Source organism: Microlunatus sagamiharensis (genome assembly GCF_900105785.1).
GTDB classification, from domain to species: domain Bacteria; phylum Actinomycetota; class Actinomycetes; order Propionibacteriales; family Propionibacteriaceae; genus Microlunatus; species Microlunatus sagamiharensis.
Genome location: NZ_LT629799.1, coordinates 2237364 through 2349517 on the forward strand (window position 1 = coordinate 2237364; position 112154 = coordinate 2349517).

General features: G+C 74.0%; 112 protein-coding genes, 1 tRNA gene, 1 pseudogene and 3 riboswitches (2 of these 117 cut by a window edge). Of the genes and pseudogenes, 43 read left to right on the plus strand and 71 right to left on the minus strand.

The window, feature by feature from the left end:
• The 5 genes from BLU42_RS10110 to BLU42_RS10130 all read right to left on the minus strand — a co-directional run.
• A protein-coding gene (locus BLU42_RS10110) for an aldo/keto reductase (RefSeq protein WP_091074321.1) crosses the window boundary here: on the minus strand, positions 1-805 show its 5' portion. It extends 242 nt beyond the left edge of the window; the window shows 805 of its 1047 coding nt (coding positions 1-805); it begins with the start codon at positions 803-805; the stop codon falls past the left edge of the window.
• Between the two features lie 264 nt (positions 806-1069).
• A complete protein-coding gene (locus BLU42_RS10115; RefSeq protein ID WP_157719925.1) occupies positions 1070-2575 on the minus strand; it encodes an endonuclease/exonuclease/phosphatase family protein in 1506 nt (501 codons plus the stop codon).
• A 228-nt stretch (positions 2576-2803) separates the two neighbouring features.
• Complete coding sequence (locus BLU42_RS10120; RefSeq protein WP_091074323.1) at positions 2804-3817, minus strand: Gfo/Idh/MocA family protein; 1014 nt, start codon at positions 3815-3817, stop codon at positions 2804-2806.
• Positions 3818-3968: 151 nt separating this feature from the next.
• Complete coding sequence (locus BLU42_RS10125; protein WP_172825781.1) at positions 3969-6230, minus strand: ATP-binding cassette domain-containing protein; 2262 nt, start codon at positions 6228-6230, stop codon at positions 3969-3971.
• Positions 6214-6846 carry an ECF transporter S component gene (locus BLU42_RS10130; protein ID WP_091074325.1) on the minus strand — a complete coding sequence of 211 codons (633 nt, stop codon included), beginning with the start codon at positions 6844-6846 and terminating at the stop codon, positions 6214-6216. The genes BLU42_RS10125 and BLU42_RS10130 overlap by 17 nt, the downstream gene beginning before the upstream one ends.
• Before the next feature lie 44 nt (positions 6847-6890).
• Positions 6891-6997, minus strand: a riboswitch (TPP riboswitch).
• 165 nt (positions 6998-7162) lie between these two features.
• Between BLU42_RS10130 and BLU42_RS10135 the strand changes: the two genes are divergently transcribed.
• The 5 genes from BLU42_RS10135 to BLU42_RS10150 all read left to right on the plus strand — a co-directional run bounded on the left by BLU42_RS10135 (position 7163) and on the right by BLU42_RS10150 (position 10823).
• Complete coding sequence (locus tag BLU42_RS10135; protein ID WP_197680399.1) at positions 7163-7525, plus strand: tautomerase family protein; 363 nt, start codon at positions 7163-7165, stop codon at positions 7523-7525.
• Positions 7526-7540: 15 nt separating this feature from the next.
• Positions 7541-7849 (plus strand): hypothetical protein, encoded by a 309-nt coding sequence (locus tag BLU42_RS21405; RefSeq protein WP_231918083.1) that lies wholly within the window; start codon positions 7541-7543, stop codon positions 7847-7849.
• Positions 7804-8409: a TolB family protein gene (locus BLU42_RS10140; RefSeq protein WP_231918084.1), complete on the plus strand. Its 606-nt coding sequence runs from the start codon at positions 7804-7806 to the stop codon at positions 8407-8409. Before BLU42_RS21405 ends, BLU42_RS10140 begins: the two co-directional genes overlap by 46 nt.
• Positions 8410-8550: 141 nt before the next feature.
• A complete protein-coding gene (locus BLU42_RS10145; protein ID WP_091074326.1) occupies positions 8551-9855 on the plus strand; it encodes a multidrug effflux MFS transporter in 1305 nt (434 codons plus the stop codon).
• A gap of 35 nt (positions 9856-9890) precedes the next feature.
• The gene (locus BLU42_RS10150) at positions 9891-10823 is read left to right on the plus strand and encodes a 2-hydroxyacid dehydrogenase (protein ID WP_231918085.1); all 933 of its coding nucleotides are present in this window, start codon (positions 9891-9893) and stop codon (positions 10821-10823) included.
• 27 nt (positions 10824-10850) lie between these two features.
• Here the strand turns inward: BLU42_RS10150 and BLU42_RS10155 are convergent, their stop codons facing one another.
• Positions 10851-11498 (minus strand): BLUF domain-containing protein, encoded by a 648-nt coding sequence (locus BLU42_RS10155; RefSeq protein WP_091074327.1) that lies wholly within the window; start codon positions 11496-11498, stop codon positions 10851-10853.
• A 146-nt stretch (positions 11499-11644) separates the two neighbouring features.
• Here BLU42_RS10155 and BLU42_RS10160 point away from each other — a divergent pair, with 146 nt between their 5' ends.
• Both BLU42_RS10160 and BLU42_RS10165 read left to right on the plus strand, forming a co-directional pair.
• The gene (locus BLU42_RS10160; RefSeq protein ID WP_091074328.1) at positions 11645-12679 is read left to right on the plus strand and encodes a zinc-dependent alcohol dehydrogenase family protein; all 1035 of its coding nucleotides are present in this window, start codon (positions 11645-11647) and stop codon (positions 12677-12679) included.
• On the plus strand, positions 12676-13449 hold the full coding sequence (locus BLU42_RS10165; protein ID WP_091074329.1) for an SDR family oxidoreductase: 774 nt from the start codon (positions 12676-12678) through the stop codon (positions 13447-13449). Before BLU42_RS10160 ends, BLU42_RS10165 begins: the two co-directional genes overlap by 4 nt.
• A gap of 210 nt (positions 13450-13659) precedes the next feature.
• On the opposite strand, the gene BLU42_RS10170 is transcribed toward BLU42_RS10165, so the two are convergent.
• A complete protein-coding gene (locus BLU42_RS10170; protein WP_091074330.1) occupies positions 13660-14196 on the minus strand; it encodes an NUDIX domain-containing protein in 537 nt (178 codons plus the stop codon).
• Positions 14197-14334: 138 nt separating this feature from the next.
• Here BLU42_RS10170 and BLU42_RS10175 point away from each other — a divergent pair, with 138 nt between their 5' ends.
• The 3 genes from BLU42_RS10175 (at position 14335) to BLU42_RS10185 (ending at position 16827) form a co-directional block, all read left to right on the plus strand.
• The gene (locus tag BLU42_RS10175; protein WP_091074331.1) at positions 14335-14988 is read left to right on the plus strand and encodes a transaldolase family protein; all 654 of its coding nucleotides are present in this window, start codon (positions 14335-14337) and stop codon (positions 14986-14988) included.
• A complete protein-coding gene (locus tag BLU42_RS10180) occupies positions 14985-15935 on the plus strand; it encodes a carbohydrate kinase family protein (protein ID WP_091074332.1) in 951 nt (316 codons plus the stop codon). The genes BLU42_RS10175 and BLU42_RS10180 overlap by 4 nt, the downstream gene beginning before the upstream one ends.
• A gap of 163 nt (positions 15936-16098) precedes the next feature.
• On the plus strand, positions 16099-16827 hold the full coding sequence (locus tag BLU42_RS10185) for an SDR family oxidoreductase (protein WP_091074333.1): 729 nt from the start codon (positions 16099-16101) through the stop codon (positions 16825-16827).
• 27 nt (positions 16828-16854) lie between these two features.
• Here the strand turns inward: BLU42_RS10185 and ygiD are convergent, their stop codons facing one another.
• Genes ygiD through larE form a run of 4 tightly spaced genes read right to left on the minus strand, consistent with a single transcriptional unit; the run spans position 16855 to position 20727 of the window.
• Positions 16855-17730: a 4,5-DOPA-extradiol-dioxygenase gene (gene ygiD / locus BLU42_RS10190; protein WP_231918086.1), complete on the minus strand. Its 876-nt coding sequence runs from the start codon at positions 17728-17730 to the stop codon at positions 16855-16857.
• Complete coding sequence (gene larC / locus BLU42_RS10195) at positions 17727-19046, minus strand: nickel pincer cofactor biosynthesis protein LarC (RefSeq protein WP_091074334.1); 1320 nt, start codon at positions 19044-19046, stop codon at positions 17727-17729. Before larC ends, ygiD begins: the two co-directional genes overlap by 4 nt.
• Complete coding sequence (gene larB, locus BLU42_RS10200) at positions 19043-19753, minus strand: nickel pincer cofactor biosynthesis protein LarB (protein ID WP_091074335.1); 711 nt, start codon at positions 19751-19753, stop codon at positions 19043-19045. Before larB ends, larC begins: the two co-directional genes overlap by 4 nt.
• Complete coding sequence (gene larE / locus BLU42_RS10205; protein ID WP_231918087.1) at positions 19750-20727, minus strand: ATP-dependent sacrificial sulfur transferase LarE; 978 nt, start codon at positions 20725-20727, stop codon at positions 19750-19752. The genes larB and larE overlap by 4 nt, the downstream gene beginning before the upstream one ends.
• 95 nt (positions 20728-20822) lie before the next feature.
• Between larE and BLU42_RS10210 the strand changes: the two genes are divergently transcribed.
• Positions 20823-21482, plus strand: a complete 660-nt coding sequence (locus BLU42_RS10210) for a trimeric intracellular cation channel family protein (RefSeq protein WP_231918088.1) — start codon at positions 20823-20825, stop codon at positions 21480-21482.
• A 21-nt stretch (positions 21483-21503) separates the two neighbouring features.
• Here BLU42_RS10210 and BLU42_RS10215 read toward each other — a convergent pair whose 3' ends face one another.
• Together BLU42_RS10215 and BLU42_RS10220 are read right to left on the minus strand one after the other, a co-directional pair.
• A complete protein-coding gene (locus tag BLU42_RS10215; protein ID WP_197680400.1) occupies positions 21504-22880 on the minus strand; it encodes a mannitol dehydrogenase family protein in 1377 nt (458 codons plus the stop codon).
• A complete protein-coding gene (locus tag BLU42_RS10220; RefSeq protein WP_091074336.1) occupies positions 22877-23341 on the minus strand; it encodes a MarR family winged helix-turn-helix transcriptional regulator in 465 nt (154 codons plus the stop codon). The genes BLU42_RS10215 and BLU42_RS10220 overlap by 4 nt, the downstream gene beginning before the upstream one ends.
• Positions 23342-23402: 61 nt before the next feature.
• Between BLU42_RS10220 and BLU42_RS10225 the strand changes: the two genes are divergently transcribed.
• A complete protein-coding gene (locus tag BLU42_RS10225; protein WP_091074337.1) occupies positions 23403-24221 on the plus strand; it encodes an NAD-dependent epimerase/dehydratase family protein in 819 nt (272 codons plus the stop codon).
• On the opposite strand, the gene BLU42_RS10230 is transcribed toward BLU42_RS10225, so the two are convergent.
• Together BLU42_RS10230 and BLU42_RS10235 are read right to left on the minus strand one after the other, a co-directional pair.
• Positions 24218-25063, minus strand: coding sequence for a GNAT family N-acetyltransferase (locus tag BLU42_RS10230; protein WP_091080123.1), 846 nt, complete (start codon positions 25061-25063; stop codon positions 24218-24220). The two genes, BLU42_RS10225 and BLU42_RS10230, sit on opposite strands and share 4 nt — an antisense overlap.
• Positions 25064-25106: 43 nt before the next feature.
• A complete protein-coding gene (locus BLU42_RS10235; protein WP_091074338.1) occupies positions 25107-26138 on the minus strand; it encodes a zinc-dependent alcohol dehydrogenase family protein in 1032 nt (343 codons plus the stop codon).
• A gap of 181 nt (positions 26139-26319) precedes the next feature.
• Here BLU42_RS10235 and BLU42_RS10240 point away from each other — a divergent pair, with 181 nt between their 5' ends.
• Entirely contained in the window at positions 26320-27351 is a 1032-nt protein-coding gene (locus BLU42_RS10240; RefSeq protein WP_091074339.1) for a LacI family DNA-binding transcriptional regulator, read from the plus strand.
• A gap of 6 nt (positions 27352-27357) precedes the next feature.
• Here the strand turns inward: BLU42_RS10240 and BLU42_RS10245 are convergent, their stop codons facing one another.
• The gene (locus BLU42_RS10245) at positions 27358-27759 is read right to left on the minus strand and encodes a hypothetical protein (protein ID WP_091074340.1); all 402 of its coding nucleotides are present in this window, start codon (positions 27757-27759) and stop codon (positions 27358-27360) included.
• Between the two features lie 170 nt (positions 27760-27929).
• Here BLU42_RS10245 and BLU42_RS10250 point away from each other — a divergent pair, with 170 nt between their 5' ends.
• From BLU42_RS10250 to BLU42_RS10265, 4 genes are all read left to right on the plus strand, one after another.
• A complete protein-coding gene (locus BLU42_RS10250; protein ID WP_231918089.1) occupies positions 27930-28556 on the plus strand; it encodes an MBL fold metallo-hydrolase in 627 nt (208 codons plus the stop codon).
• 75 nt (positions 28557-28631) lie between these two features.
• Positions 28632-29057 (plus strand): DUF6584 family protein, encoded by a 426-nt coding sequence (locus BLU42_RS10255; RefSeq protein ID WP_091074342.1) that lies wholly within the window; start codon positions 28632-28634, stop codon positions 29055-29057.
• 28 nt (positions 29058-29085) lie between these two features.
• Positions 29086-29349: a hypothetical protein gene (locus tag BLU42_RS10260; protein WP_091074343.1), complete on the plus strand. Its 264-nt coding sequence runs from the start codon at positions 29086-29088 to the stop codon at positions 29347-29349.
• Between the two features lie 115 nt (positions 29350-29464).
• Positions 29465-29806 (plus strand): hypothetical protein, encoded by a 342-nt coding sequence (locus BLU42_RS10265; protein WP_091074344.1) that lies wholly within the window; start codon positions 29465-29467, stop codon positions 29804-29806.
• A 33-nt stretch (positions 29807-29839) separates the two neighbouring features.
• On the opposite strand, the gene BLU42_RS10270 is transcribed toward BLU42_RS10265, so the two are convergent.
• Positions 29840-30994 carry an ROK family transcriptional regulator gene (locus BLU42_RS10270; protein WP_091074345.1) on the minus strand — a complete coding sequence of 385 codons (1155 nt, stop codon included), beginning with the start codon at positions 30992-30994 and terminating at the stop codon, positions 29840-29842.
• Positions 30995-31143: 149 nt separating this feature from the next.
• Here BLU42_RS10270 and BLU42_RS10275 point away from each other — a divergent pair, with 149 nt between their 5' ends.
• Positions 31144-32454: a DUF1479 domain-containing protein gene (locus tag BLU42_RS10275; protein WP_091074346.1), complete on the plus strand. Its 1311-nt coding sequence runs from the start codon at positions 31144-31146 to the stop codon at positions 32452-32454.
• 56 nt (positions 32455-32510) lie between these two features.
• Here the strand turns inward: BLU42_RS10275 and BLU42_RS10280 are convergent, their stop codons facing one another.
• The 12 genes from BLU42_RS10280 to BLU42_RS10330 form a co-directional block, all read right to left on the minus strand.
• Positions 32511-33422: an NmrA family NAD(P)-binding protein gene (locus tag BLU42_RS10280; protein ID WP_091074347.1), complete on the minus strand. Its 912-nt coding sequence runs from the start codon at positions 33420-33422 to the stop codon at positions 32511-32513.
• A gap of 269 nt (positions 33423-33691) precedes the next feature.
• Complete coding sequence (locus BLU42_RS10285) at positions 33692-34264, minus strand: flavin reductase family protein (protein ID WP_091074348.1); 573 nt, start codon at positions 34262-34264, stop codon at positions 33692-33694.
• Positions 34261-34824, minus strand: a complete 564-nt coding sequence (locus BLU42_RS10290) for an NADPH-dependent FMN reductase (protein ID WP_231918090.1) — start codon at positions 34822-34824, stop codon at positions 34261-34263. Before BLU42_RS10290 ends, BLU42_RS10285 begins: the two co-directional genes overlap by 4 nt.
• Positions 34821-36215, minus strand: coding sequence for an NtaA/DmoA family FMN-dependent monooxygenase (locus tag BLU42_RS10295; RefSeq protein WP_091074349.1), 1395 nt, complete (start codon positions 36213-36215; stop codon positions 34821-34823). The genes BLU42_RS10290 and BLU42_RS10295 overlap by 4 nt, the downstream gene beginning before the upstream one ends.
• The gene (locus BLU42_RS10300; RefSeq protein ID WP_091074350.1) at positions 36215-37417 is read right to left on the minus strand and encodes an LLM class flavin-dependent oxidoreductase; all 1203 of its coding nucleotides are present in this window, start codon (positions 37415-37417) and stop codon (positions 36215-36217) included. Before BLU42_RS10300 ends, BLU42_RS10295 begins: the two co-directional genes overlap by 1 nt.
• Positions 37414-37935 (minus strand): glutathione S-transferase C-terminal domain-containing protein, encoded by a 522-nt coding sequence (locus BLU42_RS21085; RefSeq protein WP_197680401.1) that lies wholly within the window; start codon positions 37933-37935, stop codon positions 37414-37416. Before BLU42_RS21085 ends, BLU42_RS10300 begins: the two co-directional genes overlap by 4 nt.
• 14 nt (positions 37936-37949) lie before the next feature.
• Positions 37950-38375: a glutathione S-transferase family protein gene (locus BLU42_RS21090; RefSeq protein WP_197680402.1), complete on the minus strand. Its 426-nt coding sequence runs from the start codon at positions 38373-38375 to the stop codon at positions 37950-37952.
• Entirely contained in the window at positions 38372-39799 is a 1428-nt protein-coding gene (locus BLU42_RS10310; protein WP_091074351.1) for an aminotransferase class V-fold PLP-dependent enzyme, read from the minus strand. Before BLU42_RS10310 ends, BLU42_RS21090 begins: the two co-directional genes overlap by 4 nt.
• 37 nt (positions 39800-39836) lie before the next feature.
• A riboswitch (SAM riboswitch) is annotated at positions 39837-39951 on the minus strand.
• Positions 39952-40190: 239 nt separating this feature from the next.
• A complete protein-coding gene (locus BLU42_RS10315) occupies positions 40191-42182 on the minus strand; it encodes an FAD/NAD(P)-binding protein (RefSeq protein ID WP_091074352.1) in 1992 nt (663 codons plus the stop codon).
• A gap of 291 nt (positions 42183-42473) precedes the next feature.
• Entirely contained in the window at positions 42474-43484 is a 1011-nt protein-coding gene (locus tag BLU42_RS10320) for an ABC transporter substrate-binding protein (protein WP_091074353.1), read from the minus strand.
• 62 nt (positions 43485-43546) lie between these two features.
• The gene (locus BLU42_RS10325; RefSeq protein ID WP_091074354.1) at positions 43547-44356 is read right to left on the minus strand and encodes an amino acid ABC transporter ATP-binding protein; all 810 of its coding nucleotides are present in this window, start codon (positions 44354-44356) and stop codon (positions 43547-43549) included.
• A complete protein-coding gene (locus BLU42_RS10330) occupies positions 44353-45357 on the minus strand; it encodes an amino acid ABC transporter permease (protein WP_091074355.1) in 1005 nt (334 codons plus the stop codon). Before BLU42_RS10330 ends, BLU42_RS10325 begins: the two co-directional genes overlap by 4 nt.
• A 302-nt stretch (positions 45358-45659) precedes the next feature.
• Positions 45660-45770: riboswitch (SAM riboswitch) on the minus strand.
• A 100-nt stretch (positions 45771-45870) separates the two neighbouring features.
• Here BLU42_RS10330 and BLU42_RS10335 point away from each other — a divergent pair.
• On the plus strand, positions 45871-46599 hold the full coding sequence (locus BLU42_RS10335) for a GNAT family N-acetyltransferase (RefSeq protein WP_091074356.1): 729 nt from the start codon (positions 45871-45873) through the stop codon (positions 46597-46599).
• Positions 46600-46614: 15 nt separating this feature from the next.
• Here the strand turns inward: BLU42_RS10335 and BLU42_RS10340 are convergent, their stop codons facing one another.
• The 5 genes from BLU42_RS10340 to BLU42_RS10355 are packed head-to-tail and all read right to left on the minus strand — an operon-like array spanning position 46615 to position 49501.
• Entirely contained in the window at positions 46615-47541 is a 927-nt protein-coding gene (locus BLU42_RS10340; protein WP_091074357.1) for a cation diffusion facilitator family transporter, read from the minus strand.
• The gene (locus tag BLU42_RS10345; protein ID WP_091074358.1) at positions 47541-47912 is read right to left on the minus strand and encodes an ArsR/SmtB family transcription factor; all 372 of its coding nucleotides are present in this window, start codon (positions 47910-47912) and stop codon (positions 47541-47543) included. Before BLU42_RS10345 ends, BLU42_RS10340 begins: the two co-directional genes overlap by 1 nt.
• A gap of 37 nt (positions 47913-47949) precedes the next feature.
• The gene (locus BLU42_RS10350; protein ID WP_091074359.1) at positions 47950-48597 is read right to left on the minus strand and encodes a TMEM175 family protein; all 648 of its coding nucleotides are present in this window, start codon (positions 48595-48597) and stop codon (positions 47950-47952) included.
• Entirely contained in the window at positions 48594-48746 is a 153-nt protein-coding gene (locus BLU42_RS20600; protein ID WP_157719927.1) for a hypothetical protein, read from the minus strand. Before BLU42_RS20600 ends, BLU42_RS10350 begins: the two co-directional genes overlap by 4 nt.
• A complete protein-coding gene (locus tag BLU42_RS10355) occupies positions 48743-49501 on the minus strand; it encodes an SDR family NAD(P)-dependent oxidoreductase (RefSeq protein ID WP_091074360.1) in 759 nt (252 codons plus the stop codon). The genes BLU42_RS20600 and BLU42_RS10355 overlap by 4 nt, the downstream gene beginning before the upstream one ends.
• A gap of 55 nt (positions 49502-49556) precedes the next feature.
• Here BLU42_RS10355 and BLU42_RS10360 point away from each other — a divergent pair, with 55 nt between their 5' ends.
• On the plus strand, positions 49557-50447 hold the full coding sequence (locus BLU42_RS10360; protein WP_091074361.1) for an SDR family oxidoreductase: 891 nt from the start codon (positions 49557-49559) through the stop codon (positions 50445-50447).
• A 25-nt stretch (positions 50448-50472) separates the two neighbouring features.
• Here the strand turns inward: BLU42_RS10360 and BLU42_RS10365 are convergent, their stop codons facing one another.
• Positions 50473-50889, minus strand: coding sequence for a PPOX class F420-dependent oxidoreductase (locus BLU42_RS10365; protein WP_091074362.1), 417 nt, complete (start codon positions 50887-50889; stop codon positions 50473-50475).
• Positions 50890-50907: 18 nt separating this feature from the next.
• Positions 50908-51156: a hypothetical protein gene (locus BLU42_RS10370; RefSeq protein ID WP_091074363.1), complete on the minus strand. Its 249-nt coding sequence runs from the start codon at positions 51154-51156 to the stop codon at positions 50908-50910.
• A 122-nt stretch (positions 51157-51278) separates the two neighbouring features.
• Here BLU42_RS10370 and BLU42_RS10375 point away from each other — a divergent pair, with 122 nt between their 5' ends.
• Entirely contained in the window at positions 51279-51494 is a 216-nt protein-coding gene (locus BLU42_RS10375; RefSeq protein ID WP_197680403.1) for a hypothetical protein, read from the plus strand.
• A 30-nt stretch (positions 51495-51524) separates the two neighbouring features.
• Here BLU42_RS10375 and otsB read toward each other — a convergent pair whose 3' ends face one another.
• Positions 51525-52361, minus strand: a complete 837-nt coding sequence (gene otsB, locus BLU42_RS10380) for a trehalose-phosphatase (protein ID WP_091074364.1) — start codon at positions 52359-52361, stop codon at positions 51525-51527.
• A 126-nt stretch (positions 52362-52487) separates the two neighbouring features.
• Between otsB and BLU42_RS10385 the strand changes: the two genes are divergently transcribed.
• Positions 52488-53996 (plus strand): alpha,alpha-trehalose-phosphate synthase (UDP-forming), encoded by a 1509-nt coding sequence (locus tag BLU42_RS10385; RefSeq protein WP_091074365.1) that lies wholly within the window; start codon positions 52488-52490, stop codon positions 53994-53996.
• Between the two features lie 51 nt (positions 53997-54047).
• Here BLU42_RS10385 and BLU42_RS21410 read toward each other — a convergent pair whose 3' ends face one another.
• The 3 genes from BLU42_RS21410 to BLU42_RS10400 all read right to left on the minus strand — a co-directional run bounded on the left by BLU42_RS21410 (position 54048) and on the right by BLU42_RS10400 (position 55827).
• Entirely contained in the window at positions 54048-54239 is a 192-nt protein-coding gene (locus BLU42_RS21410; RefSeq protein WP_231918091.1) for a tyrosine-protein phosphatase, read from the minus strand.
• Between the two features lie 885 nt (positions 54240-55124).
• Positions 55125-55200, minus strand: a tRNA-Asn gene (locus BLU42_RS10395).
• A gap of 15 nt (positions 55201-55215) precedes the next feature.
• Positions 55216-55827: a hypothetical protein gene (locus BLU42_RS10400; RefSeq protein WP_091074366.1), complete on the minus strand. Its 612-nt coding sequence runs from the start codon at positions 55825-55827 to the stop codon at positions 55216-55218.
• 250 nt (positions 55828-56077) lie between these two features.
• Here BLU42_RS10400 and BLU42_RS21095 point away from each other — a divergent pair, with 250 nt between their 5' ends.
• Positions 56078-56878 (plus strand): LuxR C-terminal-related transcriptional regulator, encoded by an 801-nt coding sequence (locus BLU42_RS21095; RefSeq protein WP_197680404.1) that lies wholly within the window; start codon positions 56078-56080, stop codon positions 56876-56878.
• Positions 56879-56913: 35 nt separating this feature from the next.
• On the opposite strand, the gene BLU42_RS10410 is transcribed toward BLU42_RS21095, so the two are convergent.
• Positions 56914-57786 (minus strand): sigma-70 family RNA polymerase sigma factor, encoded by an 873-nt coding sequence (locus BLU42_RS10410; protein ID WP_157719929.1) that lies wholly within the window; start codon positions 57784-57786, stop codon positions 56914-56916.
• A gap of 126 nt (positions 57787-57912) precedes the next feature.
• Entirely contained in the window at positions 57913-59841 is a 1929-nt protein-coding gene (gene dnaG, locus BLU42_RS10415) for a DNA primase (protein WP_091074369.1), read from the minus strand.
• A gap of 79 nt (positions 59842-59920) precedes the next feature.
• On the opposite strand from dnaG, the gene BLU42_RS10420 reads away from it, so the two are divergent.
• Complete coding sequence (locus tag BLU42_RS10420; protein ID WP_091074370.1) at positions 59921-60652, plus strand: B3/B4 domain-containing protein; 732 nt, start codon at positions 59921-59923, stop codon at positions 60650-60652.
• 109 nt (positions 60653-60761) lie between these two features.
• Here the strand turns inward: BLU42_RS10420 and BLU42_RS10425 are convergent, their stop codons facing one another.
• The 8 genes from BLU42_RS10425 to BLU42_RS10460 form a co-directional block, all read right to left on the minus strand.
• Entirely contained in the window at positions 60762-61415 is a 654-nt protein-coding gene (locus BLU42_RS10425) for a hypothetical protein (RefSeq protein WP_197680405.1), read from the minus strand.
• A 25-nt stretch (positions 61416-61440) separates the two neighbouring features.
• Positions 61441-62040 (minus strand): dihydrofolate reductase family protein, encoded by a 600-nt coding sequence (locus BLU42_RS10430; protein WP_197680795.1) that lies wholly within the window; start codon positions 62038-62040, stop codon positions 61441-61443.
• Positions 62041-62077: 37 nt separating this feature from the next.
• Entirely contained in the window at positions 62078-62989 is a 912-nt protein-coding gene (locus tag BLU42_RS10435) for a hypothetical protein (RefSeq protein WP_091074371.1), read from the minus strand.
• Entirely contained in the window at positions 62986-63483 is a 498-nt protein-coding gene (locus BLU42_RS10440) for a hypothetical protein (protein WP_091074372.1), read from the minus strand. Before BLU42_RS10440 ends, BLU42_RS10435 begins: the two co-directional genes overlap by 4 nt.
• 46 nt (positions 63484-63529) lie before the next feature.
• Positions 63530-64396 carry an aldo/keto reductase gene (locus BLU42_RS10445; RefSeq protein WP_091074373.1) on the minus strand — a complete coding sequence of 289 codons (867 nt, stop codon included), beginning with the start codon at positions 64394-64396 and terminating at the stop codon, positions 63530-63532.
• Positions 64397-64486: 90 nt separating this feature from the next.
• On the minus strand, positions 64487-65560 hold the full coding sequence (locus BLU42_RS10450; RefSeq protein WP_091080135.1) for an HD domain-containing protein: 1074 nt from the start codon (positions 65558-65560) through the stop codon (positions 64487-64489).
• Between the two features lie 46 nt (positions 65561-65606).
• Positions 65607-66803 carry a tRNA dihydrouridine synthase DusB gene (gene dusB, locus BLU42_RS10455; RefSeq protein ID WP_091074374.1) on the minus strand — a complete coding sequence of 399 codons (1197 nt, stop codon included), beginning with the start codon at positions 66801-66803 and terminating at the stop codon, positions 65607-65609.
• The gene (locus BLU42_RS10460; protein ID WP_331715228.1) at positions 66803-68191 is read right to left on the minus strand and encodes a glycine--tRNA ligase; all 1389 of its coding nucleotides are present in this window, start codon (positions 68189-68191) and stop codon (positions 66803-66805) included. The genes dusB and BLU42_RS10460 overlap by 1 nt, the downstream gene beginning before the upstream one ends.
• A gap of 169 nt (positions 68192-68360) precedes the next feature.
• On the opposite strand from BLU42_RS10460, the gene BLU42_RS10465 reads away from it, so the two are divergent.
• Entirely contained in the window at positions 68361-69242 is an 882-nt protein-coding gene (locus BLU42_RS10465; RefSeq protein ID WP_091074376.1) for a polysaccharide deacetylase family protein, read from the plus strand.
• A 10-nt stretch (positions 69243-69252) separates the two neighbouring features.
• Here BLU42_RS10465 and BLU42_RS10470 read toward each other — a convergent pair whose 3' ends face one another.
• Positions 69253-69573: an antibiotic biosynthesis monooxygenase family protein gene (locus tag BLU42_RS10470; RefSeq protein ID WP_091074377.1), complete on the minus strand. Its 321-nt coding sequence runs from the start codon at positions 69571-69573 to the stop codon at positions 69253-69255.
• Between the two features lie 352 nt (positions 69574-69925).
• On the opposite strand from BLU42_RS10470, the gene BLU42_RS10475 reads away from it, so the two are divergent.
• The 4 genes from BLU42_RS10475 to BLU42_RS10490 all read left to right on the plus strand — a co-directional run bounded on the left by BLU42_RS10475 (position 69926) and on the right by BLU42_RS10490 (position 76077).
• Positions 69926-72295, plus strand: coding sequence for a glycoside hydrolase domain-containing protein (locus BLU42_RS10475; protein WP_091074378.1), 2370 nt, complete (start codon positions 69926-69928; stop codon positions 72293-72295).
• Between the two features lie 57 nt (positions 72296-72352).
• Entirely contained in the window at positions 72353-73690 is a 1338-nt protein-coding gene (locus BLU42_RS10480; RefSeq protein ID WP_091074379.1) for a glycosyltransferase, read from the plus strand.
• Positions 73687-74076, plus strand: coding sequence for a DUF6703 family protein (locus BLU42_RS10485; protein ID WP_331715274.1), 390 nt, complete (start codon positions 73687-73689; stop codon positions 74074-74076). Before BLU42_RS10480 ends, BLU42_RS10485 begins: the two co-directional genes overlap by 4 nt.
• A gap of 225 nt (positions 74077-74301) precedes the next feature.
• Positions 74302-76077, plus strand: a complete 1776-nt coding sequence (locus BLU42_RS10490; RefSeq protein ID WP_091074381.1) for a fibronectin type III domain-containing protein — start codon at positions 74302-74304, stop codon at positions 76075-76077.
• 79 nt (positions 76078-76156) lie between these two features.
• Here BLU42_RS10490 and BLU42_RS10495 read toward each other — a convergent pair whose 3' ends face one another.
• From BLU42_RS10495 to BLU42_RS10535, 9 genes are all read right to left on the minus strand, one after another.
• Positions 76157-76834 carry a PepSY domain-containing protein gene (locus BLU42_RS10495; RefSeq protein ID WP_157719930.1) on the minus strand — a complete coding sequence of 226 codons (678 nt, stop codon included), beginning with the start codon at positions 76832-76834 and terminating at the stop codon, positions 76157-76159.
• Between the two features lie 92 nt (positions 76835-76926).
• Positions 76927-77937 (minus strand): alpha/beta fold hydrolase, encoded by a 1011-nt coding sequence (locus BLU42_RS10500; RefSeq protein WP_091074383.1) that lies wholly within the window; start codon positions 77935-77937, stop codon positions 76927-76929.
• The gene (locus BLU42_RS10505; RefSeq protein ID WP_091074384.1) at positions 77934-78857 is read right to left on the minus strand and encodes an acetamidase/formamidase family protein; all 924 of its coding nucleotides are present in this window, start codon (positions 78855-78857) and stop codon (positions 77934-77936) included. The genes BLU42_RS10500 and BLU42_RS10505 overlap by 4 nt, the downstream gene beginning before the upstream one ends.
• Positions 78854-80908 carry a dipeptide ABC transporter ATP-binding protein gene (locus tag BLU42_RS21415; RefSeq protein WP_091074385.1) on the minus strand — a complete coding sequence of 685 codons (2055 nt, stop codon included), beginning with the start codon at positions 80906-80908 and terminating at the stop codon, positions 78854-78856. Before BLU42_RS21415 ends, BLU42_RS10505 begins: the two co-directional genes overlap by 4 nt.
• Positions 80908-81861: an ABC transporter permease gene (locus BLU42_RS10515; RefSeq protein ID WP_091074386.1), complete on the minus strand. Its 954-nt coding sequence runs from the start codon at positions 81859-81861 to the stop codon at positions 80908-80910. The genes BLU42_RS21415 and BLU42_RS10515 overlap by 1 nt, the downstream gene beginning before the upstream one ends.
• A complete protein-coding gene (locus BLU42_RS10520) occupies positions 81858-82787 on the minus strand; it encodes an ABC transporter permease (RefSeq protein ID WP_091074387.1) in 930 nt (309 codons plus the stop codon). The genes BLU42_RS10515 and BLU42_RS10520 overlap by 4 nt, the downstream gene beginning before the upstream one ends.
• A 1-nt stretch (position 82788) precedes the next feature.
• Complete coding sequence (locus tag BLU42_RS10525) at positions 82789-84513, minus strand: ABC transporter substrate-binding protein (RefSeq protein ID WP_091074388.1); 1725 nt, start codon at positions 84511-84513, stop codon at positions 82789-82791.
• 188 nt (positions 84514-84701) lie between these two features.
• On the minus strand, positions 84702-85367 hold the full coding sequence (locus BLU42_RS10530) for a GntR family transcriptional regulator (RefSeq protein WP_091074389.1): 666 nt from the start codon (positions 85365-85367) through the stop codon (positions 84702-84704).
• A gap of 47 nt (positions 85368-85414) precedes the next feature.
• Complete coding sequence (locus BLU42_RS10535) at positions 85415-86230, minus strand: isoprenyl transferase (RefSeq protein WP_091080139.1); 816 nt, start codon at positions 86228-86230, stop codon at positions 85415-85417.
• A gap of 69 nt (positions 86231-86299) precedes the next feature.
• Here BLU42_RS10535 and BLU42_RS10540 point away from each other — a divergent pair, with 69 nt between their 5' ends.
• The 5 genes from BLU42_RS10540 to BLU42_RS10560 all read left to right on the plus strand — a co-directional run bounded on the left by BLU42_RS10540 (position 86300) and on the right by BLU42_RS10560 (position 91065).
• Positions 86300-87091, plus strand: coding sequence for a class I SAM-dependent methyltransferase (locus tag BLU42_RS10540; RefSeq protein ID WP_091074390.1), 792 nt, complete (start codon positions 86300-86302; stop codon positions 87089-87091).
• A 70-nt stretch (positions 87092-87161) separates the two neighbouring features.
• Positions 87162-87620, plus strand: coding sequence for a hypothetical protein (locus tag BLU42_RS10545; RefSeq protein WP_091074391.1), 459 nt, complete (start codon positions 87162-87164; stop codon positions 87618-87620).
• Positions 87621-87672: 52 nt separating this feature from the next.
• Positions 87673-88413 (plus strand): DNA repair protein RecO, encoded by a 741-nt coding sequence (recO, locus tag BLU42_RS10550; protein WP_091074392.1) that lies wholly within the window; start codon positions 87673-87675, stop codon positions 88411-88413.
• Positions 88400-89944, plus strand: a complete 1545-nt coding sequence (locus BLU42_RS10555) for a M1 family metallopeptidase (RefSeq protein ID WP_091074393.1) — start codon at positions 88400-88402, stop codon at positions 89942-89944. Before recO ends, BLU42_RS10555 begins: the two co-directional genes overlap by 14 nt.
• Before the next feature lie 239 nt (positions 89945-90183).
• Positions 90184-91065, plus strand: coding sequence for a GTP-binding protein LepA (locus BLU42_RS10560; RefSeq protein WP_091074394.1), 882 nt, complete (start codon positions 90184-90186; stop codon positions 91063-91065).
• Positions 91066-91253: 188 nt separating this feature from the next.
• Here the strand turns inward: BLU42_RS10560 and BLU42_RS10565 are convergent, their stop codons facing one another.
• The 4 genes and pseudogenes from BLU42_RS10565 to BLU42_RS10580 all read right to left on the minus strand — a co-directional run bounded on the left by BLU42_RS10565 (position 91254) and on the right by BLU42_RS10580 (position 96478).
• Positions 91254-92309, minus strand: coding sequence for a proline racemase family protein (locus BLU42_RS10565; RefSeq protein WP_231918094.1), 1056 nt, complete (start codon positions 92307-92309; stop codon positions 91254-91256).
• Between the two features lie 132 nt (positions 92310-92441).
• Positions 92442-94138, minus strand: a pseudogene (gene leuA, locus BLU42_RS10570) (2-isopropylmalate synthase).
• A 275-nt stretch (positions 94139-94413) separates the two neighbouring features.
• Positions 94414-95472, minus strand: a complete 1059-nt coding sequence (locus BLU42_RS10575; protein ID WP_091074396.1) for an ABC transporter ATP-binding protein — start codon at positions 95470-95472, stop codon at positions 94414-94416.
• Positions 95453-96478, minus strand: a complete 1026-nt coding sequence (locus tag BLU42_RS10580; protein ID WP_091074397.1) for an ABC transporter ATP-binding protein — start codon at positions 96476-96478, stop codon at positions 95453-95455. The genes BLU42_RS10575 and BLU42_RS10580 overlap by 20 nt, the downstream gene beginning before the upstream one ends.
• Before the next feature lie 267 nt (positions 96479-96745).
• Between BLU42_RS10580 and BLU42_RS10585 the strand changes: the two genes are divergently transcribed.
• The 8 genes from BLU42_RS10585 to yczE all read left to right on the plus strand — a co-directional run bounded on the left by BLU42_RS10585 (position 96746) and on the right by yczE (position 105483).
• Positions 96746-97954: a dipeptidase gene (locus BLU42_RS10585; RefSeq protein WP_091074398.1), complete on the plus strand. Its 1209-nt coding sequence runs from the start codon at positions 96746-96748 to the stop codon at positions 97952-97954.
• Positions 97954-99582, plus strand: a complete 1629-nt coding sequence (locus tag BLU42_RS10590) for an ABC transporter substrate-binding protein (RefSeq protein ID WP_091080143.1) — start codon at positions 97954-97956, stop codon at positions 99580-99582. Before BLU42_RS10585 ends, BLU42_RS10590 begins: the two co-directional genes overlap by 1 nt.
• Positions 99583-99590: 8 nt before the next feature.
• Positions 99591-100553: an ABC transporter permease gene (locus BLU42_RS10595; protein WP_091074399.1), complete on the plus strand. Its 963-nt coding sequence runs from the start codon at positions 99591-99593 to the stop codon at positions 100551-100553.
• Positions 100550-101479, plus strand: coding sequence for an ABC transporter permease (locus BLU42_RS10600; protein WP_091074400.1), 930 nt, complete (start codon positions 100550-100552; stop codon positions 101477-101479). The genes BLU42_RS10595 and BLU42_RS10600 overlap by 4 nt, the downstream gene beginning before the upstream one ends.
• Positions 101480-101486: 7 nt before the next feature.
• The gene (locus BLU42_RS10605) at positions 101487-102737 is read left to right on the plus strand and encodes a M24 family metallopeptidase (protein WP_091074401.1); all 1251 of its coding nucleotides are present in this window, start codon (positions 101487-101489) and stop codon (positions 102735-102737) included.
• A 43-nt stretch (positions 102738-102780) separates the two neighbouring features.
• Positions 102781-103692 carry an alpha/beta fold hydrolase gene (locus BLU42_RS10610; RefSeq protein ID WP_091074402.1) on the plus strand — a complete coding sequence of 304 codons (912 nt, stop codon included), beginning with the start codon at positions 102781-102783 and terminating at the stop codon, positions 103690-103692.
• Positions 103692-104771 carry an Lrp/AsnC family transcriptional regulator gene (locus BLU42_RS10615; protein WP_091074403.1) on the plus strand — a complete coding sequence of 360 codons (1080 nt, stop codon included), beginning with the start codon at positions 103692-103694 and terminating at the stop codon, positions 104769-104771. Before BLU42_RS10610 ends, BLU42_RS10615 begins: the two co-directional genes overlap by 1 nt.
• A gap of 100 nt (positions 104772-104871) precedes the next feature.
• The gene (gene yczE / locus BLU42_RS10620; protein ID WP_197680406.1) at positions 104872-105483 is read left to right on the plus strand and encodes a membrane protein YczE; all 612 of its coding nucleotides are present in this window, start codon (positions 104872-104874) and stop codon (positions 105481-105483) included.
• Positions 105484-105548: 65 nt separating this feature from the next.
• Here yczE and era read toward each other — a convergent pair whose 3' ends face one another.
• The 7 genes from era to BLU42_RS10655 form a co-directional block, all read right to left on the minus strand.
• The gene (era, locus tag BLU42_RS10625) at positions 105549-106538 is read right to left on the minus strand and encodes a GTPase Era (protein WP_197680797.1); all 990 of its coding nucleotides are present in this window, start codon (positions 106536-106538) and stop codon (positions 105549-105551) included.
• Positions 106490-106870: a cytidine deaminase gene (locus BLU42_RS10630; protein ID WP_091074405.1), complete on the minus strand. Its 381-nt coding sequence runs from the start codon at positions 106868-106870 to the stop codon at positions 106490-106492. The genes era and BLU42_RS10630 overlap by 49 nt, the downstream gene beginning before the upstream one ends.
• Positions 106867-108192, minus strand: a complete 1326-nt coding sequence (locus tag BLU42_RS10635) for a hemolysin family protein (protein ID WP_091074406.1) — start codon at positions 108190-108192, stop codon at positions 106867-106869. Before BLU42_RS10635 ends, BLU42_RS10630 begins: the two co-directional genes overlap by 4 nt.
• On the minus strand, positions 108189-108677 hold the full coding sequence (gene ybeY, locus BLU42_RS10640; protein WP_091074407.1) for an rRNA maturation RNase YbeY: 489 nt from the start codon (positions 108675-108677) through the stop codon (positions 108189-108191). The genes BLU42_RS10635 and ybeY overlap by 4 nt, the downstream gene beginning before the upstream one ends.
• Before the next feature lie 25 nt (positions 108678-108702).
• A complete protein-coding gene (locus BLU42_RS10645; RefSeq protein WP_231918587.1) occupies positions 108703-109641 on the minus strand; it encodes a PhoH family protein in 939 nt (312 codons plus the stop codon).
• Between the two features lie 361 nt (positions 109642-110002).
• Positions 110003-111031, minus strand: a complete 1029-nt coding sequence (gene pip, locus BLU42_RS10650) for a prolyl aminopeptidase (RefSeq protein WP_197680407.1) — start codon at positions 111029-111031, stop codon at positions 110003-110005.
• A gap of 7 nt (positions 111032-111038) precedes the next feature.
• Positions 111039-111509: a DUF5709 domain-containing protein gene (locus tag BLU42_RS10655; RefSeq protein WP_231918095.1), complete on the minus strand. Its 471-nt coding sequence runs from the start codon at positions 111507-111509 to the stop codon at positions 111039-111041.
• A gap of 86 nt (positions 111510-111595) precedes the next feature.
• On the opposite strand from BLU42_RS10655, the gene BLU42_RS10660 reads away from it, so the two are divergent.
• A protein-coding gene (locus BLU42_RS10660; protein WP_091080153.1) for an NAD-dependent epimerase/dehydratase family protein crosses the window boundary here: on the plus strand, positions 111596-112154 show its 5' portion. 353 nt of this gene lie beyond the right edge of the window; 559 of the gene's 912 nt are visible here — the first part of the coding sequence; its start codon is at positions 111596-111598; its stop codon lies beyond the right edge, outside the window.

Consider the following 112154-nt stretch of genomic DNA (forward strand, 5'->3'; position numbering starts at 1 on the left):
ACACGTCCCGCAGGCGGGCCACCCGGTCGAGGACCTCCTGGGGGGCCTCCGTGTAGGCGTAGCGGCCGGCACCGGTGAGGGCCCCGGACGCGTAGACGCCGCCGGCCACCAGCGCCACCCCGCGGTCGGCGCACAGGCGGAAGAAGCTGTCGTCGGAGGGCTGCTCTAGCAGGGTGAAGCGGCCGGCCAGAAGAGCGCAGTCGAGGTCGACGTCCTCCAGCACCGCCTCGATCGCCGCCGTGTCGTTGGCCCCGACCCCGATGCGACCCACGACGCCCGCTGAGCGCAGCTCGTCGAGCGCCCGGTAGCCACCGGACCGCAAGGCGGCGACGTGGGCGGCGTTGTCGTCACCGTGGGTGGCGACGCCGATGTCGTGGATGTGGACGACGTCCAGCCGGTCGACCCCCATCCGCTGGACGCTGTCCTCGACCGAGCGCAGGACGCCGTCGTAGGAGTAGTCCCAGCGCTCGACGAACGGACCTCCGTTGTGCCACCCGAAGTCGCGACCGGCGCCGGGCCCGCCGTGGAGCCGACGCGGCTGCAGGACCCGGCCGACCTTCGTGCTGAGGACCAGCTCGTCGCGGCGCCCGGAGCGGTCGAGGAAGGCCCCGATCCGACGTTCGGCTGTGGTCAGCCCGTACATCGGTGCGGTGTCGACGTGGCGGATACCCCGACGTAACGCGTGGTCCAGCAGCGCCTGCGCGTCGTCGGCGACGACGGGGGCGTAGAGCCCGCCGATCGCCACGGTCCCGAGGCCGAGTCGCGGGAGCCGCGCGTGGACGGCGGGTTCGTCAGAGGAGGGCACCGCACCCTCCTCGCCCCATCGTCACGTGGTCCACCACGGCGTTGTCTCCCGATCCTGATGCGGGGAGGAGAGGAGCCCTCCGGGGATGTGCCAGGCGCGTGCTCCCACGAGAACCGACACCGCGGTGCTCGAGGTGACCCGGCCGGGCAGTCCGGGCACGACGAGAACCGCTGAGGGACGACCACGGAACCTTCCGTTCCGGGGTCGTCCCTCAGCAGTTCGTACGGTCGGCCGCCGGGGCGGGGCGGGCGACGCGCGGGTGGGTCAGCTGGTCTTCGGCAGCACCAGGGAGGCGCGGATCATGTTGTGGTCGGAGGGGATCTGGCCGACGAAGTTGCCGTACTCGTCCATCTTCACGACCGTCTCCCACTCGGGCACCTTGATCGTCGGCGAGACGAAGATGTAGTCGATGTAGGAGCCGTTGATCCACTGCTTGTGGTTGTTCACGGCCCGGTTGAAGTTGTTGAAGCTGTCGACCCAGGTGTTGATCCGCGTGACCACGGTCGCGCCGGGGGCGGTCTTGGTGGTCGACCAGCCGGCGCCCAGCGGGTCGATCAGCCCGTTCTTGGCGAGCACGTCGTACGGCGCGTTCGTCGGGGAGTAGGAGTGGGCGAAGCGGCTCGAGTTGAAGTCGCCGACGAAGACGACGGGCAGGCCGTCGGGGTTGTGGGCGGTGACGGCGTCGATCGCGACCTCAGCCTGGCGCTTGCGGAGGTCGTAGTACTTCGTCTCGCCCTCGGCGTCCTTCTTGGGCTCGAGGTGCGTGCTGGCGAACATGAACCGGTTGCCGGTCGAGCGCTGGCGGAACTGCGCCCAGGCGACGTAGCGGTCGTTGTCGTCCTCGTTCACGTACGGCAGGTGCTTGGAGCCCTGGTCCAGCATCTCGACCTTCGACCGGTCGAAGATGATCTTCGTGTCCTGCGAGGCGCCCTGGTCCTTGTAGACGCAGCTGCTCGGGGTCGTCGACTTCACGCAGTTGTTCCGGTTGATGTTGGTGAGGGTCCACGAGCCGCCGAGCCGGTTGGTCAGGTCCTCGAACTGCGACAGCGAGAAGCTCTTGCCGTTCGCGTCCTTGAGCCACGCCTGGCCGGCCTCCTGCAGGCCGACGACGTCGAGGTCCTGCCCGAGGATCGTGTCCACGACCGCCTGGCGGCGCTCCTCCCAGGTGCCCTCGTTGGGCAGGTGGGAGTTGCAGTTCGCGCACTTGATGTTGTAGCTGGCGACGCGTAGCGGCTGGCCGGGCGCAGAGGGCGAGGTGCTCGGCCGCGGGGTCGGCGACGCGCTCGGCGTGGGGGACGCGCTCGGCGTGGGGGTCGCGCTCGGCCTGGGCGTCGGGGTGGGCGTCGGCGCCGGCGTCGGGGTCCCGGTGGAGGTCGGGTCGCTGGTGAGGGTCTTGACCTTGACGGCCTTCGAGTAGGACGACAGGTTCTTGCCGCTGCTGTCGATCACCCGGACCTTGAGGTAGTACGTCTTGCCCGGGGCGAGGCCCGTGAGCGTCGTCCTGGTGCTGGTCTCGCGCTGGTACTTCGCGCTGGTCATCTTCGACGACGTCGAGTACTGCACGCGGTAGCGCGGCGCCTTCGACACCGCGCTCCACGACACCGCGAGCGTCGTCGAGCTCTTGGAGCTCGCCTTCAGCCCCGAGGGCGACTTCATCGCCGCGTCGGCCTGCTGGGCCGGCGCCGCGGCGAGCAGCGAGGTGGCGAGCAGCGCGATGATCACCAGCAGGCGCCACGAGGTGGTCGTGAGGCGCGCGGCAAGGACGGACAACGGGGCCTCCACGGCAAGGACGGAACGGAGCTCCCCGAGCGGTCTCGTCCCACCCCGGGGGGCTCCGCAGCCGGGGCTGCGGTCGACGGTCAGACCGTGAGCGCCCGAGCAGGCGCTCGACGGACAGATCGTCGTCGGCGCCGCCCCTGCGTCATCCCTTGCCTAAGAAGCAGATGTGCTTCTGCTGCTAATCTTCAGGCTCTGCCCGCGTGGCCGGCGGGCAGGTCCTCAGCCGCCGAACGCCCGCCGCACCTCGTCGATGGTGACGGGCCGGTGCTCGTGGCGCGACAGCTCGGCCGCCTCGGCGACCCAGCCGACCTCGACGGCGTCGGCCACCGTGCACGGCGAGGTCCTCGTGCCCGCGACGACCTCGGTGAAGGCGCCCAGCTCGGCGCGGAACGCCGCGGCCAGCCGGTCCATGAAGAAGGTGTGCGGCGTGCCGCCCGGGAAGTCGACGCCGGGCTCGGTCGAGCGGATCGGCCAGCGGCTCTCGAGCCCCGCGGCGACGGCGTCGCGGGACCCGTGCACCTCGAGGCGCACGTCGTAGCCGCGGGCGTTGTAGCGGGTGTTCGAGACGACGGCCAGCGCGCCGGACTCCAGGGTGAGCAGCGCCGCGGCGGTGTCGACGTCGTCGACCTCGGCGAAGACCGCCGCGCCCTGGTTGCTCCCGGTGGCGAAGACCTCGACGACCTCCTGCCCGGTCACGAAGCGCACGGCGTCGAAGTCGTGCACGCTGCAGTCGCGGAAGATCCCGCCCGAGGAGCGGACGTACGCGTCCGGCGGCGGGGCCGGGTCGAGGGTCGTGGACCGCACCGTGTGGACCCAGCCGAGGCTGCCGTCGGCCACGGCGGCGCGGGCAGCGGCGAAGGCCGCGTCGAAGCGGCGCGGGTAGCCGATCTGCACCTCGACGCCCGAGTCCTGCGTACGGCGCAGGATCTCGACGCCGTCGCGCGGGTCCTTGGCGACCGGCTTCTCGCAGAAGGTGGGCAGCCCGGCCTCGACCGCGGCCAGGATCAGCTCGGGGTGCGCGGCGGTCGCAGCGGCGACCACGACCCCGTCGACCCCCGCGCGCAGGAGCGCCTCGGGGCTGTCGGCCGCCTCCACGCCGTGCCGGGCGACGACGGCGTCCACGGCCGCGGGCACGGCGTCGAAGACGACCAGCGAGTCGACCTGGTCCAGCCCGCTGAGGGTCTCGGCGTGGAACGCGCCGATCCGACCGAGCCCGATGAGACCGAGGCGCATGTTTGTCCTTTCAAAGTCCGCTACGTCCAGGGCAACCTATCGCCTGCGGTCCGACCGGAACCCTCTCCTCCGGCCGAGCGGTAGGTGGCCGCGCTCCGGAGGCCGGGAAAGGCGCGGCAACCTACCGCTCGGCCGGAGGTGGGGGGCGGGCTCAGGGGGCGAGCAGCGGCGTGAGCGCGTACGGCAGCACCAGCAGCAGGACCCCGGAAGCGAGGCAGACCAGGTCGCGGTGACCGAAGGTCGAGGGCAGGGCGTACGTCCGCCGGCGCACGGCGGCGAAGCCCCGGGCGTCCATCGCCACGCTGAGCTGCTGCGCCGAGCGCAGGGCGTGGACGAGCAGCCCGAGGGTCAGCGAGGCGCCGTGCCGGACCCGGGCCGCGGGCGAGCGGCCCGGGGCGAGCCCGCGCACGTGCCGCGTCTCCCCCATCCGGCGCCAGCTGCGCCCGAAGTCCTCGATCCGCAGCAGGCCGGCCCCGGCCGCGACGACCGGGCGGGCGGGCAGGCGGAGACGCTGGCCGAGGGCGTCGACGAGGCTGCTGGGCCGCAGCAGCCCGACGAGCAGCGCGCCGGGGACGACCAGGCAGAGCACCCGCACCACCTCGCGCCCGGCCACGGCGCCGCTGCCCGGGGAGAAGGCGCCGCCGGCGTTGAGCAGGAGCGTCGACCAGCCGACCGACAGCGCCGCGAGGCCGACCGGCAGCAGCCTCAGCAGGGCCGGGCGCACCCGCCGGACGGCGAGCGGGGCCAGCAGCAGCGTGACCGCCAGGGTCAGCACCCCGACGAGGAACGTGTCGACGCCGAAGGAACCGACCGCCGCCAGGAGCGCGGTGCCGAGCAGCGTGAGGGGGTTGCAGCGCCCGGCCGGCGGCAGCCCGGGCTCGACCACGGGGCGCACCTGCTGGTCCGGGGCCGCGGAGCCGGCGGGCGTCGCCGGTCCGGCGAGGACGAGCGAGGCGCCGAGGCGGGCGGCGAGCCGCGGGTCGTGCGTCGTGGCGACGACGGCCGCGCCCGAGCGCCGGACCGCGTCGACGACACCGGACACCGCAGCCCAGGTATGCCGGTCCTGGCCGACGGTGGGCTCGTCGAGCAGCAGCAGGCCGGGGTCGTGCGCGAGCGCCGCGGCCAGCACGAGGCGGCGCTGCTCACCGCCGGAGAGGGCGTACGGGCTCTCGTCGCGCAGGGCGGCGAGCCCGAGGGCGTCGAGGAGGAGGTCGGCACGCGCCTCGTCGGCCGCGCGCGCGTGCAGGTCGTCGGCGTGCGGGTCGTCGGCGCGCAGGGCCGCGCCGGTGGCGCGGACCTCCTCGAGCACGGTCCGCGCGGTGAAGGCCGCCTCGCTGTCCTGGGGCGCCCACCCGACGCGGCGGGCGAGGGCGGTCGAGCCGCGGGCGACGTCGGTGAGCGGCGTCCAGCCGGCGGCGTCGCGCACGTCGACCTCGCCGGCGACCGGGCGGTCGAGCCCGGCCAGCACGCGCAGCAGCGTGGACTTGCCGGCCCCGCTGGGCCCGACGACGGCCAGGCCGTCGCCCGCCGCGAGCCCGCCTTGGGCGTCGCCGAGCAGCACCCGGCCGTCGGGCGCGGCCACCGAGAGCGCGCTCCAGCGCAGCCCGGCCGCCGCCCGCGCGCGGGCCGGGAGGTCGACCAGGAGCGGCGCGGGGTCGGGGGCGCCGGGCACCCAGACGCCCGCGGCGAGCAGGGCCTCGGACTGCTCGCGGAGCACGACGTCGACCGGGCCGTCGGCGAGGACGCGTCCCCGGTCGAGCACGACGAGCCGGTCGCAGACGTCCAGCCAGGCTCCGAGCTGGTGCTCGGCGACGACGAGGGTCGCCCCGGTGGTGGCGGCCGCGTCGAGCACGGCCTCGACGACCCGCGCGGCCGCGGCGGGGTCGAGCATCGCCGTCGGCTCGTCGAGCAGCAGCACGGCCGGGTCGAGGGCGAGCGCACCGGCCAGCGCGAGCCGGGCGCCCTCACCTCCGGAGAGGGCGACGGTCGGGCGGTCGGCGCCGTACGGGAACCCGACCGCGCCGAGCGCGCTCGGCACCCTCGCCCGCACGGTCGCCGGCGTCTCGGCGCGGTTCTCGGGACCGAAGGCCACGTCGCGGCCCGCGTGCTCGGCGACGACGCTGCTCCGCGGGTCCTGCAGCAGCAGGCCGACGGCCCCCGGCCGAGCCTGCGGGTCGTCGTCGCCGAGGAGCACCTGCCCGCCGAGGTCGCCCTCGGTCTCGTCGAGCAGCCCGGCCAGGGCCCGCAGCAGCGTCGACTTGCCCGAGCCGCTGGCCCCGGCGAGCAGGACCCGTTCACCGGGCGCGAGCCGCAGGTCGACCCGGTCGAGGGTCGGCGCGGACCGGCCGACGGGCTGCCACGTGAGCCCCGCCGCGGTCAGCACCGAGTCCGTCGCGTCAGTGCCGGCCGGCAAGCCGCTCCCGTCCCGCGGCGAACGGCGCCAGGGCGCCCGTCCGGGCGAGCGCACGCACGATCACCCAGCCGAGCAGACCGGCCAGCAGCGCCCCCGAGACGGCGAGCGCGACCGCGTACAGGCCGGCGTAGCCCGCCGACCACTCCGGGTAGTAGAGGCGCCACTCGTACGGGGCCTCGAAGATCCCGGCGAGGATCCCGCCGAGCACGGCGGGCAGCAGGGTCCAGCGGCGGTAGGCCAGCAGCGCGAAGCCGAGCTCCACGCCGAGGCCCTGGAGCGCACCCGAGCCGAGGGTGGCGATGCCCCACTGACCGCCGAGGAGCGGTTCGACGGAGGCGGCGACGAGCTCGGCGAGCAGCGCTGCGCCGGGCCGGCGCACGACCAGCGCGGCGACGACGGCGGGCACCCAGAAGAAGCCGTAGACGAGCCCGGCGAGCGGCGGCAGCGCGGTGAAGACCGGCTGCACGACGTTGGTGAGCGCCCCCCAGCCGACGAAGGCGATGCCGAAGGCGACCGCGAGCAGGACGACCGTGATGAGGTCGACGGTGCGCCACCGCCGGTCACGGGGGCGTCGGGCACGGGCAGTGGGGTCCGGTGTGCGGGTGGAGCTGGTCATGACGAGGTCCCTTCACGCAGAAGGGGCCCACCCGGCCGTGGCCGGGTGGCGAGCTCTCGACTCCCTACGCCGGTGCGAGCCGGATCAGGTTCGAGGGTCTGCGGATCTGCCGCACTCTCAGCGCCCTCTCGGCGCTCCCCTGTCGTCGTCGCCACCCTAGCGCCGGGCCGGACCTGCTGGGTACCGCCGTCCGGGCCCGCTCCGAGCGAGCCGTACGATCTTTCTTGCACAAGTTGACTAAGTACGTCGGCCTCCTCGGGGAGGTCGACCGGACCGACGGGCCGACGAGGGTCCGCCGACGACGAAGGGACCGCCCGTGCCGCACGCACGCATCGACATGCACCGCAGCCTCCAGCCGAAGATGGCCGACATCAGCGCGGCGATCCTGCGCGGCATGGTGACCGGCTTCTCGATGCCGGCCGACGACCTCTTCCAGATCTTCCGGCTGCACGAGCCCGGCGAGCTGGTCTACTCCCCCACCTTCCCCAACCAGCAGCGCGACGACATCGTGTTCATCGAGCTGGTGGCCAGCAAGGGCTACACCGACGAGCAGAAGCAGGCCACGATGGAGGCCATCGTCGAGGAGGTGTCGGCGCTCGACATCAAGCGCGACAACCTGCTGCTGGTGATCAACGAGGTCGGCCAGACCGCCACCTGGTACGCCCCCGAGCCCGCCTGAGCCGGGGACGCACCGATGCCCGCACGCACGCTCGCGCCCGGCCAGCAGACCCAGGTCTGGCTCGCCGGCACCGACCTGTCCGAGCCCGAGCTCCTGCTCGAGACGACCGACCTGCTCCTCGAGGCGCCGAACTGGAGCCTCGACGGCCGCCACCTCGTCCTCAACGGTGACGGCCTGCTCTGGACCCTGCCGGTCGGGGCGGCGCGCTCGAGCAGGTCCCCTTCACCGGGCTGCCCGACATCAACAACGACCACGTCCTGGCCCCGGACGGGCGCAGCGTGTTCATGTCCGGCATGGACACCCACGTCTACCGCGGCGCGCTGACCGGCGGACCGGTCGAGCGGGTGACGCCCGAGGACGGCCGCTGGCACTTCCTGCACGGGGTGTCGCCGGACGGGACCCGGCTCGCGTACGTCGAGATCGCCACGATGGAGCAGCCGGTCGGACGCCTCGTCGTGCTGTCCTCGGACGGCACCACGCGCACGGTCGACACCGGTCCCGACCACCTCGACGGGCCGGAGTGGTCGCCGGACGGCGCGTGGATCTACTTCAACACCGAGGGGTTCACGACCGCGCCCGGCCACGCCCAGCTGGCCCGGGTGCCCGACGGCGGCGGTCCGGTCGAGCGGCTCGCGGCCACGGGGACCGTCGACTGGTTCCCGCACCTCTCGCCCGACGGCGCGTACGCGACCTCGATCTCGTTCCCGGCCGGGACGCTCGGCCACCCGGCCGACCTGGACGTGGAGGTCCGTCTCGTCGCCACGAGCGACTGGACGACGCCATTGCGGCGCTACCCGCTGCACGGCGGCCAGGGCACGCTGAACGTCAACAGCTGGGCGCCCGACAGCAGCCGGTTCGCGTACGTGGCCTACCCGATCGGCTGAGCTGGCCCACCCACACCCGCGAGTGTGACGGCGCGCCGAGGATCTCGGGAGAGGTCCGGCGGCGCGTCGTCACTCTCGGCGTGGGCTCAGCCGTTCGCCGCACCTAAAACGTTCTAGTACGGTGGGTGCGAAGGGAGGCCCATGTCCTCGACAGGCCCCGGTCGCACAGGCCCCGTACGGCTCGCACGGCACCACAGCACCCGCCAGCTGGCTCCGCTCGTCCCGCTCGCGCTGGTCGTCGGGATCTCGCCGCTGGCGACCGACATGTACATCCCCGGGCTCCCCGAGCTGGCGGCCGACCTGCGGACCAGCCCGGCGCTGGCGCAGCTGACGCTGACGGCGTTCCTCGTGTCGTTCGCGGTGGGGATGCTGCTGGTCGGGCCGCTCAGCGACGCCGTCGGGCGTCGCCGGCTGGTGCTGCTCGGCAGCATCGGCTTCACGCTCGCCTCGGTCCTCTGCGCGCTCTCCCCCTCGATCTCGGTCCTGCTGGTCGCGCGCGTCGTGCAGGGGCTGGCCGGTGCGGCGGGTGCCGTGGCGGGCCGGGCCATGGTCACCGACGTGCTGAGCGGCGTACGGCGGGCGAAGACGATCGCCTCGCTGTCGGCCATCAACGCGGTCGCGCCCGTCGTCGCCCCGCTGCTCGGCGGTGTGCTGATCGGGCTGGGCACCTGGCGGCTGACGTTCTGGCTGCTCGCCGGCGCGGGCCTCGCGCTCTCGGTCCTCGTGCTCGTCAGCTTCCCCGAGACGCTGCCGCCCGTACGGCGCTCGACCGGCGTCGGCCTGGCCGCGAGCGCGCGCCGGATGGGCGGCCTCCTCGCGAACCCGCGCTTCTCGCTCTACCTCGTCACCTCGTGCGTGGCGACGGTCGGCTTCTTCGCCTACATCGCCACGAGCGCCTTCGTCTTCCAGGAGGTGTACGGCTTCTCGACCAGCCTCTACACGGTCGTCTTCGCGAGCAACGCAGTCTGCATGATCATCACCACGGTGCTCTTCGGCCGGCTCGTCGAGCGGATCTCGGAGGACCGCCTCCTCTCGATCGGGCTGGTGGTCGCCGCCGTCGGCTCCGCCGGCGTCCTGGCCGGCGCCCTCCTGCACGCGCCGGCCGGCGTGGTGTGGGCCTGCCTCGCCGTGGTCACCGGTGCGCAGGGGCTGGTGATCACCGGTTCGGCGACGAGGACGCAGGCGCTCGGCCACGCGACCCCCGGCACGGCGGCCGCGCTCCAGGGCGGCCTCGCCTTCGGGATCGGCGGCCTCGGCACGCCGCTGGCCGGTGCGCTCGGCGGCACCCCGGTGGCGATGGGCGCGGTGATGCTCGCCGGCCTCGGCCTCGGCGCCCTGCTCCAGGTCGTCGCCCCACGCTGGGTCCGGACGCCGCCCGTCGTCGCGGAGCAGGCGGCTCCCGCGGGCGTCGGCCACGACGGCGGCGACGTCCAGCACCCCCGGTGAGGAAGCCGGGCGCCACCGCACGCGATGATCGTCGCGTGGTGCGCGCCTGGGTCCCCTACGCCGATCTCGACGAGGCCGAGCGGAGGCTCGGCGGGATCCCCGCCGGGATCGAGGCGGACTGCTGGAAGGCCGACGACGACACGACGCCCGGCTCGACGGCCGACGTCGAGTACGTCGTCCTGCCGTACCTGCGCAAGGGCGCCGAGCGGGTTCTCGCCGACCTGCCCGCGCTGCGCGTCGTGCAGACGCTGACCGCCGGGGTCGACGACGTCGCGCCGTACGTCCCGGACCACGTCACGCTGTGCAACGCGGCGGGCGTCCACGACGCCAGCACCGCCGAGCTGGCCGTGGCGCTGGCGCTCGCCAGCGGGCGGCACCTCGACGAGTTCGCGCGCAACCAGGAGCGCGGGCTGTGGAAGCGCGACTTCGGCACCGCGATCGCCGACCGGCGGGTCCTGATCCTGGGCTACGGCGGCATCGGCGCGGCCATCGAGGCCCGGCTCCTGCCGTTCGAGGTCGCCTCCGTGACCCGGGTGGCCCGGCGGGCGCGCACCGAGCCGCTCGTCCACCCCACGTCCGAGCTGCTCGACCTGCTCGCGCAGACCGACGTCCTCTTCGTCATCGCCCCGCTGACCGACGAGACCCGCGGGATCATCGGTGCCGAGGCGCTGTCCCGCCTGCCCGACGGGGCGCTCGTCGTCAACGTGGCCCGGGGTCCGCTGGTGGACACCGACGCGCTGCTCGCCGAGACGAGCAGCGGGCGCCTGCACGCGGCGCTCGACGTCACCGACCCCGAACCGCTCCCCGCCGACCACCCGCTCTGGCACGTGGAGAACGTCCTCGTGTCCCCGCACGTGGGCGGCGCGAGCACGGCGTTCTTCCCCCGCGCCGACCGGATGATCAAGGCCCAGCTCGAGCGGCTGGCGGCGGGCGAGCCCCTGGCGAACGTGGTCCGCGCCGGGACCTGAGTCCCAGCTCGTACGCGCGCGGGCGACTCAGCGCGGGCCGGTGGCCTCCAGCGCCCAGAGCGCGTTCTTGGCGGTGGCGCACGGGTACGCGTCGAGCGTCGGCTCGTCGTGGGTGCGGCACACCCGGCACTGCAGGTAGGCCTGCCCGTCGCTGCTGACCGTCGGCTCGGGGTCGTGGCCGTTGAGGATGATCGCGAGCGCGCCCACGAGCCGGTCGCCGGTCGACAGCGCCCGGCGCAGCACCGCCGAGCGCCGGCGCACGAGGTCGGCCTGCTCGTCGGAGATCCGCAGCTCGCTGGGGTCCCAGCCCTCCCCCTCGAGCCCGTGGAGCTCGCCGAGCCCCTCGAGGCTGTGCCCCGCGGGGATGGAGCGGGCCGTCTCGTCGAGGTCCTCGAAACCCATCGTCCAGTCCGGGAACCGGCGCCGCACCGCGATGCTGCTCCAGACGTTCGTGACGTGCTCGTGGCGGACGTCCATGGCGATGCGGTCGTAGAGGTCGCGCACGACGCGCTCCTCGCCCTCGAGCATCTGCATGACCCGGCCCCGGCGGTAGAGCAGCAGCCCGGTGATCCCCCGGTCGGCGTTGCGCGCCCGGCTCTCGACCAGCAGGTCGACGAGCTCGGGGTCGGACAGGGGCCGCACCATCGTGCTGGTGTACGCCGTGGTGAAGATCACCTCCCCACGGTAGTCACCGGTCCCGGACGAGGGGCCCGGGGACCGCGGGGAGCACCGCGCCGCTAGCCTCCCGTCGAAGGACGGTGCGGCCGGCGCCGGCCGCACGACGACTCCCCGACGACTCCCACGAAGACGAGGTGCAACCCATGCGGGCCGTGATCTACGACCAGGCGCTCGAGCCCCAGGCGCGCGAGGTCGCCGACCCCCGCCCTGGCGACGGCGAGGTCCTGATCACAGTGGCCCAGGCGGGTTTCTGCGGGACCGACCTGCACCTGCACCACGGCGGCTTCGGCGCGAGGTTCCCGCTGATCCCGGGGCACGAGGGCGTCGGCGTCGTGACGGCGCTCGGTCGGGGAACGACCGGCTTCGACGTCGGCCAGCAGGTCGTCGTCAACCCGAACGCGTACTGCGGGCTGTGCGCCTACTGCCGCGCGGGCGACCTCGTGCGCTGCGAGAACCTGCTCGCCGTCGGCGTGAACCGCGACGGGATGTTCGCCGAGCAGGTCGCGGTGCCGGCCGACCAGGTCTTCGACGCCGAGGGGCTCGACCTCGACACCGCGGTGCTCGTCGAACCGGCCTCCTGCGCGATGCACGGGCTCGAGCGCCTCCGCCCGCGCCCGGGCAGCAGCGCGCTGGTCTTCGGCGCCGGGCCGACCGGTTCGCTGCTCGCGCAGATGATGGCCGCCGGCGGCGTGGCGCACGTGACCGTCGCCGACCCCGCCGCGGCCAAGCTCGAGACGGTGCGCGGCCTCGGCATCGACCAGACCGTGCCGATCGAGCTGATCACCGACGACAACGCGGAGTCGGTGGTCGAGGGGCTGCGCGCGGCCTCGCCCACCGGCACCGGCTACGACGTGGTGGTCGAGGCGACCGGCTCGGCCACCGTCGGCAACCTCGGCGTCCCGCTGCTGCGCAACGGCGGCACCCTGCTCGTCTACGGCGTCGCCCGCGAGGACGCCCGGCTCGCGGTGTCGCCGTACGAGCTGTTCCGCCGCGAGCTGACCGTGCTCGGCTCCTTCGCCGAGATGACGTCGTTCGAGGCCGCCATCGCGATGCTGCGCTCGGGCCGGGTGCGCACCACGGGGCTGATCACGCACCGCTTCGGCTTCGAGCAGTACGCGGACGCCATCGAGGCGGCGCAGCACGACCGTTCGGCGCACAAGATCGTCATCACCCCGTGAGCGGCGCGCGCTCGGCCTTCGTCACCGGCGCGGCCGGCGGCATCGGGCGAGCGGTCGCCGTACGCCTCGCCGCCGACGGGCTGGCCGTGACCGTCGTCGACCTCAACGGCGCGCAGGACGCGCTCGACGCCCTCGCCGACGAGCTCGGGGCGGGTGCCCTCGCTCTGGGCGCCGACGTGGCCGACAGCGCGTCGGTCGACGCGGCCGTCGCGGCGCACGTCGAGCACCACGGCGGCCTCGACGTGATGGTGGCCAATGCGGGCATCGCCGTCACGGCGCCGCTGGTCGAGACCAACGACGAGCAGTGGCGGCGGGTGATGGACGTCAACGTCGGCGGCGTCTTCCACTGCTACCGCGCCGCGGCGCGGCAGCTGATCGCCCAGGGGCGGGGAGGCCGCATCATCGGCGCGGCGTCGGTCGCGGCCCACCGGGCCGGCAAGTGGCAGTCCGCGTACTCGGCGTCGAAGTTCGCGGTGCGCGGGATGAGCCAGTCCCTCGCCCAGGAGCTCGGCGAGCACGGCATCACCGTGAACGTCTACAGCCCGGGCGTCGTGCAGACGCCGATGTGGGACGCGATCGACGTCGACATGGCCGGGCGTCGCGGCACCGCGGTGGGCTCGGAGATGCAGGCGATGGTCGCCGGCATCCCGCTCGGGCGCCTCGAGGTGCCGACCGACGTGGCCGGGGTCGTGTCCTTCCTCGCCTCGCCCGACGCCGCGTACGTCACCGGTCAGTCGATCGTCGTCGACGGGGGCATGTGGTTCAGCTGAACGGGGCGTGAGCGGTCGCCGGGCCTTCGACAGGCTCAGGGCATCGTGGTCCCGCTGCCTCGACCCCAGGACGACCCCTGAGCTCGTCGAAGGGCCTTCGACGAGCTCAGGCATCGTGGCCCGGTTCCCCTTCACGCTCTGAAGCCGGATGGTCACGCTCGGCGCCACCACGACCCCTGAGCTTGTCGCAGGGCTGCTGAAGCCGAGCCGTCAGCCGACCCGGCCGAGCGCGACGAAACCCATCAGGAGGGCGCCCAGGCTCTCGTTGTCGGTGATCTCTCCGCGACCCACCATGGCCACGACCTCGGCGATCGGCACCGCGCGGACGGCGCTGATCCCCTCGACCTCGGTCTCCGCGCCGCCCACGTGGCGCAGCCCGGTCGCGAGGAACACCAGCCCCGGGGCGTCCGCGACGCCGTTCAGCGAGCGCACCTCGCCGAGCACCCGCCACTCGTCGGCCGCGTGGCCGGTCTCCTCGCGCAGCTCGCGCCGCGCGGCGACGAGGAGGTCCTCGCCGTCGCTGCCGCCGGCCGGCACCTCGACGCTCGGCGCGCCGCCCGTGTAGCGGTCGACGGTGACGAGCAGGACCTCGTCGGCGTCGGTCACCGCGACCACGAACACCGCCGGGTTGCGCACCTCGACCACGCCGTAGACGCCCGTGCCGCCGTCCGGGCGACGCACCTGGTCCTCGCGCACGCGGATCCAGGGGTTCTCGTACACGGCACGGCTGGCGAGGGTCGACCACACGCGGACATCCTCGCCCGCGCTCCCCTGGCCCGCGCCGCCCGCTGACGAGGTGCGCCCGACGGCGCGCGGGCGTGGCAGGCTTCTCGCCGACCTGCCCGGCGCCGCCGGGGCCCGAGCCGGAAGCGACCGCGTACGCCGATGCACCTCTACCTCGACACCGCCGACCGAGCCGCCGCGGAGCCGCTGCTCGCAACGGGCCTCTTCGCCGGGCTCACGACGAACCCGACGATCCTGCAGCGCTCGGAGAAGGGCGTGGCCGACATCGAGGACATCCACCGCTGGGCCCGCGCCGCCGGGGCGCGGGAGATCTTCTTCCAGGTCTGGGGCGAGGACACCGCGACGCTGGTGGAGCGCGGGCTGCGGCTGAGCGAGCTCGGCCCCGACGTGGTGGTCAAGCTCGTCGTGTCCAAGGCCGGGGCCGCCGCCTGCGCGGAGCTGTCGAGCCGCGGGATCCCCACGCTGCTCACCGCCGTCTACCACCCCGGCCAGGCCATGGTCGCGGCCGCGGCGGGGGCGACCTACATCGCCCCCTACCTCGGCCGGCTGGCCGACGCCGGGCGCGACGCGGTCGGCGACGTGGCGGCCATGCAGGAGCTGTTCACGGCGACAGGCAGCGCGACGAAGGTGCTCCTCGCGAGCATCCGCGACGTCGACTCGATGGTCACGCTGGCCCGCGCGGGCGTCTCGCACTTCACCATGGCCCCGGCGGTCGCCGAGGCGTTCTTCACCGACAAGCTGACCGCCGCCGCGGCGCAGGCCTTCGAGGACGCGGTCGTCGCGACCACCCGATGAGCGCCCCCGGCCGCGGCCCGGCCGTCGTCGTCGCGGGGGACGCCTTCGTCGACCTCACCTCCACCCGCACGGCCGACGGCGGGCCGGCGTACGCGCCGCACCCGGGTGGTTCGTGCCTGAACGTCGCCGTCGGGCTCGGCCGCCTCGGGGTGCCGACGGCCCTGCTCGCGCGGGTGTCGGACGACGGGTTCGGCGCGCTGCTGCGCGAGCACCTCGCCCGCTCCGGCGTGGCGGACGACCTCCTGCTCCCCGCGAACGAGCCGACCGGGCTCTCCGTCGCCGACGTGCGCGAGGGCGTGGCCGCGTACCGCTTCTACAACGAGGGCACCGCCGACCGCGGCCTGCGGCCCGAGCACCTGGAGGGCCTGGCGCTGCCCGACGGCGCGGCCCTGCACCTCGGCTCCGTCGCCCTCGCGTACGAGCCGCAGGCGTCGACGCTGACCGCGCTCCTCGAGGCGGAGGCCGGTCGGCGGCTGGTCTCGCTCGACCCGAACGTGCGCCCCTCGGTGATCGCCGACCGCGACCGCTACCTCGACCGGCTCGCCGGCTGGGTGGCGCTGAGCGACGTGGTCAAGGTGAGCGACGAGGACCTGGCCTGGCTGCACCCCGGCGAGGCCGTCGAGGACGTCGCCCGGCGCTGGCTCGCCGCCGGTCCGGTCCTGGTGCTGGTGACCTCGGGCGGTTCCGGGGCCTGGGCCGCCACGGCATCGGCCGAGGTGAGACTGCCCACGCCGAGCGTCGAGGTCGTCGACACCGTCGGCGCGGGCGACGCGTTCATGGCCGCGACCCTGGCCTTCCTGCACCGGACCGGTCGGCAGGACGCGGAGGCCGTCCGCGGGCTCGACGTCGACGACCTGCGCGCGCTGCTGGACCTGGCCGTCCGCGTCGCCGCGGACACCTGCACCCGCGCCGGGGCCGAGCCGCCGCGCTGGCCCACGCCTCTCTGAGACGGGATCGGGTCTGAGACGCGGTCGGGCCAGGGCCATCGCGGCCAAGGGCTGCCCATTAGCGTCGGGCCACCGAAGCCCGCGACCCCAGGAGCCCGCCGATGCCGACCGACCTGCCCGCCCGTAGCTGCACGCCAACGCCCCGCCGCGTGCGGAGGCACGCGTGAGCGGCCTCGAGGGTCGCCCCGTCCTCGTCACCGGTGCGAGCGGCGGCATCGGTGGCGAGACCGTGCGCCACCTCGTCGCCGAGGGCGCCGACGTGATCGCCAGCGGGCGCTCGACCGAGGCGCTGGAGGCGCTCGCCGCCGAGACCGGGGCGCGGGTGCTGCCCTTCGACCTCGAGTCGGAGGACAGCGTGCGCGACGCGCTGGAGGGCCTCGACCTCTACGGCGTCGTCAACTGCGGCGGCTGGGGCGGCGAGATCGCCACGCCCGACGAGACCGACATCGCGGTCTTCGACAAGGTCATCTCGATCAACACGCGCGGCTCGCTGCTGGTGATCAAGCACGCGTCGCGGTCCATGATCAAGCTCGGTCGCGGCGGCTCGATCGTCAACGTCTCGAGCCAGGCGAGCCTGGTCGCGCTGAACGGGCACGTCTCGTACGGCGCGTCGAAGGCGGCGCTCGACAGCATCACGCGGGTGTCGGCCCTGGAGCTCGGCCGCCACGGCATCCGGGTGAACTCGGTCAACCCGACCGTGGTCATGACGCCGATGTCGGCCTGGTACTGGGGGCGCGAGGACGTCCAGGGCCCGTTCCTCGAGGCGATGCCGCTCGGGCGCTGGGCGACCGAGGCCGAGATCGCCGCGCCGATCGTCTTCCTGCTCGGCGACGGCGCGTCCATGATCAGCGGCGTCTCGCTCGCGATCGACGGCGGCTACTCGATCCGCTAGCTGCGGCTCCCGATCGCCGTCGCGGCGTCAGATGTTCGAGGCGTCCGGCGGCACGCCCTCGGGCAGCGGGGCGGCCGCCCCGGTGCCGTCCCCGGCGCCCGGGCAGGCGAGGTCGAGCGTGTACGCGGTCATGGACAGCGACCCGTACGCGTAGCCGTCGATCAGCACGTCGGCGCCGCGGTCGGCCGCGCCCGCGAGCCCGGCGAGGTAGAGCAGCGGGATGTAGTGGTCGGGCGTGGGCACGGCGGTGCGGAAGTCGCGGTGGGCCTCCGCCGCAGCCACCTCGGTCGGGTCGTCAGCCATCGTCGCCCTGACGTGCTCGTCGAAGCGCTGCGCCCAGTCGAAGCCGGCGTCGGGCAGCCGGCCGTCCATGCCGCCCAGGTTGTGCACGACGTTCCCGCTGCCGATCACGAGCACGCCCTGCTCGCGCAGCGGGGCGAGCCGCGCCCCGAGGTCCAGGTGGTAGTCGAGCGGCTTGTCGGCGTTGATGCTCATCTGCATCACCGGGACGTCGGCGTCGGGGAAGGTGTGCATGAGCACCGACCAGGTGCCGTGGTCGATCCCCCAGCTGTCGACGTCGGCGCCGACCCAGGTCGGGTGCACGGCGTCGCTGACCTCCTCGACCAACGACGGCATCCCGGGTGCGGGGTAGTCGACGTCGAAGAGCTCCTGGGGGAAGCCGTAGAAGTCGTGGATCGTGCGCGGCCGCGGCATCGCGGTGACCGCGGTGGCGTTGATGTACCAGTGCGCCGACACGACGAGGATCGCCCGCGGCCGCGGCACGGCCTCGCCCAGCGCCCGCCAGGCGCGGGTGTAGCGGTTGTCGGCGAGGGCGTTCATCGGGTTGCCGTGCCCGATGAAGGCCGCCGGCATGAGCCCGGGCGCGGGTGCGAGGTCGGTCACGGGTGCTCCTCCGCGTGGTCGTGGTCGTGCTGTCCTGCGTGGTCGTGCCCGGGGTGCGGGTGGTCGTGGTCGTGCGCCTGGTGCGGACGGCTGACCTCCTGGCCGCTGTCGTCGCTCGGCACCCTGGCGCCGGGGACCAGCCCTCCGGCGACCGCCGCCGCCCCCGCCGCCGCCAGCACGTCGACGGTCGGGCGTCCGGTCGCCGCGGCCGCTGCGGCGACGTCCTCGAACTCCGGGGTCGCCCGCACCACCGCCCCGCGCTCGTGGCTGACCTTGATCCGGACCGTCCGGCCGTCGACGTCCACCGGCGCCCAGGTCCGCGGCAGCGCGTGCTTCTCCACCGTCGTCTGGCGCAGCCCGATCGTCGAGGTCTGCGCGTGCACCACCGAGCGCAGGCGTGGCGCGGTCTCGGGCGTGCCGAGCACGGTGAGGACGTGCGCGGGCCGGCCCTTCTTCATGGCGATGGGGGCCAGCCAGGCGTCCTGCGCGCCGGCGCCGAGCAGGGCGGCGAGCACGCCCGGCCAGAGGCGCGGGTCGAGGTCGTCGACGTTCGCCTCGAGGACGACCCCGGTCTGGCCGCTCGCCGTGGGCGCCGCCCCCGTCCGGGAGCCGACGAGCACGCGGGTGAGGTTCGGTCGGCCGGCGGTGTCGCGGGTGCCCGCGCCGCTGCCCGAGGTCTCGAGCGTCAGCGCCGGCAGGTCCTCGCAGGCCTGCGCCAGGGTCACCACGAGGGCCATGCCGGTCGGCGTCGTGAGCTCGCCCGGCCCGTCGCCGCGGACGCGCCAGCCGCGCGACAGCTCGACGACGGCCGGACCGGGGACGGCGATGCGCCCGTGGGCCATGCGCACCGTGCCGGAGCCGAGGGCGACCTCGCCGGCGCTCAGCGACTCGACGCCGAGGTCGTCCAGCGCCGCGCAGACGCCGACGACGTCGGCGATCGAGTCGAGCGCACCGACCTCGTGGAAGTGCACGTCCTCGGCGTCGATGCCGTGGGCGTGCGCCTCCGCGTCGGCCAGCCGCCCGAACACGGCCAGGGCGTCGCGGCGTACGCGGTCGGCGAGCGCGGCGCCGTGGAGCATCGCCCGGACGGTGCGCCAGTCGCGGTGCGGGGGGTCGTCGACGAGCATCCGCACGTCGGCCTTGGTCGCCCGCATCCCGGCCCGCGTGACCGTGCGCACCTCGACCGCCACCGCCCCGGCGACGACGGCGTCGACCGCCCTCTGGACCGCGTCCAGCGAGGCGCCGGCGTCGAGGAGGGCGCCGAGCAGCATGTCGCCCGCCACCCCGGCCGACACGTCGACCCAGACGTGCCTCACGCCGGCTCCCCCGGCTCCTGCGGCTCCGGCGGCTCGGCGATCTGCGCGGCGAGGTGCCCGGCGCCATAGCCGTTGTCGATGTTCACGACGCTGACGCCGGGGGCGCAGGCGTTGAGCATGGTCAGCAGGGCGGCGACCCCGCCGAACGCGGCGCCGTAGCCGACCGAGGTCGGCACCGCGACGACCGGCGCCCGCACGAGCCCGGCGACCACGCTGGGCAGCGCCCCGTCCATGCCGGCGGCGACGACGATCGCGCGGGCCGAGCGCAGCAGGTCGAGCCTGGCGAGGATGCGGTGCAGCCCGGCGACGCCGACGTCGACGACCAGCTCCGCGGGCCGGCCGAGGTGGCGCGCGGTCACGTACGCCTCGCGCGCGACGGGCAGGTCGGACGTGCCCGCCGCGAGCACGAGCACCAGCCCGCCGGTGGACGCCGGCGGCTCGGCGGGCCAGGCCACGATGCGCGCGACCGGGTCCCAGGACGCGTCGGGAAGCGCCTCGAGGACCGCGGAGGCGTGGTCGTCGCCGGCTCGGGTGAAGAGCGTCTTGACGTCGGGGCGGGCGGCCACGGCGCGGGCGATCGCACCGACCTGCTCGGCGGTCTTGCCCGCGCAGTAGACGGCCTCGGCGTAGCCGCGCCGGTCCTGGCGGTCGAGGTCGAGCTCGGCGATCCCCGCGAGGCCCTCCGGGTGCGCGGCGGACCCGCTCACGCGCGCTGCCCCAGCGCCGACAGCGTGAACACGCCGGACTGCATCCCGCCCAGGTCGAGCGCGACGAAGCGGAACCCGGCCCCGAGCACGGCCTCCCGCACCGCACCGCGCAGCGGGTCGGAGACCGCGCGGACGAGGTCCTCGGCGGGCAGCTCGACGCGGGCGACCTCGCCGTGGTGGCGCACGCGCGCGTCGGCGAACCCGAGGCGTCGCAGTCCCTGCTCCGCGCGGTCGACCTGCCCGAGCTTCTCCGGCGTCACCTCGCTGTGGTGCGGGATGCGGGACGCGAGGCAGGGTGCGGCCGGCTTGTCGGCGCAGGGCAGGGCCCAGGTGCGCGCGAGCCGGCGCACCGCGGCCTTGTCGAGCCCGGCGTCGCGCAGCGGGGCCAGCACCCGGTGCTCGACCGCGGCCCGGCTCCCGGGGCGGTCCGGACGGGCCGCGTCGTCGAGGTTCTCCCCGTACGCGACCGCGTCGAGCGCGTACGTGCGGACGACCTCGTCGGAGATCTTGGTGAACAGCTCGTTCTTGCAGTGGAAGCAGCGGTCGGGCCCGTTGGCCCGGTAGGCCGGGAGGCTGCCCTCGTCGGTCGTCACCTCGACCAGCGCGGCGCCGATCACCTGCGCGACCTCGTGGGCCGCCGCGCGCTCGTCCGCGGCCAGGCTCGGCGAGACGCCGAGGATCGCCACGACCCGGCTCGGGCCGAGCACCCGGACGGCGGCGGCGAGCAGGACGGAGGAGTCCACCCCGCCGGAGAAGGCGACGCCGAGGCGCTCGACGCCGGCGAGCGAGGCGCGGACGGCGTCCAGCGCGGCCCGGTCCTCGGCCGCGTCGGCCTGGTCGGCCGACGGGTGGGGCAGGTCGACGGCGAGGTCGAGGGGCACGGTGTCTCCGATGCGTCGTTGCTGGTCGAGCGGGTCGAGCGGGTCGAGCGGGGCGGACGGGTGCGTGGCGCACGCCCGGGGCACGGGCCCCACCCGGGAGGTTACGGCGCGGCTGGGCGGATCAGCGGTCGAGACCGGACGCCGACCGGGTGCGTGCGACGAGGAGCCGGCTGCGGTAGACCGTGCGTGTGCCTCCCGACCTGACCGTGCTGCTCGTGCTCGACCTGGTCGGCACGTTCGCCTTCGCGCTGAACGGCGCCCTGACCGCCATCCGCGCCGTCGACGTCGACCTCGTCGGGGTGCTCACCCTCGGCATCGTCACCGCGGTCGGCGGCGGCATCGTCCGCGACGTGCTGCTCGGCGCGCTGCCGCCGGCGACGTTCGTCGACTGGCGCTACCTCGCCGTGGCGGCAGCCGGGGCGCTGATCGCCTTCTTCTTCAGCCGCCCGCTGCGGCGCATGCGCATCTCGATCCACGTCCTCGACGCCGCCGGGCTGAGCCTCTTCGCCGTCACGGGGGCCGGCAAGGCGCTCGAGCTCGGCGTGGGGCCGGTGCAGGCGGTCCTGCTCGGGGCCCTGACCGGGGTGGGCGGCGGCACGATCCGCGACGTGCTGATCCGCCAGGTCCCCGACGTGCTGCGCACCGGCCTGTACGCCGTCCCCGCGCTCGTGGCCGCCGGGCTCGTCGTGCTGGCCGGCCGTACGGGGGTCGACGAGGTGCTGGGCGCACCGGTCGCGCTCGCCGCCGCCGGGGCGTGCTTCACGATCCGCATGCTGGGCCTGCGCTTCCACCTGAACGCGCCGCGGCCGCCCGGCGTCCCGCGGCGCCGGGCGGGCCAGACGCGCTGAGCCCGGCCGCCGGCGTCCGGGTCAGGGACGGAGCGCGGAGAGCCTCGCGGCGACGGCGTCGACCAGCGGGGCGTCGGCCCCGAGACCCGGCGCCAGCACGTCGAGCACCCCGGCGACGGCGGCGCGTGGGTCGTTCGTCGCGACGGCGGCCAGGGCGGGTCCGGCCCCGGGGTCGGTCACCGGCGCGCCCACCCCCTGCAGGTGCAGGACCCAGCCGGCGAGCGCCGTGGCGCAGCCGGCGGGGACGTTGCCGGCGGCCCGCTCGGCCCGCAGCACGGGCAGCACCCGGACGCGCAGCTTGCTGGAGCCGTCGGCGGCGACCTGGGCGAGGCGGTGACGCACGCGCGGGTTCGCGAACCGTTCCAGCAGGGCCGCGCGGTAGCCGTCGAGCTCCGCGGCGGGCAGCGTGAGGTGCCGGCACGCCTCGTCCCACAGCTGCTCGACCCAGGCCCGGCAGACCGGGTCGGCGACCGCCTCGTCGACGGTGGCGTGGCCGCGGGCGCTCGCCGCGTACGCCAGCAGCGAGTGCGCGCCGTTGAGGAGCCAGAGCTTGCGCTGCTCGAAGGGCGTGACGTCCTCCACGAGCGTCGCCCCGGCGCTCTCCCAGCGGGGTCGGCCCGACGGGAAGCGGCCGGAGACGACCCACTCGGCGAAGGGTTCGGTGGGCACCGGGGCCTCGTCGAGGTAGCCCTGGGTGCGTTCGACCAGCCGCTTGTCGTCGTCGGTGGTGGCCGGGGTGATCCGGTCGACCACCGAGCTCGCGAAGTCGACGTTCGCGCCGACCCACGCCGGCAGCGTCGTGTCGACGAGGCCGGCGAGGCCGCCCACGACGGCGGCCGTGACGGCGCCGTTGTGCGGGAGGTTGTCGCAGGAGAGGACGGTCAGCGGCCCGGCCCCGGCGGCCCGACGGGCGAGCAGGCCGGAGACCAGCCGGGCGGGCAACGTGCCCACGGCGGCGCGCGGGTCGGCGCGCAGGGTCGCCGCCTCGGCGCGCACCACCTCGCGGCCGGCGTCGAAGCGGCCGTCCGCGTCGAGGAGGTAGCCCACCTCGGTCACGGTGATCGTCACGAGCGCGACCTCGGGTGAGGCGAGGAGCTCGAGCAGCCGGTCGTGGTCGGAGGCCGGGTGCACCTCGGCGAGGGAGCCGACGACCTCGTACGCGTCGCCCTCCGCGCCGCGCGTGAGGAGGGTGAACAGCCCGTCCTGCGGACCGAGCGCGTCGGCGACGTCCGGACGGCGCCCGGTGAAGGCCGCGATCCCCCAGGAGGCGGCGTCGTCGGCGTGGGCGGTGAACCAGGCCTGGTGCGCCCGGTGGAAGCTCCCGACGCCCAGGTGCACGATCCGGACGGGCGGCGCGGCCGGCGTGCCCGGCAGCGCGCGCGAGAGCCGCGGGGTCACGGCGCCGGCCGGTCTCCGCGATCGCTCGCGGCGATCCTCACCAGCAGCGCCCGGAGCTGCTGGGACTCGGCGTCGTCGAGCCCGGAGAGGAGCCGGCGCTCGGCCTCGTCGCTCGCGGCCGTCGCGTGCCGGAGCGTGGAGACGCCGTCGGCGGTCAGCACCACGACGTTGCGGCGGCGGTCGTCGGTGTCCGCCCGGCGCTCGACCAGGCCCTTGCCCTCGAGGGAGTCGATCAGGCCGACCATCGACGTGCGGTCGATCCCCAGGTGCCCCGCGAGCTGCTGCTGCGACTCCGGCTCGCGGCCGTCGAGGAGCAGCAGCACCCCCAGCTCGCGCGCGTTGACCCCGCTCGTCGCGAGCTGGTCGCGGTGCAGCTCCTCCAGGTCGAGTAGCGCGCGCTTGAAGAGGTAGGTGAGCCGGGTGCTGAGCCCCGGGCCCAGGTCCTCGTGCTCAGGCCTCATCCCGCCAGATTACTGCTACCCTGAACGTCAGTCTTACTGACGATCATGCAAGGGAACCATTATGGCCACACTTCTTCTCACCGGTGCCAGCGGACTCGTCGGGTCGCGGCTCCTCCCCCGGCTGGTCGAGGCCGGCCACACCGTCCGCGCGCTCGTCCGGGGCGACGTCACCCTCCCCGCGGGGGCGGCCGCGGTCCACGGCGACCTGGCCGACCCCGGTTCGCTGCGTCCTGCGGTCAAGGACGTCGAGGCCGTCGTGCACCTCGCGGCGCTGTTCCGCACGACCGACGAGGACGCCGTGTGGCGAGCGAACCTGGACGGCACCCGCAACCTGCTCTCCGCGGTGCAGGCGTACGCGCCGCGGGCCCGGTTCGTGATGACCAGCACGGGCAACGTGTACGACGCGGACGCCACGCGCCCGGCCCGCGAGAGCGACCCCTGCTCGCCGACCCAGGCCTACCCGGCGAGCAAGGTGGCCGCCGAGGCGCTCGTGCGCGAGAGCGGGCTCACCTGGTCGGTCCTGCGCCTGCCCTTCGTCTACGGCGAGGGCGACGGGCACCTGGCCTCGATGCCCGGCCTCGTCAGCCGCTTCGGCCTCCACCCCGCCCACACCTACTCGGTGGCCCACCACCGCGACGTCGCCCAGGTCGTCAAGATGGCGCTGGCGGGCACGCTCGACTCCCGCGTGGTCAACGTGACCGACGACGCGCCGATCACGGTCCTCGAGATGACGGCGCTCGCCGGGTCGGAGGTCGAGGGGTCCGCCGAGCCCCTGACCGACCCCTGGCACGGCCGGATGGACGGCACGCTGCTGCGCGAGCTCGGCTTCTCCCCCGAGGTCCCGACCGTCCAGGCGGCCGCGCGGGCGGGGATCCTCTAGCCGTCCTGCGTCGGCGGTCCGGCCGGCTCGGCCGCGTCGGCCGCCTCGCCCGGGGCCCGGCGGTGCCACTCGTACGGCGTCGTGGTCGAGACCGCGACGAGGCCGGAGCGCTCGAGGATCGGGCGGGACATCGGCGTCGAATCGCTGTGGATCAGCGTCTTCCCGCTCGCGAGCGCGGCGCGGGCGCGCACGGCCGTGAGGGCGCGGTAGATCCCGCGCCCACGCCACTGCGGCAGCACCGCCCCGCCCCAGACCCCGGCGAAGTCCGAGCCGGCGACCGGTTCGAGGCGCCCGGCGCCGACCATCGCGCCGTCGGCCTCGGCGACCCAGAGCTCCAGGCCGTCGTCCTCGGCGAGCCGGCCGAGCAGCGCGTCGCTCATCCCGCCGGAGACCCGGTTGCCGAAGGCCGCGTCCTGCATGGCCGCCATGGCCTGCACGTCGGCGGCGGAGCGGATGCGGCGCAGGGACACCGAGGCGGGCAGCGGGACCGCGACGTCGAGGAGCGCGGCCTCGCCGACCATGACCGACTCGGGCTCCTGGGGCTCGAAGCCGTGGGCGACGAGGGCCTCGTGCAGCCCGGGCGCGACGTCGTGGCCGCGGGTCTTCCACTCCACCTGCTCGACCGCGGGGTCGGCCGCGAAACGCTCGACCACCTCGTCCACCCACCCGGCGAGCGTCGGGGCGTCGGCGCCGGCCAGCTCGCGGTAGGACACGAAGCCCTGGCTCCCGCCGAAGGTCGCGAGCCACAGCGGCCCGAGCCGCTCGACCCGCTCCGCACCGGCCGTCTCGGCCTCGGTGCGGAGCTGGTCGTCGTACGCCCGGAGGTAGTCCTGGACCGACATCGTCACGGGGCGATCCTGCCCGTGACGATGTCGGAGTGGGAGATCAGGGGACGAGCGCGACCTTGCCGGCGCGGCCGGTGTTGGCGAGCCGGTAGGCCGCCGCGGCCTCGTCGATGCCGAAGCGGTCGGACACGATCACCTCGGGGTGCAGGTCCCAGTAGGGCAGGCGGGCGACGAGCTCGCGCATGTGCGCCAGGTTGGTCACCCACGAGCCGATGATCGTGATCGACGGGTGGATCAGGGTGGGGCTGACCTCGGGGACCGTCATGCCGTTGCCCTCGCCCACGAGCACGAGCCGGCCGCGCTCGCGCAGCAGCGCGATCGCCGAGCCGCGGCCGGGTTCGCTGCCGGAGCAGTCGACGGCCACGTCGGCGCCGCCGCCGCTCACCGCGCGCGCCGCCTCGACGTCGTCGGGGGCGAATGCCTGGTCGACGGCGCCCAGCTCCAGCGCCAGCTGCCGGCGCTCCGGGCTCGGGTCGAGCCCGACCCGCGGCGTCGCGCCGAGCTTGGCGCCCAGCAGGCCGGCGGCGAGGCCGACCGGGCCGAGCCCGACGACGGCGAGCGCGTCGCGCCCGCTGACGTTCGCCCGGAGCAGGCCCTCGTACGCCGTCCCGAAGCCGCAGGCCACGCAGGCGCCGTCGAGGAAGCTGACCAAGTCGGGCAGCACGATGCAGTCGCGCTCCTCGGCGAGGATCAGGTCGGCGTGCCCGCCGTCGCGCTGCCACCCGTACGCCGCGCGCTGCGGCGCCGAGCAGCTGATCTGGAAGCCGCGCACGCAGTTGTCGCACTGCCCACAGCCGCTGATGTGGTAGACGCAGACCCGGTCGCCGACCGAGAGCCGGACCGCACCCGGACCGACCGCGACGACCTCGCCGGCGGGCTCGTGGCCGGCCACGACGCCCTGGTACATCTCGGCCGGGTCGCCCTGCGCGTGCTCGCGGTAGATGGCGCGGATGTCGGAGCCGCAGATCGTCGAGGCCTTCATCGCGAGCAGCACCTGCCCGTGGCCGGGCTCGGGGTCGGGGACCTCGCGGACCTCGGCGGTCGAGTCACCGGGCAGGAACACGCCACGCATCAGGCCATCTCCGTTCGTCGACCCGACCCGTCGGTGGGCCCGGCTGGTGCTCGGAGGTTACGCGCGTTAACGGTCACTGCGCAAGGCTCTTGGGGCGCGCCGAGCAGCGGTTCCGGACAGAGGACTCACCAGGCGTTACTGCTACCGTCGACGGAACCAGCGAGGGCCCGGAGGTGGTGGCGTGGCGAGACCGGCGAGCACGCCCGGCCGCAGCGGCGCGGTGACGCGCGCGGACGTCGCCCGCCACGCCGGGGTGAGCGACGCGGTCGTCAGCTGGGTCGTCAACGGCGGGCCCAAGACGGTGTCCGAGGCCACCGCCGCCCGGGTGCAGGACGCGGTCGCCAAGCTCGGCTACCGCCCCAACAGCACCGCGCGCGCCCTGGCCCTGGGCAGCACCACCATGCTCGGGCTCGTCGTCCCCGACAGCACCAACCCCTTCTACGCCGAGTACGCGGTGGCGGTGCAGCGCGCCGCCGCCGCCCGCGGCTACGCGCTGCTCACGATCAGCGCGGGCTCCGACGCCGCGGTCGAGCTGCGCGGCGTGCTCGACCTGTGCGACCGGCAGATCGACGGGCTGATCCTCGCCCGCGGGACGGGCGCGGGGGTCGTCGGCGAGCTGGCCCGGCGGGGCGTGCGTACGCCCGTCGTCCTCGTCGACTCCGCGGCGCCCCACCCCGGGCACCTGACCATCGGGCCCGACGCCACGGCCGGGATCGAGGCGGTGACCGACCACCTCCTCACCGTGCACGACCACGCGTCGGTGGCGCTGGTCATCGGCGACACCACCGACGTCGAGCTCGACGGGCGGCAGTCCGGCTGGCTGCGGGCCCACGCCCGGAACCGCCGCAGCCCGGGTGCGGTCGAGCGGGCGCCGTTCACCCGCACGGGCGGCTACGAGGCCGGCCTGCGGCTGCTGACGGCGGCCAAGCGTCCGACGGCGGTCGTGACGGGCTCGGACCTGCAGGCCGTGGGTGTGCTGCGCGCGGCGCGGGAGCAGGGGCTCGACGTGCCCGGCGACCTGGCTGTCGCCAGCTTCGACGGGACCGAGGAGGCGAGCTTCACCTGGCCGTCGCTGACCACCAGCCGCCAGCCGGTGGAGGCGATGGCCGAGGCCGCGGTCGCCGCGGTCCTCGCGCGCGACCTGCCGTACGAGCACCGCACGTTCGCGACCGAGCTCGTCCTCGCGCGGTCCTGCGGCTGCGGGACCGGCTGACCCCGTCTAGGCCCGGGGCGTCGCGTCGCCCGTCGTCGCGGCGGGGTCGGCCGAGCGCCAGTACGAGCCGACCACGCCGCCGACCACGACGATCACGCCGGCGGCGAACAGCACCGTGAAGGCGCGGTTCGCGCGCTCGCCGGTGACGAAGTCCAGGCCGCAGAGGACGAGGCCGAGCACCCCGAGCGCGACGAGCAGCACGGCCTCCCCGGTGAGCAGCCGCCCGCTCCGGGCGCGCGCGCGGACCGCCGCCCACTGGCTCAGCGCGGCGGCCATCAGGACCGCGGCCCCCGACGCGACGACCCAGTCGCCGTCCTGGACCCCGCGGACCAGCCCGACGACAGTCCCGACGGCGAGCAGCGCCGCCAGCACGAGCGCCACGACCCCGACCTTGCGCTGCCGCTCCATCGCCCCATGCTCCCAGCCGGCGTCGCGGGAGCGGCCCTCCCGCGCGGACCCGGCACGGCCGATGAGTCCCGGCGGCGTCCCGGGTCTCCCCCGCCATGAGCGACGGCGACGGCGTACGCACGACCCCCGGCACCCCGGCTTCACGGAGCCCACGGGTCACCGTCAGGCCGGTGCACGTGGCCGACCTGGTGGCCGAGGGCGAGCTGATGCCGGTCTACGTCCACGTCATCGAGCACCCGGAGGCGCGGGTGCTCGTCGACACCGGCCTCACCGAGCTGCACCCGCTGGTCGCCGACCTCGACCCCCGGGTGCTCGACGTCGGCCTCGAGGAGCTCGACCCCGCGAGCATCGACGTCGTGGTGAACACCCACCTGCACTTCGACCACTGCGGCGGCAACCGCCGCTTCGCCGGCAGGCCGTTCTACGTGCAGCGTCGCGAGCTCGAGGACGTCCGTAGCCTCGCCGTCCCCACGATCCTCGCGTGGGTCGACGCCGCGGGCGTGGAGTACGTGCCCGTCGACGGCGAGCACGAGCTGCTGCCCGGCGTACGACTGGTGCCCGCGCCCGGCCACACCCCGGGCTCGCAGATCGTCGTCGTCGGCACCGGCGAGCACCCGACGGTGGTCTGCGGGGACACCGCGATGTGGTTCGGGGAGCTGGACCAGCCGCAGACCGAGGGCCAGCGCCTGATCCGCGCGCTCGACCCCGAGCAGGTCTGGCTGAGCCACGAGCACCGTCCCTGGCGCCCGAGGTACCCCTCGTCGTCCGCCGCCTCTCCCTCCTCCGCCGAGCGGTAGGTTGCGGCGCAGTTCCGACCCGGAAAGGCGCGGCAACCTACCTCTCGGCGGGGTTCGGGGTGCCACGCTGACGCCGTGGATGCCGTCGACCGAGCCGTCGCGGACGCCGCCGCAGGCCGGACGCAGCTTGCCCGGCGTCGTCTGCAGGGCTACCTGGTCGACCGCAGCGACGACCTGGACGCCCGGGCGCTGCTGGCCGGGCTCTACCGGGCCGACGGCCACCGCGACGAGGCCGGGCGCTGGGGCTGGTTCGGGGCGGCCGACCCCGAGGAGGTCGCGGCGTACGAGCACCAGTGCGCGCACCGGATGACACCGTCCTGGACCGCCACCTCGATCCTGCGCGGGCTCAGGTGGCGGGCGCCCCTCGAGGACGCCCCGCCGCACGTCCGCGAGGCGCTGCAGGACCTCGCTCGCCGGTCGGCCGAGGAGAGCGCACGATGGGAGCGTGCGGCGCACCCCCTCCGGACGGTCCTCGAACGGCTCCGCCGCTGGTGGCGCTGAACCGTCGGCGCCGGCGATCGCGGAGGCGATGTTCGCGGAGGTCGTGGCCGACGGGCAGAGCGCTCGTACGGTGGCCGACGAGGCAGTCGCGGCCGAGGTGCGCGAGGCACTGCGCACGCGCGCCCGGGAGGCGGGTGTAAGACTCCGGACGGCCCGGATGGACGACCTCGTCGTGGTGGCGCGGCTCGACGCCGCGATCTGGACGGACGACACCGCCACGATGCGCGCCAAGCTCACGCCACCCGAACCCCGTGAACCGGACGCTGCCGGACCCACCTCCGCCGAGGGGTAGGTTGCGGCGCGCGTCGCGGGCTGATCGGCGCGGCAACCTACCGTTCGGCGGAGGCTGCGCGCAGCGCGCCGGGACCGTCGGAGGGACCTCGTACGCTCTGGCGCGTGATCGGACGATGAGCAAGGTCGACGCCCAGCGGGCGATGCGCGAAGCGAAGTACGCCCGGCTGCGGGCCAGCGGCCCGACGCGCCGCGAGGCGGCGGCGCAGGCGGCGCCCCAGCCGACGGAGCCCGCGGAGGCGCTGGTCGAGGGAGTGCCCGCGGCGACCCCTGCGCCGAAGCCGAAGAAGGCACGCGCCAAGAAGGCCGAGCCCCCCGCCCCGCCCGCCGGGGCCGAGGACGCCCTCCTCCCGGTCGAGGCGCCGGCGGCGAGCGGGCTGTGCGGCCACAAGTCCATGAACGGCCGCGCGTGCACCCGCGAGGCCGGCCACGCCGAGAAGAGCCACCGCTACGGCTGACCCGGCCGGCCCTCGGCGGACGGACCCGGGCGCCTAGGAAGCGGGCTCCGCGTCGAGGAGCGCCGACCGCAGGTCCCGGAGCGCGGAAACCCGCGCACCCAGGAGTGGTGCGGCGCCTCCGAGGCGCGCGACCCGCAGCGGGGTCGGGGCGACGAGGAGTTCCTCCGTCCGGGCGGCGAGCCGGTCGGTGAACCCCGGTGCCGCGGCCCAGGGCCCCCCGACGACGAGCGCCGCCGGGTTGAGCAGCGTCGCGACCGTCGCCAGCACGCCGGCGACGGCCTCGACGACGACGTCGCGCCGCCGCACGTCCTGCGAACCCTCACCCGTCAGCGCCCGGATCACCGCGTCGACCGCGATGGTGTCCGAGCCCGACCGCAGCAGGCCGAGCTCGCCGAAGCAGCCGACCAGCGACGTGGCCCGCCCGTCCGGCCCGCGTGTGAGGACGTGCGCCGGCTCGCCCGCCAGCCCCGTGTGTCCGCGGACCAGCGCGCCGCCCTGGACGAGCGCACCACCGAGCCCGTGCCCGAGGTGGAGGTAGGCGAAGTCGTCGACCCCCGTGGCCACGCCGGCGTCGTGCTCCGCGAGCGCGGCCCAGTTCACGTCGTTGTCGATCGCGAGCCCGACGCCGACGAGCGGCTCGAGGAGCGGGCGCGCGTCCAGCTCGTCGACGAGGAAGGGCGAGTGCGGCAGGTGCACGAGCCGACCGGTCGTCCGGTCGACCGGCCCGGCGAGCGAGAGCGCGCCGGCGCGGACAGGCCCCGGCAGGTCGGTGGTCGCGTCCCGGACGAGGTCGACGAGCGATGCCGCGAGCTCGGCCGCCCGGACGGGGCTCGGGGTAATGCGCTCGACCCTCCGCAGCACGGTCCCCCGCAGGTCGAGCACCTCGGCGACGAGCCCGTCGGGACCGCCCTCCAGCGCGAGCGCGACGCCGAGGTCCGTCCGCAGCCGGTAGTGCACGCCGGCCGGTCCTCGCCGGCCGGACGGTGCCGCGCCCGCCTCGACCAGGACGCCCTCGCGCTCCAGGCGGCGTACGGCCTCGGAGACCGTCGGCTTGGAGATGCCCGTGGCCGCCGCGACCTCGGCCCGCGTCATCGCCTCCGTCGCGAGCAGCTGGTCGACGACGTGGCGGTCGGTGATCCGCCGGAGCAGGGCGAGGGAGGCCCGCGGCGCACCGGGGACGTCGGTCATCGGCCACCTCTCGTCGGGGTCCTCGGGCTCCGGGCACGGGCACCGGGTCGATCAGTAAGGAGTCCTTGCACTTTAGCCGTGCGGTCCCCTACAGTTCCAGCACGGGTTCAGTTAAGAGTCCTGACTATCTCACCGCGGAGGTCATCAGCATGTCCACGAGCACCGCCCCCTCGACGCCGGTCAGCCCGCTGACCGGGCTCCCGCACTGGGAGACGATCCCCGACGACATCCCCGCCGCGACGGCCGAGATCAAGGCCGCGATCCGGGCGCGGATCGAGGCCTCGGGCCGTACGGTCGCCCAGGTCGTGGAGGAGGTCGAGGCCTTCCTCGAGGGCGAGATCGCCGACATCGAGGCCGCCCGTGAGCGCGGTGAGAGCGTCTGGCCGGTCATCGACTACGCCGACATCGAGGCGGGCACCGTCAGCGACGAGCAGCTGGCGCTGCTGAAGCGCCGCGGCTGCGCCGTCGTGCGCGGCCACTTCGACCGCGCCGAGGCCGAGGGCTGGGACGCCGACGTCGTCGACTACGTCGAGTCCAACCGCTTCTTCGAGACCTACGCCGGCCCGGCCGACGACTTCTTCGGCACCCTCGGCAGCGAGATGAGCAAGCCCGAGATCTACCCCGTCTACTGGTCGAAGGCCCAGGTGGAGGCCCGCCAGCACCCGCGGATGGCGACGGTCCAGGCGTTCCTGAACAGCCGCTGGACGCACGAGAGCGAAGGCCGTCGCTGGTTCGACCCGGAGGTCGACACCCTCTACCCCGACCGCATCCGCCGCCGCCCGCCCGGCGCGACCTCGGGCGGCCTCGGCACCCACCTCGACCCCGGCACGCTCGACCTGTGGATGACCGAGGGCTACCAGCAGCACTTCCGGCACCTCTTCGCCGGCGACGTGGCGGCGTACGACCCGTGGGACGCGGCCTACCGCACCGAGGCCGCGCAGTACCCCGGTTCGACGATGTGCTCGGCCTTCCGCACCTTCCAGGGCTGGACCGCGCTGAGCGAGATGCGCCGTGACCAGGGCGTCCTGCACACCGTGCCGATCCCGAAGGCGATGGCGTACCTGATGCTCCGCCCGCTGCTCGACGACGTCGACGAGGGCGAGATGTGCGGCGTCCAGCCGAACCGCACCTTCCCCGTCAACGAGCGCTACCACGCGATCCTGACGCGCGCGCTGTCCGGCATCCCCGACGTCGCGCCCGGCGACTCGGTCTGGTGGCACTGCGACATGATCCACGCGGTCGCGCCGGTCACCGACCAGCAGGGCTGGGGCAACGTCATCTACATCCCGGCCGCCCCGCGCTGCACCAAGAACGAGGCGTACGCGGCCTCGGTGCGCGAGTCGTTCCTGTCGGGCCGGAGCCCCTCGGACTTCCCCGAGGAGGACTACGAGGCCTCCTGGTCCAACCGCTTCGGCCCCGACCAGCTCAACGACATCGGGCGCCGGGGCCTCGGGCTCTAGTCCGTGGCCCTCACGTCCGACGGCGCTGACGCGGCCCGCGCGGAGGTGTCGCGGGGTCAGGCAGACGTCGGTGCGGCGAGGTGCGCGGTCAGCACGTCGCGGACGCTGGTCCACCGCGGGTCGCCGTAGCGGTCGTTGCTCACGTGGGCGAGGCGCGCCTGCCCGCTGAACATGCTGACGAAGTACTGCATGCCCTGCCACGCGGGGAACGTCTCGTCGGAGTCCTTCGCGAGGCGTCGACCGACCCTGGCCATCGCCGAGAGCGAGTGCGGCGTGCCCGCCCACTGGAGCGTGAAGCGGGTGCCGGTCAGCTCGCTCACAAGCGAGGCGATCTGCCGCGCGCTCAGTGAGTCGCCCGCGACCTCGACGACGCGCGGTGCCGCCGGGTCGAGGGCCACGTGCGCGACCGTACGGGCGGTGTCGTCCTTGGTGGTGAAGTCGAGCACCTGGTCGGCCGAGCCCCAGTAGAGCACCCTGCTCCGGCGGAACAGGATCAACGGCGCCTGGCCGGTCAGCAGCTCGGTGAACATCCCGTTCAGCACCGAGGTCGCCCGGAGCGGGGCCGCGTCGACGTCCGCGGCGAACTCGCGCCGCAGCTCGAAGTTGCGGTTCGTGCCCGGGGTGATCCTGCGGTAGTCGGCGGAGTAGTCCGACGGCACGAAGCGCGGGACCCCCGCGTCGACCGCCGCCGCGAGGAGCGCGCGCTGCGCGTCGACGACCACCGACCGGGTGCCGCTGACGGTCGACACCACGACGTCCGTCCCTGACACCGCCGCGGTCAGGGCGCGGTGGTCACCGTAGTCGGCGGCCACGACCTCGACCCCGTCCTCGCCCGCGAACGCGCCGGCCGCGGCGCCGGACCCAGGACGAGTGAGCACACGGACCCGGGTGTCGTGGGTGCGGAGCTCGCGGACGACGCGACGGCCGAGGTCACCGGTCGCGCCGGCGACGAGGATCGAGGTGGTCATGGCTGCACGTCCTTCTGGTCCGGGCCCGGTGACCGTCGGTCAGACGGTGCGGCGGCCCGACCGGGTGGTCGATGTCGTTCCGGGTGGTGGGCGGGCAGGCTACCCGCCGCCGCCCACGCCCTGGCCACCGCGCGAGCCGAGGTCACCGGTGCACCCGGACCCCGGGGCTCTGCTGCAGAAACGAGCGCCAGTTCGCTCCCCGGGCCTCCTCGGGCCCTCCTGGAGCGAGCTGGCGCTCGTTTCTGCAGTCGAGCGCGCGTCAGAGCGCGTCAGAGCGCGGAACCGTCACCCAGCTGGTGGTACGCCCGGTCGTGGTAGACGAGCGGCGCCGTGGCTCCGGGCTGCGCGGACTCGAGCACGCGCACCAGCACGAGGTAGCTGGAGCCGGCCGGGATGCGCTGGACGACCTCGCCCCGCACCCAGGCGGGAGCGTCGTCGAGGACGGGCTCCCCGGTCTCGAGCCGGTGCCAGCCCACGCCGGCGAACCGGTCGACCCCGCGGGTGGCGAAGCGGGCCGAGACGTCGACCTGCTCGGCGCCGAGGAAGTTCACGGTCAGCGTCGTGGCCTCCGACAGCGTCGGCCAGGCCGACGACGTGCCCGCGATGGAGAACGCGAGCAGCGGCGGCTCGGCGGACACCGAGATCACCGAGGTGGCGGTGAAGCCGACCGGGCGCTCGCCGTCGGCGAGGGCCACGATGGCCACGCCGGCCGGGTGGCGGCGGAAGATCGCCTTGAAGGTGTCGGCCGCGACGGGCGCGGGCACGTCGGCGACGGGCGCCGGGGCGACCTCGGTCAGCGGGGTCGTCGGCAGGCCGTGGCGGGTGCCGGGGTCGGCGGTCATGAGGTCCTCTTCTCAGGCGTCGCGGTCCCGAGCAGCGCAGCGACGAGCGGCCCGGCCTCGTCGGCCCACCGGGCCGCGAGGTCGTCGAGGTCACCGAGCTGGGACTCGGTGACGGCAAAGGGTCGGGTGGGCGCGAGCGCGCCCAGCTCGACCAGGAGCGGGCGGAGCAGGTGCTCGGCCACGAAGGCGTGGGCCGGGCTGGCGGAGACGGTGACGGGCACGACCAGCGTGCCCTTCAACCCGCCGCCGGGGTAGCGGTCGACGAAGGCCTTGAGCAGGCCGGTGTAGCTGGCCTTGTAGACCGGCGTGGCCACCACGACCACGGCGGCCCCGGCCACGGTCGCGGCGGCCCGGTCGGCGTCGGGCGCCTCGGGGGCGAAGAGCTGCTGCGCGACGTCGGCGAGCTCGACCTCGGTGACCGGACCGGACAGCCCGGCCCGCGCCGCGACCTGCTCGGCCAGCGTGCGCGCGACGAGCAGCGTCCGCGAACCGCGCCGCGGGTTGCTCGACAGCGCGACGACCTCCGTACGGGGCTGCGGGCCCACGGTCTCGGTGCTCACGCGTCCACCCTCGCCGTCATGGCCGAGGGCACCGGGAGCGGGTCCAGCCCGAGGTGGTCGCGCAGCGTGGTCCCTTCGTACGCGGTGCGGAAGGACCCGCGCTCCTGCAGCAGCGGCACGACCTCGTCGACGAAGCGGTCGAGCCCGCCCGGGGTGACGTGCGGGACGAGGATGAACCCGTCGCAGACGTCCTCCTGCACGAAGTGGTCGATCTGGTCGGCGATGGTCCGCGCCGAGCCGACGAAGTTCTGCCGGTTCGTCGTCTCGACGATCAGCTCGCGCAGCGAGAGGTGCTCGGCCTCGGCCTGGGCGCGCCACTCGCGCGCGGTCGAGACCGGGTCCTTGTGCATGCGCACGCTGGCGCGTCCCTTGCTGATGAGCTCGTCGCTCACCACGGGGTCGAAGGACGGCGGCGGGCCGTCGGGGTCGAACCCCGACAGGTCGGTGTTCCACAGCTGCTCGGCGAGCTTGATCGCCGTCGCCGGGCTGACCTGCTGGAAGCGCACCTCACGGGCCAGCTCCTCGGCCTCGGCGTCGGTATCGCCGAGCGCGAAGGTCGACGCCGGCAGCACGACCAGCTGGTCGGGCCGGCGCCCGTACTTCTCGAGCCGCCCCTTCACGTCGGAGTAGAACGCGCGCCCGGCGTCGTACGTGCCGTGGCGGGTGAAGATCGCGTTGGCAGTGGCCGCCGCGAACTCGCGCCCCTCCTCGGAGTCGCCGGCCTGGAAGATCACCGGGCGGCCCTGCGGGCTGCGCGGCGTGCTGAAGGCGCCGGCGATGTCGAAGTGCTGGTCGTGGTGGGCGAACGTGCCGACCTCGGGCCGGAGGAGGAACTCCCCCGTCTCGGCGTCCGCGACGATCTCGTCGCCGCGCCAGGAGTCGAACAGCTCGAACGCGGTGTCGAGGAAGTGCTGCGCGCGGGAGTAGCGCTCGTCCTGCGGCAGGAAGCCGCCGCGGCGGAAGTTCTCGCCGGTGAAGGCGTCCCACGACGTGACGACGTTCCACGCCGCACGCCCGGCCGACAGGTGGTCGAGCGTCGCGAACTGGCGCGCGACCTCGTACGGCTCGTTGAACGTCGAGTTGATCGTCCCCGCGAGGCCGAGCCGCTCGGTCACCGCGGCGAGCGCCGCCAGCACCGTGAAGGTGTCCGGCCGGCCGACGACGTCGAGGTCGTAGATCTGGCCGCCCTGCTCGCGCAGGCGCAGACCCTCGGCGAGGAAGAAGAAGTCGAACAGCCCGCGCTCGGCCGCCTGCGCCAGGTGGCGGAACGACGAGAAGTCGATGTGGCTGCCCGCGGCCGGGTCGCTCCAGACGGTCGTGTTGTTGACGCCCGGGAAGTGGGCGGCGAGGTGGACCTGCTTGCGGGGCCTGCCCGCGGTGCTGCCGGCCATCAGTGGGCTCCCGTCGTGGCGTAGCGGTTGGCCGGGCGCTCCAGCCCGAGGCGGTCGCGCAGCGTGCCGTCGTCGTACGCGGTCCGGAACGCCCCGCGCCGCTGCAGCTCGGGGACGAGGCCGTCGACGATCGCGTCCAGGTCCTGCGGCAGCGCCGCGGGCCGCAGCCGGAAGCCGGTCAGTCCGGACTCGGCTCGGGCGAGCAGCAGGTCGGCCAGTCCCTGCGGGGTGCCGACGAAGACCTCGGCGTCGCTCGTGTACGGCCGACCGGCCCACGCCTCGAGCTGCGCCCAGCGCGCGTCGGCGCCGCCCTGGTCGTCGTCGAGGAGCACGACGAGGTCGCCGAACACGTGGTCGGTCCCCTCGCGCCCCGCCTCACGCCGGCCGGCGACGATCTCCTCGACCTGCGCGGTCGCGGTGGCGTTGTCGTGCGGGGTGATCAGGACGACGTCCGCGGAGCGCGCGGCGAACGTCCGCGGCACCTCGGCGTGCGCGAGGGCGACGACGACCGGCTGGCCCTGCGGCGGGCGCGGCGTGATGGACGGGCCCCGCACCGAGAACGAGCGCCCGGAGAAGTCGACGTAGTGCAGCTTGTCGCGGTCGACGAAGCGGCCGGTCGCGACGTCGCGGATCTCCGCGTCGTCCTCCCAGCTGTCCCAGAGGCGGCGGACGACCTCGACCGCCTCTCCGGCCTCCTCGAAGAGGTCACGGACCAGCGCCTGGGTCGCGACGTCGTCCGGGTCCCCGAGCAGGTCGCCCCACGCCTCGCGGCGACCGAAGTGGGCGACCTCGTCCGGGCGGGCGGACACCTGCGGGCGCCAGCCGCCGCGGCCCTGCGAGACGACGTCGAGGGTGGCGATGGCCTTCGAGACGTGGAAGGGCTCGGTGTGGGTGACGGTCGTGGTCGGCACGAGGCCGACGCGGCTGGTCACGGGCGCGACGCGGGCGGCGACGAGCACGGCGTCGAGGCGCCCGCGGACCTCGTCGGTGCGGTGGTCGGGCCCCGTGCGGGAGGTGCTCTGGAGAGAGAGCCCGTCCTCGAACGTCACGAGGTCGAGCAGGCCCTCCTCGGCCCGGCGGGCCAGGTCGACCCAGTAGCCGGCCGTGAGCAGCTCGCGCGGACGGGCCGTGGGCAGGCGCCAGGCGGTGGGGTGCCAGCCGGCGCCGTCGAGGGCGACGGCGAGGTGCAGCGGCCGGGTCATCGGGTGCTCCTGACGTGCTCGTCGTGCTGGTCGCCGTCGGCCCCGGGGAGGAACGACGGGGTGCCGCCGATGCTCGCCCAGCGCGTGCTGACGTGGAACGCCGGCAGCTCGGCGAGCCAGGCTGCGTACCGCGCCAGGTGGCGGAAGGCGGTCAGCGGCGGTCCGACGCGCGTGGCGTCGTACCGGGCCAACGTCACCCACAACTGGATGTCGGCCTCGGTGATTCCGTGCCCGACGAGGAAGCCGCCGTCGGCGAGGCGGTCGTCGAGCGCGTCGAGGGCGGCCAGCAGCGCCGAGCGGGCCTTCGCGGCACCCGGTCCCTGCCCCGACGCGCGGCCGAGGCCCTGGTTGACGGCCGGACCGAGCCAGGCGTCGAGCGCGTCGATCTCGGCCCGGTGCTCGCGCGGGTAGGTGTCGACGCCGGGCGAGCGGTGGCCGGGGAACTGCGTGGCCACGTCGACCCCGAGCGTCGCGTAGTCGTTGCTGACGATCCGGTGGGTCTGCGTGTCCCACAGCACCGGGACGTTCCCTGTCACACCCAGGGGGGACGACCCCCCTGACCCCCGGAACTGCGCGAACCGTCGAACCCGGGCTCGGTCGCCTCGTACGCCTCGCGCAGCAGGGTGAAGCCGTTGACCGGATCCGGACCGTCCGTCTCCCGGAACGCCCACCCACGCCCGTCGCGCACGTCGTCGACGTAGTGCGTCGGCACCACGTCGGACAGCCCGTTGACCGCGAGCTCCAGGACCACGCGCTGCGACCAGGGGCAGGTCCAGCTGGCGTACAGGTGGTAGCGCCCGGCCTCGGCCTGGAACCCGCTGGACCCGTCGGCGCTCAGCCGGCCGGTGAAGCGGTAGAGCGGGCGGGGGTCGTCGGGGCGCTGCGGGCTGCGGTAGGGCCCGTACGCGGCGAGGTCGGGCGGGCTGGCGTACGCGGCCCGGGGCGGGGAGAGGGTCATCGGTCGGCTCCGGTCGGAAGGGTGGCGCAGGGGCTGGTCGGTGATGAAGCGCTGCCGAGGGGGTCGGTCAGGCTCTCGAGGCCGGACCAGTCAGGCGCGGGACGGTCGTCGGGTGCGGGTCGACAGCTGCCGCCGTCGGAGGCGTAGGTCCAGCGCGGGCCCTCGGCGAGGAGCTGGTCGAGCGCGGAGAGGAGCCGGTCGACGTCGGCCGAGCCCGACCCCACCCCGAAGGACGCGCGGACCGCACCGTCGCCGCGGCCGAGCCCGAAGCGGGCCAGCAGCGGGTGCGCGCAGAAGCGCCCGTCGCGGACGCCGACGCCGTGCTCGGCCGAGAGGTACGCCGCGACCTGGGCGGAGCGCCAGCCGGGCACGACGAAGCTCACGACCCCGACCGCGTCGGGGGCGTCGGACCAGAGGCGCAGCGGCTCGATCCCCCGCCCCTCGAGCCCGGCCACCAGACGGTCGCGCAGCGCGGCCTCGTGCTCCCGGACCCGGTCGAGACCCGTCTCGGCCAGCGTCCGCAGCGCCTCGGCGAGGGCCAGGGCGCCGAGCACCGCGGGGGTGCCGCCCTCGTGGCGCTCCGGGCTCGGCGCCCAGGTGGTGGAGGTCGTGGTGACCTCGCGGACCGCGCCGCCGCCGGCCAGGTGGGGCTCGGCGGCGTCGAGCCAGTCGCGGCGTCCGACGAGGGCGCCCACGCCGTACGGGGCGTAGACCTTGTGGCCGGAGAAGGCGACGTAGTCGATCCCGGTCGCGGCCAGGTCGACCCCGCGGTGCGGCAGCAGCTGGGCGGCGTCGACGGCGAGCCGGGCGCGGTGGCCGTGGGCGAGGTCGGCGAGACGGCGGAGGTCGGGGACCTCGCCGGTGACGTTCGAGGCGCCCGTCACGGCGAGCAGCGCGGCCGGGGACCGGGCCAGCTCGGCCGCGAGCAGGGCCTCGGTCTCGACGAGCGTCGACGCGACGCGGACCACGCGGGCACCGTGCGCGCGGCTCGGTGAGCGCCACGGCAGCAGGTTCGCGTGGTGCTCGACGTCCAGCACCACGACGTCGCCGGGCACCGCGCTGCTCAGCAGGTTGAGCGCGTCGGTGGTGTTGCGGGTGAAGACGACCACGTCGTCCGCACGGGCGCCGACGGACGTGCCGACCGTCTCCCGCGCCCGCTCGTACAGCGCGGTGCTGAGCTGGGAGAGGTAGCCGGCCCCGCGGTGCACGCTGGCGTACGCGGGCAGGGCGGCGGCGACGTGGTCGGCGACCCGCTGGAGCGCGGGGGCGCTGGCGGCGACGTCGAGGTGGACCGACCGGGCCTGGCGGCCGCCGACGAGCGGCACGACCCAGCCGGCGCCGACGGTGGGCAGCAGCGGTGCGACCGTGCGGTCGAGCCGCTCGGTCAGAGCGGCTGCGGCGTCGGAACGGGTGAGAACGGTCATCGGGGACCCTCCGTGGGGTTCAGGACCCCGTGGGACGGGGCCGCGCTTGCCGGTGCCGGAACCGGCACCAGCCGTGTCGTCACCCGGGGCACCCCACCGCGGAGGAGGGTTGCCGGCCAGCAAGCCGGGGCTTGACGCTGGCGCTCGTGACAGGAGCACTATAACTCGGTATTTCCTAGTAGGGCACTTCGGTACAGGATCCGGACCGGTCGGCGCTCACGACCAGCGCAGCAGCACCGACAGGCGGGCCTCGATCTCGGCCGGGCACGGCCGCTCGCGTGCTGCGGCCGGGCGGGTCCCTCCCGCCTCGGCAGGCACGGCGGTCCCGGAGGCGCGCCCGGGGCCGCGCCCGGCCGGCGGTGCGACCGGTGCGGGCGTACGGGGCCCCACCTCAGGACCTCCGCCCGGCGCCGACGGGCTCGCTGTCGTCGACGACCGCCGGGGTGAGGGCCAGCAGCGCCCGGGCGACGTGGTCGTTGAGCCGGTGGACGGGCGCGTTGGTGCAGGGCCGGGCGAAGGCCGCCGCCTTGACCGTCGTGTGCATGCCGAGGGCGAAGCGGCGCTCGGCCACCGTGCCGTCCGCCCGCACGAGCCGCTGGGCACCGTCGGTGCTGAGCTGGCCGGTGTCGACGGGCTCGCCGTCGGCGGTCACGAGCAGCTGCGAGGCGACCTCCCCGCGGGCGGCGAGCGTCGCCAGCAGCGGGTCCTCGACCCGTGCGAGGTCGAAGGCCGGCAGCGTCGCGTCGACGAGGGAGCGCGCCGCGACCTCGCCGGGCACCGTCGTCGAGCGGGCCACGAAGACGCCGCGCTCCGGGTCCACCCCGACCTCGAGGCCGCCGCCGAGGAACGACACAACCCCGGCCTCCTCCAGCGCCAGCAGCTGCTCGAGCCGGTCCGGCGGCGGGCCGCTGGCCCAGAAGCTGAAGAAGCCCATGAACCAGCCGTAGAAGTCCCGCAGCAGCGAGCGCGGGTCCATCAGCGGCGAGGCGAGCGCGGCCCCGATCACCGGCATCACGGCGAGGAAGCCGTGGAAGGCGCCGAGGTCGGCGCTCCACGTGGGGTCGGCCCGGCGCTCCAGGTCGTCGCGCACGTAGCGGCGCAGCACGCGGCTCAGCTCGTCGCGGTCCGCTACCCGCACGTCCCGCAGCGGGCGGTCCACGACGGCCGGGTCGAAACGGTCCGCGGGGTCGGGGACGACCTCGGCGATCCAGCGCGCGTACGCCTCGCTCCCCCACTCGAGCGCGGCGAAGGTGGCGGCGAACTCCTCCCAGGGCACGGTGATGCGGCCGGGGTGGCCCAGGCCGAGCTCGACGTAGGACGCCCAGGTCACCTCACGCCCGACCAGCGGCCACACGTCGGCGAGGAAGTCGATCGGCTCGCCACGCCGCAGCAGGGCGCCGACGGCCTCCGCCGTGCAGAAGCGGGTGGCCGCCGGCTTCGGGGCGCGGAGGCGGTACATCGGCTTGGAGTGGTACGGCACCCCGCGGCGCGAACCGACGTGCAGGCGCGGCTCGCGGCCGGAGGGGACGTACCGGAGCCGGCCCTGACGCTCGGGGACGAGGCTCGACGCCTCGTCGCTCGACCCGTCGGCCTGGCCGTCGAGGCGCTCGAACACCCCGCCGCGGCCCTCGGTGACGAGGACGAGGAAGTCCACGAATCCGAGCCCGAAGCCGCGGACGAGGATGTCCTCCCCGGCCGGCACCGCCGAGAGGTCCAGGTCGCCGGCGTAGCCGGGCGGGAGGTAGTGCAGCCCGTGCTCGACGGCGAGGTCCGCGAGCGCCGCGAAGGGCGGTGCGGGGGCGACGTCGACGTGGCTGTTGGTGAGGACGACCGCGTCCACGGCCAGCAGCTCGCCGTCCTCGAGGACGACGACCTCGCGCCCGCCCCCGTCGTCGCCCGCGGAGAGCAGGTCCACGGCTCGCTGGGGGTGCGTGTGCACGGTGACGCCCTCGGGCAGCCGGCCCAGCGTCTCGTCGACGGCCCAGCCGAGGTAGGCGCTGGCCAGCCGCCGGGTGGGGAACTCCAGCGGTCCGACGGTCGCCGCCTCGGCCGCCAGCTCGGGGTCGGACAGGTGACGCCCGTGCGTGAGGCACCACTCGGCCATCGTGGGCCCGGGTGTTATCGGGCCGGCCATGACGACGCTCTCGTCGACGAAGGCCGTCAGGTCCTCGGTCGTGGTGTTGAGGCGCAGGAGCTGCGACTGCGCGTCGCGCCACACACGACCGCCCCCCGGCGGGAACGGGTCGACCAGGTGGATCTCGACCGGCCCGTGGGCGACCTCGGCGGCGTTCGTCACCAGGCGCTCGAGCAGGCCCGCACCGCGCGGCCCCACCCCGACCACGGCGAGCACGAGGCTCCGCCGGTCGTCGCTGTTCGCTGGCACGTCTCTCCTCGGGGCTGGTCGGTCGCGCGCTGGGACGTTGTCTACAGGATTACTCGGGAACGCCGTGTGGTCCACGTCTGTTCCGTCACGGTGCTGTCGGGCTCCGCCCCGCCCCCCGAGCCCTCGTCGCCGACCACTGGTCACGGGCCAGGGAAGGTGGGGGCCTCAGGGGGCAGGGCGAGCACGACTCCTCCCCTCCTGACCAGTGGTCACTTCTGGTCACGACACGCCGGTCGGGACGACCACTGGTGACCACTGGTCGGCCAGCAGGGTGGGCGGCGGAGCCGGACATCACGCGTTGTCCAGGGGTAGGCCGGGCGGGTTGACCTCGGAGGTCTTCACGGCCTCGTTCTGGAGGTTGTACGCCTTCAACCACTGGTCGTACTGCCCGTCCTTGATCAAGACGTCGATCGCGTCGGCGACGGGCTGGGCGAGCCCGCTGTCCTTCTTCGTCGTCGCCGCGATCAGACCCTGGAGCGAGTCGCCAGCGCCCGAGTAGGTGCCGGCCGTGCGCGTCGGTGTGCTCGTGCCCGCCGACTGCTGGTCGGAGTAGGCGATGCTCGGGTTGGGGCCGAAGTAGGCGTCGATGCGACCGGACGCCAGCGCCAGGTAGGTGCTGTTGTTGTCCTTGTAGTAGCGGACCTCGAAGTCCTGGCCCTCGGCGCGGACCTTCTTCTGCCACTCGAGCAGGATCTTCTCCTGGTTGGTGCCGGAGCTGACGGCGACGGTCTTCCCGGCCAGGGCGCGGTAGTCGCCGTCGAACGTCCAGGGGTCGTCCTTCCGGACGGCGAAGGCGAGGTTGTCGTCGCGGTAGGAGGCGAAGTCGTACTTCTGCTTGCGCTCCTCGGTCACCGTGATGTTGGAGAAGCCGACGTCGAGCTGGGCGCTGTCGAGGCGGACGAACATGTTCTCCCAGGCGCTGTTCTGCAGCTCCGGCTTGAGGCCGAGCGTCGCCGCGACCAGGCGGCCGAGGTCGGGCTCCGCACCGGTCAGGGTCTTGTGGTCGTCACCGACGTAGGCCAGCGGCGGGAAGCCGGCGGGCAGCGCACCCACGCCGATGACGAGCGTCCCGCGCTCCTTGACCTTCGCCGGCAGCGCGTCGTGCAGGGCCTGCTGCGTCGGCACGCTGATCTCGGTGCGCGTCGCGGTCGTCGTGTTGTCGGCGACGACGACGGTGGTGTTGCCGTTCGCGTCCGTGCTGGGCGCGCCGGTGGTCGCGGCGTCGCTCGTGGAGCAGGCGGCGAGGGCGAGGAGGGTGACCGCGGAGGCGGCCGCGAGGGCTCGGCGTACGGGGATGGGCATGGCTGTCTCCTGGAGGTGGCGTCGCGGGGGTGCCGCGGGAGGCGTACGGGTCGGGGTGCGGTTCAGCGCACGCGGCTGAGGAACGCCGCGGTGCGGGGGTGCTGCGGATGGTCGAGGACCTCGTCGGGCGGTCCCTGCTCGACGACACGGCCGGCGTCGAGGAAGACGACGGTGTCGGCCACCTCGCGGGCGAAGCCGATCTCGTGGGTGACGATGATCATGGTGGCGCCGGCGGCCGCGAGGTCCTTGATCACCGCGAGGACCTCGCCGACGAGCTCGGGGTCGAGCGCCGAGGTCGGTTCGTCGAACAAGATCAGCTGCGGGCGCAGGGCGAGCGCGCGGGCGATCGCCACCCGCTGCTGCTGGCCACCCGAGAGCTGCCGGGGGTAGGCGTCCGCCTTGTCGGCCAGGCCCACCCGCGCGAGGAGCGCGCGGGCCTCGGCGTGGACCTCCGCCTTGTCGCGGCCGAGGGCGGCGACGGGCGCCTCGACCACGTTGCCCAGCACGCTCAGGTGCGGGAAGAGGTTGAAGCCCTGGAAGACGAAGCCGATCCGGGCCCGCTGCCGCAGGATCGCCCGCTCGCTCAGCTCGTGCAGCCGGCCGTGCGCGACGCGCACGCCGACCAGCTCGCCGTCGACGCGGACGTAGCCGGCGTCGAGCTTCTCGAGGTGGTTGACGGCGCGCAGCAGCGTCGACTTGCCCGAGCCGGAGGGCCCGAGGACGACGGTGACCGTGCCCCGCGCGACGTCGAGGTCGACCTCGTGCAGGACCTGGTGGGCGCCGAAGGACTTGCTCGCCCCGCGCACCTGCACCACCGGTGTCGCGCTCGGCACGACCCGCTGGGCCGGGGCGTCCGCGGCGGTGGCGCTCATCGGGCGACCCCCCGTCGCGTCCGGACCGCCGAGAGGATCCGCTGGGCCCGGGTCCGGCCGGCGAGGCGGTCGACGCCGCGGGCGAAGCGCTGCTCGACGAAGTACTGGAAGACCGACAGCACGCTGGTGAGGATCACGTACCAGACCGTGGCGACCATGAGCAGCGGGATGACCTGGCCGCTGTTGGTGCTGGCCTGCGTCTCGACCTGGCCGAAGAGGTCGAGCAGCGAGGTGATGTAGACGACCGAGGTGCCCTTGAGCAGCCCGATCAGCTGGTTGGCGTACGAGGGCAGGATCGCGCGCATCGCCTGGGGCAGCACGATGCGGGTGAAGCGGCGGTGGCGCGGCAGCCCGAGGGCGGCCGCAGCCTCGCGCTGGCCCGGGTCGACCGAGATGATCCCGGAGCGGACGATCTCGGAGGCGTACGCGGCCTCGTTGAGGCTGAGGCCGATGATCGCCGCGGCCTCGTAGCTGAGCAGCCGGGTCGCGTCGATGCTGAACAGCTGCGGGCCGAACGGCACCGACAGCCCGAGGCTCGGGTAGAGCGCGGTCGCGTTGGCCAGGAACAGCAGCAGCACGATCAGCGGGATCGAGCGGAAGACCCAGACGTAGACCCAGCTGACCGACTGCAGCACCGGGCTGGCCGACAGCCGCATCAGCGCCAGCACGACCCCGGCCGCGAAGCCGATCACCGCGCTCCACGCCGTCAGCTTGAGCGTGACGAGCAGGCCCTCGAGGATGATCGGCTGGAAGAACCAGTAGCCGAAGGCGTCCCACTGGTAGGCCGGGTTGGAGGCGAGGCCGCTGACGACCTGCGCGAGCAGGAGGAGGACGACGACGCTGGCCACCCAGCGCCAGGGCCGGCGCAGCGGGACGACGCGGGAGGAGACCAGCGCCTCGACGGGGTCGTCCCCGCGGACGGCAGCGGGTCGGCCGCCAGGTCGGGCGGTGTCGGGCGGGTGGTCGGCGGCGGGCGGTCGCCGTGCGGTGCTCAGGCTCATCGGACCTCGGGGCGTGCGGGAGCGTCGGCGCACGGGCCGATCGCTGCGGGTGGGGAGGTTCAGGGGCTGCGTGCGCGCAGCCGGCGTCCGCGCCGGCAGGCGGGGACGGGAGTCAGGAGGCGGGTCGGCGCGGTCGTGGGACGCTCGCGCCTACGTCTCGCTCAGCGACAGCAGGTCGGGCGTCGACAGCCCGGCATGCCGCCGGCACGCCGGGGCGCGGGAGGGCTGGCGCGGTGCGGCAGCGGTGCTGCCCGGTGCGTGGTCGTCATGCGGCGGACCTGTCCGTCGGGACCCCCGGCGGGGGTCGGCGCTTGCAGGGCTGCTCCCCTGCCGGGTCGTCACCTGGGGCACCCCACCGCTCGTGCGAGGGTTGCCGATCAGCCAGCCAGGGCTTGTCGCTGATGCTCGTGACCTGGGGAGGACGTTAGGACGCATCGCGGGTTCCTGTCAAATCCTGGTGGGTAACTAGGGAATAGCGGAACAGGTCGGGTGGGCAGGGTGTTCGATGGTGGCGTGACCAGCTCCCCCACCACCGCCCGCCCGGCGGCCGGCAGCCCCGCCCACACGCTCGACGCCGCGACGTGGTCGGCGCTGACCGGACCGCACGCGCACTTCGCGATCGGCACCGACCGAGCCCGCCGCTACCCGGCCGACGTCGCGCCCTTCGCCGCGCTCGAGTCGACCGACGACCCCGCCGCCTGGGCGGACCTGCGCGGGCTGTACGCGACGGGCGAGGTCGCGGCCCTGGCGGTCCCGGCCGGCACCGCCTGGTCGCCCCCGGACGGCTGGGAGCCGGACGGTGCGATCCCCGGCGTCCAGCTCGTGTCGACCGCGGCCCTGCGCTCCTTCCCCGACGAGGAGGCCGTCCGGCTCGGCCCGGACGACGTCGCCGAGGCGACCGACCTGGTGGCGCGGACCGAGCCCGGCCCCTTCCGGCCGCGCACGATCGAGCTCGGCACCTACCTCGGCCTGCGTCGCGACGGCCGGCTCGTCGCCATGGCCGGCGAGCGGCTCCACCCGGACGGCTGGACCGAGATCAGCGCGGTCTGCACCGACCCTGCGTACCGGCGCCAGGGCCTGGCCACCGGGCTGGTGCGCGCCGTGGCCGACCTGGTCCGCGAGCGCGGCGACGTCCCGTTCCTGCACACGAGCGCGGCGAACACCCGCGCGATCCGGCTCTACCTGGCCATGGGCTTCGACCTGCGCAGCGAGGTGCAGTTCGCGGCGGTGCGCGCCGTCTAGGGCGCGAGGCACGACCTAGCGGTGGTGGTGCTCGGGCTCGTGGGCGCGGTGGCCCACGGGCTCGAGCTGGAAGGTGCAGTGCGCCACGTCGAAGTGCTCCCCGAGGCACCCGCCGAGGGCGTCGAGGACCTGGCCCGACCGGCCCTGCTCGAGGTGGTCACCGTCGACGACGACGTGCGCGGACAGCACGGGCAGACCGCTGGTGATGGTCCAGACGTGCAGGTCGTGGACCTCGACGACGCCCGGGGTCTGCTCGATGTGCTCCCGTACGCGGTCGAGGTCGACGCCCCGCGGCGTGGCCTCGAGCAGGACGTCGACGACGTCGCGGATCAGCGACCAGGCCCGCGGCAGGATGAGGACGACGATAAGCACGGAGGCCAGCGGGTCCGCCTGGGTCCAGCCCGTCGTCCGGATGACCACGGCGGCCACGACCACGGCCACCGATCCGAGCAGGTCGCCGAGGACCTCGAGGTAGGCGCCGCGCAGGTTGAGGCTCTCGTCCTTGCCGCCGCGCAGGACGAGCAGGCCGACCACGTTGGCCACGATCCCGACCAGCGCGACGAGCAGCATCAGCCCGCTCGACACCTCGGCCGGGTCCTGCCAGCGGCGTACGGCCTCGACCAGCACGAGCACGGCGATGGCCACGAGCAGCACGCCGTTGACGAGCGCCGCGAGCACCTCCGCGCGCTGCAGCCCGAAGGTCCGCGCGCTCGTCGCGGGCCGGGCGGCGAGGACCGAGGCGATCAGCGCGATGAGCAGCCCGGCCGAGTCGGTCAGCATGTGGCCGGCGTCGGCGAGCAGGGCCAGCGAGCCGGACAGGAGCCCGCCGACCACCTCGGTGACGAACACCGCGGCGGTGATCAGCAGGACGAGCACCAGCCGCCGCCGGTGGCGCCCGGTGGCGGTCAGCGAGCCGTGCGCGTGCGCGTGGTCGTGGCCCATCAGCGCTCGACGCCCGGGCCGAGGGTGACCGCGTCGCCGGTCGCCGCGAGCAGGCGCTCGGCCGCGCCGAGGAGGTCCAGCAGCTCGTCGGGCACCGTGAGGGCGAACACCGAGGAGCGGCCGACCGGCCTCGAGGCGACCAGGCCGCAGTCGCGCAGGCAGGCGAGGTGCGCGCTGACGGTGCTCTGCGCCAGCCCGAGGTGCGCGGTGAGGTCGACGACGCGGTGCTCGCCGAGCATCAGGTGGCGCAGGATCAGCAGCCGGGTCGGCTCGGCCAGGCTCCGGAACAGCAGCACCGCGGTCTCCGGCACCGCCTCGCCGAGCGCCACCGCCCCGGATCCCGGTCCGGCATCGTGCTCGGTGGCCGTCATCGTCACCTGACGATGAAAGCGCCGACGACCGGACGAGTCAACCCCGGCCCTCCCTGGCCCGCCACCGGCGCCGGACGAGCGCCTCGACCGGCGCGGACAGGAACATCAGCAGCAGGGCGAAGAAGCCGACCGTGTCGGCGAAGACCGTCCCGACGACGAGCGCGACCACGAGCGTGGCGGTGGTCGCGGTGCTGCCGAGGAGCCGTTCCCGCGTCACGGGCGAGCGCCCCTCGCTGACCTCGGGGTGGCGGTAGGCAGTCAGCGTCAGCAGCGTCAGCGAACCGCTGGTCAGCAGCAGCGTGCCGACGTAGAGCCCGACCGTCCCGGCGGACGGCTCGTACGCGGTGATGATCGCCGTCGGGACGGGCAGGAAGACGATCGACAGCGTCCACAGCAGCGTCAGCGACACCACCGGGCGCAGGAGCCGGGAGATGTGGCTGAACAGCCGGTGGTGCGCCCACCAGAACTGGAAGATCACCACGAAGCTCAGCAGGAAGGAGCCGAAGCGGCTCGCGTTCTCCCGCAGCAGCCCGCCGAGGTCGAGCCCACGTTCCCTGCTCTCCGGCACCAGGTCGACCAGCGGCAGCACGAGCAGGGTGAGCGCGATGGCCACGACCGCGTCGGTGAAGAAGACGAGCCGTTCGGACGGGTCGAGGGGCTCCCGGTCCGACGACCCCCGCCTCACTCGATGGGGCCGGGGTCCGGGATCGGCTGCGGGTCGCCGGGCGGGCTGACCGGGGGGCCCGGGTCGGGGGTCGGGACGGGCTCGGGGCCGGTGGGCCCGGGGACCGGGCCGACGGGCTCGGTGGGGACGGGGTCGGTCGGGATCGTCACTGCTGCTCCTCCTCGAAGACGCGGGACACCTTGTGCTGGGCGGCCTGCGCGCGCGGGCGCACGGTCAGGCGGTCGACGTCGACGTGGTGCGGGAGCGAGGCGATCCAGCGGACCGTCTCGGCCACGTCCTCGGCGACGAGGGGCTCGGCCACGCCGGCGTAGACCTTGGCGGCCCGGTCCGTGTCTCCGCCGAAGCGCGTCAGCGCGAACTCGTCGGTCTTGACCATCCCCGGCGCGACGTCGTGGACGCGGACGGGTGAGTCGACCAGCTCGAGGCGCATGGCGCCCGCGACCATCCGCTCGGCCGCCTTGGCGCCGCAGTAGCCGGCGCCGCCCTCGTACGCGACGTCGGCCGCGGTCGAGGTCATGAACACGATCTGGCCCCGGTTGGCGACGAGCCGCGGGAGGAGGGCCTGCGTGACGCGGGTCGTGCCGATGACGTTGACCGCGTACATCCGCTCCCAGGCGTCGAGGTCGGCCTCGGCGACGGGCTCCTGGCCCAGGGCCATGCCGGCGTTGTTCACGAGCAGGCTGACGTCGTCGGGGACGGAGGCGGCCAGCGCCTCCACCGACGCGCGGTCGGTGACGTCGAGGACGGTCGCGATGCCGCCGATCTCGGTCGCGAGCGCCTCCACGCGGTCGGCCCGGCGGGCGGCGCAGACCACGGTCCAGCCGTCCCCGGCCAGGGCCCGCGCGGTGGCGGCCCCGATCCCGCTGCTCGCCCCGGTCACGACGGCCGTCCCTGCTGCTCCCACGCCCCCATCCTGGCCGCCGGGAAGAGTTCGGTGGCACGCGGGGTTCTCGCTGGACGTGAGCACACCCCAGACCAGCCCCGCGCCGGGCTCCACGCCCGCCACCCGCACCGTCGCCGTCACCGGCGCCACCGGCCAGCTCGGCCGCCTCGTCGTCGCAGGCCTGCTCGAGCAGCTGCCGCCCGAGCAGGTCGTCGCCGTCGTCCGCGACGCCGGCAAGGCCGCCGACCTCGGCGCAGAAGTCCGCGTCGCGCCGTACGAGGACGTGGACGCCCTCACGGCCGCCTTCGCCGGGGTCGACGTCGTCGTGTTCGTCTCGGGCAGCGAGCCGGGCATCCGGGTCCCCCAGCACACCAACGTCGTGCGCGCCGCCCAGGCTGCGGGCGTCGGGCGGGTCGCCTACACCAGCGCGCCGCGCGCCGACTCGACCACGCTGATCCTCGCGCCGGAGCACAAGGCGACCGAGGAGCTGCTGCGCTCCTCCGGGCTGACCTGGACCATCCTGCGCAACAACTGGTACTCCGAGAACTACGCGCAGACCCTCCAGCAGGCCGCAGCGACCGGCGAGGTCGTCTCCGCCGCCGGCGACGGACGCGTGGCCAGCGCCTCGCGGCCCGACTTCGCCGCGGCCACGGTCGTCGTGGCGACGACCGACGGGCACGACGGCGCGGTCTACGAGCTGGGTGGCGACACGGCGTGGACCTTCGCCGAGTTCACCGAGGCCGCCGGCGAGGCGCTCGGGCGCGACCTCACCTACGTCCCCGTCTCCCCCGCCGAGCTCGACGCGCGGCTGAGCGCGGCCGGGCTCGACGAGGGCACGCGGGGCTTCCTGGTCGGGCTCGACGTGAACATCGCCGAGGGCACCCTGGCGGAGGTCACCGGCGACCTGAGCCGGCTCACCGGCCGCCCGACGACGCCGCTCGTGGAGACGCTCAAGACCCTCGTCTGACCGTTGCCCGACCGCGTGTACGGCGTCAGAGGGCGCCGTACGCGTAGGTGGGTCTCAGGCGCACGACCAGCCGACGCTCGGCGACCATCGCGCGCCGGTAGTCGTCCCAGTCGGGGTGCTCGCCGCTGATGCCGCGGTAGAGGGCGACCAGCTCCTCGACCGCGGGGTCGTGCGGTTGCGTGGCGACGTCCGACAGCGCGACGTCGCCCTCGAGGACGGCGTAGGACCAGAAGGTCTCGCCGTCGACCTTGAGGGCGGCCCACGGCGTGCGGCGCAGGTTGTGCGTCTTCGCCCGGTCGTCGGTGGTGGAGACGCGGACGAGCCCGTCGTCGCCGACCAGGTGCACGACGTTCGACAGCTGGGGCCGTCCGTCGCGCCGCAGCGTCACGAGCACCGAGCGGTGCGTGGCCCGGGCGGCGCCCAGGCCGTCGTCGAGGTCCACGGCAGGTGGAGCGCGCGGCTAGAGCCGGCCGTCCTCGCCGGTGGTGTCCAGGACGGGCGCCTCGTCCTCGTCGTCGTAGCCGGCGGCCACGTCGGCCGCGTGGGAGTCGGCCACGCGCTCGTCGGCGCTGTCGGAGCTGTCGGCCACGCCGCCGGTGTCGGTGCCGTCGGCACCGCTCGCGGCCACATCGGCGTCGATCGACGACTCGCCGCCCGCGCCGAAGGCGCTCTCGTCGACCCGGTCGGCCTCGGGGCTGGACTCGCTCATGGGTGTGCTCCTTCGGTGTGCCTCGGCTCTGGGGCGGGCGCCGTCCGGCGCCCTGCGCCCACTGTCGCACGAGCCCCAGACGGTCGGCGGAGGGCCGGCGGGGTCCCGGTTAGCCTCGTGCGGTGAGCGAACCGACGCCGGACCTGACCCACGACGACGACCGCGGCCCCCGGGTCGAGGAACGCGCGCTCCTGCTCCCCGAGGAGCGGGCGGCGGGGAGCGACGACCCCGAGGCGCAGGCCGCCGCGATCCTCGCCGACTCCGACGAGCGCGAGGCCCGGCCGGGCCGCACCCAGCAGGAGTCGCCGCAGTCGCCGGACCTGTCCGCGGACGACTGACGCCGGACCCGGTCGGGGCGCGCCGGCTAGCTAGGAGGCGCGCGCCGCCCGGGCCTCGAGCTCGTCGGCGAGCTCCTCCAGCCAGGTGGCGACCCCGTCGGGGCCCTGCACGACGACGTCGGCGAGCCCGGACAGCGCGTCCTCCTCGTGCGAGGCCGAGCAGACGAGCAGCCCGCCCAGCCCCTCCGTGCGCAGCTGGTCGACCACCCGGAACGCGGGCAGGTCGCCGAGGTCGTCACCGACGAACACCACCTGCCGGGCCCCGCGCTCGGCGACGATCGCGCGCAGCGCGACGCCCTTGTCGATGCCGGGCGAGCGGATCTCGAGCACGTTCTTGCCCGGCTCGACGACCATCGCGTGCCGCTCGGCCAGGGCGGTCAGAGGCCCGGACAGGGTGTCGAACGACGCGTCGGGGTCGGGCAGCTGGCGGGTGTGCACGACGACGGCCCGGCCCTTGTGCTCCACGCGCGCCGCGCCCTGGCCGAGGCGGTCGAGCAGCGGCGGGATCTCGGCCTCCAGGTCGGCGACCTGGTCGGGCTCGGGCGGGATGACGAACTCGTCGGTGGCGGCGTCCCACCGCTCGACGCCGTACTGGCCGAGCACCACGAGGTGCTCCAGCCCCGCGACCCCGCGGAACCCGCCGAGGCGGACGGCGGTCTGCGCCGGGCGGCCGGTGACCACGGCCACCGTGCCCAGCAGCGGGCCCAGCCGGGCCAGCGCGGCGACCGCCCGGGGCTCGGCGTGGGCGTGGTCGGGGTCGGGGACGATCGGCGCCAGGGTGCCGTCGAAGTCGATGCCGATCAAGGTCTGCCCGGGGTGCTCCAGCACCGCGTCGAGCCGGGAGCGCGCCCGCGGGCCGGAGGTCATGGGGACGAGCCTGACAGACGGCGGGCCCCCTCGCGACCGGCGCCCGAACCACTGCCCGAACCGCTGCCCGGACCACTGCCCGTCGGTCCTGCCCCGTAGGGTCGTGGGGGTGAGTGGACGACGAGCATGACCGCCGAGGCAGAACGACCCGACGACGTGCCGGAGTCCGAGGGAGGCACCCCCACCCGCAGGGCGAACTTCGTCGTCGTGGCCAACCGGCTCCCGGTGGACCGCGTCGAGCACCCCGACGGCACGACCACCTGGCGCACCTCCCCGGGCGGCCTGGTGACCGCCCTGGAGCCCGTGATGCACTCCCACCACGGAGCCTGGGTCGGCTGGCACGGCGCCCCCGACGAGGTCCTCGACCCCTTCGAGAACGACGGGCTGGAGCTCGTGCCGGTCCCGCTGTCGGCGGGCGAGGTCGAGGACTACTACGAGGGCTTCTCGAACGCGACGCTCTGGCCGCTCTACCACGACGTGGTCGCCCCGCCGGAGTTCCGGCGGGAGTGGTGGGACGCGTACGTGCGCGTCAACCAGCGCTTCGCCGACCGGACCGCCGCCGTCGCCGACGAGGGCGCGGTGGTGTGGGTCCAGGACTACCAGCTCCAGCTCGTGCCGCAGATGCTGCGCGAGCAGCGGCCGGACCTGCACATCGGCTTCTTCCTGCACATCCCCTTCCCCCCGACCGAGCTCTACATCCAGCTGCCCTGGCGCGACCAGATCCTGCGCGGCCTCCTCGGTGCGGACCTGGTCGGCTTCCAGCTCGGCGGCGGTGCGCAGAACTTCCAGCGCCTCGTGCGCCAGCGGCTGCACCTGGACACCCGTCGCGAGTTCGTGCACGCCGCGGACGGCCGGACGGTCATGGCCCGCGCCTACCCGATCTCCATCGCCGCCGAGTCGCTGCACGAGCTCGCCTCGAGCGACAAGACCGCGGCGCGGGCGGCCGAGATCCGCGACGACCTCGGCAACCCCAAGGTGCTGCTGCTGGGCGTGGACCGGCTCGACTACACCAAGGGCCTGCCCGAGCGGATCCAGGCGTTCGGCGAGCTCGTCGCCGAGGGCCGGATCGACCCCGAGGAGGCGGCGCTGGTCCAGGTCGCCACCCCGTCGCGGGAGCGCGTCGAGCAGTACCGCCACCTGCGCGACGACATCGACCGGCAGGTCGGCCGGATCAACTCCGAGGTCGGCCGCATCGGCCGCCCGCCGATCACCTACCTGCACGCCTCCTACCCCCGCGACGAGATGGCCGCCCTCTACCGCGCGGCCGACGTCATGATCGTCACGCCGCTGCGAGACGGCATGAACCTCGTCGCCAAGGAGTACGTGGCCTGCCGGCAGGGCGACGACGGCGCGCTCGTGCTGAGCGAGTTCGCGGGCGCGGCGCGCGAGCTGCGCCAGGCGTACCTGATCAACCCGCACGACATCGACGGGCTCAAGGAGACGATCCTGGAGGCGATCAACGCGCCCGCCCGGGTCAAGGCCCGCCGGATGCGGCTGCTGCGCCGCCAGGTCTTCGAGCACGACATCGACAGCTGGGCGCGCGCCTTCCTCGACGACCTCGACCGCGTCGTGGGCGACCAGCTCGACTGGCCCGCCCGGGCGCTCGGCGGCGCGCCGACCCGCGAGCAGGGCTGACCCTGCACCCCGGACCGGGCCGACCACGAGGTCGGCCCGGGTCGTCCGGCCTCAGCCGAGCCGCGTACGCAGCCGCGCCAGGTCGTCGGACGAGAGGCCGCAGCCCTCGGTGAGGTAGCGCTCGAACGTGCCGTAGTCCTTGGTCAGCTGGTCGCGCGCCGCGCCCAGCCAGGCGAGGTCGACGCGGCCGCCCGAGTACGCCTTGGTCGCGAGGTAGTCGGCGTCGCGCTGCTCCTGGGCCACCCCGGCCACCCGCTGGGCCAGCTCGGAGAGCCAGCCCGTCCGGTCCTTGCCCCGGCGCAGTGGATGAGCACGGGGGCCTTCGAGCGGGCGACGAGGCGCAGCACGCGGCCGACCGACTCGCGGCTGGCTGCACGGGTGACGTAGCCGCGGTAGAACTCGTCGTAGGTGCCCGCGTTGCTGATCCGGTACTGGTAGCGCTTCACGCCGGGGATCGAGGGGTCGCTGCCCGAGTTCATCGCGACCATCGACTCGACGCCGAGGTCGGAGACGATGCGCTTCTCCAGCGCGCTGCAGCCGTCGAGGTCGTCGGTGCGCCACAGGTCGCGCACCCCGAGGACCGGGCGGAAGTTCCGGGCCGTGCTCAGCCGGACCCGCTCCGCCGGCCGGTCCACCGCGCCGACGCCGGAGCCCCACCAGACCGTGCCCCGCTGGAACTGCTGGGCATAGGTGTTGCGGCTGCTGATCCGGCGCTTGACCTCCCGCTTCAGCGGGGCGCCGAGCACGGCCTTGCCGCCCGCCGCGAGGTAGGTCTGCTTGATGCGGCCGACCACGGGGACCGCGGCCTGCGCCGCGCGGGGTGCTCCGACCAGGGCCGAGGCGGCGAGGCCCAGGGCGCCGCCGAGGACGACCCGGCGCGACAGCGGGCTCGCGGCCGGGAGGACGAGCTCGTCCGAGGTCTGGGTCACGGGAGTCCTCCTCGCCGCTCCGGCGGGGTCCGGGGCGTTCGTAGGACAGGAGCGTAAGCGGTGAGCGCGCGGTCGGCCGCGTCGACGACGTGACGAAGACCACCAGCCCGGACCAGCCCGGAACCGGGACGGGCGCCACGGGCGCCGCGTGGAGGAAGGGGCCGGGGCGCGGACGGGGCCCGTGAAGGGCCCCGACGCGTGGCTCCCCCGACTGGACTCGAACCAGTAACCTGCCGGTTAACAGCCGGCTGCTCTGCCAATTGAGCTACAGGGGATCGGCCTGCGGAACATTACCAGCCCGCGGAGGCCGGTCCGTACTCCGACTGCAGTTCGGCGGTCGCCCGGGCCGCCTCCTCCTCGACGCCCTCGGCGCTCCAGGTGAGCCCGCGGGTGAGGCTGGAGTGCCAGCTGAGCCCCCCGCCCTCCCCGAGGTCGCGCCGTGCGGTGATCGTGACCCCTCGCTCGCCGCGGATCGGGACGAAACGCTCGACGACGATCGTGGCCGCCACCCGCTCGCGGAACAGCTCCGGCAGCCGACCCGGTTCGCTGAGACCGACGCGACCCCGCCGACCGCCGTAGAGGGTCCAGGACAGCGAGCGCGACTCGGCGTTCCAGCCCCCGTGCTCGACGAGGTGCCAGGGGACGTGGCGCCAGCCCGACCCCTCGTCCGCGGCCGCTCGATCCGCACCGCCGTGGTCCGTCCCGTCATCGTCGTCCTCGGCGCTCGCCCGGGGCGCGTCGTCCAGCACGGAGAGCAGGGCCGGGCTGCCGACGACGAGACCGCCGTCCGAGCGCGCCCAGGCCAGGATCCGGGCCGGTGCCCCCGGGTGCGCCGCGATCGAGGCACGCCAGGCGTCGTACGCCTCCGGCGGCAGCCCGCGGGAACCGAACCGGAGCCTCATCGGGCGGCAGGACGAGAAGGCATGCCGACCATTGTGGCGCCCCGCGACGACCGGTCGCTCCCGGCGCGACCCGTGGTCCGTGCGTGCTCACGAGGCGCTCCGGGGGTCCTGACCGGTCGACCGGCCCGGGCGGCACCCCCCTGACGCCCCCCGGGCCGGTCGGTCTCACACTGTGCGCGAGGCGGGGGCGCCGCCGAAGTCCCGGATGACACCATTGACAGACCCGCCTTGGTACCGCTAGAGGATGCACGTGACGCCACCACGCTCGACGGTCGAACGGACCACCGTCGCGGCCCCGGCGGGCGCCCCCGCGGACCCGCTGCTCGACCTGGCGGGCCGGCTCGCCGCCGCGACGACCTTGACGGCGCAGGTCGACGCGACCCTCCCGTTCCTGGCCCACGAGCTCCGCGCCGCCGTGGCGGTCTTCGCGGTCGCCGGCTCGCGGGCCGCGGGGGTGCGGTGCTGGCCTCCGGACCCCCGCTGGGCGGCCGCGCTGCGCGACACCCTCGGCGCCTCCTGGGAGGGCGGTGAGCTGACCCGCTGGCACCAGCGGGTCGGGGTGGTGCCTGCGGTGAGCGTGCACGACGTGACGACCGGGTGGGGAACCCGGCCCGGGCTCGTCCTGCAGCACGCCGGCCGCGTCCTGCACGAGCTCGTGGTGGTGCCGCTCTCCCGGTCGGGGACGACCGTGACCGCCTACCTGGTCGGGCGCTACGAGCAGCCCTTCGGCCCGGCGGAGCTGGCCCGCGTCCGGGCGGTCCAGGCCGTCCTGGTCGCCTCCCACGGCCGCTTCCTCCGGCCCCCGGACCCCGCCCTGACCGCCCGGCAGCAGTCCGTGCTGCGCCTGCTGGCCGAGGGCCGGACCGTGAAGGCCATCGGCTCCCGGCTCGGCATCAGCCAGAGCACCGTCGACAAGCACGTGCGCGACCTCTACCGCCGCCTCGGCACCCAGGACCGGGCGTCGACCATCCGCTCCGCCCAGGTCCGCGGGCTGCTCGACGGGATCGTGGGCGAGGACTGGCAGGACCTGCTCATCGCGCCCGCGCGCTGACCGCCCGCGCCGCGGCGGCCGCGGTGCGGACGGCGTCACGACCCCACCTCGGCGAGCGCCTCACGCGAGCAGCGCGAGCGGAGCAGCCCCAGGGCCCGGACCTCGGCCCGGCGGACCCGCCCGAGCGGCACGCCCAGACGACGCGCGACGCCCGACAGGCTCGACGGGCCACCGCCGTCGAAGCCCATCCGCAGCTCGATCACGCTGCGGTCGAAGCCGTCGAGCGACGCGAGCAGCCCCCGCGACCACCCCGCCGGCTCGTCGCCGTCCTCGGCTGACCCGGGCGTCCCGGTCGTCCTGCCGGACAGCCGGTGCAGGGTCTCGTCGTCGAGCGCGTCCAGCGAGCGCGGGGCCCGCTGCCCGAGCAGCCTGGCGGTCCACCCCACCTCGCGCCCCAGCGCGGCGGCCACCTCCGCGACGCCCGGCTGCCGGCCGAGCTCCTGCACCAGCGCCGCCTCGACCCCACGCGCCGCCCGCAGCTGCCCGCTGCGGCTGGCGGGCATGGTGACCGCCGCGACGAAGCGGGTGGCCGCGGTGCCCACGGCGGCGCGGATCCCGTAGGTGGCGAAGGTCGAGAAGCGGACGCCGCGCCGGTGGTCGAAGCGCTCCACGGCGGCGATCAGGCCCAGGCACCCCTCCTGGAAGAGGTCCGGGTGCGCGGCGGCGCCGCCGTAGCGCGCGACGACCGCGCCGACGAGACCCAGGTTGGCCGCGACGAACTCCTGCTGCGCCGCGGCGCCGAGCGACTCGAGGACGCGGAGCTCCTCGTCCGCGGCGTCTCCCCGCCACGGCACGGCGGGGTCGTCGAGGGCCGCGCGGGCGAGCACGCCGGCCTCCACGGCCTGCGCCCAGGCGGCGACCTCCACCGTGCGCAGGTCGTCGGGGGCGGGGGTCGTCACGGCGGGCACGACGGGAGTGTTCTCTCCTCGCGCCCGGTCGTGCCGGTCGTCGGGACGGACCTGTGGACGACGGGTCGCCGCCCGGCGCAGCTGTGGACGGGCTGCCCCCGTGGACGGCGGGCTGCTAAGCCGCGCCTAGTCCTGGGCGCCGATCCGGCGGGTCTGCAGCGCCTTGCGGCGTGCCTCCAGCACCACGAGCTCGGCGAACATCGCGTTGTACTTCTGCTGCGCCTGCACCGGGTTGGTGCGTTGGAGCCGCGACTTCAGGGTCGCGATGCTCCGCATCACGGTCAGCAGCTGCAGGCCCGCGGTGTGCGCGACGACGAAGCGCTCGTCGGGCGCGCCCTGCAGGGGCAGCGGCTCCACGGTCAGGGACACGACGAGCGAGCGCAGCTGCTCCTCCTCCACCGCCTCTGTGACCCGGTGACCCCACGCGCCGCTCCCCTCGTCGGCCTGCGCCTTCTCGACGGCGGTGAAGACGGCTGCGTACGCAGGGTGGGTGAAGTCGGCGGCGCTCAGCCCGTCCCAGTGCTCGGGGAACTTGTCCGGCGCCTGCACCAGGAGCTGCGCGGTCTCGCGCTCGAGCGCGAGCTGGCGGTCGCGAGGGTCGGGCAGCGGCGTGCCCCGGGGGGCCGGGGTCGGCGATGCCGCCTCGCCACCGTCCTGAGGACCCTCGGGGCCGTCGGGGCCGCGCTGGCCCCGACCCGGCTCGGGACGGGACGGGGACGTGCGCCGGCTGGAGCGCGACGCCGCGCGCGACACCTCGGTGCGGACCTCCTCGGGGTCCATGCCGAGCAGGCCGGCGAGCTCACGGGCGTAGCCGTTGACGAGCCCGGAGTCGCGGATGCTGCCGACCAGCGGCGCGGCCTCCCGCAGGGCGGCGAGGCGCCCGTCGGCGCGGTCGAGGTCGTGCTGGTCGAGCATGTTGCTCAGCACGAAGCGGTAGAGCGGCATCCGCCGGGCCACGAGCTCGCGGACGGCGGCGTCGCCGTGCTGGAGGCGCAGGTCGCACGGGTCGAGCCCGGTCGGCTCGACCGCGACATAGGTCTGGCTGATGAAGTTCTGGTCGCCGGCGAAGACCTTGAGCGCGGCGTTCTGGCCGGCCTGGTCGCCGTCGAAGGTGAAGATCACCTCGCCGTGGAAGGCGTCGTGCTCCCCCATCAACCGCCGCAGCAGCCGCGCGTGGTCGTCGCCGAAGGCCGTCCCGCAGACGGCGACGGCGGTCTCCACGCCCGACAGGTGGGCCGCCATGACGTCGGTGTAGCCCTCGACGACCACGGCCTGGTGCTTCGCGCTGATCGGCTTGCGGGCGAGGTCGAGGCCGTAGAGCACGTGCGACTTCTTGTAGAGCGGCGTCTCGGGGGTGTTGAGGTACTTCGCCGGCATCCGGTCGTCGTCGTGCAGCCGCCGGGCCCCGAAGCCGAGCACCTGCCGCCCGGAGTCGCGGATCGGCCAGAGCAGGCGGCCCTGGAAGAAGTCCCAGCCGGACTCGCGCGCGAGGCCCGCCCGGACGAGCTCGGTGTCGGAGAAGCCGCGGCCGCGCAGGTGCCGCAGCAGCGCCCGGCCGTCGCTCGGGGCGAAGCCCACCCCGAAGCGCTCGGCCGCCTCGCGGTCGAAGCCGCGCTGGCCCAGGAACTGGCGCCCGATCAGCGCGTCCGGCGTGGTCAGCTGCTCGGCGAAGAACTCAGCCGCGGCCTGGTTGGCCTCCATGAGCCGCAGCCGGAGCCCCGGCTCCTGGCGCGGGCCGCCGCCCCCCTGGTCGGTGTAGCGCAGCACGACGCCGACGCGGTCGGCCAGCCGCTCGACGGCCTCGGCGAAGGTCAGGTTGTCGATCTTCATCTGGAAGGTGATGACGTCGCCGCCCTCCCCGCAGCCGAAGCAGTAGAAGAAGCCGCGGGCCGGGGTGACCTGGAAGCTGGGGGTCTTCTCGTCGTGGAAGGGGCACAGGCCCTTGAGCGACCCGCCGCCGGCGTTGCGCAGCGCGAGGTAGGCGCCGACGACCTCGTCGATGCGGGCCCGTTCCCGGACCGTGGCGACGTCCTCGTCGTTGATCCGGCCGGCCACGCGCGGAGTCTAGTGCGGCGCCCGCGGCCCGCCCCGGTCCTCCACAGCCAGCAGCCCGCTCACGGGCAGACTGGCCGCCGTGACCACCGCTGACCTGCAGACCTTCCTCGCGGGGGCGAGCGTCGACGACGCCGTCTTCGCGCTGCGCCCGGACTACCGCGCGCTGCTGATCGCCGTCGACGGGCTGGGACCCGCGGCCGCCGAGGGCGACGCCGAGGAGCTGCTCGTCGCGGCGGAGGCGGCGGCCGCCGCGGCCCTGGAGGCCGGCCTGGTCGAGGAGCTGCCGCACGTGGCCGCGTGGCGGGACGCCTACCGCGCCTTCGGCGCCAAGCCGCAGCGCACCCGGAACAGCGCCGAGGCCCTGCTGCGCCGGGCGGCGAAGGGGCTCCCGCGGGTGAACCGGCTGACCGACGTCTACAACGCGGTCTCGGTCCGCCACCAGGTCCCCCTCGGCGGGGAGGACCTCGCCCGCTACGCCGGCCCGCCGCGGCTGCTGCGTGCGGACGGGACCGAGACGTTCGAGACGACCGTGGACGGCGAGACCGTCGTCGAGCACCCGGAGCCGGGCGAGGTCGTGTGGTGCGACGACGCCGGGGTGACCTGCCGTCGCTGGAACTGGCGCCAGGCGCCCCGCACCGGGCTCACGCCCACCACGACCAGCGCGCTGTTCATCCTCGACGCGCTGGACCCGCTGACCGACGACCAGCTCGACGAGGCGGCGGACGAGCTCGTGTCGCACCTCGTCCGGCTCGGTGACGACGTCCGGGTCGAGCGCCGGGTGCTGCGCGCCCCGGCCGGAGGCGCGGACTAGGCGGGCGCTCCCGGCCTCAGCGGTGCCGGACCCAGACCGCCGGCTCGACGAGCGTCCCGAGGTCCGCCGCGCGGTCGACGTGCAGCGGGGCGAGGGCGTCGGGGACCACCTACGCGCCGTCGCCCGGCAGCGGGAGCCCGGTCCAGGCCTCCCACTGCGCGGCCGTGCCCGTGAACGTCTGGGACGCCGGTGCGGTGGCGAGCAGCTCCGCGCCCATCCGCAGGTGCGTCCGCAGCCACGGGTCGAAGGCGGAGCCGTCGGCACGGGTCCAGGCCGCGTACTCCTCGATCGGCGTGAGCGGGTAGCGGTGCTTGCCGGTCAGCCGCAGCGGCGCGACCACGCGGCTCAGCCCCTGCCCGGACCCGGCCTCGACCAGGCCGTCGAGGAGGCGGGCCGCCAGACCGCCACCCACCGCGTCCGGACGCACCTGCGCGGCGCACACCACCAGCGTGTCGGGCCGGTCCCCGCGCTCCCGGCCCGCCAGCGCGCGGCCGAGCGCGGCGCCGTAGCCGGCGGGCAGGTCGCCGACCGAACCGTCCCAGGCGACCGGGACGCCCCAGGCCGCGGCGCTCGCGACCCCGTCGACCAGCAGCACGACCTCCAGGTCGGCGAAGGCCGACCGCACCCGGGGCAGGTGCTCCTCGGCCAGGACGTCAGCCTCGATGAAGTCGGGCCAGCCGCCGCTGAACAGGGCGGCGAGCTCGGCCTCGGACCGCGACCGGGCGTGCAGCGGTTCGACCCGCCATGCCTGCGCAGCACCCACGCGGCCACGCTAGCGACGCGCCCGCTCAGCCGCCCGGTCGCACCCGGTGGCGCAGGTAGAGGACCCCGCCGGCGCCGACCGGGCGGCTCTCCAGCAGCTCGAGGTCCGTACGGCGCCCGGCCTGCGGGAAGAGCGGGGAGCCGCCGCCGACGAGCACCGGGTGGACCCGCGTGCGGTACTCCTCGACCAGGCCGAGCGCGGCCGCGTCCGCGGCGAGCGTGGGCCCGCCGACGGCGATGTCGCCCTCCCCGGCTCGGCACGCAGCCGCTCGACCTCCTCGGCCAGCCCGCCCGCGGCCAGGCGGTAGCTGCCCTCCACGGCGGTGAGCGTGCGGGAGAAGACGATCTTCGGCAGCGCGTTCCAGATCCTCGCGAACTCGCGCTCGGCCCCGTCGAGCGTGGCGGTGACCTCCGGGTCCTCCCAGTAGCGCATCGTCTCGTACAGGTGGCGTCCGAGCAGGTGCGCCGAGAGCCCGCGGACCTCCTCGGTGGCCAGGGCGAAGACCTCGGGGTCGGGGGCCGACCAGTCGAACCGGCCGTCCGGGCCCTTCGTGAAGCCGTCCATGGACACGCTCATCGACACCACGACCTGACGCACGCGCTCCTCCTCGCTCGGCACGGAGGATCGACCGGACGGGCCGGCCGAACTCATCGCCCCCCGCGTCACCTGGTCCGGACGACGGCGCGCTCGGGCACCGGGACCGGCGGCTCGAGCCGGGGGTGCCGGGCGCGCCACCACGGTGCCAGCCGCTCGAGCGGAGCGAAGGCGAGCCAGCAGACGACCGTCGGGGCGAAGTGGATGTAGAGCACCGAGACGGTGAAGACGTGGAAGCCGAGCCAGAACAGCGCCGCGACGAGCAGGGCCCGGCCGCGCAGCCAGAGCACGACCACCGAGCAGACCTCGGCCACCATCGAGAACCACTGCATCGCGTGCAGGACGCCCGGGTAGGGCTGCAGCAGCTGGCCGAGGCCGTGGGGACGGCGTACGACGGCCCAGAGCAGGATGTAGCTCTCCGGCCAGGTGGTCGGGTCCCAGCCGGCGTTCTTCGTCTTCACGACCGCCGAGAGAAAATAGGTCGAGACGACCCCGATCTGCACGCACTTCAGCGCCCAGCCCGCCTGGGACGACCAGCGCACGGACGACCAGCCGCCCGGCACCGCCCCGACGGTCGGCAGCACCCACAGCGCGACGACGAGGGCCAGGTGGTCGTGGTCGACCTTGCCGTAGCTGAACGCGATCGCGACCCACCAGGTGAACGCGGCCGCCACGACCCAGCCGACCAGCCGCGGCGCCCGCCCGCTCAGCCCGGCGACGCAGCCGAGCACGAGGACGGCGTACAGGGTCCAGGTCAGCGGAAGGCTCGGCGGCGGGAGGTGCAGCAGCACCGCGAGGTCGAGGGGTCGGTAGAGCTCGGGGTGCCGGCTCAGCGGGATCGGGCTGCGGATGATCGCGTGGACGTCGACGAGGACGAACACGTAGAGCACGGTGCGCAGGACCGCGACCCGGGCCTCGGGTCGCACGGGGGCGAACCACCCCGCGACCGAGCCGGGACGTGGGTGCTCGAGGGTGCTCACGGCGTCACCCGCCAGCGCGCGAGCTCGACCTGGTCGAGCGCCACGACCCGCCCGCGGTGCAGGTGGGTCCGGTCCTGGACGAGGAAGACCTCGACGGGTCGTGGTTCGGTGGGGTGCCGGCTGCTCCAGCCCTCGCTGACCGCCCGCAGGAGGCTCGGGTCGTCCTCGATCACGGGGATCCGTGCCTCGACGTCGGCCCGCCGGATGCCGGCCGTGTCCACCCGCAGCGGCAGCTCGACCCGCTCTCCGTCGGCCAGCAACCCGTAGACCCGGGTGATCACGACCGTGTCGTCGGGCCCGGGGAAGAAGGCGTACTGCGACATCGGGCCCAGGGGCCACGCCGCGTCGGTCACACGCGTCGACGCCGAGCCGTGCACCAGCAGCACGACCAGCGCCACCGCCGCCAGCACCCGCCAGGCCAGGGACGCGCGCGAAACCGGGCGCACGTCCGCGGGCGCGGGCGCGTCGACCCGACCCTGGTGCTGCGTGCTCATCGCACCAGTGTCGGGTCTCGGACGCGCCCGGCCACGCAGGCGGCGCTCAGCCGGCGGCGCTGAGCCGCTCGACCTCCTCGGCGGTCAGCTCGAGGTCGGCGGCGCTCGCCGAGTCGGTGATCGTCTTCGGGCGCGACGAGCCCGGGATCGGGATGACGACGTCGGCCAGCGCCAGCTCCCAGGCCAGGCACACGACCTGCGGGCTCACGCCGCGCTGCTCGGCGATCTCGGCGAACGGCGCGAACTTGTCGCCGAGGCCCGCCGCGTTGGTGATGCCGCCGAGCGGGCTCCAGGGCAGGAACGCGATGCCGAGCTCCGCGCAGAGCTCGAGCTCGCCCTGGCTGGTGCGGAAGGAGGGGCTGAACTGGTTCTGCACAGACGCGAGCCGGCCGCCCAGGATGTCGTTGGCCTGCCGGATCTGGTCGACGTCGGTGTTGGAGACGCCGGCGAGGCCGATCAGGCCCTCGTCGAGGAGGTCCTTCAGCGCACCGATCGACTCCTCGAAGGGCACGTCGGGGTCGGGACGGTGGAACTGGTAGAGCCCGATCTGCTCCACGCCCAGGCGCTTGGCCGACGCCTGCGCCGCCTCGCGGAGGTGCTTGGCGCTGCCGTCCTGGGTCCAGCTGCCGTCACCCGGGCGCTCGTGGCCGCCCTTGGTGGCGACGAGGACGTGCTCGGTGCTGCCACCGTAGGACTTCAGCGCGTCGGCGATGAGGGACTCGTTGTGACCGACCTCGTCGCCGTGCCAGTGGTAGGCGTCGGCGGTGTCGATGAGGGTGATGCCCGCGTCGAGCGCGGCGTGGATGGTGGCGACGGACTGGGACCGGTCCTCGGGGCGGCCCTCGATGGACATAGGCATGCCGCCGAGGCCGATCGCGGAGACGGTCTGGCCGGCGAGCTGACGTTGCTTCATGCCCCCAGCCTTACCCGGAGCCGGCGCCGTGCTGCGCCCGGGTGGGGCGCTCGCGTCACGGGGGCGCGGCCCACGGGAGCGCGAGGCGGTTCAGCGGTCGCGGTCGATGCCCTGCGGCAGCCGGGACCGGTCCCAGTCGAGCTCGCGCACGGCGAGGTCGAAGGCGAAGCGGTCGGTCATGCCCGCGACGTAGGTCACCGCGTCGCGCACGGGGTCGTCGGTGCGCACGACGGTCGTCGGCAGCCGGTCGGGGTGGGCGGCGAGGTGCTCGACGAGGGCCTTGAGCACGACCACGACGGCCCGCGACTGGGCCAGCGACTCGGGACGGACGTAGATGCGCTCGTAGTTGAAGGCGCGCAGCCCCGCGAGCGCGGCGGCGGAGTCGGGGGCCATGCCCACCTCGCCGTGCTCCTCGACCGCGCGCACCACGGCCCGGACGAAGTGGCCGAGCTGCTCGCGCCGCGTGCGCCCGGCGACGTCGGCGACCACGTCGGGGATCTCCTCGGGGCGCACGATCCCGGCGTGCACGGCGTCCTCGAGGTCGTGCGCGCAGTAGGCGATGCGGTCGGCCCAGCTGACGATCTCGCCCTCGACGGTCGCCGGCGCGGGGCGGGACCAGGAGTGGTTCCGGATGCCGTCGAGAGTCTGGGTGCAGAGGTTCAGGTCGGCGAGCGACACGTCGGCGCCCCACGGCCCGTGGTCGAAGCCGTCGGGCACGAACGCGTCGAAGGCGTCCTCGCTGGCGTGCCCGCCCGGCCCGTGCCCGCAGTCGTGGCCGAGGGCGATCGCATCGGCGAGCGTCGCGTTGACGCCGATGCCGCGCGCGATCGAGGTGGCGATCTGCGCGACCTCGAGGGCGTGGGTGAGACGGGTCCGCTGGTGGTCGGTGGGGTGCACGACGACCTGCGTCTTGCCGGCCAGGCGGCGGAACGCGGTGGAGTGCACGATCCGGTCGCGGTCGCGCTCGAAGCACGTCCGCTCGACGTCGGGCTCCTCGGGCCGGGCCCGGTCCCCCGCGCCCTCGGCGAGCGTGGCGCCGGGCCGGAGCACCTCGCGCTCGTACGCCTCCCGCACGAGCCGGTCGACCGTGCGCCCGGGACCCACGCGGGCGTCCGACCCGGCGTGCGCGCGCACGAGGCCGTGCTCGGCGACGTGCCCGCGCATGGTCCGCGCCCACTGCTGCGCGCGCGCCGAGGGCTCGGGGGCGGTGTCAGCCACCCGAGACGTGCTCGTCGTCGTCGAGGTCCAGGGCCGCGCCGGACGTGTCGTCGAGCCAGTGCTCGGGCAGGGCGACCTTCGCCTTGGGCGCGCCCTGGCGCCCGCGGGGCGTGCCGAGCTCGCCGACCGGGAAGGGCAGGTCGAGCTCGAGCGCGGCGAGCGCGACGTCCAGCTCCTCGAACGAGGACACCATCGCCAGCGCCCGGCGCGTGTCGCCGCCCACCGGGTAGCCCTTGAGGTACCACGCCATGTGCTTGCGCAGGTCGGTCAGCGCGCGGCGCTCGCCGTGCTCCGGGTCGTCCTGCAGGCCGGCGAGGAGCCCGGCGTGGCGGCGGATGGTCGCGGCGACCTCGCCGGAGGTCGGCAGCGCGCGGCGACCGGTGTCCTCACCGCCGCCGAGCGCGACGGCCAGGTCGTGGAACAGCCACGGCCGGCCGAGGCACCCGCGCCCGACGACCACGCCGTCGGCGCCGGTCTGGTCGAGCATGCGGACGGCGTCGTCGGCCTCCCACACGTCGCCGTTGCCGAGGACGCGGATCGACGACACGTGCTCCTTGAGCTTGGCGATCGTCGACCAGTCGGCGTGGCCGGAGTAGGACTGCTGCGCGGTCCGCCCGTGCAGGGCGATCGAGGCGCAGCCCTCCTCCTCGGCGATCGTGCCCGCGTCGAGGTAGGTGACGTGGTCGTCGTCGATGCCGATCCGCGTCTTCATCGTGACCGGGACGCCGTACGGCTGGGCAGCACCGACGACCGCGCGCAGGATCGCGCGCAGGCGGTCGCGCTTCCACGGCAGCGCCGCCCCGCCGCCCTTGCGGGTGACCTTGGGGACCGGGCAGCCGAAGTTCAGGTCGACGTGGCGCACGGCGAAGTCCTCGCAGAGGATCTGCGTCGCGTCGGCCATCGTCGCCGGGTCGACGCCGTAGAGCTGGACGCTGCGCGTCGTCTCCCCCGGGTCGAACTGCAGCATCGCCATCGTCTTGCGGTCGCGCTCGACGATCCCGCGGCTGGTGATCATCTCGCAGACGAAGAGACCGTCCGTGCCGCCGCCGGCCTCGTGCTGCTCGCGGCAGAGCTGCCGGTACGCCGCGTTCGTCACGCCCGCCATGGGGGCGAGCTCGACCACAGCCTGTCGAGGAGAACGCCCGTCGACAGGCTCAGGGATCGTGGTGACGTCCGGACCCGTGGCCATCAGCAGCCCGGCAGGCGCGCGCCCAGGTAGGCGACGACCTGGTCGAGGGCGACGCGCTCCTGCGTCATCTCGTCGCGCGAGCGGATGGTCACGGCCTGGTCCTCGAGGGTGTCGAAGTCGACCGTCACGCAGAACGGCGTGCCGATCTCGTCCTGGCGGCGGTAGCGGCGACCGATGGCCTGGGCGTCGTCGAAGTCGACGTTCCAGTGCTTGCGCAGCTCGGCGGCGAGGTCGCGGGCCTTGGGCGAGAGCGCCTCGTTGCGCGACAGCGGCAGCACCGCGGCCTTGACCGGCGACAGGCGCGGGTCGAGCTTGAGCACCGTGCGCTTGTCGACGCCGCCCTTGGTGTTCGGCGCCTCGTCCTCGGTGTAGGCGTCGACGAGGAAGGCCATCAGCGACCGCGTGAGACCGGCTGCGGGCTCGATCACGTACGGCACGAAGCGCTCGTTGCTGGCCTGGTCGAAGAACGACAGGTCGGTGCCCGAGTGCTCGGAGTGCGTCTTGAGGTCGAAGTCGGTGCGGTTCGCGATGCCCTCGAGCTCGCCGAACTCCCCCGCCGCGAAGCCGAAGCGGTACTCGATGTCGACGGTCCGCTTGGAGTAGTGCGACAGCTTCTCCTGCGGGTGCTCGAAGTGCCGCAGGTTGGCCGGGTCGATGCCGAGGTCGACGTACCAGCGGGTGCGCTCGTCGATCCAGTACTGGTGCCACTCCTCGTCGCTGCCCGGCACGACGAAGAACTCCATCTCCATCTGCTCGAACTCACGGGTGCGGAAGATGAAGTTGCCCGGCGTGATCTCGTTGCGGAAGCTCTTGCCGACCTGGCCGATGCCGAACGGCGGCTTCTTGCGCGAGGTCTGCACGACGTTGGCGAAGTTCACGAAGATGCCCTGCGCGGTCTCGGGGCGCAGGTAGTGCAGCCCGGACTCGTCCTCGACCGGGCCGAGGTGGGTCTTGAGCATCATGTTGAAGTCGCGCGGCTCGGTGTACTGGCCGCGGGTGCCGCAGTTGGGGCACGGGACCACCGCCAGGTCGACGGTGTCGGGGTCGTCGACCTTGTGCTTGTCGGCGTAGCCCTCCTGCAGGTGGTCCGCGCGGAAGCGCTTGTGGCAGTGCAGGCACTCCACCAGCGGGTCGGTGAAGACACCGACGTGGCCCGAGGCGACCCACACCTGGCGGGGCAGGATGACCGAGGAGTCGAGGCCGACGACGTCGTCGCGGCCCTGCACGACCGAGCGCCACCACTGGCGCTTGATGTTCTCCTTGAGCTCGGTGCCGAGGGGCCCGTAGTCCCAGGCCGACCGCGTCCCGCCGTAGATCTCGCCGGACGGGAAGACGAACCCCCGTCGCTTGCACAGGCTGATGACGTTGTCGAGGGTGGTCGGCGCCACGAGATGAGCTCCAAACAGGTGCGGTCCCGCCGCCCCCGGCTGGGACGGCACGACCGCTCAGCCTACCGGGGCGTACGGGTCCGGGGGCCCGTCGACGAGCCGGTCCGGGACCTGCGTCGTGACCGGCGCGCCTGTCCTCCTGCTCAGGGGAGCAGGTCAGGATCACCCGGTGACCCCGCGCCACCGCGACCGACGCCCAGCACGAGCCCTCGCCGTCGGCGTCGCGCTCCTCGCTCTCGGCGCCTGCGGCACGATCCCGCCTGGACCGACGGGGTCGGCCACCAGCGCGAGCACGCAGGAGCCGGGCATGCAGGGGCCGAGCAGCGCTGCGCGCAGCCCGACCCCGGGCGAGACCGGCCGCCCGGGCCCGGCGCACCCGTCGGCGTCCCCGGACGTCTGGGTCGGCCACTTCCACGGCCACCGCGTCGAGGTCCCGCGCGGGCACGGGGCGACGATGTCGTTCACCTTCGACGACGGTCCCTGGCCCGGGTCGACCTCGCAGGTGCTGGCCCTGCTCGCCCAGCACCACGTGCACGCGGTGTTCTGCCTGATCGGCGACCAAGCGCAGGCGAGGCCCTCGCTCGTCCGCCAGGAGGTCGCCGGCGGCCACGAGCTCTGCGACCACAGCCGCGACCACGACCTCCTCATGGGCCGCAAGGGCCAGGCGTACGTCGACGCGGAGGTCTCGACCGGGCTCGCGGAGGTGCGCGGCGCTGCCCCGAAGGGCACGAAGGTCACGTTCTACCGCCAGCCCGGCGGCACCTGGGACCCGCACGTGGTCCGCGCCATGGACGACCACGACCTCGACCCGCTGCGGTGGTCCGACGACCCGCGCGACTGGTCTCGCCCGGGGAGCCTGACGATCGTGCGCCGCGTCGTCGCCAAGCTGCACCCCGGCGCGGTCGTGCTCATGCACGACGGGGGCGGCGACCGCTCGGAGTCGGTGGAGGCGCTGCGGTTCCTGCTCGACGCGGTGACCGCGGCCGGCTGGGTGCCGGTCCTCGCGCCGCACGTGCACCTCTCCGACAAGGCCGCCGCGAAGCCTCAGTGACGCCGTCGCGCTACAGCGGCGGGACCGAGCCGCGGGCCAGGTTCGGGCCCACGAGGTCGGGGTCCTCGTACGCCGTCGGCTCGTCGATCGCGCGCGACAGCAGCGGGACGACGACCGAGCGCGACTCGATGCCCGACAGCGCGCGGCGGTAGGAGCCGACGTCCTCCCAGCGCGCGGTGATGGTCCACAGGTCCGGCTCGTCGAGGTTCCGGGCGAAGTCGAGCGAGCGCAGCCCGTCGCGCCGCCGCAGCACCGCGATCGCCGCCGCGGCCTGGTCGAGGAAGTCCTCCGTCTCGGCCTCCGGCACCGCGAAGCGCGTGATCACGATCATGGCTGTGTCCTCCTGCTCGCGCCCGCGTCGGCCCTCACGATCCTGTCTTCCTCCCTCACTCGCACGCCGCGATGCTCGCAGGTGTGCCCCGACCCGGGCGACGCGACGTGCTCGCTCGGTCGTCCAGACAGGATCCGGGCCGCCGCTGACCGACGCTCGCAGGGTGCAGGACCGCAGCGGGCGCGAGCAGGAGCACCCGTGATCGAAACGATGGCGAACCGTCACCTTCTCGCAACCCACGGGACACCCGGGCTCCCTAGGCTCGCTGGACTCGGGGATCCCACCGGCAGTGCGCACCGCTCCAGCAAGACCAAGATCAGCAGTTCCCGACGAGTCACGGAGGCGGTGCCAGGTGATCGAGCACGTCGACCCCTTCGTCGGGTCCTCCGCCACCCGGCTCCCGCCACCGGTCGGGCTCGCGGCGACGTGGTGGTGGCCCAAGCCGCAGGTCGGGAACACGCACCCGGGCGCGACGTACCCCTTCGGCATGGTCTCGGCCTGCGCGTACTCCGGCGCCTACCCCACCGGCTACGGCCTCTACGAGCTGAACACCGAGGGCGTGCCGCCGCGGCTGCACGACGAGCACGTCGCCTCCGGCTTCACCCACTTCCAGCAGTCGGGCACGGGAGCGATCCGCAAGTACTACAACTACTTCCGTGTGACCCCGATGCTCGAGCCGCTCGACGCGCTGGGCACGACCTGGCTCGTCACCGACGAGGAGGCCGAGCCGGGCTACTACGCCTGCACCCTCGGCGGCCGCCCTTCGACAGGCTCAGGGAACGGCGGAGGCTCGGGGAGCGGCGGAGGCCCGGGCCAGGGCGTCCGCTGCGAGCTCACCGTCGGTCCCAAGAGCGCCGTGCACCGCTACACCTTCGGCGCCCACGCCGACGCCCGCGTGGTGATCGACTTCTCGATGGGCGGGCTGACGATCCCGTACGGCGCGACGGTCCCCCTGCGGGCGCACCTGGAGACGATCAGCCCGTCGGTGGCCGAGGCCGAGATCGTCGTCGAGGGCGTGCCGCTGGCGACGCACCTCGAGGTCGACGGCGGCGACTGGCGCCAGCTGCTCTGGTACGACCGCCGGCTCATGCAGGGCGGCACCCGGATGGACTTCGACCGCATCCGGCCGACGACGCTGCGACCGTTCGGGCTGATGTGGCGCGGGCGCTCCGAACCGGGTCAGGTCGTCGAGCTGCGCTTCGGCTTCAGCCTGCGCGGGCGGGACCAGGCCCGCGCCAACCTTCGCCACGACGCCGTCGCGCGCGACCGGGTCGAGGTCCGCCGGCCCGAGGTGCACGAGGACCCGACGCTGCCCGTCTCGGGGCCGGACGCCTTCGACTCGCGCCGCGCCGACACGGGTGCCCGGTGGCGCGAGCACCTGGGCCGGATCCGGGTCGAGACGCCGTCGGCGGAGCGCCGTTCGATCTTCTACACCGCGCTCTACCACGCGTTGATCAAGCCCTGCTTCGCCGCCGACGAGAGCCCGTTCTGGCCGTCGAACGGCTCCTTCGCCTTCGACGTCTGCACGATGTGGGACGTCTACCGCACGCAGCTGCCGCTGCTGACCGCGCTCTTCCCGGCGCGCGCCGCGGAGCTGGCCAACGCCTTGATCACCATCGCCGAGGAGGAGGGCAACCTCCCGATCGGCTACCGGATGGCCAAGGGCGTCGACCGCTTCTCGCGCCAGGGCAGCGCGCTGGCGCAGACGTTCCTCGCCGACCTCTGCGCCCTCGGCGTCCCTGGGGTCGACTGGGACTGGGCGCTGGTGCACATGGACCTCGACCTGCGCCGCGGCTACGGCGAGGAGTTCCTGCTGCGCGGGCTCGTGCACCCCGTCACGCACACGCTCGACCTGGCGTTCGGCTACCACTGCACGGCCAAGGTCGCCCGCCACGTCGGCGACCAGGCGCTCGCCACCCAGCTCGAGGGCCTGGCGACCCGGTGGGTGAACGCCTTCGACCCCGGGACCGGCCTGCTCGTCGACTCCTCGTTCTACGAGGGTGGCCGGTGGAACTACTCCTTCCGCGTCCTGCACGACATGCAGGCACGCGTCGACCTCGCTGGCGGCGAGCAGGCGTACCTGGCGCTGCTCGACTCCTTCTTCGGCTTCGGCGCCGAGCCCGTCACCCAGGTCGGCGAGCGCCCCCAGGTGTCCGAGCTGGCCGCGGGCTACGCGCTCAACCGCTTCGAGGGCCTCAACAACGAGCCCGACATGGAGGCCCCGTGGGCCTACCACTACCTTGGCCGGCCCGACCGGACCGCGGAGGTCGTGCACGGCGTCGTGGAGAACATGTTCGGGCTCGGCCGCGGCGGACTGCCGGGCAACGACGACTCCGGCGGGCTCAGCTCCTGGTACGTGTGGGCGAGCCTCGGCCTCTTCCCCGTCGCCGGGCAGAGCCTCTACATGATCAACGCGCCGTCCTTCGCGTGGTCGCGCGTCCAGCTCGGGCGCGAGCAGCTCGAGATCACCACGAGCGGGTTCGTCGAGCCGAGCGCCGACGGCGCACCGCAGTACGTCCAGTCGGTCACCTTCAACGACCAGGCCTGGACGCAGAGCTGGATCAGCGCCCGCGACCTGCACCGCGGCGGCACCCTGCGCGTCGACCTCGGCCCGAGACCCTCGGCCTGGGGCACGACGAGCCGGCCGCCCTCGGTCACCCGACGCGGCGCCGGCCACCCGGCCCCGTCCGCCGCACCCGTCCCCCTGACCAACGCCGGCTGACCCAGCCGGCGCACCTCCGGACCAGACCCCACCGAACGCACCACGAGAGGAGCCGACATGACCCCGCTTCCCGAAGGCCCCCGGCCGTCACGCCGGCGCCGGCCGCGCGCCCGGACGCGCCGCCGCCTGGTGATCGTCGTCCGCGCCGACCCCGTCATCTGCGGGCACTCCGGCGAGGCCCGCAACCTGGCCGAGGCCGCGCTGCTGCGCGGCTTCAGCGAGGTCAAGATCGTCACCTGGCCGATCGACCGCCTGGTCGAGGCCGGGCTGCCGCTCAAGCCGCTGGACAGCGTGCTGCCCTACAGCGACGGCATCGAGGTCGAGCGGCCGGAGCCCGTCGGCGACTACCGCGTCCCCGACGGCCGCCACCTGTCCGGGATCGTCGGCCGGCTCGTCGAGCTGTTCACCGACGGCGTCCCGACCGTGGCGATGTCGCTCTACCTCAGCCCGCACACCCTCGCGGTCGAGGAGGCGGTCCGCGTCGCCCGCGCCACCGGCCTGCCGGTGAACGTCACGACGATCGCCGAAGCGGTCGGCTCCGACGTCACCAACGTCGTGCGCACCTGCGTGGAGACCGAGCAGTTCGGCGCCGCGGCGCAGGTGCTGACCGCCTTCCTCGGCAGCGACGTGCCCGTCGCCGTCTCGGAGTACACCCGCGACCTCGTCGTGTCCTCGGCCGAGGCGATCGACGCCCGCCACGGCACCCGCTTCGCCGAGCGCTGCCGCGAGCGCGTCGAGATCTCCTACCCGGCGATCAACACCGGGGACTACCTGGACCTCGACCCGACGGCGACGGCGCGGGTGCTGCACGACCGCGGCCTGACCAAGGGCTCGTACGTGCTCTACCTGTCGCGCCTGGCCCGGGCCAAGGGCGTCGACGACCTGATCGCGGGCTTCGCCGCGAGCCCGGCGAGCGCGGACAAGACCCTCGTGATCGCCGGCAACGGGCCCCAGGCGGCCGAGCTGCGGGCGATCGCGGCAGCCTCGGACGCGGCCAGGAGGATCCGCTTCCTGGACGACGTCTCCGACGAAGAGAAGCCCGCGCTGATGGCCGGCTGCGCGGCGTTCGTGCTGCCGAGCAAGCCGCGCCCGGAGTTCGTCGAGACGTTCGGGATCGCGCTGGTCGAGAAGATGCTGGCCGGCGGCGGTCCGGTGATCACCTGCGACACCGGCGGCATCGGCGAGGCCGTCGGCGACACCGCGCTGATCGTCCCGACCGAGGACCCGCAGGCGATCGCCGACGCCCTCGACGAGGCCTTGGCGATGCCCGAGCTGGAGCGCGAGGTGATGGAGCTGGCCGCACGCGAGCACGCCCGGCAGTTCGACCGGCTCGCCGTGTTCGACCGGCTGCTCGACCGCCTGCCGAGCTCGGAGGTGGTGCTCGGCGCCTTCTGAACCGCCGCACCCGAGCACGTGGTCGCCCGGGCCCGTCGACACGCCGTACGGCGGCTCCGGGGCGACCACCTCCCGGGGGAGGGAACACTGGTCACGTGCCCGACACCGCCCCGAGCCCGCTGCGCGCCCGCCTCGAGGACGTCAGCCGTCCGCTGCTGGTCCGTCTGACCCGGCTGCCGAAGCCCACCGTCCCGCTGGCCACCGTCGTGCTGTTCGCGGTCGCCGTGCTGGCCCCCGCCCCGGTCGCCGTCGTGGCCCTGGTGGTGATCGGGGTCTTCCTGCTCTGGCTGACGTTCCTCGCCTGGCCGGCGGTCAGCCCCGGCGGCAAGCTCATGCGTGTCGGGATGGTCGCCCTCGTCGTCGTGCTGGGCATCACGCGCTTCTGATCGCCACAGCGCCTTTGCTCCTCGGCCTTCGCACCCGGTTAGAGCACCCGCGCGCGGCCTGGGTCCGACCTGGACTTGCATCGAGAAGCAAAGGACATTCGAGGTTTTTCCGGCACTCGACCTGAAAGAATGCTTAGATCGAGTTCGCCAGACGCTTGATCTCGGGGGATCTTGCACGACCTGCGCGGCCCATGTCGCGCAGGCCCCCCGACAGAAGGTGCTGCAATGCCCCTCGACGAGTCGCGGCTCACCGCCGCGGACCCCTTCCTCCCCCGCTCCCCGGGCCGCCCGCGTACGGCGGCCACTCCCCGCGTGGCCGCGCTCGGCGCCGCCACCCTCGTCCTCGCCAGCGTCTTCGGCACCGTCGCGGCCGTGCCGGCTTCCGCGTCGGTGACCTGCGCGGACGGGACGACGCCCGAGCAGAACACCACGCTCCTCTGCGAGACCGCCGGCTCCGCGACCGTCACGGTGCCAGCGGGCACCTCGTCGGTCGATGTCTCCGTGGTCGGCGCCGGCGGGGGTGCGGGCTACCCGGCACGCGGCCACATCGGCGGCAACGCGGCCACGGTCGAGGGGACCCTCACCCTGCCGGCCGGCACCGCGTACCTCCAGGTCGTCGTCGGTGGGGGCGGCTCCGGCGACAACCACGGCACCAGCACCGGTGGCGGCGCCTCGGCGGTCTTCGCCCAGGACAGCGAGCACGGCCTGCTGGCCAAGCTGGCCATCGCCGGCGGTGGCGGCGGAGGTGCCTACAACGGCGACGGCGGTGACGCCGGATCCGCAGGCACCAGCGACGACGCGCAGACCGTCTCCGGTCCCGGCCAGCCCGGTGTCGGCGGCACCGGCGGTGCCGGCGGGACGGGGAACTACGCGGCCGGGACGGCCGGTCACAGCGACGACCCCGCCGCCCCGACCGTGTCGGACGGCGGCACCGGCGGTCAGGTCCCGGGTGGCGCCACGGGCGGCGGGGGCGGCGAGGGCTACGCCGGCGGCGGCGGTGGCGGCGGCAGCCGGGGCGGCATCCTCAGCAGCAACGTCGCCGGCGGTGGCGGCGGCTCGTCGCTGGCGTCGTCGTACCTGGGGGATGCGTCGATCGAGGTCGCACAGGGCACCGGCGGTGTCCAGCTGCCCGGCCTCGTCGCGAGCGACGGCGCCGAGGGGCAGGTGTCGCTGACCTTCCACGGTCCGGCGGTCCCGGCCGCTCCGACCGGTGTCACGGTCACCCCGGGTGACCGGACGGCGACGCTCTCCTTCACCGTCCCTGACTCCGACGGTGGCCAGCCGATCACCGGCTACGAGGTGAGCGTCGATGGCGGGGACAGCTGGGACGGCGTCGCGACGACCGCCGCCCAGGGCAGCAGCACCGAGCGGACCGCCCTGCTCGGCGGCCTGCTGAACGGCCGCACCTACGAGATCGCGGTGCGGGCCCGCAACGCGGACGGTGCGGGCGCGGCCACCCCGGCGTCCAGCACCTCCCTGCAACCGTGGTTCTCCGACCCGGTCAGCGTCACCGACCGGGCCGCGGAGGTCCCCGTCCCCGCGAAGCCGACGTCCTACAAGGGCAAGGTGGCGCGGACGGTGGCGACGAACCGTGCGCACGACGGCACGGTCGCGATGAACGCCCCGACCCTGAAGGGGCGTCAGCTGCAGTCCGGGCAGGCGGTCCAGCTGAGCGACAAGATCTTCAAGGACAGCACGTCGAAGCTGACGACCAGCGGTAAGAAAGTGATCAAGTCCATCGCGCCGAGCCTCACCTACGTCGACGCGATCAGCTGCGAGGGCTACACCAACTACGGGAGCCCCTCGAAGCAGAAGGGCCTGACCAAGCTCGCCAAGGCTCGTGCGGCCGCGGTGTGCAGCACCCTCGCGTCGTACGCCGAGCAGGTCGACGTCGACGCGAAGGTCGGCTACGGCGGCGACCGTCCGGTGATCATCGGCAGCACCTACGCCAAGCGGGCCGACAACCGCCGCGTCGTGGTGGTGATCGACCCGAAGCCCTGACCGAACCTCCACCACGCACCAGGACCAGGGTCGGCGAGCTCGGTCGCCGGCCCTGGCCCGGTCCCGACGCCGGCCCCGCTCAGGTGCGGTCGCTGAGCACGTCTCCGCTGCGGGCGTCGATGCGGATCTCGTGCTCGCGCCGGTCGGTGTCGAGGACGTCGGCCTCCCACACCACGCTCCCGCGGTCACGGTCCAGCTCGAGCTGGTCGACGGTGCCGCCGTCCACCGAGCCGGGGAGCGCCTCGACGGCGTCGGTCACGTCGACCTCGGCGTCGTCGACGAGGGCGCGGTTCTCGCGCCGGTCGGCCTCGTCCTGCCGGTCGACGCGCTCCGTGCGCACGACCTCCGAGCCGTCCGCGCTCACGTCGACGTCCTGCTCGTCGCCGTCGCGGGTGACCACACCCACCTGCCAGACGGTCTGCCCGGACTCGTCGTCCTGCTCGACCGAGACGACGGTCGTGCCGGAGAGCTGGTCCTGCGCGGTCGCCACCGCGGCGAGCAGGGCCTGGCGGTTGCCGTCCGCACCGCTCGACGCGGACGCGGAGGCGCTCGGGGAGGCCGAGGCCGGTGCCGAGGTCTCCGGCGGCGGGGCCGCGGCGGAGGTGGTGGCCGGGGCGGAGCTCGCGGCGGGCACCGGGGTCTCCTCGGAACCGCAGCCGACCAGCGCGAACGACGCCAGCCCGGCGACCACACCCGCGCCGTAGCGCGCGAGGGTCCTGGGGCGGGCACGGACGAGGGACGTGGGAGCAGGGCTCATCCGACGAGGGTGAAGGGTGCGACCAAAGGTCCATAGCCGCGCGTCGCGTACGGGCGGCCCCTCCCTGCGACGGCCCCGGGTACCGGCTGGCCTCAGGAGTCCAGCCAGGCCCGGACCTGGCGGGTGAGGAAGGCCAGGTCGTCAGGGATCGTCGCGGGGCTGCCGGCCCGGTGGCCCCAGATGCTGGGGATCGGCGCGAGCCGGCCGTGCCGCAGGTGGGGCAGCTCGGCCTCGTTGTCCGCGACCCGGAAGTAGAGGTCGGTCTCGCTCGGCAGCAGCAGCACGGCGGCCTCGATCGCCGCCAGCGCCGCCGGCAAGTCCCCGCCGTACGCTCCGCGGCTGATGTCGGCCTCCTGCCAGGTGAGCGCCTGGGCGTAGAGGTTCGCGGCCCGGTTCCGGGCGAAGGAGTCGACCCAGTCGGTCTGCAGGAACGTGTCGAGGTCGGGGGCGCCCAGCGCCGTCTCGAACAGACGCTCGCGGTAGAAGTCCTGGCTCAGCCCCCACCCGGCGTACACGTGGGCGAAGGCCCGCAGCGCCGCCGTCGGCTCGGCCGAGAACCGGCCGCCGCCGAGGTGCTCGGGGGCCGCCTCGAGCACGCGGAGCAGCCCGGACAGGAAGACCCGGTTGTGGACCGAGGTCCGGGCGCTCCCGCACACCACGACCGCCCGCCGTACGAGGTCGGGGTACATCGCGGCCCAGTGGTAGGCCTGGCCGGCTCCCATCGAGAAGCCGTACGCGCACGCGATCTCCGCCACGTCGAAGTGCTCGGTCACCAGCCGGTGCTGCGCGCGCACGTTGTCGGCCATGGTCACGAGCGCCGGGAAGTCTGCGTCGTCCGCCGCGGAGGACGACCGGCCGTTGGAGAACATGTCCGGCACGACGACGAACCACCGGGTCGGGTCCAGCACCCCGTCCGGGCCGATCAGCCAGGCGAGGTCGTCGCTGGTCGCGCCGTAGCTGCACGGGTAGAGGATCACGTTGTCCCGCGTCGGGGCGAGCGTGCCGTGCGTCTGCCAGGCCAGCCGCGCGTCGCGGAGGGTCCCGCCGCTCTCGACCTCGAGGTCGCCGAGGGCGAACGTGCCGCTGGCGACCGGCCAGCTCACGCCAGGACCCCCGTCGGCAGCAGCGCGTGGACGCCCCAGGTCTGGTTGGCCACCTGCGTCACCCGCAGGTCGACCACCGTGCTCGCCAGCGCCAGCGCGGTCGCCTTGTCGAGGGCGTACAGCTCCTGCATCCACACCACCATCGCGTCGAGGGCGTCGCCCGTGGCCACGTTGAGGTCGGCGTCGAAGCCGAAGGTGATCCGGCCGGCGGGGGCCTCGGCGTGGACCGTGGTCAGCGGCCGGTCGGTGGCCAGGGTGAGCGTCACCTCCGTCGTCATCCCGCACTCGATCGCGGTGCCGCCCACCTCGCCGTCGCCCTGCGCGGCGTGGCCGTCGCCGAGGTAGAGCAGCGCGCCGGGGACCGCGACCGGGAGGTAGAGCGTCGTCCCGGCGACCAGGTCCTTGCAGTCGATGTTGCCGCCGGACCCGGCCCGGGGCGGGATCGTGGAGTGCTCCCCGTCCTCGGCCGGCGCCACGCCCATGACCCCGAGGAAGGGTGCGAGCCCGCGCACGAAGCCCCGTGACTCCGTCCCCCGGCCGGCCTCGGCGTCGAGGTCCCACAGGAGCCAGGCGGGCGGGCTCTCGAGGAGCCCGAGCCGCCGCGTGACGGGGGTGTCGAGCACGCCGGCGACCGTCCAGCCCCAGGTGTCGGGGGTCAGGGACCCGAGGTGCAGCGCCAGCATCTGCCCCGGCTCGGCACCGCGCACCTCGATCGGCCCCGTCAGGCAGTGCCCGCGGCTGTCGGTGATCAGCGTGGGCCGCCGCTCGCCGGGGACGGTCTGGCGCTCGACGTAGCCGGAGGCGTCGAGGGAGCGGACCACGACCGTGTCGCCGGGGTCGACGGACAGCACGGGTGCGTGCCCGCTCGAGAAGACGTCGGCGGTGGTCTCGGGGGTCGGGTCGAGGCGGGCGGTGGTCACCGGTGCTCCATCCCCTGCGGCTGCAGGTCGAGGTGGGGTCCGACCGCGCGGGGGCCGGTCAGCGGATAGTGGCAGGCGACAGCATGGTGGCCGTCGCCGGGGAGGAGCAGCGGCACCTCCTCCGCGCAGCGGTCGGTGGCGAGCGGGCACCGCGTCCGGAACCGGCACCCGCTCGGCGGGTCGACCGCCGAGGGCAGCTCCCCGCCCAGCACGGCGGTGCTCCCTCGTCGCGTGGGGTCGGGCAGCGGGATCGACTGGATCAGCCCGGCCGTGTAGGGGTGGCGCGGCGCGCCGTACACGTCCTCGCTGCTGCCGAGCTCCACGAGGCGACCGAGGTACATCACCCCGATCCGGTCCGCCAGGTACTTCAGCAGGGACAGGTCGTGGGAGATCACCACGTACGTGAGCCCGAAGCGGTCCTGCAGGGACCGCATGAGGTTGAGGATCTGCGCCTGGACGGAGATGTCGAGGGCCGACACCGGTTCGTCGGCCACGACCACCTTTGGGCGGAGAGCGAGGGCGCGGGCCATCGCGATCCGCTGGCGCTGGCCTCCGGAGAACTCGTGCGGGTAGCGCCCGGCCGCGTCGGGCGGAAGGCCGACGGCGTCGAGCAGCTCGTCGACCGTCGCCCGGCGCTCGGCCCGGGTCCCGACGTGCTGGGCGACCAGCGGTTCGGCGACGAGCTCGGCCACGGACATCCGCGGGTCGAGCGCGGCCGCGGAGTCCTGGAACATCATCTGCAGGTCCCGGCGCCGGCGGCGGAACGTCAGCCGGCCCATCCCCCGGAACGTCTGGCCCTCGAAGGACACGGCACCGTCGGTCGGGTCCTCGAGACCGACGAGCATCCGGCCGATCGTGGTCTTGCCGCACCCCGACTCGCCGACGATCCCCAGCGTCTCGCCGGCGCGCACGTCCAGCGAGACCCCGGAGACGGCGTGCACCTCGCGCTTCGGTCCGAACGGGCGCGTCGAGCGCACCCCGAAGCGCTTGTGCACGTCGACGACCTCGAGGACCGCCCCGGCAGAGCCGGCTCCGCGGTCGGTCGTGCGACGGCGCCGACCCTGGTCGTCCGCCGGCCCGCCCGCGGTGCCGCGGGGGTGGAAGCAGGCGTGCTCGTGCCCGGGTCCGACCTCGACCAGCGGCGGGTCCAGCGTCAGGCAGTCCTCGCCCGCGAACCGGCAGCGAGGGGCGAAGCGGCACATCGGCCCGAGCCCCACCAGCCTGGGCGGGGTCCCCGGGATCGTCGCCAGGTCGACCGCCCGGTCGAGCTCCAGGTCGGGCATCGACTCGAAGAGGGCCTCGGTGTAGCGGTGCTGCGGGTCGGCGAAGAGGGTCGTCGTGGCGGCCTGCTCGACGATCCGGCCGCCGTACATCACCGCCACCCGGTCGGCGTGGCCGGCGATGACGCCCATGTCGTGGGTGATCAGCACGACGGCCATCGACAGGCGCTGCTTCAGCTCGTCGAGCAGTTGGAGGATCTGGGCCTGGATGGACACGTCGAGCGCCGTGGTGGGCTCGTCGGCGATCAGCAGCTTGGGCTCGCACACCAGCCCGATCGCGATCATCACCCGTTGGCGCATGCCGCCGGACAGCTCGTGGGGGAAGGCCGCGAGCCGCTCGCGCGGCCTGGGCATGCCCACCAGGTCGAGCACCTCGACCGCACGCTCGTCCGCCTGCCGACGCGAGCCCGCACGGTGGATCCGGTAGGCCTCGCGCAGCTGGCTGCCGATCGTCCGGGTCGGGTTCAGCGACGTCATCGGGTCCTGCGAGATCATCGCGATCTGGTTGCCGCGCAGCCGCCGTACGCCCGCGTCGTCCAGCGTCGTCAGGTCCACCCCGTCGAACGTCACCGAACCCCCGACCACGGCGCCGCCGGGCGGCAGCAGCCGGATGATCGACATCCCGGTCATCGTCTTGCCCGAGCCCGACTCGCCGACGAGGCCCAGCGTCTCCCCGGCCTCGACGCGGAAGCTCACGTCGTCGACCGGTCGCACCGTGCCCGCCCGCGTGGCGATCTCCGTGCGCATCCGGTCGACCTCGAGCAGGCTCATCAGGCCGCCTCCCTCTTCGCGTCCGGGACCCGGACCTCCGTGACGGCCGCCCGGGACGGACGGGCTCGTCGACCGCCGAGGAACCGGGGCAGGCTCTGCCGCAGCCGGACCCCCTCGCGCGGGTCGAGCAGGGTCATGAGCTGGTCGCCCGTGAAGTTCGCCAGCAGGATCGTGACGGTGATGGCGGCTCCCGGGAAGGTCGCCAGCCACCAGGACGTCGACAGGCTGGTCGCGCCCGCGGCCAGGTCGCTGCCCCAGTCGGGCTGCGGCAGCGAGACGCCGAGGCCCAGGAAGCTGAGGGTCGACGCGGTGAGGACCGCCCAGCCGACGGCGCTGCTCGCGAGCACCACGACCTCGGTCATCAGGTTCGGCAGGAGGTGCCGCACCGACGTCCGCAGCGTCGTGGAGCCGAAGACCTGCGCCGCCTGCACGTACTCGGCGGTGCGCAGCTTGCGCACCGACGACTCCACCACCCGGGCGAAGCCCGGGGTGAAGGCGACCCCGAGCGCGATGACGATGCTGCGGACCCCCGAGCCGGCGGTCGCGATGAGGATGAGGGCGATGAGCAGGACGGGCAGGGCGAGCAGCACGTCCACCACCCGCATCAGCACGGCGTTCAGCCAGCGGGGCGCCACGCCGGCGGCGACCCCGAGGGCCACCCCGGCGACGACGGCGACGACCACGCCGAGGAGGCTCGCCGCCAGCACGGGGCGCGCGCCGAAGACGGTCCGGCTGAAGACGTCTCGACCCAGCTGGTCGGTGCCGAACCAGTGCTCGGCGCTCGGCGGCGAGAGGAACGCGTCGGTGGTGTCGACGGGCCCGATGCCACTGAGCAGGCCCGGGCCCAGGAGCAGCACGAGGATGAAGACGACGGTGACCAGCGGCACGACGCGGGCGAGGCCGCCGTGGCGACGCGCGGGCGGTCGGGCGGTGGCGAGCAGCGGGACCGTCACCGGGCACCCGCCAGCCGCGTACGCGGGTCGACGGCGCCGACCACCAGGTCGACGGCGAGGTTGATCAGCACGTAGCTGATCCCGATCACGACGATGGCCCCCTGCACGACCGGGATGTTCTTGTTGCTGATCGAGGTGGCCAGGAAGCTGCCGAGCCCCGCCCGGCCGAAGATCACCTCGGTGATGGCGGCGCCCGTGAGGATGTTCCCGAACTGCAGCCCGATGGTCGTGATGGCTGGGATCGAGGAGTTGCGCAGCGCGTGCCCGAGCAGCACCCGCCACTCCCCGCACCCGCGGGCGCGGGCCGAGCGGACGTACTCGCTGCGGTACTCCTCGATGATCCGGCCGCGGACGAGCCGCGTGAGGATCGCGGCGTAGCCCCACCCGAGCGACACCGCGGGCAGGACCAGGCCGGCGGGGGTGCCGTCGTCGATCGCCGGCAGCCAGTCGAGCCGGACGCTCAGCAGCAGGACCAGCAGCAGGGCGAGGAAGAAGTACGGGACCGCCACGCCGAGGAAGGAGATCCCCCGCGCCACCTGGTCGACGAGCGTCCCCGGCCGCGCACCGGCGGCCAGGCCCAGCGGGACACCCACCACGACGGCGACGGCGATCGCCGCCACGGCCAGCACGATCGTGCTGGGTGCGCGGCTCAGCAGCTCGTGGGCCACCGAGTTGGACGTCAGGTAGGACGTGCCCAGGTCGCCGTGGAGCAGCTGGCCCAGGAAGTCGACGTACTGGGTCGCGAGCGGGCGGTCCAGCCCGAGCTGGGTCCTCAGCGCGGCGATCTGCGCGGGGCTCGCGTTGGCGCCGAAGAGGATCACCGACGCCGGGTCGCCGGGGATGGCGTGGATCAGCAGGAACGCCACCAGCGTGATGCCGAGGACCACCGGCACCGCGGACCCGAGGCGCCGGAGCACGAACCCCACGTCAGCTGCCCGCGGTGGCCGAGTGGAACGTGATGTAGCCGTTGAACGTCGGGTGCAGACCCTGGACGTCGGTCGGCGTCGTGAACGCCCCGTTCACGTCCCACAGCGGCAGGTAGATCGCGTCGGTCATCAGGGTCTGGCCGACCTGCTCGTACAAGGCGTTGCGCGCGGACTCGTCGGCGGTGGCGTTCGCCTTCGCGATGGTGCGGTCGACCTCGGGGTTGTCGTAGTGCGACCAGTTGAAGCCGGACTCGATGGCCGCGGAGTTGACCCAGATGTTCAGCAGGTACGGGTCGGCCCCGTAGTAGCCGAAGGACCCGAGGTTGTGCTCGCCGGCGTTGTAGGCGACCTGCGCGGCCGTGAAGGGCTGCACGGTGGTCGACGCGGCGAAGCCGACCGCCGCCAGCTGCGAGACGACGAACTGCGTCGGCAGCTCGAAGCCCCCGCCCGAGAACAGGATGATCGTGAGCTCGAGCTTCTTGCCGTCCTTGGTGCGGACCTTGTCCGGCCCCATGGCCCAGCCCGCCTGGTCCAGCAGCTGCCCGGCCTTGACCGGGTCGTAGGCGTACGTCGCGCTCGCGGCCTGGCTGTAGCCCGGCGTGATGGGCGTCAGCACGTTGTGCGCCGCCTTGTTGACGCCGAACTGGACGGCCGTGACCAGCTTCTCCTGGTCGACGGCGTACATGATCGCCTGGCGCACCAGCGGGTCGTCCGTCGGCGGCTTGGTGACGTTGATCGGCATCCCCGACGGCGTGCCGATGGCCGGGATCGTCAGCTGGGTGTACTTCTGCGTCTTCTGCGCGGCGGAGATGCTGGTGGGGGGCAGGTTCATGGCGACCTGCAGCTGGCCCGACTGCAGCGCGTTGTAGCGCCCGCTGTCGTCGGCGACGATGCGGAAGACCAGCTGGTCCAGCTTGGCCGGTCCGCTGCCGAGGACGGCCGGGCCCCAGGCGTAGTCGGGGTTCTTCACCAGCGTCAGGCGGTCGCCGGTGGCGTAGCTGTCGAACTTGAAGGGCCCGCTCCCGACGGGGTTGTTGCCGAAGCCGGTCGGCCCGTACTTCTCGAGCGCGGCCGGCGAGGCGATCCCGAAGTTGCCCGCCGCCTGCTGGTGCAGGAAACCGGCGTTCGGCTCCTTGAAGCTGATCTCGACGGTGTGGTCGTCGATGATCTTCGTCTGCTTGTACGGCCCGAGCGCGCCGAGGCCGCTCTTCGACTTCGTCGCGGGGTCGACCACGTGGTCGTACGTGGCCTTGACCGCCTTGGCGTCGAACTTCGTCCCGTCGTGGAAGACGACGTCGTCGCGCAGGACGAACGTGTAGACCGACGCGTCGTCCGAGACCTCGTAGCTCTTCGCCAGGCCCGGCACGAACTCGCCCTTGCCGTCGGCGGTGGGCAGCCACCACACCAGCGGGTCGAACACGGCCATCGAGATGAGCAGCGTCAGCGCGAGCCCGGTGGCACCGGGGTCGAGGGTGTCGGGCGTCGAGGCGATGCCCACCGTGAGCGTGCCGCCGGTCTGGGTGGCCGCGCCGGGGGCCGAGGAAGCCGGGTCGGCGTCGGAGGAGCACGCCGTCAGCAGCGGGCCGACGGCGAGCCCCCCGCCCATCGCGGCGGCGAGGCCCAGCAGGCTGCGGCGCGAGAGGGCGAGGCGGTGACCGCTCGGGACGAGGGCGGACGCCCGGTCGGTCCCGGGGGCGGTCTGAGGGTCTTTCGGCGGCACCTGCATCGTGCGCTCCTTGTCCGGACACGAACCCCGACGGTTCGGGAGGCGAGTGCGGACGAGCGTCCGCTGAGGTGCCCTCAGTCTGGTGTTCGTATACGAAGGGTGGGTCACGAGCACGTTTCACCCTCGTAAAGGTATGAACTCCAGACCAGCACGACCCGGGGCTCGGGCGCGTGCCCGGCGGCGGGGGTTCAGCAGCAGCCGGGCTCCTGCCGGAGCTCGTGGCGCATCGTCAGCACGTGACGACGGGCCTCGGCCTCGGCCAGGTCGGGATCGCCGGCCTCGATGGCGGCGATGAGGTCGTGGTGCTGCTGCCAAGCCCGCGGGTCGCGCAGCGGCGACCGCTGGCGGAGCACCCACTGCCCGCGCTTGACCATCGGGATGGCGATCGCGACGAGGTAGGCGTTGCCCGTCATCTCGAAGATCAGCGAGTGCAGCTCGCTGTGCAGGTCCGCGAGGTGGTCGAGGTCCCGATCCGCCGTCGGGTCCTGCGCCTCGCCCAGGACCTCCTTCATCCGGGCGACCAGGATCGGGTCCTCCCGGAGGGCGGCCAGCCGGGCACCGAGCGGTTCCAGGGCCAGCCGGACCTCGAAGATGTCGTCGGCCTGGCCCTCGTCGAGGGTGGCCACCAGCGCCCCGCGCCGCGCCGCGGTCTCCACGAAGCCCTCGGCCTCGAGCACCCGGATCGCCTCCCGCACGGGGTTGCGGGACACGCCGAGCAGCTCGGCCAGCCGGTCCTCGACGAGCCGCTCGCCCGGGGCCAGCCGACCCGCGAGGATCATCCGCCGCAGCTGGGCGGCCACCACCTCGCGCAGCCGGACCGGTGCCTCGCTCTTCAGCACGCCCGCGCGGTCCATCTCGAGAATGTATACGAAGCAGGTGCGCCGAAGGGTCTGCGGCGGAACTAGGGCTGGACCTCGTTCGGCACCGCGCCGCCGTAGCGCCGGTCGCGGTCGGCGTACAGCTCGATCGCGTGCCAGAGGTCGCGCCGGTCGAAGTCGGGCCACAGCCGGTCGAGGAACACCAGCTCGGCGTACGCGCTCTGCCACAGCAGGAAGTTCGACGTGCGCTGCTCGCCGGAGGAGCGGACGAAGAGGTCGACGTCGGGCACTTCGGGCTCGTCGAGGAAGCGACGGAATCGTTCCTCGGTCAGCTTGGACGGGTCCAGGCGGCCGGCCGCGGCCTCCGCGGCGACCGCGCGCACCGCGTCGACGATCTCGGCGCGGCCCCCGTAGTTGACGCAGAACTGCAGCGTCAGCACGTCGTTGTCGACCGTCTGCGCCTCGGCGCTCTCCAGCTCGCTGATCACGCTGCGCCACAGCCGCGGCCTCCGCCCGGCCCAGCGCACCCGGACGCCCATCGCGTCGAGCTGGTCGCGGCGGCGGTGGATCACGTCGCGGTTGAAGCCCATCAGCCAGCGCACCTCGTCGGGCGAGCGCCGCCAGTTCTCGGTGGAGAACGCGTACGCCGACAGGTACTTCACGCCGATCTGGATGGCGCCGGAGATGACGTCGAACAGCGCGTCCTCGCCGCGCGCGTGGCCCTCGGTGCGCGACAGCCCGCGGGCCTTGGCCCAGCGGCCGTTGCCGTCCATGACGATCGCCACGTGTCGCGGCACCTTGTCCGCCGGCACCGGCGGGGGCAGCGCCCCCTCGCGGTGCGGCGCCGGCGGCCCGGGCGGACCCGTCCGCCGCGGGACCTCGGCGCTCCTGCGGCTCAGTCGTGGCACCCGACGGACTCTAGTGCGACGGCCCTCGGCGGAGCAGAATCAGCGCGCACGGAGGTGACCATGACGACCCAGGACCCCGGAACGGGACCCGCGCTCTTCGACGTCGCGGCAGAGGCGTACGACCGCCTGATCGGGCGCTACCTGCCGACCCTGGGCGTCGCGTTCGCGGACGCGGCCGGGGTGGAGCCGGGTCAGCGGGTGCTCGACGTCGGCTGCGGCCCGGGCGGGCTCACCCGGGTCCTCGCCGAGCGGGTCGGCGCCGCGCACGTCAGCGCGGTCGACCCGTCGCCGCCGTTCGTCGCGGCCTGCCGCGAGCGCGTCCCGGGCGTCGACGTCCGCGAGGGCGTGGCCGAGGCGCTGCCGTACGCCGACGGCGCCTTCGACGCGAGCCTGGCGTCGCTGGTCGTCGGCTTCATGACCGACCCGGGCGCCGGGGTCGCGGAGATGCGCCGGATCACCCGGCCCGGCGGACGCCTGGCGCTCTCGTTCTGGACCGTCGACGCGATGCCGCTCCTGCAGACCTACTGGCGCGCGGTCGCCGACGTGACCGGGGAGGCGCCCACCGACGAGACCCGGGTGGGGCGGCGCGACGGTGACCTCGTGCGCCTGCTGGACGGCGCCGGGGCGGGAGACGTGCGGCAGAGCCGGATCACCGGGACGGCGGCGTACGCCGACCTCGACGACTTCTGGTCGTCCTTCACCGGCGGTGCCGGGCCCGTCGGGGTGCACGCCCGATCACTGGCCCCCGACGTCGCCGCCGCGGTGCGGGACGCCTGCGACCGGCTCCTCGGCCGGCCCCGCGCACCCTTCACCCTCGAGGCGGTCGCCTGGTGCGCCGTCGGCACGTCCTGACGCGGAGAGCCGCCGACCACCGGCAGGATGGGCCGCTCGTGCTCCCCCGCCCGAAGGAACCCCCACCCGGATGAACCCCGCACTCCGGCGCCTGCTCGCCGCCCTGCTCCTGCCCGCCCTCGCCGCCCTCGCGGCCTGCGGCGGCTCCGACGAGCCCGCCGCGGACGCCGCGCCGTCGTCGGCGGCCGCCCCGAGCGAGACCGCCCCGCCCACGCCCTCGCCGAGCCCGACCGTCGACGTCCGCTCGATCGAGATCGAGGCCCAGGGCATCGGCATCGACGTCGGCGCGTGGTCGGTCAAGCACGACTTCCGGTTCCCCGCCGACGAGAAGGAGTTCGCGAAGGTGCCGCGGCGCAACCCCCTGCCCGAGGGCATGGAGGCCGGCTACGAGCGCACCAGCGCCAAGAAGTTCCAGGTGTGCGTGACCCAGCGCGTCGACGGCCAGCCGGTGGGCTGGGCGGTCTACGACAGCGTCGGGGGCACCGGCAAGGGCGCGGCAGGCGCTCCCACCCAGGACTTCTGCCCCTAGGCGGTGCCCGGCGTCCCGGGCCGGTGCTTGCCGCGGCCGGGACAATGGGCGGGTGCCCACCTACCGCGAGCAGGCCGTGGTGCTGCGCACGCACAAGCTGGGCGAGGCCGACCGCATCATCACGATGCTCAGCCGCAGCCGCGGCAAGGTGCGGGCGGTGGCCCGCGGCGTACGGCGCACGTCGTCGAAGTTCGGGGCGCGCCTCGAGCCCTTCAGCCACGTCGACCTGCAGCTGGCCAGCGGGCGCTCGCTCGAGGTCGTCGCGCAGGCGGAGTCGCTCGACGCGTTCGGCGACCCACTGAGCGCGGACTACCCGGCCTGGACGGCCGGCCAGGTGATGCTCGAGACCGCCGACCGGCTGGTCGTCGAGGAGGGCGAGCCCGCGCTGCAGCACTACCGGCTCCTCGTCGGTGCGCTCCGGGCGCTGAGCAGCGGCACGGCCGACGGGCCGCGGCCGCCGAGCATGGTCCTCGACTCCTACCTGCTGCGCGCGCTGGCCGTCGCCGGCTACGCGCCGTCGTTCCGCGACTGCGCCCGCTGCGGGCTGGAGGGTCCGCACGCCGCCTTCTCCCCCGCCGCGGGCGGCGTGGTCTGCGAGGGCTGCCGGCCGCCCGGCTCGGCCCGGCCGTCGCCCGAGACGCTCGAGCTGCTGGGCGCGCTGCTCGAGGGGCGCTGGGCGGCCACCCGCGAGCTCGGCCCGCGCACGGCCCGCGAGGCCAGCGGCCTGACGTCGGCCTTCACCGCGTGGCACCTGGAGCGTTCGCTGCGGTCGATGGCGCATGTCGAGCGTTGACCCGCGCTGGGGCCCGCCGACCGGCGGTCCCGACGGTACGCCCGGGCGCCGGCCCGCGTACGTCTACGTGCTCGCGGTCGTCGTGCCCCTCGCCCTCGTCGCGGCGCTGCTGCTGCCCCTCGGCGTCGCCGCCGTCTGGCGCCGTGCCCTGCCCGAGGCGGCCTCGCGGACGCAGGCCGGAGCACCGGCCGTCGACGGCTCGCGCGGCATCGGCGACCCCTACTACCCCGACGCGGGCAACGGTGGCTACGACGTCAGCCGCTACCAGGTCGAGGTCGGCTTCGACCCGGCCGACGAGCGCCTGAGCGGCACCACGACGATCTCGGCCCGCGCGCTGCAGGGCCTGCACAGCTTCGTCCTCGACCTGCGCCTCGACGTCAGCCGCGTCGTCGTCGACGGCGCCGAGGCCGGCCTGGCGCGCGAGGGCGAGGCGGACTGGCGGATCACCCCGGCCGAGCCCGTCGTCGCCGGGAGCGACTTCACCGTCGTGGTGACCTACGCCGGCACCCCGACGGAGGTGACCGGGGAGGACGGCGCGCGGCCCTTCACGCGCACCGGCGAGGAGTGGCTGGTCGCGGGCGAGCCGGAGAGCGCCGCGTGGTGGTTCCCCTCCAACGACCACCCCTCCGACCCCGCGCTCATGGACGTCTCGATCCGGGTGCCGCGCGGCCTGCAGGCGATCAGCACCGGGCGGCTCGTCAGCGCGGACAGCGGGACCGAGGACCGCTTCGACACCTGGCACTGGGTGTCGCGGCAGCCGATGGCCACCTTCCTCACGTTCATGGCGATCGGCAGCTTCACCCTGCAGCAGGGCGTGGTCGACGGGCTCCCCTACGTGTACGCGGTCACCGACCAGGTGTCGGCCGCGGACCAGCGGCTCGCGTTCCAGGCGCTGCAGACCTCCGCGGCCAAGGTGCGCGTGCTCGCCGGGCTCTTCGGCCCGTACCCCTTCACCGAGCTGGGCGGTGTGGTGCCCAAGGCCGACCTGCCCTTCGACGGGCTCGAGACGCAGGGCCGCCCCGTCTACAAGGCGTCCTCGATCGTCGACCCGCGCTACGCCGACGAGCTGGTCACCCACGAGCTCGCGCACATGTGGTTCGGCGACAACGTCACCGTGCGTGAGTGGAACGACATCTTCGACTCCGAGGCGTACGCCTCCTGGGCGGCCTGGGCGTGGGCGGAGAAGACCGGCGGCGCGACCGCGCAGAGCCGGCTCCAGAGCCTCTTCGACCGCGCTGAGGGCAGCGACGACTTCTGGCGCGTGACCATGATCGACCCGGGCCGGCGCAACATGTTCACGACGGTCTACTACCGCGGCCCGATGGCCCTGCAGGCGCTGCGCAACGTCATGGGCGACGCGGCGTTCACCCGCCTGAACACGCAGTGGGCGCAGGACCCGGGCAGCCGCAGCCTCGAGGACTGGATGGCGGAGGCGCAGTCGCTGACGACCACCGACCTGCAGCCCTTCTTCCAGGCCTGGATCCACGGCCGCGACGCCCCCGCGAGGACGGCGGCGAACGGGCTCGGCTGACGCCCCTCCACGCTGCGTCCGCTGCGTCCGCACCTTGGGCACTGCGGTGTCACCCACGTCACAGCAGGGCCCCGTCCCGGGCGGCAACGAACCTCCCGCGCCAGCGATGGAGCACGTGCCGGCCGGGCCCGCGGATGCGCGAGCCCCGTCACACCTGCGAACCGATCACGGTCCGGCTCCGAACCGGTGTCACGCCCGCCCGACGGCCGGCGCGCACCGCAGCAGAAGGAGTTCGAGCCGTGACCGCACCGCGTGTCGACGCCACCCGCATCCACGAGCACGTCGTCCGCCTGGGCGAGAAGTTCCCGCCCGTCGACCTGGCCAGCGCCGACTACACGATCAAGGACGCAGCTGCCGTCCGGCGCCGCTTCGCGGGTCCGCTGGACTACATGGCCCGCGTCGAGATGGAGGTCGAGCGCAACGTCCTCGAGCTCGCCGTGATGCTGCCCGGCGTCAGCGAGACCGACCGCCTCTTCTACGCCGACGTCTGGGCCCCGCAGGAGGAGCAGCACGGCGTGCTCCTCGACACCCTCGTCCAGCACCTCGGCCTGCCGCCGACGCAGCCCGACCTCGACGGTCCGACGGCCTCGGTCCGGGTCCTCGGCGCCCTCGCGCACATCCCGGCGGTCCACGAGGTCATCCGCCTCCTCTACTACCTGACCGGCGCCTCGACCGAGAAGTCGGCGATGCTCGCCTACTCGAGCATGAGCGCCGAGCTCGAGGCCATGGGCGAGCACGCCCTCAAGCGCACGGTGATCGACGCGATCAAGGTCCAGGAGCCGGGGCACTTCGCTTTCTACCGGATGAGCGCGCAGGAGATGATCGAGACCGGGGTCCTCAAGCCCTGGCAGCTCCGCCTCGCCCGCTTCATCCGCTCCAAGGCCTTCTCGCTGGTCGGCGCCACGACGCCGGAGCGCAAGGCCGACTTCGGCGGCGTGCTCACGGGCCTCGGCCTCGCCGACGACCTCGAGCGCACCGTCCGCGACGTCTCCCGCCTGGAGCACCACCTGCTCTGGGCCGAGCGCCAGGGCATGGAGGTCCCGGCGTACGCGTTCAAGGCCTTCCGCGACGCCGCCGACGCCTACCGCGAGCGGGTCGCGACCGCCACCCTCGCCGCCTGAGCGTCGACTCGGCCTGCGCGACGCAGGGAGCCGACTCCCGGCGAGCGTCGGCCAGCGGCGGCCCGGATGGCGTCTGGACGACTGAGCGAGCACGTCGCGGCGCTCAGGTCCTCACTGGTCGAGCTGTCGCGGCGTGCGAGCGCGGGAGGAAGACGCCATCGTCAGGGCCGCAGCGGGCGCGAGCCGGACTAACGCAGCACGAAGCCGGGGACGAGCGCGTCGCGAGGGTCGACGAGGAAGGTGTGCTCGCCGGTCAGGTGCGCGGTCCCGGTGATCGACGGCACGACCGCGTCGACGCCGTCCACGCTCGTCCGCTCCAGCACGCGGGCGACGAACCTCGACCCGACGATCGAGTCGTGCGTGAGCACCTGGTCGTCGCGGAGCGCACCCGACGCGGCGAGGGCCGCGACCCGGGAGGCGGTGCCCGAGCCGCAGGGTGAGCGGTCGACCTCGCCGTCGGCGAAGATCGTCACGTTGCGCTGGTGCGGGCCCTCGGGCAGGCGGCCGAGGTCCTCGAAGAGGATCGTCCCGTAGATGCCGCTGAGCCGCGGGTCCGGAGCGTGCACAGCAGCCGGGTGGTCGACGAGCGCCCGCTTGACCTCGCGACCCAGGGCGATGAGCTCGCCGTACGCGGCCGGCTCGACCCGCAGGCCCACGTGGGCGACGTCGAGGTGGGCGTAGAGCGCGCCCCCGAACGCCACGTCGACCGGCACCGTGCCGTACGCGGTCTCCACCTCGATCCCGGTGGCGACGACGTGGCTGGGGACGTTGACGAAGTCGACGCTCTCGACCTGCCCGCCGCGGGTGTGCACGCGGGCGGTGACCCGGCCGGACGGGACGTCGACGACCACGTCGGTGACGCCGTCGTCGGGCGCCTCGACCCGGCCCGACTCGACGGCCCAAGCCCCGAGCGCGATCGTGCCGTGCCCGCAGGCGGTGGAGAAGCCGTCCTTGTGCCAGAACAGGACACCGAGGTGCGCGCCGGGGTCGTCCGGCGGCACGAGCAGGCCGCCGTACATGTCGGCGTGCCCGCGCGGCTCGAAGCAGAGCAGCCGGCGCAGCCCGTCGACGTCGGGGTCCGCGATGGCCCGGGCCCGGCGGTCGGCGACGTCGGCGCCGGGGATCGCGACGGGCGGGTCGACGACGATCCGGAAGGGTTCACCACCGGTGTGGTAGTCGACCGTCCGCACGCGGCGGAGGTCCGGACGCACGGTCCCGGAGCTCGTCGAAGGGTCAGCAGGCACGGGAGCACGGTAGTGGCCGTGCCGCCAGCCCTTCGACGAGCTCGGGGAGCGTGCGTCGTCGTGCCGGAGGGTCGCCGCGCGAGAGCACGGTGGTGGTCGGGTGGCATGCCCTCCGGCAAGCTCGGGTAGGGCTCAGCCGGCGGCGCGGTCGACCGCGGAGGCGACGGCGCGGAGCGAGGCGGTGACGATGTTCGCGTCGGTCGCCACCCCCCAGGCCACCACGGACCGCTCGCCCTGGCCGACCTCGCACTCGACGTACGCGGTCGCGAGGGCGTCGCCGCCCGACGACAGGGCGTGCTCGGCGTAGTCGAGGACCCGCACGTGGTAGCCGAGGCCCGAGAGCGCGTCGACGAAGGACGACACCGGGCCGTTGCCCTCGCCGTGCACCTCGCGCTCGGTGCCGCGGTCGCGGACCCGGGCCGTCACTGAGTGGTGCCCGCCCGTGCTGCGCGAGTCGAGGACCTCGACGAGCTCGAGCGGCGCGGTGCGGGTCAGGTACTCGGCGGAGAAGATCTCCCAGAGCCGCTCCGGGCCGATCTCGCCGCCCTCGCCGTCGGTGTGGGTCTGCACGATCCGGCTGAACTCGATCTGCAGCCGGCGCGGCAGCTCGAGCTGGTGCTCCGACTTCATGATGTAGGCGACGCCGCCCTTGCCGGACTGGCTGTTGACCCGGATCACGGCCTCGTAGCTGCGCCCGACGTCGTGCGGGTCGATCGGCAGGTACGGCGCCTCCCAGTCGAGCTCGGAGACGGGGACGCCCTTGGCCTCGGCCTGGCGGTCGAGGTCCTCCAGCCCCTTCTTGATGGCGTCCTGGTGGGAGCCGGAGAAGGCGGTGTAGACCAGGTCCCCGCGTACGGGTGGCGCGGGTGGACCGGAAGGCCGGTGCAGTACTCGACGGTGCGACGGATCTCGTCGATGCCGCCGTCGACCGCGAAGTCGATCTTGGGGTCGATGCCCTGGGAGAACAGGTTCATGCCCAGGGTGACCAGGTCGACGTTGCCGGTGCGCTCGCCGTGGCCGAAGAGGCAGCCCTCGACCCGGTCCGCGCCGGCCATCAGGCCCAGCTCCGTGGCCGCCGTCGCCGTGCCGCGGTCGTTGTGCGGGTGCAGCGAGATGGCGACGTGCTCACGGTGGTCGACGTTGCGACCGAACCACTCGATCTGGTCGGCGTACACGTTGGGCGTGGCGACCTCGACGGTGGCGGGCAGGTTCAGGACGATCTCGCGGCCGGGTCCCGGCTGCCAGACGTCCATCACCCGGTTGCAGACCTCGACGGAGAAGTCGAGCTCGGCGGAGGTGAAGATCTCGGGGCTGTACTCGTAGCCGAACTCGACGTCGCCCAGGTGCTGCTCGGCGTACTTCATCACGAGCTCGGTGCCGCGGGTGGCGATGTTGACGCACTCGTCGCGGTCCACCTTGAACACCACCCGGCGGAACAGCGGCGCGATGGCGTTGTACAGGTGGATCGTGCCCGCGCGGGCCCCGGTCAACGACTCCGCGGTGCGCTCGATCAGGTCCTCGCGGGCCTGGGTCAGCACGGAGATCGTCACGTCGTCGGGGATCAGCTCCCGCTCGATGAGCTGGCGGACGAAGTCGAAGTCGGTCTGGCTCGCCGAGGGGAAGCCGACCTCGATCTCCTTGTAGCCCATCCGCACCAGCAGCTCGAACATCTTGTGCTTGCGGGCGGGGGTCATCGGGTCGATGAGCGCCTGGTTGCCGTCACGCAGGTCCGTGGACAGCCAGCGCGGCGCGTGGGTGATGCGCGCGCCCGGCCAGGTGCGGTCGGGCAGGTCGATGGGCGGGAAGGCGCGGTAGCGCCCGTACGACATCGGGCTGGGCGTCTGCGTCGGCACGGCTTGTGGCCGGGTGCCGAAGGACGGGCTCGGAGTGGTGGGGGCCGTGCTCATCGGGGTCCTCGCTGCTGAAGGGAGTCGGCCGGGCAGGCAAGAACTCCGCAGCGAGGAGGCCGGCCTTTAGGAGGCCTCGCTGCGGCAGCGAAGGAGAATGAGGGCACGGAGCCCCAGCGCGCTTGCCACGTCCGTCACCATAGCCCACCTCCGCGGGCCCGCCAACGGGGCCCGCGGATCTGCTCGCCCGGCGTGGCTCAGGCCGGCGTCGCGGCCGTCTCCTCGGTCAGCAGGGCCTCGGCGTGGTGGCAGGCCGCGCGCGCGATCGGCACGAGTGGCAGCCCGACCGCGTCGGGCCGGCGCAGCAGGGGCACCTCGGCGGAGCAGCGCTCGTCGGCCAGCCAGCACCGGGGGTGGAAGGTGCAGCCCGTCGGCGGGTCGAGCGGCGAGGGCGGCTCGCCCTTGAGCAGCCGCCGTCGACCGAGCCGGCCGCGGTCGGCCACCTCCACCGACGGCGTCGCCGACAGCAGCGCCCGCGTGTAGGGGTGCGTCGGTGCGCTGAACACCGCGTCGGCGGGCCCGTGCTCGACGACCCGGCCGAGGTACATCACGGCGACCTCGTCGGCCACGTGCTCGACCACGGACAGGTCGTGGGCGATGAAGACCACCGCGACGCCGAGGGTGCGGCGCAGGTCGTCGATCAGGTTCACGACCTGCGCCTGCACCGACACGTCGAGCGCCGAGACCGGCTCGTCGCAGACGAGCACGTCGGGGTCGAGGGCGAGCGCCCGGGCCACGCCGATGCGCTGGCGCTGCCCGCCGGAGAACTGGTGGGCGTACCGGTTCATCGCCGCCGGGTCGAGCCCGACGAGCTCGAGCAGCTCCCCGGCCCGGCTGCGGCGCGAGCGGCGGTCGCCCCGGCGGTTGGCCGCCAGCGGCTCGGTGACGAGGTCGGCGACGCTCATCCGCGGGTCGAGCGAGCTGTACGGGTCCTGGAAGATCATCTGCACGCCGCGGCGCAGCAGCCGCCGGTCGCGCACACGGAGCCGGGTGACGTCCTCCCCGCGGTAGAGCAGCCGGCCCCCGTCGGGCGCGTCGAGGCCGACGAGCATCCGCGCGGTCGTCGACTTGCCGCAGCCGGACTCCCCCACGACGCCGAGCACCTCGCCGGGCCGCAGGCTCAGGCTGACGCCGTCGACGGCGCGCACCCGCTCGGGCCGCAGCACGGAGCCGGCCCGGAAGGTCTTGACCAGGCCCTCGGCCTCCAGGACGGGCTCGCCACCCGCCGCACGGACCTCAGCCGACGGTGACGACATCGCGGACCTCCTCGACCAGCTCGTCGGAACGGTGGCAGGCGGCGGCCTGCCCGGGCAGGACGGTGAGCAGGTCCGGCCGCGCCTCGCGGCAGTGCTCCACCGCCAGGCGGCAGCGGGGGTGGAACGAGCACCCCGGCGGCACCGCGGTCGGGCTCGGCGGGGAGCCGGGGATGGTGAGCAGCCGGTCGCGGCCCGCGCGGCTCGGCACCGAGCGCAGCAGCGCCTCGGTGTACGGGTGCCGCGGCGACGAGAGCACCTCGGTCGTCGGGCCCGTCTCGACGACCCGGCCGGCGTACATGACCGCGACGCGGTCGGAGGTCTCCATGACCACGCCGAGGTCGTGGGTGATCAGCAGGACCGCCATCCCGAGCCGGTGGCGCAGGTCATCGAGCAGCTCGAGCACCTGCGCCTGCACGGTCACGTCCAACGCGGTCGTCGGCTCGTCGGCGATCAGCAGCTCCGGCTCGAGCGCGATCGCCATGGCGATGAGGATGCGCTGTCGCATGCCGCCGGAGAACTGGTGCGGGTGGTCGCGCACGCGCCGGGCCGGTGCCGGGATGCCGACCAGGGCGAGCAGCTCGGTCGCCCGGGCCGTCGCCGCGCGCCGACCGACCCCGCGGTGCACCCGGAGGATCTCGGCGATCTGCTCGCCCACGGTCAGGACGGGGTTGAGCGCGGACAGCGCGTCCTGCATCACCAGGCCGACGCGCTCGCCGCGGATCCGCCGCAGACCGTCCGGCGACAGCCCGAGGACCGGGGTGCCCCCGACCTCCAGGACGTCGGCCGAGACCTCCGCCCCGGCACCGGCGAGGCCGAGGACGCTGCGGGCGGTCACCGACTTGCCCGAGCCCGACTCGCCGAGCAGCGCGACCAGCTCGCCCGGGGCCACGTCGAGGTCCACCGAGCGCACGGCCCGAACGAGGCCGTGGTCGGTCGCGAAGTCGACCGAGAGCCCTCGCACGGTCAGCGCGGGAGCCCCGGGCGTCGGGGACGGGATGGGTGGCATGCCCCCACCCTCTCACCCAAGACGCGACGAGATCAATCCCTTCACACGGTTGTTACGCCGGATCGAATCATTGGCGTTGACTTCTGCACCGGTTTCCGAGAGATTGAGGTGCAGAGTCGCCGACTGGGTGTCCTCGAGGAGCCTCCGGACCCCGACCTGGGACGGCACCCGGCCCCACGTCACCCCGTCAGCACCACCCCGTTGCACCACCCGCTCGCACCACCTTGTCCCGACCCACCCGCACCCACCCGAACCTGGAGCTGCCCCGTGCTCGAACCGGCCAAGCGCTACACCGGCTACACCGCCTACGACTACCTGGAGCCAGGGGTCGACTTCCGCGAGTTCACGTACGCCAAGCAGGTCGGCCGCGTGCCGGCGTACGAGGGCCTGGACCTGACCACGGAGCAGCAGGAGCGCACGCAGCGCCTGCTGACCAACGAGGTCGTCATCTCGCTGCACGACCACGTGCAGGTCTTCCCCGAGGACATGGGCCAGCTGCGCGACCACATCCGCCAGGGCCGCGAACCCACCGGCTACGAGGGCCTGTCGCGCTCCGGCATCACCGCGGTCTTCGACAACGGCATGGACGGCACCTGCTGCATCAGCAGCGACGCGGGCTGGAAGTACCAGGACGTGCTGTTCGACCTCGGTGTGCGGATGGCCGACCTCGCGCACCAGGACTTCGTGATCAAGGCCGAGACCGTCGCCGACATCGAGTACGCCGCCGAGACCGGGCGCATCGCGCACGTCTTCGCCCTCGAGGCCGCGACCATGATCGAGAACGAGGTCGAACGCCTCGACGTCCTGTACGGCTTCGGCGTGCGCCAGATGGGCATCGCCTACTCCGAGGCCAACACCCTCGGCAGCGGCCTCAAGGAGCGCGGCGACGGCGGCCTCACCTACTTCGGCGAGCGTGCGGTGCGCCGGATGAACCAGCTCGGCATCGCCATCGACGTCTCGCACTCCGGCGACCAGACCTGCCTCGACGTGGCCGCGGCCTCGACGAAGCCGATCTTCATCACCCACGCCGGCGCGCGCGGCCTGTGGCCGACGAACCGCATGAAGACCGACGCGACGATCAAGGCCGTCGCGGAGAAGGGCGGCGTGATCGGGATCGAGGCCGCGCCGCACACCACGCTCTCCCCCGACCACCCGCTGCACAGCCTCGAGTCGGTCATGGACCACTTCCGCTACTGCGTGGACCTCGTCGGCATCGAGCACGTGAGCTTCGGCCCCGACACCCTCTTCGGCGACCACGTCGGCCTGCACCACGCCTTCGCGTCGAACCTGTCCATCGGCCAGGCGCACGGCCACGTCGACTACACCGAGGTGCCCTACGTCGACGGGCTCGAGAACCCGGCCGAGGAGTTCACCAACATCATCGGCTGGCTCGTCGCCCACGACTACTCCGACGACGAGATCCGCATGGTCGTCGGCGGCAACACGATGCGGGTCCTGAAGGAGGTGTGGGTCTGATGCGTCCCCGTCCGACGGCCCGGTTCCGGGTCGCGGCCCTCGCGGCGGCGGGTGCCCTGCTCGCGGCCACCGCGGCCTGCGCCCCGCAGGCGCCGCCGGCGTCCCAGAGCTCGCAGAGCACCGGCGACGCGACGCTGACCATCGCGACGACGACCGACGTCGTCAACTACAACCCGCTGATCGGCAACAGCCGCAGCGACTACTGGGTCACCAACCTGATGTACCCGCACCTGCTGGGCATCGACGACACCGGCAAGAAGACGGCGTCGCTGGCCACGAAGTGGGGCTACGTCAGCCCGACCAAGGCCTTCTACGAGATCCGCGACGACATGACCTGGAGCGACGGCGAGAAGCTCACGGCCGAGGACGTCGCCTGGACGCTCAACGCGGTCAAGAAGGACAAGCCGTCCGGCACCTTCTACGGCCAGCTCGGCAACATGACCAAGGCCGAGGCGGTCTCGCCCACGCGCGTGGAGATGGACCTGTCGAAGCCGGACTCCTCGATCGTGGAGGAGATCGGCTTCTGGGGCAACGTCGTGCCCGAGCACGTCTTCAGCAAGGCCTCCTCGGTGGCGACCTTCGCCAACGACGGCAAGGACGGCGGCTGGGTCGGCGCCGGTCCCTACACGCTGACCAAGGTGCAGGTCGGCCAGAGCTACACCCTCGACCGCGTCGCCAGCTACCCGCTGGTCGAGGGCGGCAAGCCCAAGGCCGCGCAGGTCGTCTTCCGCGTCTTCCCCGACGTGAACACCGAGATCCTGGCGCTGCAGAGCGGTGAGGTCGACGTGATCGCCAACGCCCTGCCGCCGGCGCAGGTCGACACCCTGTCGAAGACGGCGGGGATCACGGTCGCCGAGTCCAAGGGCCTCGGCTACGCGCACATGACGTACAACATGAAGCAGGCCGACCTGGCCAAGACCAAGGTCCGCCAGGCCCTCGCCGCGGCGGTCGACTACGGCACCATCCGCTCGGTCGTGCTGCGCGACCAGGCCGTCTCGACGGGCTCCAGCCCGCTGATGCCGGTGCTGGCCGACTACTACGACCCGTCGATCACCGAGTACGCCTTCGACCCGGCGGCGGCGCGCACGCTCATGGAGGAGGCGGGCTACACCGCGGACTCCTCGGGCATGTTCCCGCCGACCTTCCGGATGATCTACTCGCTGCAGGACAGCGTCACCTCGCAGTGGGCGACCCTGGTGAAGGACTCCAGCGCCAAGGCCGGCATCAAGGTCGAGCTGCAGGGCCTGGAGCGCAACACCTACCTCGCCAAGACCGACAAGGGTGACTTCGACATCTACGCCGGCAACTTCGCGATCATGGACGACCCGGCGACGAACATGACGCTGACCTACCTGCCCGACGGGATCATCAACTACTCCTACGTCGACGACCCGGCGCTCAACGAGCTGATCACGCAGGCGACCGTGACGCAGGACAAGGCGCAGAAGGTCGACCTCATGCGGCAGGCCGCCAAGATCGTCCGCGACAACGTGTACGACAACGTGATGTACACGCAGAACCTGTCGTTCGCCTACTCCGACAAGTGGACCGGCTTCGTCTCGCAGCCCAGCGAGCTGTTGTCGATCGTCAACCCGGAGTCCCTGGCGAGCGCCACCAAGGTCGGGTAGGAGGAGCTGTGCCGGTCGTCTGGTTGGTGGGTCGCAAGCTGGTCCGCGCGCTGCTCACCCTGCTCTTCGCGGTGACGGTCACGTTCCTGCTGCTCCGCCTGCTGCCGGGCGACCCGGCGCTCGCCCTGGCCAGCCCGAACATGACCGAGGAGACCCGCGCGGCCATCCTCGCCTCGTACGGGCTGGACCGCCCGCTGCTCACGCAGTACGTGCTCTACCTCGGCCAGCTCGTGCAGGGCAACCTCGGGGTGTCGTTCACGCAGTCGATCCCCGTGGTCGACGTGCTGGCGGCACGCCTGCCCTGGACGCTGCTGCTGACGGGCGCGGCCCTGGTGCTGACGGTGCTCCTCGGGGTGCCGCTCGGCGTCTGGGCCGCGTCCCGCCGGGGCGGCCTGCTGGACCGGGCGGTGCAGGTGCTCGGCGTCACCGGGCAGTCGGTGTTCGTGCCGAGCGTGGCGGTGCTGCTGCTCTTCGTCCTCGGGGTCCGGCTCGGCTGGCTCCCGATCGGCGGGGCGTACGACACCGGCGTCTACGGCAACGCGTGGTACCTCAGCGTGGCCCGGCACCTCGTGCTGCCGGCGCTCTCGCTGACCCTGGTGCAGCTCGGCGCGTACGTGCTCACCATCCGCTCGACGCTGATCGACGCGCTCGGGCAGGACTACACGACCCTCGCCCGCGCCAACGGCCTCTCGCCGCGACGCGTGCTGTGGAAGCACGCGCTGCGCAACGCCCTGCTGCCGGCCACGACGCTGGTCGGCCTGCAGCTCGGCTTCCTCGTCGGCGGCGCCGTGCTCACCGAGACCGTCTTCGCCTACCCCGGCATCGGGCGCGGCATCTACGAGGCGGTCACCCAGCTCGACTACGCGGTGCTCCAGGGCGCCTTCCTGCTGCTGGCCGCGACGGTGGTGGTGGCCAACATGGTCACCGACCTCGTCTACGGCCTGCTCGACCCGAGGGTGGCCACGCGATGACCGAGTCGATCACCAGCGCCGTCGCGCCGCTCGCCGCGCCGGCCCCGCCCGAACGGGCCAGCCGGCCGTCGTCGGCCACCTGGCTGCACTTCCGTCGCGAGCCGCTCGGGCTCGGCTCGCTGGTCGTCCTGGTCGGTCTCGTGCTGGTCGCCGTGCTGGCGCCGTTGATCACCGACGCGCCGGCCAGCTACGGGCCGGACGTCCTGGCGGCGCCGGGCGGGGCGCACTGGTTCGGCACCGACAGCCTCGGGCGCGACGTCTTCGCCGAGGTCGTCTGGGGCTCGCGCCAGAGCCTGCTCGTCGCCGTCGCGGCCTCGGCCATCGCCATCGCCGTGGGCACCGCTGTGGCGGTCGTCGGGGCGTACTTCCGCCGGCTGGACACCCTCGTCACCGTGGTCGTCGACCTCGTCCTGGCCCTCCCGGTGCTGCCGCTGATGATCCTGGTCGCCGCGCTGGTCGGCCCGAGCACGACGACGATCATCGCCGTCGTCGCGGCCTTCTCCTGGCCGGAGGTCACCCGCATCGTCCGCTCGCAGGCGCTCACCGTCGTCGGTCTCCCCTACGTGGACGCCGCCCGGCTGATGACGACCTCGCCGTGGTGGATCATCAGCCGCCACGTGCTGCCGGCCGTCACCCCGGTCGTCGTCGTCTCGGTCGTCGTCACGGCCTCCCGGGCCGTGCTCTCGGCCGCCGGACTCGCCTTCCTCGGCCTCGGTGACCCGAACACCTGGTCGTGGGGCCGGATCCTCTACGAGGCCCAGCAGTCCGGCGCCATGTCGAGCGCCTGGTGGCTCACGCTCTTCCCCTCGCTCGCGATCTTCCTGCTCGTGCTGTCGGCAACGCTCGTCTCGACCGCCTACAACGACGCGCGCAACCCGCAGGCCCGGCGGGCACGCCGCCGGCCCCGACCCCAGAAGGACCGGTGAGGCCACGATGACCGTGCTCGACCGAGACACCTCCTCCCCCACCCCGTCCGGCGCCCCCTCCGGCGCGCCGTCCGGCCCAGGGGCCTTCGAGCCCCGGCTCCCCGCCGCCGTCCTGCTCGAGCTCCAGGAGCGGGTCCGGGCGCGCCTCGCCGCCGACGGGCTCGACGCCGTGGTCAGCGACGACCCCGAGGACGTCGCCTACCTCACCGGCTTCTTCCACCACCCGTGCGAGCGCCCGGTCGCGGTCTGGCTCGACACCGACGGCGCCACCCTGCTGCTGCCCGAGCTCGAGCGCGAGCACGCCGAGGCGCAGCACGCGCAGGCCCGGCTGGCGGTCTACGGCGAGTTCCCCGGCGAGCGCTCGCCCTGGCTGGCCCTCGCCGACGCGGTCGGTCCCGCGGTGTCGGGCCTGACGGTCGGGCTCGGCCCGGCGATCAGCCAGCGCCGCTGGACGGGACTGCGTACGGCGGTCCGCGTCGCCGACTGGGTGCCGACCGAGCTGCTCGGCGAGGTCCGCGCGGTCAAGCACCCCGCCGAGCTCGCGCTGCACCGCGAGGCGGCGCGCATCACCGACGTGATGCTGGACGCCGGTCTGGAGCTGGTCCGCGAGGGCCTGGCGAACGGTTCGCTGCCCAGCGAGGCCGAGCTCGCGAGCCACGTCGGCAAGGTCGGCACCGCGACGATGTACGGCGAGCACGCCGACGTGGTCGTCGTGTCGCCGCTGGCCGGCGGGCTCGTCTACGCCGGCGCGAACAGCGCCCACCCGCACGGGCTGCCGTCGGCGTACCGGCTCCGGCCGGGCGACACGTTCATGCTGTCGCTGGGCTGCGCGGTCGGCGGACGCTTCGTCGAGGGCGAGCGGACCTACGTCCTCGGGCGGCCGACCGACGACCAGCGCCGCTACCACGACACCGTGCGCCGGGCCCAGGCGCTCGGCGCCCAGGTGCTGCGCCCCGGCGTGACCTGCGAGGAGGCCAACCGGCGCTGCCTCGCGGTGATCGAGGACGCCGGGCTCGGGCAGTTCCTACGGCACCGGCAGGGCCACGGCATCGGGCTCGGCATGCACGAGCCGCCCTGGCTCGCGCCCGGCGACGACACCCCGCTCGCCGCCGGCATGGTCGTCTCCAACGAGCCCGGCCTCTACGTGCCCGGCCACGCCGGCTACCGGATCAGCGACTCGATGCTCGTCACCGAGACCGGCGCCGAGCCGCTGACCAGCCACCCGCGCGACCTCGACAGCTGCGTGGTCGAGCTCTGAGCTCGACCACCCCTTCCCCGCACCCCGAGAAGTGAGGACACCCATGACCCAGCACGCCGCCACGCCCGCCGCCGTCGACACCACCGCCGAGTTCACCGCCGCCGGCGACGGCGCCCAGATGGTCGAGATCAACGGCAACCGGCTGGCGGTCGAGGTAGTCGGGCCCGAGGGGGCTCCGGTCGTCCTGACCCACCACGGCGCGCCCGGCCTCGGCTCGCGCGCCGAGCCGCGCGCCTCCTTCGGCCGCCTCGCAGACCGCTACCGCGTCGTCGTCTTCGACGCCCGCGGCTCGGGCAGCAGCGAGGGGAAGCAGCCGTACACGCACGAGCAGTGGGCCGCCGACCTCGACGGCCTGCGCGCGTGGGCCGGCGCGGAGAAGGTGTGCATCGCCGGCGGCTCGTACGGCGGGTTCATGGCGATGGAGTACGCGATCCGCTACCCCGAGCGCGTGGCGGCGATGGTGCTGCGCGACACCGCGCCCGACAACGGCCACTCCGCGCTGGCGCGCGAGAACGCGCTGGCCTCGGACCGCGTCGAGGTCGACATGGAGATGTTCGACCGGATCGACGAGGGGCGCGTGCGCGACGACGACGACCTGCGCGCCTGCTGGCGCGAGATCCTCCCCCTCTACGACTTCCACTACGACCCCGACGCGGTCGAGCGCAAGGTCGCCGCGACGCCGTACCGCTACGAGGCCCACAACTTCGCCTTCGCCCACAACCTCCCGGGCTGGGACATCAGCGAGCAGCTCCGCGGCGTCCGGGTGCCCACGCTGGTGACGGTCGGGCGCACGGACTGGATCACGCCGGTCAAGTGCAGTGAGAAGATCACCTCGCTCATGCCCGACGCCCGCCTGGTCGTCTTCGAGCACTCGGGTCACTCACCCCAGATCGAGGAGGCGGACGCGTGGACGGCGACGGTGCGGGCGTTCCTCGACGAGGTGTACCCGGCGTAGTGCCGGCCGCGCGTCCCCTCGACGGGCTCACCGACCTCGACCGGCGGATCATCGTCGCGCTCCAGCGCGACGGCCGGGCGAGCTGGACCTCGATCGCCGAGCTCGTGGGCTCGTCCGCCCCGACGGTGGTGCGCCGCGGCCAGCAGCTGCTGGCCAGCGGCGTCGTCAGCGTCACGGTCCAGCCGGCGATCGGCAGCCTCGGGCCCACCGACCTCTTCCTCACCCGGATCAACTGCCGGCCCGGGCGGCAGCGGGAGGTCGCCGAACGCCTGGCCGCCTGGTCCGACGTGCGCTTCCTGTCCGTCGTGTCCGGGCGCTACGACATCGTCGCCGAGATCGCGGTCCGCGGCGGCGCGGCGCACTACTCGGCCCTGATCTCCCCGCTGCAGCAGACCGAGGGCGTGGAGCGCTGGCGCAGCGACCTGCTCCTGCACGTCTACAAGGTCGGCCACGACTGGTCGCGGCAGCTCTTCGCCTCCGAGCTGGCCCCGAGACCCGTCGACGGGACCGACCCCGACGTGCCGGCCTGGACGCCTGACGCGGACGGCGAACCGCCGGCCTGCGCACCGACCCACTTCGACGACGTCGACCGCCAGATCATCGACGTGCTCGCCGGCGACGGGCGCGCGACGTTCCAGAAGGTCGGCGCCGACGTGGGGCTCAACGAGAGCAGCGTGCGCCGGCGCTTCGAGCGGCTGCGCTCGCAGGGCTGCGTCGACGTGCTGACCCTCGTCCCCGCCGCCGCGCTGGGGATGGGCGCGGAGACGCTGATCACCGTGCGCGTACGCCCGGGGCGGCTCGCGCAGGTCGCGGCCGCGCTCGCCGCCCACAGCGCGGTGCGCTACGTGGCGGCGCTGCTCGACGACTCCTCGCTGCTGTGCGAGGTCATCGCCGGCTCCAACGAGAGCCTGTGGCACTTCGTGAACGACACCCTCGCCACGCTCGACGGGGTGCAGGGCTGGGACGCGTCGATGGAGCTGCTGCAGCTCAAGCGCGGCTTCACCGAGACGCCGTGGTGGCGCGACCAGGTCGTCGAGGAGACGCCGGCCCCGGTGCGCGACAGCCGGACGGCCTCCTGACCGGGGCGAGTCCACCAGGGGGTAATTCCCGCCTCACGGGCGCAGCCGCTCGATAGGTTGCGCGGGTGAGGCTCCGCGCACCGTCCGACCGGGTCGACCCGTGGCGCTGAGCCGCAGCCGGCTGTCCGACCGACCCGTCGCCCGCAGCGCGCGGCTGCTCGCCGGGCTCGTGCTCTTCGGGCTCTCGCTGGCCTTCCTGGTCCGCGCCCGGCTCGGGCTCGACCCCTGGACCGTCTTCGGCGACGGCCTGTCGACGCGGCTGCACCTCAGCCTGGGCACCGTCACCGTCCTGACGTCGCTGGTCGTGCTGCTGCTCTGGATCCCGCTGCGGCAGCGCCCCGGGCTCGGCACGGTGGCGAACGCCTTCGTCGTCGGCCCGGTGCTCGACCTCGGGGTCGCCCTGCTGCCGGACGCCGGCCCGGTCGCCGTCCAGGTGCTGTTCCTGGTCCTGGCCCTGGCCTGCGTCTCGGTGGGCACCGGGCTCTACGTCGGCGTCGGCTGGGGACCCGGCCCGCGCGACGGGCTGATGACCGGCCTGAACCGCCTCGGCCTGCCGATCTACCTCGCCCGGATGCTCATCGAGGGCTCGGTGCTGCTCGTGGGCTGGCTGCTCGGCGGCACGGTCGGCGTCGCGACGGTGGTCTACGCCCTCGCCGTCGGGCCGCTCGTGGGCCGCGCACTCCCCCGCCTCACCCTGCCGCCGTCGCGCTGAGCCGACAGCGGGTGAGTTCCTGCACCGTGACGGTGCACGAACTCACCCGCAGACGGCAGGAGGCGTCAGAATCCCAGGCGGTTGAGGTGCTTGGGGTTGCGCTGCCACTCCTTGAGGACCTTGACGCGCAGATCGAGGTAGACGGGGGTGCCGAGGAGGGCCTCGATCTGGCGGCGCGACTTCTCGCCGAGGGCGCGCAGGCGCTCCCCGCGGTGCCCGATGATGATGCCCTTCTGCGAGTCGCGCTCGACGATCAGCGAGGCGAAGACGTCGAGCAGCGGCCGGTCCTCCGGGCGCCCCTCGCGCAGGCCCATCTCCTCGACCGCGACGGTGATCGAGTGCGGGAGCTCGTCGCGCACGTCCTCGAGGACGGACTCGCGGATCAGCTCGGCGACCAGGGTCTCCTCGGGCTCGTCGGTGATCACGCCCTCGGGGTAGAGCGGCGGGCCCTCGGGCAGCCGGTCGACGAGGGTTCCGGCGAGGACGTCGAGCTGGTCGTCGGTCACCGACGAGACCGGGACGATGTCGGTCCAGGTGATGCCCAGCTTCTCCTCGAGCGCCTGGATGGCCATCAGGTGCTCGGCCATCCGGGTCGGGCCGACGAGGTCGGACTTGGTCGCGACGGCGACGAGCGGCGGCGTCCGCGGGAGCTTGGCCAGCTCGCCCACGAGGTAGGTGTCGCCGGGCCCGATCCGTTGGTCGGCCGGCAGGCAGACGCCGACCACGTCGACCTCGGTCCACGTGCCGCGGACGAGGTCGTTCAGCCGCTCGCCCAGCAGCGTCCGCGGCCGGTGCAGCCCGGGGGTGTCGATCAGCACGAGCTGGGCGTCGGGGCGGTTGACGATGCCCCGGATCGCGTGGCGCGTGGTCTGCGGCTTGGCCGACGCGATGGCGACCTTGCTGCCGACGAGCGCGTTGGTCAGCGTCGACTTGCCCGCGTTGGGGCGGCCGACGAAGCAGGCGAAGCCGGAGCGGTGCCCCGCAGGGATCTCGCGGGGCTCGGCGGTCACGTGAGCACCCGGCCGCGGACGACGCCGCGGGGGTCGACGGCCCAGAGGGCCACGCCCTCGCCGGCGAGGTCGCGGACCACGTCGAGGTCGGTGTCCAGGGCGTACGGGTCGGGCTCGTCCGCCGTCGACAGGGCCACGGCCTCGATCCCCTCCGCGCCGGAGGAGACGGCCATCGCGACCGCCACCGCCACGGCGGACAGGGACAGGTGCGCGAGCGCGACGCTCGTGGCGGCGTACGTGCGGCCGTCGGTGTCGCGGACGCAGGCGCCCTGCGCGGCCGACGTGCGGGCCAGCGCGCTGCGGGCGAGGATGATGATCTTGATGTCCTCCGGGTCGGAGGGCGCCTCGGCCCCTGGGGTGGTGCTGTCGGCGCTCACGCCATCGACTCCTCGCGCGTCTCGGTCTCGACCTCGGCGGCCGGGTCGGCCTCGGGGTCCTTCTGCCGGGTGACCAGCACCGTACCGATGCGGTTGCGGCGCCCGGTCGAGCGCTCGGCCACCAGCTCGAGGCCGGCGTGCTCGACCACCGAGCCGGGGATCGGCACCTTGTTCAGCTGCTTGGCCATCAGGCCGCCGACGGTCTCGACGTCCTCGTCGTCGAGCTCGAGCCCGTAGAGCTCGCCGAGCTCGTCGAGCGGGAGCCGCGAGGAGATCCGGTAGCTGTCCTCGCCGAGCGGCGTGACGTCGGTGGGCTCCTCGTCGTACTCGTCGGTGATCTCCCCGACGATCTCCTCGAGGATGTCCTCGATGGTCGCCATCCCCGCGGTGCCGCCGAACTCGTCGACGACGACCACGAGGTGCACCCGCTTGAGCTGCATCTCCTTCAGCAGCTCGTCGACGGGCTTGGAGTCCGGGCACCAGGAAACGGGCCGCATCATCGACCCGACGCGCTCCTTGGACTGGGCGTCCGGGGCGTCGTAGGTCCGCTTGATGACGTCCTTGAGGTAGAGGATCCCGACGACGTCGTCGAGCCCGTCGCGGATGACCGGGATGCGGCTGAAGCCGGAGCGCAGGCACAGCGAGACCGCCTGGCGCAGGGTCTTGTGCTCCTCGACGAAGACCATGTCGGTGCGCGGCACCATGACCTCGCGCACGATCGTGTTGCCGAGGTCGAAGACGGAGTGGATCATCCGGCGCTCGCCGGAGTCGATGACCGCGCTCGTCTCGGCCAGGTCGACCAGCTCGCGCAGCTCGGCCTCGGTCGAGAAGGGCCCGTCGACGAAGCCCTTGCCCGGCGTGAGCGCGTTGCCGATCATGATCAGCAGCCGCGGCAGCGGGCCGAGCACGGTCGTGAGCAGCCGCAGCGGCCCGGCCGCGGCCAGCGACACCGAGTCCGCGTGCTGGCGGCCGAGCGTGCGGGGCGCGACACCCCAGAAGACGAACGAGATGACGATCATCGACCCGGCCGCGATGAGACCGGCCTCCCAGGTGACGCTGATGTTGGTGAACACCACGATCGCCACCAGCACGGTCGCCGAGATCTCGAGGACCGTCCGGACGAACAGCGCGGTGTTCAGGTAGGCGGGCGGGTCGTCGGCGAGCTTGCGCAGCCGGGCCGCCCCGGGGCGGCCCTCCTCGCAGAGCCGGTCGGCGCGGGCCTTGGAGATCGAGCTGAGCGCAGCCTCCGACGCCGCCAGGAGGGCGGCGAGGACGACCAGCACCAGGGCGACCGCGAGCTGGCCCCAGTCGTGGCTGGTCATCGCGCCGCGACCGTCCGCTCGGGCCGGTCCGGCCGTTCGCGGTCCCAGGCGGCGAGGACCTCGTCCTTCAGGCCGAACATCTCGGCCTTCTCCGCCTCGTCGGCGTGGTCGTAGCCGAGCAGGTGCAGCAGCCCGTGCACCAGCAGGTACTCGGCCTCCTGCTGCGCGGTCCGGCCGTGCTCGCGCGCCTGGGCGTCGGTGACGGCCGGGCAGAGCACGATGTCGCCGAGCATCCCCAGCGGGGTCTCGTCCTCGTCGTCGTCGGGCGGGCGGAGCTCGTCCATCGGAAAGCTGAGGACGTCCGTCGGCCCCGGCTCGCCCATGTACTTCTCGTGGTAGGCGCTCATGGTCGCCTCGTCGACGAGCAGGATCGACAGCTCGGCCTGGGGGTGGATGCGCAGCTGGTCCAGCGCGAAGGTCGCGAGCCGGACCAGGCCCGTACTGTCGGCCTCCAGACCGGACTCGTTGTTGATGTCGACTGTCACTGATCTACCTGCAGCTCTCGTCGCGCTAGTGGCGCGTGGCGGTGGGCGGCGGCTGGGCCGCGTCGTGGCGCTCGTACGCCGCGACGATGCGACCCACCAGCTTGTGCCGCACGACGTCGTGCGCGGTCAGGTGGCAGAAGGCCAGGTCCTCGACCTCGCCGAGCACGCGCTCGGCCTGGCGCAGGCCGCTGGTCGAGCCGTTCGGCAGGTCGACCTGCGTCACGTCGCCCGTGACGACCATCCGCGAGCCGAAGCCGAGGCGGGTCAGGAACATCTTCATCTGCTCGATCGAGGTGTTCTGCGCCTCGTCGAGGATGATGAAGGCGTCGTTGAGCGTGCGGCCGCGCATGTAGGCCAGCGGCGCGACCTCGATCGTCCCGGCGGTCAGCAGGCGCGGGATGGTGTCGGGGTCGAGCATGTCGTGCAGCGCGTCGTAGAGCGGGCGCACGTACGGGTCGATCTTGTCGTTCAGCGTGCCGGGCAGGAAGCCCAGGTGCTCGCCGGCCTCGACGGCCGGCCGGGTCAGGATGATCCGGTTGACCTCCTTGGCCTGCAGCGCCTGCACGGCCTTGGCCACCGCGAGGTAGGTCTTGCCGGTGCCGGCGGGGCCGATGCCGAAGACGACCGTGTGCTTGTCGATCGCGTCGACGTAGCGCTTCTGGTTCAGCGTCTTGGGCCGGATCGTCTTGCCGCGCGTCGACAGGATGTTGTGCGTCAGCACGTCGGCGGGGCGGGCGTCCTCGCGCTCGGCGAGCATCGACACGATCCGCTCGACGCCGTCGCCGGTGAGGCCCTGGCCGGTGCGGAGCACCGTGACCAGCTCGGTGATGACGTCGACGGCGAGGTCGACGGCGACCGGCGGGCCGGACAGGGTGATCTCGTTGCCGCGCACGTGCACGCCGGCGCTGAGGTCGCGCTCGAGGATCCGGAGGAACTCGTCTCGGGGGCCGAGCAGGTTGACCATCTCGATCGAGACCGGGACGGTGACGCGGCGGAGCTCCTCCAGGCCGCTGTCGGCGACGGGTTCGACGTCGAGCGGCCGCGGCGTGCGGTCGCCACGGATCTTGGGGGTGCTCGTCCGGGCTGCGCGCTCGGGCCTGCTCATCTCTGACCTGCTCAGGAGGGTCCTCACCTGGGTGCTGCGTGCCGTCGTGGCACTTGACCTGCTCATTCTAGTGAGTCCGGCCAGCGCGGCACAGGGAGAAAGCCGGTCAGCCGCCGCGGACGCGCGACCCCAGCACGGCTGAAGCACGACTCGGATCAACTTTTCGCCCTCTGAGCACCGCTGCGGTGCTCAGAGGGCGAGAAGTTCGCCGTGGGTCTGGCTAGCGGTCGGCGAACCTGTCCGCCGCCGCCACCAGGGCCGCCGTGATCTCGGGCTCGGTCCAGGCGTGGCCGGCGTGCGGGGCCACGACGAGCTCGGCCTGCGGCCAGGCGCGGTGCAGGTCAAAGGCTGTGACCGCCGGCGTGCAGAGGTCGTAGCGCCCCTGGACGATCACGCCCGGGATGTCGGCGAGCCGACCGGCGTCCGCGATCAGCTGGCCCTCGCCCTCGGCCGTGGTCGAGAACCACCCGTCGTGGACGAAGTAGTCGTTCTCGATCCGCGCGAAGGCCAGCGCGTACGCCGGGTCGGCGAACTGCGCCACCAGCTCGGGGTCGGGCACGAGCGTGATCGCGGCCGCCTCGTACGACGCCCAGGCCACCGCGGCCGGCCCGTGCACCGCGGGGTCGGGGTCGAAGAGCAGCTCGTGGTACGCCGCGATGGGGTCGCCCACCACCGTCCCGCCCGGCGAGAGCGACACCAGGCCGCGCTCCAGGAGCGGGGCGAGGTAGCCGGCGTACAGGTCGGGCACCAGCTGGCCCGCACCGCCGCCGTAGAAGAAGTCGAGCTCGCTGCGGCGCAGCGTGAAGATGCCGCGCAGCACCAGCTCGGTCACCCGCTCGGGGTGCGTCTCGGCGTACGCCAGCGCCAGCGCGCTGCCCCACGAGCCGCCGAACACCTGCCAGCGCTCGATCCCCCGGGCCTCGCGCAGCCGCTCGATGTCGTCGACGAGGTGCCAGGTGGTGTTGAGCGCGGGGTCGTACGCCTCGGTGCTGGCGTGCGGTTCGCTGCGACCGCAGCCGCGCTGGTCGAACAGCACCACGCGGTAGCGCTCGGGGTCGAAGAGCCGCCGCACGCCGGGCGAGACGCCCCCGCCGGGCCCGCCGTGCAGGAACACGACGGGCTTGCCCTGGGGGTTGCCGCACTCCTCCCACCACACCCGCTGGCCGTCGCCGACGTCGAGGTGGCCCGACGCGTACGGCTCGACCGGCGGGTGGAGCGGGCCCTGCCCCTGCGTCTGCAGAGCGCTCACTCAGCGCTCACTCGGGGACGACGTGGACGGCGGCCTCCTCGGCGCTGGCCGCGCCGCCGTCGATGCCGACGTCCTCGCCGATCAGGTCGGAGTCGGTGTCGAGGCCGATGCCCTCGTTGGGGTCGACCAGACGCCCGGCGCGGAGGTCACCGACCTCGCCGTCGTCGAGGTTCTCCTCGTCGGCGCGCACGGTGAGGTTGTCCTCCTCGTCGACGTCGTCCTCGGCGTAGGGATCGGGCTCGGGGATCTCCTCCGACAGCCGCTCGTCGAGCGTGTCGTGCTCGCCCTCGCGCAGCAGGACGGACGGCTTCTCCGGCGGCGAGTAGCCCTCGTCCAGGGCGTCGGCGACGCCGCGGTCCTCGAGGGTCTCCTCGGGCTGGATGAGGTCCTGGTCCATCTGGTCGGTGCCGTCAGGCGTCTGCTCGTACGGCTGGACGTCGGCCGGGTCGCTCATCGGCTCCGGGTTGGTGCTGGTCATGCGCCCCAGCCTGCCATGAGCCCCGCTCCCCGCTCCGCGCACGGACGGCCCGAGGCTCGAGCCGGCGAGCCTGGTTGGCTGGGGTGATGCGCATCTTCTTCACCGGCGGCAGCGGCAAGGCCGGGCACCACGTGGCTCCCTTCCTCGCCGCCCAGGGGCACCAGGTCACCAACGCCGACCTCACCCCCCTCGGCCACCCCGACGTCACCGACCTGCGCGTCGACCTCACCGACGCCGGCGACACGTACTCCGCGCTGACGGCGGTGCCGACGCAGGCCGACCTCGAGGACGCCGACCTCGACCTGACCCACGGCTCGGCCTACGACGCCGTGGTGCACTACGCCGCCGTCCCGCGGCCGATGCTGGTCAGCGACCAGAAGACGTACGCGACCAACGTCCTGGCGACCTACAACGTCCTCGAGGCCGCCACCCGAGCCGGCATCCGCAAGATCGTCTTCGCCTCCTCTGAGACGACGTACGGCATCTGCTTCGCCCAGGGCGAGCGCAAGCCGCTCTACGTCCCGGTCGACGAGGAGCACCCCGTCGTGCCCGAGGACAGCTACGCGATGAGCAAGGTCGCCGGCGAGGTGACGGCCCGCTCGTTCCACGCCCGCACCGGCGCCGACATCTACGGCCTGCGGATCA

Excerpts from the sequence above, each read along its gene's own strand:
- BLU42_RS10635 (WP_091074406.1), bottom strand. The coding sequence starts at position 108,192 with ATGACCAGCCACGACTGGGGCCAGCTCGCGGTCGCCCTGGTGCTGGTC.
- BLU42_RS10340 (WP_091074357.1), bottom strand. The coding sequence starts at position 47,541 with ATGGGCCACGACCACGCGCACGCGCACGGCTCGCTGACCGCCACCGGG.
- BLU42_RS10600 (WP_091074400.1), top strand. The coding sequence starts at position 100,550 with ATGACCGAGTCGATCACCAGCGCCGTCGCGCCGCTCGCCGCGCCGGCC.
- BLU42_RS10480 (WP_091074379.1), top strand. The coding sequence starts at position 72,353 with ATGACCCCGCTTCCCGAAGGCCCCCGGCCGTCACGCCGGCGCCGGCCG.
- BLU42_RS10525 (WP_091074388.1), bottom strand. The coding sequence starts at position 84,513 with ATGCAGGTGCCGCCGAAAGACCCTCAGACCGCCCCCGGGACCGACCGG.
- BLU42_RS10285 (WP_091074348.1), bottom strand. The coding sequence starts at position 34,264 with ATGACCGCCGACCCCGGCACCCGCCACGGCCTGCCGACGACCCCGCTG.
- BLU42_RS10180 (WP_091074332.1), top strand. The coding sequence starts at position 14,985 with ATGAGCGCCCCCGGCCGCGGCCCGGCCGTCGTCGTCGCGGGGGACGCC.
- BLU42_RS21415 (WP_091074385.1), bottom strand. The coding sequence starts at position 80,908 with ATGAGCCTGCTCGAGGTCGACCGGATGCGCACGGAGATCGCCACGCGG.
- BLU42_RS10130 (WP_091074325.1), bottom strand. The coding sequence starts at position 6,846 with ATGACCAGCTCCACCCGCACACCGGACCCCACTGCCCGTGCCCGACGC.
- BLU42_RS10310 (WP_091074351.1), bottom strand. The coding sequence starts at position 39,799 with ATGACCGTTCTCACCCGTTCCGACGCCGCAGCCGCTCTGACCGAGCGG.
- BLU42_RS10270 (WP_091074345.1), bottom strand. The coding sequence starts at position 30,994 with ATGACCGACGTCCCCGGTGCGCCGCGGGCCTCCCTCGCCCTGCTCCGG.
- BLU42_RS10280 (WP_091074347.1), bottom strand. The coding sequence starts at position 33,422 with ATGACCACCTCGATCCTCGTCGCCGGCGCGACCGGTGACCTCGGCCGT.
- BLU42_RS10440 (WP_091074372.1), bottom strand. The coding sequence starts at position 63,483 with ATGAGCACGCAGCACCAGGGTCGGGTCGACGCGCCCGCGCCCGCGGAC.
- BLU42_RS10655 (WP_231918095.1), bottom strand. The coding sequence starts at position 111,509 with ATGACCAGCACCAACCCGGAGCCGATGAGCGACCCGGCCGACGTCCAG.
- BLU42_RS10160 (WP_091074328.1), top strand. The coding sequence starts at position 11,645 with ATGCGGGCCGTGATCTACGACCAGGCGCTCGAGCCCCAGGCGCGCGAG.
- BLU42_RS10330 (WP_091074355.1), bottom strand. The coding sequence starts at position 45,357 with ATGAGCCTGAGCACCGCACGGCGACCGCCCGCCGCCGACCACCCGCCC.
- BLU42_RS10235 (WP_091074338.1), bottom strand. The coding sequence starts at position 26,138 with ATGCGTGGCGTGTTCCTGCCCGGTGACTCGACCGCCGAGGTCCGCGAG.
- BLU42_RS21405 (WP_231918083.1), top strand. The coding sequence starts at position 7,541 with ATGCCCGCACGCACGCTCGCGCCCGGCCAGCAGACCCAGGTCTGGCTC.
- BLU42_RS10445 (WP_091074373.1), bottom strand. The coding sequence starts at position 64,396 with ATGAAGCAACGTCAGCTCGCCGGCCAGACCGTCTCCGCGATCGGCCTC.
- BLU42_RS10610 (WP_091074402.1), top strand. The coding sequence starts at position 102,781 with ATGACCCAGCACGCCGCCACGCCCGCCGCCGTCGACACCACCGCCGAG.
- BLU42_RS10120 (WP_091074323.1), bottom strand. The coding sequence starts at position 3,817 with ATGCGCCTCGGTCTCATCGGGCTCGGTCGGATCGGCGCGTTCCACGCC.
- BLU42_RS10495 (WP_157719930.1), bottom strand. The coding sequence starts at position 76,834 with ATGAGCCCTGCTCCCACGTCCCTCGTCCGTGCCCGCCCCAGGACCCTC.
- BLU42_RS10220 (WP_091074336.1), bottom strand. The coding sequence starts at position 23,341 with ATGAGGCCTGAGCACGAGGACCTGGGCCCGGGGCTCAGCACCCGGCTC.
- BLU42_RS10245 (WP_091074340.1), bottom strand. The coding sequence starts at position 27,759 with ATGGAGCGGCAGCGCAAGGTCGGGGTCGTGGCGCTCGTGCTGGCGGCG.
- BLU42_RS10470 (WP_091074377.1), bottom strand. The coding sequence starts at position 69,573 with ATGATCGTGATCACGCGCTTCGCGGTGCCGGAGGCCGAGACGGAGGAC.
- BLU42_RS10555 (WP_091074393.1), top strand. The coding sequence starts at position 88,400 with ATGTCGAGCGTTGACCCGCGCTGGGGCCCGCCGACCGGCGGTCCCGAC.
- BLU42_RS21090 (WP_197680402.1), bottom strand. The coding sequence starts at position 38,375 with ATGACCCTCTCCCCGCCCCGGGCCGCGTACGCCAGCCCGCCCGACCTC.
- BLU42_RS10225 (WP_091074337.1), top strand. The coding sequence starts at position 23,403 with ATGGCCACACTTCTTCTCACCGGTGCCAGCGGACTCGTCGGGTCGCGG.
- BLU42_RS10265 (WP_091074344.1), top strand. The coding sequence starts at position 29,465 with ATGAGCAAGGTCGACGCCCAGCGGGCGATGCGCGAAGCGAAGTACGCC.
- BLU42_RS10295 (WP_091074349.1), bottom strand. The coding sequence starts at position 36,215 with ATGGCCGGCAGCACCGCGGGCAGGCCCCGCAAGCAGGTCCACCTCGCC.
- BLU42_RS10320 (WP_091074353.1), bottom strand. The coding sequence starts at position 43,484 with ATGCCCATCCCCGTACGCCGAGCCCTCGCGGCCGCCTCCGCGGTCACC.
- BLU42_RS10590 (WP_091080143.1), top strand. The coding sequence starts at position 97,954 with ATGCGTCCCCGTCCGACGGCCCGGTTCCGGGTCGCGGCCCTCGCGGCG.
- BLU42_RS10580 (WP_091074397.1), bottom strand. The coding sequence starts at position 96,478 with ATGCCACCCATCCCGTCCCCGACGCCCGGGGCTCCCGCGCTGACCGTG.
- BLU42_RS10450 (WP_091080135.1), bottom strand. The coding sequence starts at position 65,560 with ATGCGCGGGCACGTCGCCGAGCACGGCCTCGTGCGCGCGCACGCCGGG.
- BLU42_RS10545 (WP_091074391.1), top strand. The coding sequence starts at position 87,162 with ATGAACCCCGCACTCCGGCGCCTGCTCGCCGCCCTGCTCCTGCCCGCC.
- BLU42_RS10275 (WP_091074346.1), top strand. The coding sequence starts at position 31,144 with ATGTCCACGAGCACCGCCCCCTCGACGCCGGTCAGCCCGCTGACCGGG.
- BLU42_RS10490 (WP_091074381.1), top strand. The coding sequence starts at position 74,302 with ATGCCCCTCGACGAGTCGCGGCTCACCGCCGCGGACCCCTTCCTCCCC.
- BLU42_RS10605 (WP_091074401.1), top strand. The coding sequence starts at position 101,487 with ATGACCGTGCTCGACCGAGACACCTCCTCCCCCACCCCGTCCGGCGCC.
- BLU42_RS10645 (WP_231918587.1), bottom strand. The coding sequence starts at position 109,641 with ATGGTCAACCTGCTCGGCCCCCGAGACGAGTTCCTCCGGATCCTCGAG.
- BLU42_RS10385 (WP_091074365.1), top strand. The coding sequence starts at position 52,488 with ATGACCGCCGAGGCAGAACGACCCGACGACGTGCCGGAGTCCGAGGGA.
- BLU42_RS10300 (WP_091074350.1), bottom strand. The coding sequence starts at position 37,417 with ATGACCCGGCCGCTGCACCTCGCCGTCGCCCTCGACGGCGCCGGCTGG.
- dusB (WP_091074374.1), bottom strand. The coding sequence starts at position 66,803 with ATGGCCACGGGTCCGGACGTCACCACGATCCCTGAGCCTGTCGACGGG.
- BLU42_RS10345 (WP_091074358.1), bottom strand. The coding sequence starts at position 47,912 with ATGACGGCCACCGAGCACGATGCCGGACCGGGATCCGGGGCGGTGGCG.
- BLU42_RS10400 (WP_091074366.1), bottom strand. The coding sequence starts at position 55,827 with ATGAGGCTCCGGTTCGGTTCCCGCGGGCTGCCGCCGGAGGCGTACGAC.
- BLU42_RS10370 (WP_091074363.1), bottom strand. The coding sequence starts at position 51,156 with ATGAGCGAGTCCAGCCCCGAGGCCGACCGGGTCGACGAGAGCGCCTTC.
- BLU42_RS10230 (WP_091080123.1), bottom strand. The coding sequence starts at position 25,063 with ATGTCGGTCCAGGACTACCTCCGGGCGTACGACGACCAGCTCCGCACC.
- BLU42_RS10540 (WP_091074390.1), top strand. The coding sequence starts at position 86,300 with ATGACGACCCAGGACCCCGGAACGGGACCCGCGCTCTTCGACGTCGCG.
- otsB (WP_091074364.1), bottom strand. The coding sequence starts at position 52,361 with ATGACCTCCGGCCCGCGGGCGCGCTCCCGGCTCGACGCGGTGCTGGAG.
- BLU42_RS10260 (WP_091074343.1), top strand. The coding sequence starts at position 29,086 with ATGTTCGCGGAGGTCGTGGCCGACGGGCAGAGCGCTCGTACGGTGGCC.
- BLU42_RS10575 (WP_091074396.1), bottom strand. The coding sequence starts at position 95,472 with ATGTCGTCACCGTCGGCTGAGGTCCGTGCGGCGGGTGGCGAGCCCGTC.
- BLU42_RS10145 (WP_091074326.1), top strand. The coding sequence starts at position 8,551 with ATGTCCTCGACAGGCCCCGGTCGCACAGGCCCCGTACGGCTCGCACGG.
- BLU42_RS10175 (WP_091074331.1), top strand. The coding sequence starts at position 14,335 with ATGCACCTCTACCTCGACACCGCCGACCGAGCCGCCGCGGAGCCGCTG.
- BLU42_RS10530 (WP_091074389.1), bottom strand. The coding sequence starts at position 85,367 with ATGGACCGCGCGGGCGTGCTGAAGAGCGAGGCACCGGTCCGGCTGCGC.
- BLU42_RS10325 (WP_091074354.1), bottom strand. The coding sequence starts at position 44,356 with ATGAGCGCCACCGCCGCGGACGCCCCGGCCCAGCGGGTCGTGCCGAGC.